Source organism: Paenibacillus sp. Y951 (assembly GCF_056786395.1).
In genome coordinates, this window is sequence record NZ_JBXCIY010000001.1 from 1 (window position 1) to 115,343 (window position 115,343).

Annotated in this window: 104 protein-coding genes, 6 tRNA genes, 1 rRNA gene and 1 pseudogene (1 of these 112 running past the window's edge); 79 read left to right on the plus strand and 33 right to left on the minus strand. The window is 39.3% G+C overall.

Annotated features, from left to right (window positions below; genetic code table 11):
* From AC1TPB_RS00005 to pdaA, 8 genes are all read left to right on the plus strand, one after another.
* Positions 1-105, plus strand: a 23S ribosomal RNA gene (locus AC1TPB_RS00005); the annotation flags it as partial.
* A 243-nt stretch (positions 106-348) separates the two neighbouring features.
* Positions 349-424: transfer RNA gene (locus AC1TPB_RS00010), tRNA-Asn, on the plus strand.
* A gap of 4 nt (positions 425-428) precedes the next feature.
* Positions 429-519: transfer RNA gene (locus tag AC1TPB_RS00015), tRNA-Ser, on the plus strand.
* A 121-nt stretch (positions 520-640) separates the two neighbouring features.
* Positions 641-715, plus strand: a tRNA-Glu gene (locus tag AC1TPB_RS00020).
* Between the two features lie 3 nt (positions 716-718).
* A tRNA-Thr gene (locus AC1TPB_RS00025) sits at positions 719-794 on the plus strand.
* Positions 795-801: 7 nt separating this feature from the next.
* Positions 802-876 (plus strand) — tRNA-Gly (locus AC1TPB_RS00030).
* Positions 877-882: 6 nt separating this feature from the next.
* Positions 883-959: transfer RNA gene (locus AC1TPB_RS00035), tRNA-Pro, on the plus strand.
* A 288-nt stretch (positions 960-1,247) separates the two neighbouring features.
* Positions 1,248-2,051, plus strand: coding sequence for a delta-lactam-biosynthetic de-N-acetylase (gene pdaA, locus AC1TPB_RS00040; RefSeq protein WP_482075063.1), 804 nt, complete (start codon positions 1,248-1,250; stop codon positions 2,049-2,051).
* Between the two features lie 151 nt (positions 2,052-2,202).
* On the opposite strand, the gene yhbH is transcribed toward pdaA, so the two are convergent.
* Both yhbH and AC1TPB_RS00050 read right to left on the minus strand, forming a co-directional pair.
* On the minus strand, positions 2,203-3,354 hold the full coding sequence (gene yhbH, locus AC1TPB_RS00045; RefSeq protein ID WP_482063123.1) for a sporulation protein YhbH: 1,152 nt from the start codon (positions 3,352-3,354) through the stop codon (positions 2,203-2,205).
* A 327-nt stretch (positions 3,355-3,681) separates the two neighbouring features.
* On the minus strand, positions 3,682-7,149 hold the full coding sequence (locus AC1TPB_RS00050; RefSeq protein ID WP_482074629.1) for a glycoside hydrolase family 2 TIM barrel-domain containing protein: 3,468 nt from the start codon (positions 7,147-7,149) through the stop codon (positions 3,682-3,684).
* Between the two features lie 312 nt (positions 7,150-7,461).
* Here AC1TPB_RS00050 and AC1TPB_RS00055 point away from each other — a divergent pair, with 312 nt between their 5' ends.
* Both AC1TPB_RS00055 and AC1TPB_RS00060 read left to right on the plus strand, forming a co-directional pair.
* Positions 7,462-8,619, plus strand: coding sequence for an exonuclease SbcCD subunit D (locus AC1TPB_RS00055; protein WP_482074630.1), 1,158 nt, complete (start codon positions 7,462-7,464; stop codon positions 8,617-8,619).
* 3 nt (positions 8,620-8,622) lie between these two features.
* Positions 8,623-11,763 carry an SbcC/MukB-like Walker B domain-containing protein gene (locus AC1TPB_RS00060; protein WP_482074631.1) on the plus strand — a complete coding sequence of 1,047 codons (3,141 nt, stop codon included), beginning with the start codon at positions 8,623-8,625 and terminating at the stop codon, positions 11,761-11,763.
* A gap of 59 nt (positions 11,764-11,822) precedes the next feature.
* On the opposite strand, the gene AC1TPB_RS00065 is transcribed toward AC1TPB_RS00060, so the two are convergent.
* Positions 11,823-12,527: a tetraspanin family protein gene (locus AC1TPB_RS00065; protein ID WP_482074632.1), complete on the minus strand. Its 705-nt coding sequence runs from the start codon at positions 12,525-12,527 to the stop codon at positions 11,823-11,825.
* A 129-nt stretch (positions 12,528-12,656) separates the two neighbouring features.
* On the opposite strand from AC1TPB_RS00065, the gene AC1TPB_RS00070 reads away from it, so the two are divergent.
* The gene (locus tag AC1TPB_RS00070) at positions 12,657-13,037 is read left to right on the plus strand and encodes a DUF423 domain-containing protein (protein WP_482063128.1); all 381 of its coding nucleotides are present in this window, start codon (positions 12,657-12,659) and stop codon (positions 13,035-13,037) included.
* A gap of 98 nt (positions 13,038-13,135) precedes the next feature.
* Positions 13,136-15,001: a putative bifunctional diguanylate cyclase/phosphodiesterase gene (locus tag AC1TPB_RS00075; RefSeq protein WP_482074633.1), complete on the plus strand. Its 1,866-nt coding sequence runs from the start codon at positions 13,136-13,138 to the stop codon at positions 14,999-15,001.
* 39 nt (positions 15,002-15,040) lie between these two features.
* Here AC1TPB_RS00075 and AC1TPB_RS00080 read toward each other — a convergent pair whose 3' ends face one another.
* Both AC1TPB_RS00080 and AC1TPB_RS00085 read right to left on the minus strand, forming a co-directional pair.
* Positions 15,041-15,184 carry a hypothetical protein gene (locus AC1TPB_RS00080; RefSeq protein ID WP_482074634.1) on the minus strand — a complete coding sequence of 48 codons (144 nt, stop codon included), beginning with the start codon at positions 15,182-15,184 and terminating at the stop codon, positions 15,041-15,043.
* An 89-nt stretch (positions 15,185-15,273) separates the two neighbouring features.
* A complete protein-coding gene (locus tag AC1TPB_RS00085) occupies positions 15,274-15,708 on the minus strand; it encodes a hypothetical protein (protein WP_482074635.1) in 435 nt (144 codons plus the stop codon).
* A 284-nt stretch (positions 15,709-15,992) separates the two neighbouring features.
* Between AC1TPB_RS00085 and AC1TPB_RS00090 the strand changes: the two genes are divergently transcribed.
* Complete coding sequence (locus AC1TPB_RS00090; protein WP_482063131.1) at positions 15,993-16,298, plus strand: YunC family protein; 306 nt, start codon at positions 15,993-15,995, stop codon at positions 16,296-16,298.
* A 263-nt stretch (positions 16,299-16,561) separates the two neighbouring features.
* Entirely contained in the window at positions 16,562-22,123 is a 5,562-nt protein-coding gene (locus AC1TPB_RS00095) for an S-layer homology domain-containing protein (RefSeq protein ID WP_482075064.1), read from the plus strand.
* 189 nt (positions 22,124-22,312) lie between these two features.
* On the opposite strand, the gene AC1TPB_RS00100 is transcribed toward AC1TPB_RS00095, so the two are convergent.
* The gene (locus tag AC1TPB_RS00100; protein WP_482074636.1) at positions 22,313-23,593 is read right to left on the minus strand and encodes a serpin family protein; all 1,281 of its coding nucleotides are present in this window, start codon (positions 23,591-23,593) and stop codon (positions 22,313-22,315) included.
* 242 nt (positions 23,594-23,835) lie between these two features.
* Between AC1TPB_RS00100 and AC1TPB_RS00105 the strand changes: the two are divergent.
* Together AC1TPB_RS00105 and AC1TPB_RS00110 are read left to right on the plus strand one after the other, a co-directional pair.
* A pseudogene (locus AC1TPB_RS00105) lies at positions 23,836-24,694 on the plus strand (IS1595 family transposase).
* 122 nt (positions 24,695-24,816) lie between these two features.
* Complete coding sequence (locus AC1TPB_RS00110; protein WP_482074637.1) at positions 24,817-25,176, plus strand: DUF3139 domain-containing protein; 360 nt, start codon at positions 24,817-24,819, stop codon at positions 25,174-25,176.
* A 214-nt stretch (positions 25,177-25,390) separates the two neighbouring features.
* On the opposite strand, the gene AC1TPB_RS00115 is transcribed toward AC1TPB_RS00110, so the two are convergent.
* Positions 25,391-25,588 (minus strand): hypothetical protein, encoded by a 198-nt coding sequence (locus tag AC1TPB_RS00115; protein ID WP_482074638.1) that lies wholly within the window; start codon positions 25,586-25,588, stop codon positions 25,391-25,393.
* Between the two features lie 4 nt (positions 25,589-25,592).
* Between AC1TPB_RS00115 and AC1TPB_RS00120 the strand changes: the two genes are divergently transcribed.
* The gene (locus tag AC1TPB_RS00120; RefSeq protein ID WP_482074639.1) at positions 25,593-25,742 is read left to right on the plus strand and encodes a hypothetical protein; all 150 of its coding nucleotides are present in this window, start codon (positions 25,593-25,595) and stop codon (positions 25,740-25,742) included.
* A gap of 378 nt (positions 25,743-26,120) precedes the next feature.
* Here the strand turns inward: AC1TPB_RS00120 and mtnA are convergent, their stop codons facing one another.
* Complete coding sequence (gene mtnA, locus AC1TPB_RS00125) at positions 26,121-27,176, minus strand: S-methyl-5-thioribose-1-phosphate isomerase (RefSeq protein ID WP_482074640.1); 1,056 nt, start codon at positions 27,174-27,176, stop codon at positions 26,121-26,123.
* A gap of 47 nt (positions 27,177-27,223) precedes the next feature.
* Between mtnA and AC1TPB_RS00130 the strand changes: the two genes are divergently transcribed.
* A complete protein-coding gene (locus tag AC1TPB_RS00130; protein ID WP_482074641.1) occupies positions 27,224-27,358 on the plus strand; it encodes a hypothetical protein in 135 nt (44 codons plus the stop codon).
* Between the two features lie 21 nt (positions 27,359-27,379).
* On the opposite strand, the gene mtnK is transcribed toward AC1TPB_RS00130, so the two are convergent.
* Positions 27,380-28,600, minus strand: coding sequence for an S-methyl-5-thioribose kinase (gene mtnK, locus AC1TPB_RS00135; RefSeq protein ID WP_482074642.1), 1,221 nt, complete (start codon positions 28,598-28,600; stop codon positions 27,380-27,382).
* A 155-nt stretch (positions 28,601-28,755) separates the two neighbouring features.
* Between mtnK and AC1TPB_RS00140 the strand changes: the two genes are divergently transcribed.
* From AC1TPB_RS00140 to AC1TPB_RS00175, 8 genes are all read left to right on the plus strand, one after another.
* Positions 28,756-29,337 carry a DUF1802 family protein gene (locus tag AC1TPB_RS00140; protein ID WP_482074643.1) on the plus strand — a complete coding sequence of 194 codons (582 nt, stop codon included), beginning with the start codon at positions 28,756-28,758 and terminating at the stop codon, positions 29,335-29,337.
* A gap of 197 nt (positions 29,338-29,534) precedes the next feature.
* Positions 29,535-30,314 carry a Fe-S cluster assembly ATPase SufC gene (sufC, locus tag AC1TPB_RS00145; RefSeq protein ID WP_482063136.1) on the plus strand — a complete coding sequence of 260 codons (780 nt, stop codon included), beginning with the start codon at positions 29,535-29,537 and terminating at the stop codon, positions 30,312-30,314.
* A gap of 26 nt (positions 30,315-30,340) precedes the next feature.
* Entirely contained in the window at positions 30,341-31,648 is a 1,308-nt protein-coding gene (gene sufD / locus AC1TPB_RS00150) for a Fe-S cluster assembly protein SufD (RefSeq protein ID WP_482063137.1), read from the plus strand.
* Positions 31,645-32,871, plus strand: coding sequence for a cysteine desulfurase (locus AC1TPB_RS00155; RefSeq protein WP_482074644.1), 1,227 nt, complete (start codon positions 31,645-31,647; stop codon positions 32,869-32,871). Before sufD ends, AC1TPB_RS00155 begins: the two co-directional genes overlap by 4 nt.
* Positions 32,858-33,280, plus strand: a complete 423-nt coding sequence (sufU, locus tag AC1TPB_RS00160) for a Fe-S cluster assembly sulfur transfer protein SufU (protein ID WP_482074645.1) — start codon at positions 32,858-32,860, stop codon at positions 33,278-33,280. The genes AC1TPB_RS00155 and sufU overlap by 14 nt, the downstream gene beginning before the upstream one ends.
* Before the next feature lie 15 nt (positions 33,281-33,295).
* On the plus strand, positions 33,296-34,693 hold the full coding sequence (sufB, locus tag AC1TPB_RS00165; protein WP_482074646.1) for a Fe-S cluster assembly protein SufB: 1,398 nt from the start codon (positions 33,296-33,298) through the stop codon (positions 34,691-34,693).
* A 341-nt stretch (positions 34,694-35,034) separates the two neighbouring features.
* A complete protein-coding gene (locus AC1TPB_RS00170; RefSeq protein ID WP_482074647.1) occupies positions 35,035-36,090 on the plus strand; it encodes a matrixin family metalloprotease in 1,056 nt (351 codons plus the stop codon).
* Between the two features lie 153 nt (positions 36,091-36,243).
* Complete coding sequence (locus AC1TPB_RS00175) at positions 36,244-36,450, plus strand: hypothetical protein (RefSeq protein WP_482074648.1); 207 nt, start codon at positions 36,244-36,246, stop codon at positions 36,448-36,450.
* A 146-nt stretch (positions 36,451-36,596) separates the two neighbouring features.
* On the opposite strand, the gene AC1TPB_RS00180 is transcribed toward AC1TPB_RS00175, so the two are convergent.
* The gene (locus AC1TPB_RS00180) at positions 36,597-36,935 is read right to left on the minus strand and encodes a L,D-transpeptidase (RefSeq protein WP_482074649.1); all 339 of its coding nucleotides are present in this window, start codon (positions 36,933-36,935) and stop codon (positions 36,597-36,599) included.
* A 233-nt stretch (positions 36,936-37,168) separates the two neighbouring features.
* Here AC1TPB_RS00180 and AC1TPB_RS00185 point away from each other — a divergent pair, with 233 nt between their 5' ends.
* From AC1TPB_RS00185 to AC1TPB_RS00200, 4 genes are all read left to right on the plus strand, one after another.
* Entirely contained in the window at positions 37,169-37,687 is a 519-nt protein-coding gene (locus AC1TPB_RS00185; RefSeq protein ID WP_482074650.1) for a hypothetical protein, read from the plus strand.
* A 72-nt stretch (positions 37,688-37,759) separates the two neighbouring features.
* The gene (locus AC1TPB_RS00190; RefSeq protein WP_482074651.1) at positions 37,760-37,951 is read left to right on the plus strand and encodes an RNA-binding protein; all 192 of its coding nucleotides are present in this window, start codon (positions 37,760-37,762) and stop codon (positions 37,949-37,951) included.
* A complete protein-coding gene (locus AC1TPB_RS00195; protein ID WP_482074652.1) occupies positions 37,952-38,236 on the plus strand; it encodes a LysR substrate-binding domain-containing protein in 285 nt (94 codons plus the stop codon).
* Positions 38,237-38,300: 64 nt separating this feature from the next.
* On the plus strand, positions 38,301-38,606 hold the full coding sequence (locus tag AC1TPB_RS00200) for an MTH1187 family thiamine-binding protein (RefSeq protein ID WP_482074653.1): 306 nt from the start codon (positions 38,301-38,303) through the stop codon (positions 38,604-38,606).
* A gap of 56 nt (positions 38,607-38,662) precedes the next feature.
* On the opposite strand, the gene AC1TPB_RS00205 is transcribed toward AC1TPB_RS00200, so the two are convergent.
* Positions 38,663-38,968, minus strand: a complete 306-nt coding sequence (locus tag AC1TPB_RS00205; protein ID WP_482074654.1) for a hypothetical protein — start codon at positions 38,966-38,968, stop codon at positions 38,663-38,665.
* 108 nt (positions 38,969-39,076) lie between these two features.
* Positions 39,077-40,417 (minus strand): serine hydrolase domain-containing protein, encoded by a 1,341-nt coding sequence (locus AC1TPB_RS00210; protein WP_482074655.1) that lies wholly within the window; start codon positions 40,415-40,417, stop codon positions 39,077-39,079.
* A gap of 210 nt (positions 40,418-40,627) precedes the next feature.
* Here AC1TPB_RS00210 and AC1TPB_RS00215 point away from each other — a divergent pair, with 210 nt between their 5' ends.
* Both AC1TPB_RS00215 and AC1TPB_RS00220 read left to right on the plus strand, forming a co-directional pair.
* On the plus strand, positions 40,628-41,338 hold the full coding sequence (locus tag AC1TPB_RS00215) for a polysaccharide deacetylase family protein (protein ID WP_482063150.1): 711 nt from the start codon (positions 40,628-40,630) through the stop codon (positions 41,336-41,338).
* Between the two features lie 228 nt (positions 41,339-41,566).
* Positions 41,567-42,517: an MBL fold metallo-hydrolase gene (locus AC1TPB_RS00220; RefSeq protein ID WP_482075065.1), complete on the plus strand. Its 951-nt coding sequence runs from the start codon at positions 41,567-41,569 to the stop codon at positions 42,515-42,517.
* 78 nt (positions 42,518-42,595) lie between these two features.
* Here AC1TPB_RS00220 and AC1TPB_RS00225 read toward each other — a convergent pair whose 3' ends face one another.
* Both AC1TPB_RS00225 and AC1TPB_RS00230 read right to left on the minus strand, forming a co-directional pair.
* The gene (locus AC1TPB_RS00225; RefSeq protein ID WP_482074656.1) at positions 42,596-43,363 is read right to left on the minus strand and encodes a class I SAM-dependent methyltransferase; all 768 of its coding nucleotides are present in this window, start codon (positions 43,361-43,363) and stop codon (positions 42,596-42,598) included.
* A 62-nt stretch (positions 43,364-43,425) separates the two neighbouring features.
* Complete coding sequence (locus tag AC1TPB_RS00230; RefSeq protein ID WP_482074657.1) at positions 43,426-44,247, minus strand: GNAT family N-acetyltransferase; 822 nt, start codon at positions 44,245-44,247, stop codon at positions 43,426-43,428.
* Positions 44,248-44,426: 179 nt separating this feature from the next.
* Here AC1TPB_RS00230 and AC1TPB_RS00235 point away from each other — a divergent pair, with 179 nt between their 5' ends.
* The gene (locus AC1TPB_RS00235) at positions 44,427-44,585 is read left to right on the plus strand and encodes a hypothetical protein (protein ID WP_482074658.1); all 159 of its coding nucleotides are present in this window, start codon (positions 44,427-44,429) and stop codon (positions 44,583-44,585) included.
* Positions 44,586-44,842: 257 nt separating this feature from the next.
* On the opposite strand, the gene AC1TPB_RS00240 is transcribed toward AC1TPB_RS00235, so the two are convergent.
* The 3 genes from AC1TPB_RS00240 to AC1TPB_RS00250 form a co-directional block, all read right to left on the minus strand.
* The gene (locus AC1TPB_RS00240; protein ID WP_482074659.1) at positions 44,843-46,234 is read right to left on the minus strand and encodes an amino acid permease; all 1,392 of its coding nucleotides are present in this window, start codon (positions 46,232-46,234) and stop codon (positions 44,843-44,845) included.
* Positions 46,235-46,430: 196 nt separating this feature from the next.
* Entirely contained in the window at positions 46,431-47,510 is a 1,080-nt protein-coding gene (locus tag AC1TPB_RS00245) for an HD-GYP domain-containing protein (RefSeq protein ID WP_482074660.1), read from the minus strand.
* A gap of 133 nt (positions 47,511-47,643) precedes the next feature.
* Positions 47,644-48,696 carry a ThiF family adenylyltransferase gene (locus tag AC1TPB_RS00250; RefSeq protein ID WP_482074661.1) on the minus strand — a complete coding sequence of 351 codons (1,053 nt, stop codon included), beginning with the start codon at positions 48,694-48,696 and terminating at the stop codon, positions 47,644-47,646.
* Positions 48,697-48,878: 182 nt separating this feature from the next.
* Here AC1TPB_RS00250 and AC1TPB_RS00255 point away from each other — a divergent pair, with 182 nt between their 5' ends.
* Positions 48,879-49,037, plus strand: coding sequence for a hypothetical protein (locus AC1TPB_RS00255; protein ID WP_482074662.1), 159 nt, complete (start codon positions 48,879-48,881; stop codon positions 49,035-49,037).
* Here the strand turns inward: AC1TPB_RS00255 and AC1TPB_RS00260 are convergent.
* Positions 49,007-49,765, minus strand: a complete 759-nt coding sequence (locus AC1TPB_RS00260; protein WP_482074663.1) for a molybdenum cofactor biosynthesis protein MoaE — start codon at positions 49,763-49,765, stop codon at positions 49,007-49,009. The genes AC1TPB_RS00255 and AC1TPB_RS00260 overlap by 31 nt on opposite strands.
* Before the next feature lie 102 nt (positions 49,766-49,867).
* Here AC1TPB_RS00260 and moaA point away from each other — a divergent pair, with 102 nt between their 5' ends.
* From moaA to AC1TPB_RS00325, 13 genes are all read left to right on the plus strand, one after another.
* The gene (moaA, locus tag AC1TPB_RS00265; RefSeq protein ID WP_482074664.1) at positions 49,868-50,869 is read left to right on the plus strand and encodes a GTP 3',8-cyclase MoaA; all 1,002 of its coding nucleotides are present in this window, start codon (positions 49,868-49,870) and stop codon (positions 50,867-50,869) included.
* A gap of 6 nt (positions 50,870-50,875) precedes the next feature.
* Positions 50,876-52,336, plus strand: coding sequence for a bifunctional metallophosphatase/5'-nucleotidase (locus tag AC1TPB_RS00270; protein ID WP_482074665.1), 1,461 nt, complete (start codon positions 50,876-50,878; stop codon positions 52,334-52,336).
* A 97-nt stretch (positions 52,337-52,433) separates the two neighbouring features.
* On the plus strand, positions 52,434-53,540 hold the full coding sequence (locus AC1TPB_RS00275) for an HD-GYP domain-containing protein (RefSeq protein WP_482074666.1): 1,107 nt from the start codon (positions 52,434-52,436) through the stop codon (positions 53,538-53,540).
* Between the two features lie 43 nt (positions 53,541-53,583).
* On the plus strand, positions 53,584-54,699 hold the full coding sequence (yfkAB, locus tag AC1TPB_RS00280) for a radical SAM/CxCxxxxC motif protein YfkAB (protein ID WP_482074667.1): 1,116 nt from the start codon (positions 53,584-53,586) through the stop codon (positions 54,697-54,699).
* Positions 54,700-54,719: 20 nt separating this feature from the next.
* On the plus strand, positions 54,720-55,751 hold the full coding sequence (gene ytvI, locus AC1TPB_RS00285) for a sporulation integral membrane protein YtvI (RefSeq protein ID WP_482074668.1): 1,032 nt from the start codon (positions 54,720-54,722) through the stop codon (positions 55,749-55,751).
* Between the two features lie 148 nt (positions 55,752-55,899).
* Positions 55,900-59,205, plus strand: coding sequence for a phospholipid carrier-dependent glycosyltransferase (locus AC1TPB_RS00290; protein ID WP_482074669.1), 3,306 nt, complete (start codon positions 55,900-55,902; stop codon positions 59,203-59,205).
* Between the two features lie 33 nt (positions 59,206-59,238).
* Positions 59,239-60,234 (plus strand): glycosyltransferase family 2 protein, encoded by a 996-nt coding sequence (locus AC1TPB_RS00295; protein ID WP_482074670.1) that lies wholly within the window; start codon positions 59,239-59,241, stop codon positions 60,232-60,234.
* Positions 60,227-60,688: a GtrA family protein gene (locus AC1TPB_RS00300; protein WP_482074671.1), complete on the plus strand. Its 462-nt coding sequence runs from the start codon at positions 60,227-60,229 to the stop codon at positions 60,686-60,688. The genes AC1TPB_RS00295 and AC1TPB_RS00300 overlap by 8 nt, the downstream gene beginning before the upstream one ends.
* Before the next feature lie 184 nt (positions 60,689-60,872).
* Positions 60,873-61,097, plus strand: coding sequence for a helix-turn-helix domain-containing protein (locus AC1TPB_RS00305; RefSeq protein WP_258201984.1), 225 nt, complete (start codon positions 60,873-60,875; stop codon positions 61,095-61,097).
* 307 nt (positions 61,098-61,404) lie between these two features.
* On the plus strand, positions 61,405-63,153 hold the full coding sequence (locus AC1TPB_RS00310) for a sensor histidine kinase (protein WP_482074672.1): 1,749 nt from the start codon (positions 61,405-61,407) through the stop codon (positions 63,151-63,153).
* Between the two features lie 207 nt (positions 63,154-63,360).
* Entirely contained in the window at positions 63,361-64,944 is a 1,584-nt protein-coding gene (locus AC1TPB_RS00315; protein WP_482074673.1) for an SWIM zinc finger family protein, read from the plus strand.
* Positions 64,944-67,850 carry a DEAD/DEAH box helicase gene (locus AC1TPB_RS00320; RefSeq protein ID WP_482074674.1) on the plus strand — a complete coding sequence of 969 codons (2,907 nt, stop codon included), beginning with the start codon at positions 64,944-64,946 and terminating at the stop codon, positions 67,848-67,850. Before AC1TPB_RS00315 ends, AC1TPB_RS00320 begins: the two co-directional genes overlap by 1 nt.
* A 5-nt stretch (positions 67,851-67,855) precedes the next feature.
* On the plus strand, positions 67,856-68,080 hold the full coding sequence (locus tag AC1TPB_RS00325) for a hypothetical protein (protein WP_482074675.1): 225 nt from the start codon (positions 67,856-67,858) through the stop codon (positions 68,078-68,080).
* A gap of 17 nt (positions 68,081-68,097) precedes the next feature.
* Here AC1TPB_RS00325 and AC1TPB_RS00330 read toward each other — a convergent pair whose 3' ends face one another.
* Entirely contained in the window at positions 68,098-69,240 is a 1,143-nt protein-coding gene (locus tag AC1TPB_RS00330) for a YfbR-like 5'-deoxynucleotidase (RefSeq protein WP_482063170.1), read from the minus strand.
* A 202-nt stretch (positions 69,241-69,442) separates the two neighbouring features.
* On the opposite strand from AC1TPB_RS00330, the gene pnpS reads away from it, so the two are divergent.
* Positions 69,443-71,221: a two-component system histidine kinase PnpS gene (gene pnpS / locus AC1TPB_RS00335; protein WP_482074676.1), complete on the plus strand. Its 1,779-nt coding sequence runs from the start codon at positions 69,443-69,445 to the stop codon at positions 71,219-71,221.
* A gap of 48 nt (positions 71,222-71,269) precedes the next feature.
* Here the strand turns inward: pnpS and AC1TPB_RS00340 are convergent, their stop codons facing one another.
* Entirely contained in the window at positions 71,270-71,404 is a 135-nt protein-coding gene (locus tag AC1TPB_RS00340) for a hypothetical protein (protein WP_482074677.1), read from the minus strand.
* 140 nt (positions 71,405-71,544) lie between these two features.
* Here AC1TPB_RS00340 and AC1TPB_RS00345 point away from each other — a divergent pair, with 140 nt between their 5' ends.
* Both AC1TPB_RS00345 and AC1TPB_RS00350 read left to right on the plus strand, forming a co-directional pair.
* Positions 71,545-72,267 carry a response regulator transcription factor gene (locus AC1TPB_RS00345; protein WP_482074678.1) on the plus strand — a complete coding sequence of 241 codons (723 nt, stop codon included), beginning with the start codon at positions 71,545-71,547 and terminating at the stop codon, positions 72,265-72,267.
* A 246-nt stretch (positions 72,268-72,513) separates the two neighbouring features.
* A complete protein-coding gene (locus AC1TPB_RS00350; protein WP_482074679.1) occupies positions 72,514-73,017 on the plus strand; it encodes a hypothetical protein in 504 nt (167 codons plus the stop codon).
* Between the two features lie 86 nt (positions 73,018-73,103).
* On the opposite strand, the gene AC1TPB_RS00355 is transcribed toward AC1TPB_RS00350, so the two are convergent.
* A complete protein-coding gene (locus AC1TPB_RS00355; RefSeq protein ID WP_482074680.1) occupies positions 73,104-73,982 on the minus strand; it encodes a helix-turn-helix domain-containing protein in 879 nt (292 codons plus the stop codon).
* 369 nt (positions 73,983-74,351) lie between these two features.
* Between AC1TPB_RS00355 and AC1TPB_RS00360 the strand changes: the two genes are divergently transcribed.
* The 7 genes from AC1TPB_RS00360 (at position 74,352) to polA (ending at position 83,174) form a co-directional block, all read left to right on the plus strand.
* Positions 74,352-75,485 carry a methyl-accepting chemotaxis protein gene (locus AC1TPB_RS00360; RefSeq protein WP_482074681.1) on the plus strand — a complete coding sequence of 378 codons (1,134 nt, stop codon included), beginning with the start codon at positions 74,352-74,354 and terminating at the stop codon, positions 75,483-75,485.
* 150 nt (positions 75,486-75,635) lie between these two features.
* A complete protein-coding gene (locus tag AC1TPB_RS00365) occupies positions 75,636-76,661 on the plus strand; it encodes a PstS family phosphate ABC transporter substrate-binding protein (RefSeq protein WP_482074682.1) in 1,026 nt (341 codons plus the stop codon).
* Between the two features lie 212 nt (positions 76,662-76,873).
* Complete coding sequence (pstC, locus tag AC1TPB_RS00370; protein WP_482063640.1) at positions 76,874-77,737, plus strand: phosphate ABC transporter permease subunit PstC; 864 nt, start codon at positions 76,874-76,876, stop codon at positions 77,735-77,737.
* A 1-nt stretch (position 77,738) separates the two neighbouring features.
* On the plus strand, positions 77,739-78,614 hold the full coding sequence (pstA, locus tag AC1TPB_RS00375; RefSeq protein ID WP_482074683.1) for a phosphate ABC transporter permease PstA: 876 nt from the start codon (positions 77,739-77,741) through the stop codon (positions 78,612-78,614).
* 30 nt (positions 78,615-78,644) lie between these two features.
* Positions 78,645-79,400: a phosphate ABC transporter ATP-binding protein PstB gene (gene pstB / locus AC1TPB_RS00380; RefSeq protein ID WP_482063178.1), complete on the plus strand. Its 756-nt coding sequence runs from the start codon at positions 78,645-78,647 to the stop codon at positions 79,398-79,400.
* A 319-nt stretch (positions 79,401-79,719) separates the two neighbouring features.
* Positions 79,720-80,379: a phosphate signaling complex protein PhoU gene (gene phoU, locus AC1TPB_RS00385; protein WP_482074684.1), complete on the plus strand. Its 660-nt coding sequence runs from the start codon at positions 79,720-79,722 to the stop codon at positions 80,377-80,379.
* 116 nt (positions 80,380-80,495) lie between these two features.
* A complete protein-coding gene (gene polA, locus AC1TPB_RS00390) occupies positions 80,496-83,174 on the plus strand; it encodes a DNA polymerase I (protein ID WP_482074685.1) in 2,679 nt (892 codons plus the stop codon).
* Positions 83,175-83,406: 232 nt separating this feature from the next.
* Here polA and AC1TPB_RS00395 read toward each other — a convergent pair whose 3' ends face one another.
* Complete coding sequence (locus tag AC1TPB_RS00395) at positions 83,407-83,541, minus strand: hypothetical protein (RefSeq protein ID WP_482074686.1); 135 nt, start codon at positions 83,539-83,541, stop codon at positions 83,407-83,409.
* 169 nt (positions 83,542-83,710) lie between these two features.
* Here AC1TPB_RS00395 and mutM point away from each other — a divergent pair, with 169 nt between their 5' ends.
* The 5 genes from mutM (at position 83,711) to AC1TPB_RS00420 (ending at position 87,190) form a co-directional block, all read left to right on the plus strand.
* Entirely contained in the window at positions 83,711-84,541 is an 831-nt protein-coding gene (gene mutM / locus AC1TPB_RS00400) for a DNA-formamidopyrimidine glycosylase (RefSeq protein ID WP_482074687.1), read from the plus strand.
* A 144-nt stretch (positions 84,542-84,685) separates the two neighbouring features.
* Positions 84,686-84,868 (plus strand): hypothetical protein, encoded by a 183-nt coding sequence (locus AC1TPB_RS00405; protein ID WP_482074688.1) that lies wholly within the window; start codon positions 84,686-84,688, stop codon positions 84,866-84,868.
* Between the two features lie 91 nt (positions 84,869-84,959).
* Positions 84,960-85,682, plus strand: a complete 723-nt coding sequence (locus AC1TPB_RS00410) for an MntP/YtaF family protein (protein WP_482074689.1) — start codon at positions 84,960-84,962, stop codon at positions 85,680-85,682.
* 345 nt (positions 85,683-86,027) lie between these two features.
* Entirely contained in the window at positions 86,028-86,624 is a 597-nt protein-coding gene (coaE, locus tag AC1TPB_RS00415) for a dephospho-CoA kinase (RefSeq protein ID WP_482074690.1), read from the plus strand.
* A complete protein-coding gene (locus tag AC1TPB_RS00420) occupies positions 86,621-87,190 on the plus strand; it encodes a lytic transglycosylase domain-containing protein (RefSeq protein WP_482074691.1) in 570 nt (189 codons plus the stop codon). Before coaE ends, AC1TPB_RS00420 begins: the two co-directional genes overlap by 4 nt.
* 166 nt (positions 87,191-87,356) lie before the next feature.
* Here the strand turns inward: AC1TPB_RS00420 and AC1TPB_RS00425 are convergent, their stop codons facing one another.
* Positions 87,357-87,572 carry an alpha/beta-type small acid-soluble spore protein gene (locus tag AC1TPB_RS00425; protein WP_482063185.1) on the minus strand — a complete coding sequence of 72 codons (216 nt, stop codon included), beginning with the start codon at positions 87,570-87,572 and terminating at the stop codon, positions 87,357-87,359.
* A 95-nt stretch (positions 87,573-87,667) separates the two neighbouring features.
* Between AC1TPB_RS00425 and nrdR the strand changes: the two genes are divergently transcribed.
* Entirely contained in the window at positions 87,668-88,147 is a 480-nt protein-coding gene (gene nrdR / locus AC1TPB_RS00430; RefSeq protein WP_482063186.1) for a transcriptional regulator NrdR, read from the plus strand.
* A 96-nt stretch (positions 88,148-88,243) separates the two neighbouring features.
* On the opposite strand, the gene infC is transcribed toward nrdR, so the two are convergent.
* Complete coding sequence (gene infC / locus AC1TPB_RS00435; RefSeq protein ID WP_482074692.1) at positions 88,244-88,720, minus strand: translation initiation factor IF-3; 477 nt, start codon at positions 88,718-88,720, stop codon at positions 88,244-88,246.
* Between the two features lie 21 nt (positions 88,721-88,741).
* On the minus strand, positions 88,742-89,464 hold the full coding sequence (locus tag AC1TPB_RS00440; protein WP_482074693.1) for a Crp/Fnr family transcriptional regulator: 723 nt from the start codon (positions 89,462-89,464) through the stop codon (positions 88,742-88,744).
* A 400-nt stretch (positions 89,465-89,864) separates the two neighbouring features.
* Here AC1TPB_RS00440 and AC1TPB_RS00445 point away from each other — a divergent pair, with 400 nt between their 5' ends.
* From AC1TPB_RS00445 to AC1TPB_RS00470, 6 genes are all read left to right on the plus strand, one after another.
* The gene (locus AC1TPB_RS00445) at positions 89,865-90,836 is read left to right on the plus strand and encodes a 2-hydroxyacid dehydrogenase (protein ID WP_482074694.1); all 972 of its coding nucleotides are present in this window, start codon (positions 89,865-89,867) and stop codon (positions 90,834-90,836) included.
* 158 nt (positions 90,837-90,994) lie between these two features.
* Positions 90,995-91,774 carry a glutamate racemase gene (gene murI, locus AC1TPB_RS00450; protein ID WP_482074695.1) on the plus strand — a complete coding sequence of 260 codons (780 nt, stop codon included), beginning with the start codon at positions 90,995-90,997 and terminating at the stop codon, positions 91,772-91,774.
* Between the two features lie 38 nt (positions 91,775-91,812).
* The gene (locus AC1TPB_RS00455; RefSeq protein ID WP_482074696.1) at positions 91,813-92,964 is read left to right on the plus strand and encodes a cation:proton antiporter; all 1,152 of its coding nucleotides are present in this window, start codon (positions 91,813-91,815) and stop codon (positions 92,962-92,964) included.
* A 251-nt stretch (positions 92,965-93,215) separates the two neighbouring features.
* Entirely contained in the window at positions 93,216-94,088 is an 873-nt protein-coding gene (locus AC1TPB_RS00460; RefSeq protein WP_482075066.1) for an ROK family protein, read from the plus strand.
* 102 nt (positions 94,089-94,190) lie between these two features.
* Positions 94,191-94,871 (plus strand): PspA/IM30 family protein, encoded by a 681-nt coding sequence (locus AC1TPB_RS00465; RefSeq protein ID WP_482074697.1) that lies wholly within the window; start codon positions 94,191-94,193, stop codon positions 94,869-94,871.
* Between the two features lie 79 nt (positions 94,872-94,950).
* Complete coding sequence (locus AC1TPB_RS00470) at positions 94,951-96,441, plus strand: hypothetical protein (protein ID WP_482074698.1); 1,491 nt, start codon at positions 94,951-94,953, stop codon at positions 96,439-96,441.
* Here the strand turns inward: AC1TPB_RS00470 and nagZ are convergent.
* Complete coding sequence (gene nagZ, locus AC1TPB_RS00475; RefSeq protein WP_482074699.1) at positions 96,435-97,694, minus strand: beta-N-acetylhexosaminidase; 1,260 nt, start codon at positions 97,692-97,694, stop codon at positions 96,435-96,437. The genes AC1TPB_RS00470 and nagZ overlap by 7 nt on opposite strands.
* Positions 97,695-97,826: 132 nt before the next feature.
* Here nagZ and AC1TPB_RS00480 point away from each other — a divergent pair, with 132 nt between their 5' ends.
* Entirely contained in the window at positions 97,827-98,828 is a 1,002-nt protein-coding gene (locus AC1TPB_RS00480; protein WP_482075067.1) for a Gfo/Idh/MocA family protein, read from the plus strand.
* Positions 98,829-99,004: 176 nt separating this feature from the next.
* Here the strand turns inward: AC1TPB_RS00480 and AC1TPB_RS00485 are convergent, their stop codons facing one another.
* The 3 genes from AC1TPB_RS00485 to AC1TPB_RS00495 form a co-directional block, all read right to left on the minus strand.
* The gene (locus AC1TPB_RS00485) at positions 99,005-99,940 is read right to left on the minus strand and encodes a ribose-phosphate diphosphokinase (RefSeq protein ID WP_482074700.1); all 936 of its coding nucleotides are present in this window, start codon (positions 99,938-99,940) and stop codon (positions 99,005-99,007) included.
* A 149-nt stretch (positions 99,941-100,089) separates the two neighbouring features.
* The gene (gene fabV, locus AC1TPB_RS00490; protein ID WP_482074701.1) at positions 100,090-101,280 is read right to left on the minus strand and encodes an enoyl-ACP reductase FabV; all 1,191 of its coding nucleotides are present in this window, start codon (positions 101,278-101,280) and stop codon (positions 100,090-100,092) included.
* Between the two features lie 161 nt (positions 101,281-101,441).
* Positions 101,442-101,651, minus strand: a complete 210-nt coding sequence (locus AC1TPB_RS00495) for an alpha/beta-type small acid-soluble spore protein (protein WP_482074702.1) — start codon at positions 101,649-101,651, stop codon at positions 101,442-101,444.
* Between the two features lie 413 nt (positions 101,652-102,064).
* Between AC1TPB_RS00495 and AC1TPB_RS00500 the strand changes: the two genes are divergently transcribed.
* Entirely contained in the window at positions 102,065-102,271 is a 207-nt protein-coding gene (locus AC1TPB_RS00500) for a hypothetical protein (RefSeq protein ID WP_482074703.1), read from the plus strand.
* Here AC1TPB_RS00500 and AC1TPB_RS00505 read toward each other — a convergent pair.
* Entirely contained in the window at positions 102,242-103,216 is a 975-nt protein-coding gene (locus AC1TPB_RS00505) for an aldo/keto reductase (protein ID WP_482074704.1), read from the minus strand. The genes AC1TPB_RS00500 and AC1TPB_RS00505 overlap by 30 nt on opposite strands.
* 179 nt (positions 103,217-103,395) lie before the next feature.
* Here AC1TPB_RS00505 and AC1TPB_RS00510 point away from each other — a divergent pair, with 179 nt between their 5' ends.
* The 7 genes from AC1TPB_RS00510 (at position 103,396) to AC1TPB_RS00540 (ending at position 110,406) form a co-directional block, all read left to right on the plus strand.
* Positions 103,396-104,886 (plus strand): alpha-N-arabinofuranosidase, encoded by a 1,491-nt coding sequence (locus AC1TPB_RS00510; RefSeq protein WP_482074705.1) that lies wholly within the window; start codon positions 103,396-103,398, stop codon positions 104,884-104,886.
* 14 nt (positions 104,887-104,900) lie between these two features.
* Positions 104,901-105,188, plus strand: coding sequence for a hypothetical protein (locus AC1TPB_RS00515; RefSeq protein WP_482074706.1), 288 nt, complete (start codon positions 104,901-104,903; stop codon positions 105,186-105,188).
* A gap of 499 nt (positions 105,189-105,687) precedes the next feature.
* Positions 105,688-106,461 carry an ABC transporter ATP-binding protein gene (locus AC1TPB_RS00520; protein ID WP_482074707.1) on the plus strand — a complete coding sequence of 258 codons (774 nt, stop codon included), beginning with the start codon at positions 105,688-105,690 and terminating at the stop codon, positions 106,459-106,461.
* Positions 106,462-106,512: 51 nt separating this feature from the next.
* On the plus strand, positions 106,513-107,358 hold the full coding sequence (locus AC1TPB_RS00525) for an ABC transporter permease (RefSeq protein ID WP_482074708.1): 846 nt from the start codon (positions 106,513-106,515) through the stop codon (positions 107,356-107,358).
* Between the two features lie 70 nt (positions 107,359-107,428).
* Positions 107,429-108,523 carry an ABC transporter substrate-binding protein gene (locus AC1TPB_RS00530; RefSeq protein WP_482074709.1) on the plus strand — a complete coding sequence of 365 codons (1,095 nt, stop codon included), beginning with the start codon at positions 107,429-107,431 and terminating at the stop codon, positions 108,521-108,523.
* 88 nt (positions 108,524-108,611) lie between these two features.
* Positions 108,612-109,679, plus strand: a complete 1,068-nt coding sequence (locus AC1TPB_RS00535; protein ID WP_482074710.1) for an LLM class flavin-dependent oxidoreductase — start codon at positions 108,612-108,614, stop codon at positions 109,677-109,679.
* A gap of 388 nt (positions 109,680-110,067) precedes the next feature.
* Positions 110,068-110,406: a hypothetical protein gene (locus tag AC1TPB_RS00540; protein WP_482074711.1), complete on the plus strand. Its 339-nt coding sequence runs from the start codon at positions 110,068-110,070 to the stop codon at positions 110,404-110,406.
* A 155-nt stretch (positions 110,407-110,561) separates the two neighbouring features.
* Here AC1TPB_RS00540 and AC1TPB_RS00545 read toward each other — a convergent pair whose 3' ends face one another.
* From AC1TPB_RS00545 to AC1TPB_RS00555, 3 genes are all read right to left on the minus strand, one after another.
* On the minus strand, positions 110,562-112,673 hold the full coding sequence (locus tag AC1TPB_RS00545; RefSeq protein WP_482074712.1) for a hypothetical protein: 2,112 nt from the start codon (positions 112,671-112,673) through the stop codon (positions 110,562-110,564).
* Between the two features lie 220 nt (positions 112,674-112,893).
* Positions 112,894-113,718: an aldo/keto reductase gene (locus AC1TPB_RS00550; protein WP_482074713.1), complete on the minus strand. Its 825-nt coding sequence runs from the start codon at positions 113,716-113,718 to the stop codon at positions 112,894-112,896.
* Between the two features lie 108 nt (positions 113,719-113,826).
* The gene (locus AC1TPB_RS00555; RefSeq protein WP_482075068.1) at positions 113,827-114,993 is read right to left on the minus strand and encodes an iron-containing alcohol dehydrogenase; all 1,167 of its coding nucleotides are present in this window, start codon (positions 114,991-114,993) and stop codon (positions 113,827-113,829) included.
* A gap of 238 nt (positions 114,994-115,231) precedes the next feature.
* Between AC1TPB_RS00555 and AC1TPB_RS00560 the strand changes: the two genes are divergently transcribed.
* Positions 115,232-115,343 carry the 5' end (the start) of an ArsR/SmtB family transcription factor gene (locus AC1TPB_RS00560; protein WP_482074714.1) on the plus strand. Its footprint extends 818 nt past the window's final position, so only the first 112 of its 930 coding nucleotides appear in the window; its start codon is at positions 115,232-115,234; the stop codon falls past the right edge of the window.

A 115,343-nucleotide genomic window follows, 5' to 3' on the forward strand; every position in this document is an offset into this window, starting at 1 on the left:
CCCAATTAGTAAGACCCCTTGAAGACGACGAGGTTGATAGGTTCGGGGTGTAAGTGTAGCAATACATGTAGCTGACGAATACTAATCGGTCGAGGGCTTATCCTACAATTTTTCTAGACGGAGCGCAAGCGAAGATAGAAAAATACATCGGAAGCATAGAAGTTCAGAGCATCTGCTCAAGAGTCTATAATTCCACAATGATTCACTTTGGTGTTTTACCTTTCACATCCAGTTTTGAGGGCGCAAGCCCGATAGATTGCGGCTAAGATCTCATCGACAGTAATTTAGATAAGAATCAGCCAATATCAATAAATGTTCTATATACATAAGTATACGAACGATTAATGTTCCCTGATAGCTCAGTTGGTAGAGCACTCGACTGTTAATCGAGTTGTCACAGGTTCGAGTCCTGTTCGGGGAGCCATTGTGGGGAAGTACCCAAGTGGTTCAAGGGGACCCTCTGCTAAGGGGTTAGGCTGCGCAAGTGGTGCGTGGGTTCGAATCCCACCTTCTCCGCCATTTTTACTCTGGCAAACATCGAAAATATTACAAAGATATTAAAGTAAATGAAATATCATAATAATATAATTCATGTTTTGAAAGAATAGCGGTAAAATGCTAGATTTATATTAGATAGTAAGGCCCGTTGGTCAAGTGGTTAAGACACCTCCCTTTCACGGAGGTAACAGGGGTTCGAGTCCCCTACGGGTCACCATTAGCCGTTGTAGCTCAACTGGTAGAGCAACTGACTTGTAATCAGTAGGTTGGGGGTTCAAGTCCTCTCGACGGCACCATTTTTTTGCGGAAGTGGCTCAGCGGTAGAGCATCGCCTTGCCAAGGCGAGGGTCGCGGGTTCGATTCCCGTCTTCCGCTCCATATTTACGGGATGTAGCTCAGCTTGGTAGAGCACCTGGTTTGGGTCCAGGGGGTCGCATGTTCGAATCGTGTCATCCCGACCAGTTTATTACAGTCAACTCTTTAGCATTTTGCTAGAGAGTTTTTTTGTGTTTTTTAATTACTTATCAAGATCTGATTTTTGAGGTAATAACGTCTCTCCTGTCCGCTAACATCCAAATAGTAGCTAATTTATCTAGTTAGCGCATCGTATGTCCGTTCGTTTTTCGTTAAGCTCTGCTTTTGCTTTGAATGATAATGATTGTATGAAAATTACCCAAAATGGGTAACTTAACTCAATATAGCGAGTAGATATAAAAAATCTATAGGAGGAATTGTTCGTGAAATCTAGTATGAGGATAATAGTTATGCTATTGGTACTCTTATTGAGTGCAACAGCACAGTTTTCGTCTGAAAAGGTGTCTGCGGCTGAACAAGATAAAACGCATCATTTTGGATTTAAGAAAAGTGTTGATGAGAAGCTACCTTCGATTCAAGAGGAAGGCTTTGCTCATATTATTGAGAAGAATAACGCTTTATTTCTTGGTAATACATCGAAAAAGGCGCTATACCTTACCTTTGATAATGGATACGAGAATGGTTTTACTACACCGATACTTGATATCTTGAAGGAAAAACAAGTACCAGCGGCGTTTTTTGTTACGGGTCATTATATTCAAGATCAACCTGATCTTATTAGGCGAATGGCTAAGGAAGGACATATTATTGGCAACCATTCATGGAGTCATCCTGATATGACGACGATGAGCAACGATCAGATTAGACAAGAGCTGGCAAAAGTCAAAGACGGTGTAGCTCAGTTAACAGGTCAATCCATGATGAATTACTTACGGCCACCAAGGGGCATATTTAACGATCGAGTTCTAGCAATTAGCCATGAGGAAGGATATATAAGTGCCTTTTGGTCACTTGCCTATAAGGATTGGGAAGTGAATAAGCAAAGAGGTGCTGATTATGCTTATCAACAGGTGATGAAGCAGATTCATCCTGGTAGTATTATGCTTATTCATTCCGTATCAAGTGATAATGCAGGAGCGCTAACACGTATTATTGATGATGCAAGAGCAAAGGGATATACATTTGAAAGCTTAGATCAGCTAATGGCTGAAAGATTGTTAGAAAATTTATTTCCCTAGAAGTTTAAGTTCAAAGAGCAGGTTTTTGAACTACCTCAAGAAGTAATGGATAGATTAGCATGAAAAACTTATAGGTAGATACAAGGAGCCCCTCTAGTCCACGTTAATGGAATAGAGGGGCTTTAATGTCTGGAATAAAAAAGTTTGCTCCTTATGTCGTTGGCTGCTTGGCAAAGAAATGGGTGAGTGCCTTATACACTTCGCCTTTATCCTTAATGACGGAAAACTTGAACTTTTTATTCGAAATATGTTTATACGCACTCATTAGCGTACTATTCCGATTGTACTGATTAATCTCACCGTAGCCAAACATATTACTTACTTCCATGAGCTTCTCAATTAACCGTACACAGCGTTCATTATCTGAGGTAAGATTATCACCGTCTGAGAAGTGGAAAGGATAGATATTCCATTGTGCAGGCGCATAACGTTGCTCAATAATATCAAGCACACGTTGATAGGCTGAGGAGCAGATCGTACCGCCACTTTCACCACGAGTGAAAAATTCCTCTTCGGTTACTTCCTTCGCTTCCGTATGATGAGCGATATAGACAATCTCTACATGCTCATACTTACGTCTTAGAAAACGACTCATCCAGAAGAAATAGGAACGTGAACAGAATTTCTCGAAAGCGCCCATACTGCCGGACACATCAAGAATTGCAAAAATAACGGCATTGGATTGGGGCTTTACAATTTCTGTCCATGTCTTATAGCGTAGATCATCTGGTGAAATACCGCCAATACCTGCTTTACCCTCATTAGCATTGCGACGTAAATTTTCGAGCAGTGTACGTTTCTTATCGATATTGGACATAATCCCTTTCTTGCGTATATCATGGAACACAATTTCGGTTGTTTGCATCTGATCCTTCTGCTTCTGTTCCAAATTAGGGAGCTCCATCTCATCGAACAGCATATCCTCTAGCTCATCAATACTGATCTCAGTATCAAATACATCTTCGCCGGGTTGATCTCCAGCGTCCTGTCCTTTACCTGGTTTTTTGCTAAGCTGTGGATCTACACCGAGTACATCACCAACCTGAGAGTCTCCATCACCTTGCCCAACATGTTGCTTCTTGTTGTAATTATAGATGAAATGGGCTTCATCTAGGCTCTTAATAGGCACTTTAACGGTGCGGCGACCATCAGATAAGATGATGCTTTCATCAGATACTAGATCTGGTAAATTATTTTTAATCGCTTCTCTAACACGCTGCTGATGTCTTGCTTGATCATTATAGCCTTTACGATGTAAGGACCAATCCTCACGAGATACGATAAATAGGGGCTGCTGTTGCATCGTTGTACACCTCATTTCTGTATCCACATTACTATGTATACATTGTATGCAAAGCTTAAGCATGTATGATGAAATGTTCATGTTGGAATTTACAGCGGAGAGGACAATAGCAATTAGTACAACTTACTAATCCTGAGCTTGCTGAGCGATCGGTAGAAGTAGTTTCTATACTTAATGTTTTCTATATGGCATATGGTATCTTTCTAATTATTGTATTAGTGAAGAGAAGAAGGCTGAGTAATAATAGTGGAGTTAATTAAGAAAGGGCAGTTCCTCGTCATTGTGCTAATGACATGGAACTGCCCCGTTTCTTGTCTGCAATAAATACTATGAGAACTTGAACCAGCTTAAGTTAAACTGACTACCTGGCAAGAAGACGAAGGTTACCGTTTGTTGGCCTTTAATTGCTTCAAGCTCATACTCATTTACCATATAGTCATCTGAATAACTGAACTCTACTAGCTGCTTACTATCGCCATTGTCACCGCTGAACAAAATAGTAATTGTATTTTTATCAATTGGTGAATGTCCACAGATCGTTAGCTTTGATGTACCCGCTTCGCCAAAGTCCATATCCTCGAAAATAATCGACACATTGTTACCAATATTTTCAATAGACTGCTCTGTAATTGTGAAGGAGTCACCGTAAAGATGATTATGATCTAGCGCACGTAGCTGTTCGAATGCTTTATTAATTTTCGTGAACTGCAATCCTTTCAAATGGATTTTGCCGTTCAACACGATAGCAAATGAAGTGACGCCTGTAAGTCGTTTGCCCAGCTGATACGTTTCTGGCTGATAGACGTTCCAAATCGTTTCCTTATGATAAGGCACAGTTGCGAGCAATATTGATTGCGGTTCATGTGGATGGCCTTCCCATAGATCCATCGTGAATGGTTCACCATCCAACGAGAACACAGGCAATGTCACTTCATTAGTGCCATAGCTACCAAAATCAATTTTATCGAAGAAAATAATACTTTCGCCTTCACGAGCTGTAGCTACTCCACGCTCATTACCATTCGTTAGATTAGAGCTTTGTTCATTGTGATAGCCTGCAGAAACGAAATCATATGGGTTAATAAAAGCTTGACCTAATCCGGAGATACTGAACTCCATAAGCGAATAATGTTTAATCGAATCCGAACCATTCGTCGTTCCACAGCGAATATAAAGTTCACCATCACCTAGAGCGGTAATAACAGCTTGATGACCATTCGTTTCAAGTGTTGCCATATTAGCATCTACACCGGCTACGTTCGTAATTCTCCATTGAACGTCTTGATGAGTAGCGTTGCTCGGATGGATTTTCACTTGAACTGGAACGGATTGCTTCTCTGCATTAAGCTGATTACTTTGTGGACAAATAATCTCGATTTTTCGAACAGGAATATCATCTGAAGCAACGTCTACTACAGTATGATCGGCCTGCTGCTGAGGAGCATAGGAATAAAGTGAAGATTGTTCCTCAGTATCGCTTGTCTGCTTTGGTGCGACAGCTAACAATGTCAACTCATTGCTCGGCAAGCCATTAGCTTCAGCACGAACTTTAATCTCACCCGGCTCTAGTGTACTAGCAATAATAGCAAGTAGCTTACCACTGAACATAAGACGATTCGTACCTTTGTAGCTATCATAATCTGTGCTATCGCCGTTATCTAAGCCAACAAGTCTTCCAGCACCTTCAACGGTAATATGAACGCGATTATTTGCATTCGCAACAGGCTGACCATGCTCATCGGTCGCGGAAATTTCGACAAAGATGAGATCTGAGCCATCCGCTTGTAAAGTTTCCTTATCAGCAGTTTGTACAAGTGCTGCTGCATCTCCGAATGAAGCTTGACTATCAGTCGCAATAATGTTGCCTTGTTCATCGTAAGCAATAGCTTTCAAAATACCTTTCGTATAAGGAATTTGCCATTCACCTAATAGCTGTACACCATGCAGATGATCGATATCGTATACGCCTTGCGATACATCATTGAAAAACAGCTCGATTTTCGGTGCATTAGAGCAAACACGGACATCGATTAATTGACCTTCTGAGAAATCCCAATACGGGAATATATGAACCATCGGACTTACTTTATAGTTGGTCCATTCCGCTTGGTAAATGTAATATGAATCCTTTTTGAAGCCAGCAGTATCTAGCTGTCCAAAGTAAGAGTTTTTCGTATGGTAAGGAGTAGGCTCACCGATATAGTCAAAGCCTGTCCATATAAATTGCCCTAAAGAGAACGTTGCATCACGATCTGCTGTAATACAATTTTCCGTGTTTTTGGCTCCCCAGCTAGTCGAGCTATTGCCAAGCGCTGAGCATTGCTCATCATCATCAGCTAAGACAGATTGTGCTAGCGGGAAATGATAGATACCTCTACTTTGTACGGTCGAAGCGGTTTCGCTTCCATAGATGATCCAATCAGGATGTTCTTCATGGTGACGGTCGTAATATTTCTCTGCATAGTTATAGCCAGCAAATGTAACGATATCCGCACATTTCTGAGCATTTTCCCAAGGCATATAGTTCGATCCAATCGTTACGACAGCATTTTTCCGGGGATCATGAAGCAGTACCTCATCTAATAGCTCCTGAGTAAGCTCCTGACCGCGTACATTAGCATGTGTATCGTAGATCTCATTACCAATACTCCACATTAGCATGCTTGGACGATTACGATCTCGACGAACCCAGCTAGCGATGTCCTTTTGCCACCACTCTTGATAGAATCTCGCATAATCATAAGGGTTTTTCGGTCGCTCCCACATATCGAATGCTTCAGATACGATAAGAACACCCATTTCATCCGCTAATTCCATTAGCTCGACAGCAGGCATATTATGAGCGGTACGAATGGCGTTAACGCCCATTTCCTGCAATAGCGTAATTTGGCGACGCAGTGCAGTTTTATTGACCGCAGCACCTAGACTGCCAAGATCATGATGCTGACATACGCCATATAATTTCACATGACGATCATTAAGGAAGAAACCTTTATCACGATCAAATTCCATTTTGCGGAATCCGAAGTTTTGCGTTTCTATGTCTGTGCTAGCCTCATTAACAAGTAGCTCGGTTTGAAGTCGATACAGATTAGGGGAGATCACATCCCATAGCTTTGGCTCGCTTACAGACATGTTGCCATTAACGGTTATCGTCTGGCTAGCTTCAGCAGCAATAACAATTTCTTGCTCAGCAATGATCGCATTGGCAGCATCAATAATTTGATGACGAACTTTATATGTAGCTGTAGTATCAAGTTGCTCAGAGAACGTAAACTCGGCATCAATAGCGACTGTCCAGTCAGTTCCACTTTGCTCAGTAGTAATATAGATTCCTTCGGATACGATATGGTTTTTCGGATACGATTTCAGCCATACATTACGATAAATACCTGCGCCTGAATACCAGCGAGAGTTGGGTGATTGATGAATAACTTGAACATAGATTTCATTGTCGCCAACGATTAAGTAATGTGTAATATCAAGCTCAAAGCTAGAATAGCCGTTTTTCCATGTGCCAACCTCTCGTCCATTGACAAATAAAGTGGAGTCCATGTAGACGCCTTCAAAGTAAAGTGATGTTATCGAATGTGAGTCAAGCTCTGTTAAGTGTAGCGTTTTGCGATACCAGCCTTCACCATTTTCATATAAATTATTCGAATCATAGATTAGCCAATCATGAGGAATAGTTACCGGCATCCAAGCGAATCCACCAGCAACGACTGTTTCTAAATTAGTATGTAGTGGTTGTTTCGTAAAATACCAATCATTGTTAAATTTTCTTTGTAAACTCATATGTGTCTAGCTCCTTTAACAAAAAAAGTGATTTAGTACATGAATACATGTTCAAAAGTTCTAAAACTAATAAGTAGGCATCTGGAACGCGTATGACATAAATTAGTCCACAATGAAATCATAGCATGTAAATAGTTATTTCTCTATGGTTAGAACTTTCTTTATACTCTAAAAAGTTAACATAAAGTGTTCTAAATATCGACACGAAATTGAGCATAGAACATCACGATCTACTAGTATGACATAAGCACATGATGGTACACTAGAGCTAGGAAAAATTATTAGAATAAAATGTATGAAAGGATGACGGCATTGAAAATATTTCATACAGCAGACTGGCATCTCGGCAAAATAGTACAAGGTGTTTATATGACGGAGGATCAAGCGTATGTGCTTGATCAATTTGTTAAGGAAGTGGAAGAACAGCGGCCTGACGTCGTTATTATTGCAGGTGACCTATACGATCGAGCAGTTCCTCCAACAGAGGCAGTAGATTTACTGAATGATATATTGGAACAGCTAGTACTCAAATTGAAAATTCCTGTACTTGCGATCGCAGGTAATCATGATAGTCCTGACCGTATTGATTTTGCTGTAAAATTAATGGAGCGTAACGGATTGTATATGAGTGGACAGCTACGCTACCCAATAGAGCCAATTATTATGCATGATGAATACGGGCAAGTACATTTCTATCTTATTCCGTATGCTGATCCTGCCATTATTCGTTATCTAATCGGTGATGAATCCATTCGTTCGCATAATGATGCGATGGCAGCAATCGTAAGTCATATTAAAAGCAATTGGGACCCAACTGCAAGACATATACTTATTGGACATGCCTTTGTTACGCCTTATGGTGAACAAGAGCATAATACAAGCGACTCGGAGCGCCCTTTAGCAATTGGTGGTGCGGAATATGTAAACGCACAGCTATTACAGGATTTTGATTATGTCGCGCTTGGTCATTTGCATCAAGCACATCATGTTGGTACCCCGCATATTCGATATGCTGGATCGCCGTTGAAATATTCGATCTCTGAGGAGAATCACTATAAAGGTTATATCGTCGTTAATCTAGCTGGTCAAGAGGTTACGACTGAGAAAATTTTACTTGAACCAAGACGAAATATGCGCCGTGTTGTTGGAGCTATTGCTGATATTGAACGGCATTCGATTAATGAAGATTACGTCTATGTGACATTAACGGATGAAAATCCCGTACTGTTTCCGATGGAAAAAATTCGAGCTGTGTATCCGAATGCGATGCATGTCGATCGTATTGCCTCCCAGCGCCGTAATTCCGAGGACAATCAAGAACGGACGACTAGCGTTATGAAACAAGAGCTGAAGCCTTTGGAGCTATTTGCAGCCTTCTACGAAGAGGTGAGAGGTACAGAGTTAGCTGCCGAGAAGCGGGAACGATTTGCCCAGGCGTATGAACAGATGATGCAGGGGAGTGAGCAATAACGAATGAGACCATTAGAATTAATATTAACGGCATTCGGACCTTACCGTGAACGTGAGGTTATTGATTTTCTAGAATTGCAGGATCATCGCCTCTTCGTAATATCCGGCAATACTGGAGCGGGGAAAACAACGATATTCGATGCGATCTGCTTTGCGCTGTATGGCACTGCAAGTGGCGAGGATCGTGCGGAGATACGGATGCTGCGTAGTCAATTTGCCGATGAGGCAGTTCATACATCAGTAGAGCTACGCTTTATGGTTAAGGATAAGCAATATCGCGTATTACGGCAAATGAAGCATCGCAAAGGTAACAATAAAGGCGAGACCGGGGAAAAGATTGAGCTATATGAAGTAACGGCTCAAGGAGAAGTACCAGCTGTCGACCGTTTCATTATACGTGATGTCGATATGAAGCTTGCTAACATAATGGGATTAACGAAGGATCAATTTAGTCAAATTGTAATGTTGCCACAAGGAGAATTTCGTAAGTTATTAACATCTAGTACGGATAACAAGGAAGATATATTGCGGAAAATATTCCGTACGGAAAGATTCGATCAGCTTGAACAAATTGTTGGTAATCAATATAAGGCGATGCAGGAGCAATTTAGGCAGCAGCAAGGATCACAGATCAATACGATCTTGCATATTGCTGAGCAGCTGCCATTACGCGAAGAATCCATGCTAGCAGCTACGTTCGCTCAGGAGCAACGTAATGTGTTTCAAGTGCTAGAAGGATTGCTAGAAGAGCAAGTCTATTACGAGGCTGAGCAGCAACGTCTGGAAGCGCAGAAAATTATCCAAGCTGAGCATCTTTCTGGAGCAAGACGCGAGCTGCAAGAAGCTGAACAAACAAACAGCAAGCTACATGAACATATGCAGAAGCAGCAGGAGCAGCTTAGTTTGCTTGAGCAGCAGACGCATTATGAGGCGGTTCAAATAAAAATTCGACGTGGCGAGCAAGCATTATTTGTATCGGCATATGAAGCGCGCTATGAGCGAGCTTGCAAGCAGCTTCAAGAGCGTCAATTACAATGTGTGCAGCAAAAGAAGCAGCTCGTCGAGGTAGAGCAGCGGGCAGCAAGTGTGCAACTGCGTTATGCAAAGCAGGAACAAAAACAACAGGTAAGAAAACAAGTAGAATTAGAGCTACATGAATTGCAGCAGCTATTACCGATTGTACAGCAATATGGTCAATCTCAGCAGCAACTAGTCGAGGCGCAGCAGGAAGAAGAGCGGAGCAGCCAAGTACTTCAAGAGCTAGATGTATTTGTTCTTCAAGGGAAAGAGCAACGGCTTCAATTACAGAAATTATTGCAAAATGTTGATGATTATGGGCAGCACTCACTTCAGTTGCAGTCTGCGATGAGTGAAGTTGAGCAACAAGGCAAAATAGTAAGTAAAATGCTGGAATATACTAACGAATTACAGCAGCTGGAAGGAAAAAAAATAGCGATTCGTGAATATGCACAACTAGCTTTACAGGAGCTACAGCAGCAGGAGCAATTATGGATTGAAGGTCAAGCTAGCGAGCTTGCTCGTCATCTTCACGATGGTCTTCCTTGCCCAGTATGTGGTAGTGGGGATCATCCGCATAAAGCGAAACCATTAGTGGAGATGCCAACTCGAGCTCAAATCGACGTATATAAAGCGAATCATTTGAAGCGTGAGCAAGAGCTATTATTATGGCAGGCTCAGCGCTCTGCAAAGTATGAGCTATTAGAGCAGCAACTAACTGGTTTGGAATCTTCCTTGCAGCAGGAGCTGAAGGCATTTCTGAAGGGTGATGCGCCGGTTGAATTACAACTGCAACAAAGATTAGAGAATGAGCAGCAGCAACTGCGTGTAAGCTGGAAGCAACTCAAAGAGCAACATGATCAATTACGAAGTAAGCTAGAACTTGCAGAGCAGCAGAAGCAGCAATTGCAGCTATTGGAACAGGAGCTTGAGCGCAAGGAGCAACAGAGAGTTCAATATCAAGATAAACTTCAGCAAGCTGCTGTACATAAGGCGACGCTAAGTACAAAGCTTGAGCAGTTAGAATTGCGTGTGCCGGTAGATCTGCGAAACGTTAGTAGCTTACAGATGCAATTAGTAGAAAAGCAGCAATTACTCGCAACACTTGAGAATGAGTGGAAGCTGGTAGTAGAGGAAAAGGCTGAAGTAGAACGGCTAATGGCAGCAGCTACCGCTCAAGTGGAGCATACTATGCAAAGCTTAGCCGGCGACGAGCAAGAGCTAACTATTAGTGATGCGGAATTCAAGCAGCAATTAGTGGAAGCGGGCTTCGCTAGCCAGGATCAATATAGTGCTGCAAAGCTATCGAGAGATGAGCTAGAACAAATGACGTCATCCTATACGGCATATCGTGATCAGCTTACTAGACTCGCTACGCAATTAGAGTGGCTAGAGCAAACGATTGCAGGCAAGCAAATTGTCGACTGTATTCCATTACAAGCGAAGCTAGAACAGCTACAGCAGCAATTTGAAGTACTCATTACAATGGATAGTCAAACTGTCCACTATTTACATGAAATTAAGCAATATATCATTAAGCTGCAAAGTAATAATGGACAATTACAGGAGCTTGAACAGTCGTTGGCGATTACTGCTGATCTATATACGACAATGAAAGGCGATAACCCGCTGAAGCTATCTTTCGAACGATATATTCTTATTGATTATTTAGAACAAATTATCGAGATGGCGAATATCCGACTAGCTGCGCTATCCAATGGGCAGTTCGAACTTAGGCGTAGTGATCGACTAGAAACACACGGCAAGCAAAGTGGGCTTGGGCTTGATGTGTACGATGCCTATACGGGTCAAAATCGTGATGTCAAAACATTATCTGGTGGAGAGAAGTTCAATGCTGCATTATGTCTTGCTTTAGGAATGACCGATGTTATTCAATCTCATCAAGGTGGAGTTTCGATTGAAATGATGTTTATCGATGAAGGATTCGGTTCATTAGATGAGGAGTCTTTGCAGAAAGCGATTACTACCTTAATTGATTTACAGCGAGCAGGTCGAATGATTGGAGTCATTTCACATGTTCAGGAATTGAAGGATGCATTACCTGCATGTTTAGAAGTATCGAAAAATCGCGACGGACATTCTCAGACTAGATTTATAGTGAAATAAAGAAAGACTCATCAATCTCTCACAAGGAGAGTAGATGAGTCTAACGATACCATTGCTACTTATAAACCTGATACCACGATTGAAAAGACGAAAAATATAAATCCACCGACTACTAATAGACCATTGAAAATTGTACCTAAAATACCGAAAATTTTACGGCGGTTTTTCATGAATAAACTAATAACTCCAAAGATTAGTCCAATGAAGCCGAAGAATCCTGAACTGAACATTAGCAATACACCAACAATGATCCCGACAAAGGATGGAGGGAAACCATCACTATTCAAAATTAGTTTTTCGATATAGGTTGGATCACTCATTAGTTCAAGATCTGTTATGCTTAATGATGATATACCAGAGAACATAACGATAAGCCCGATAACGATTACGAGTATTGAAACTAATGCGAAGATAAAGCTCGTAATACCAAGACCAGAATGCTTCAAAGGTTGAATGGGACCAGATGGTGGCGCTCCATTCGGATACTGCGAATGATTATACTGCCCAGAAGCATTATTTCCAGCGGCTGGATCATATGTTTGTGAATACTGTGGTTGATCACCAGTTGGATACGCTGTAGGAGCGGCATTTTGTGCCCCTGCATGTTGAAGCTCTTGTGAAAGGTTCGGATTGAACGTTCCAAATGCTTTGAACGACTTCCCTTGTGGCGGTGTTACTTGCTCCGAATTTTTCTCAGCTGATTGAGAGGGTTGATTGTCGTTACTCGGAGTGGGATTAGATTTTGATTGGTTATTGTCTTCCATAACAAACTCCTTAAACTTTTTTGTTTTCTTTTGTTAACGAAACTTCTCGTAAATAAAAAGTAGCATCGAAAGCATAAGCTTTAAACTAGTTTTTACTATTATACAATAAAAATGAACAGGATGATGATAATGTTTAGAAAGTACTTTTTAATTGGGGCAATATTTGCAGCAATTGCAATAGCATTGGGGGCATTTGGCGCACATGGATTAAAGGAGATTGTGTCTGAAAGGATGCTGCAAAATTTTGAGACAGGTGTTCGTTATCAGATGTATGGTGCTTTAGGGCTAATGCTTATTGCACTCGCATCTACAGTAGTAAAAGATTATAAGAAGCTTGCTACCGGAGCAATGTTAATTGTCATTGGGATCATTATTTTCAGTGGTAGTTTGTACATAATGGCTTTAACGGGAGTGACGATACTTGGAGCAATTACACCAATTGGCGGTGTGTCACTTATAGCTGGATGGAGTTTTGTCATATGGGGAATTGTAGTAAATAAGGTAGACTAACATTTTTTTCTAGGTTATTTGACATATTTCGATTATAATGGTGTATGTAGTGTGCTCATTAATATAAATCCACAGCGAGATGAATTGAGGGATTACAGTTGTTGAAGCGAAAACAGTTTAATTGGTTGGAGCCTTCGCTAGTTTCAGGCTATCTCATTGTTCTTTCCTTTGCTTGGATAGTCATCGCGATGTTTGGTGTAAATACGCTGAAATATCAAGTTATACTTGGCACAGTCGGAGCAGTTCTAATTACGACTGCGATTGTACTGCTGCTTCGCTCTAGAAGAATAACATCAACTAGAAACTTTCATGAATCAATTGTAAGTACACTGTTTCAATCTAATGCCGTTGCCTTAACATTAATTAATCATGACGGAAATATTATTGAATTGAACGATACTTCCGCACATATGCTTGGTTATGAACGAATTGAAGAATTAATCGGGAAACCAATTATGAATGTTATTGAGCAATCCAGTCAAGAATCCGTAATGGAAGCATTAGAAAAGGTTAAAGAGGGCCAAATAGAAAAACTTAATATTCATGTTTTGCACCGATCGTCATTCCCTTTAGAGATTCAAATTAGCTGTGAGCCTGTTATCCAGCATCACAAAGTCATTGGGTCCTTAATTGTAAGTCATGATCTAAGTGATCATAAGCGAAACTTAGAACGTATTCGCTATATGGCTTATTACGATGATATGACTGGTTTACCAAATCGTACATTGTTTCAAATTAAATTAGATGAATGGCTAATGCGAGCAAAAGAAGATCAGCAGATGCTAAGTGTGTGTTACATAGATCTTGATAATTTTAAACTTGTAAATGCTTCATTCGGCAGAGAGTATGCTGATCTCATGCTGCTACAAATGGCGGATCGATTGAATCGATTATTATCTCCTAATGATGTTGTAGCAAGATTAGAAGGTGATGCTTTTGCATTGCTTCTGAATGAAATTGATAGTATCGATCAATTATTAGTAAGATCACAGCATATTCTAGATGTTATTAGTGAACCGTATGATTTGAAAGGTGTACCTGTACATATGGGAGCTAGTATGGGAATTGCCTTGAATCTTGATCCTAGCGATGATGGGTTTTCAATTTTCAAAAAAGCGGATATGGCATTGGTCAAGGTTAAGGAATCTTCGGGAGGTCATATTCTTATTTACTCCGAAGAGTGGAATAATTCCTCATATGAACGATTAAAATTACAGCATGAAATTCATCGTGCCTTACAGCGCAATGAGTTCGAGCTATATTATCAGCCTCAATATGATGTTATTCACGGTCGTATTGTCGGAGGGGAAGCTTTGATTCGTTGGAATCATCCGACTAAAGGATTACTATCCCCGATCCACTTTATACCACTAGCGGAAGAAAGTGGATTAATAGTTCCGATTGGTGAATGGGTTATTAGAGAAGCTTGTCGTCAAAATAAAGAATGGCTGGACGCTGGATTGCCAATCGTACCAGTTGCTGTGAATTTATCTATTAGACAATTTGTGCGAAACGAGATGGATTTACAGATTAAGCAAATTCTCGAGGAGACGCAATTACCATCCCAGTATTTGGACATTGAAATTACGGAATCAATGAGCATTGATATGAATGAGATGAACCGTAAATTAATTGCGATAAGCGAACTAGGTGTTGGCATTAGTGTTGATGATTTTGGTACGGGCTATAGCTCATTCCATTATTTGAAGTCATTCCCAATTACTCGTTTGAAAATTGATCGTTCGTTTGTTACTGACATTTTGAATGAACAAAGTCATGCGGAAATTGTATCGGCAATAATTGCAATGGCACATAAATTGAATTTACAAGTTATCGCAGAAGGTGTAGAAACGACTGAACAGCTAGATTTTCTTCGCACATTACAATGTGATGAGATGCAAGGCTATTTGAAAAGCCCGCCTGTACCGGGACAGTACTTCAAAGAATTACTAGTTGCAGTATAGAGGTAGTTCAAAAAACAGACTTTGATAACGATGATCATGCTATAGAAGCTTAGTCGACATCGAATATGAAGTGAACTTGGAAAGTACGGTTCGCGTGTACCAAACACGTACACTTGCGCTTCCGCCTTTCTCAAGTAGCACTCCATCTTCTCGGTTCTGAAAGCCTGCTTTTTGAACTTTCATTGGAAAAGGAAATAAAAACAGCCTATCTAGTAGCGAATACCGCTGCAAGATAGGCTGTTTCTATAAGTGAATGTTTTGAACTACCTCTACTAGACCTCTATGAAGTCTTCAATTTCATTCAACCGGAAAGTATATACTTGTTTTTCATCGACATGGTAAATGGTAATGATTTGATCGGTTTCATCGATATTGATGACTCGGCAAGGGATATTTAGCTTTACACCTAGTCCGCGATTCACGATAAGTCGTACTAGTTTATTGTGCTCTTTGCACTGTCTAAATGCTTCGAGTCCTAATTCGTATTCATTAGATTCGACAGAGACAGCAATTGGCTTCGTTGTTTTTGCTTTTGCCTTTCGCTCTGCTATAACGTCACCTAGCTCAATGCCAGAAGTGATTTTATAATCTAAAAAATTAGCTTTGTTCAATTGTTCGATCAATTGTTGTAACGCGATTGCATGATGCTCATTCTCAATTAAAATTTCAACATTATATAGAAATGAACTTTGTTTTTTTATTGTCATATTAACTCCCTCCGCGTCACGTGATTGTTCTACTATATCATGATTTAACGTATTTCTGTAGACCTACTCAAATGGTATTAATAAGAGAATTTATTGAGTGAAAAGTCCTTGTTTTCAAAGTTATTCCGTTAATAAATGAACCTCTAGTAATAGTTTATGCAGTATTACGGGAAATAATATATGTTTACTAGGCATATGCTATATAGGTTGTTCACTTACAAGCAAATGATGCATATAGTAACATACATTAACAATTCCAATGAACTACGAGAGGTGCATTCGAGATGATTAAGATGATACCGTTTCAATTGCGTAGTGGTGCTACAGTTATTGGTACGGAAGTAAAGTTACCAAAAACGACGTTATTATCCATTTCTACAGATAATGGCTATATTATGTGTGGAGCACTTGATGTGAGTTTACTGAATAATAAGCTTAAAGATCGAGCAATTATTGCAGGACGTGCTGTAGGCGTGCGAACCTTGGAAGAACTTATGGATGCCCCCTTAGAATCGATAACGGATGCAGCTGGAGCACTAGGAATAACAGTCGGCATGAAAGGGAAAGATGCGCTAGAAAAGATGTTATAGTAGCAAATAAAATAGCACGATATGATTATAAAATATAGTCATGTCGTGCTATGAGGTTAATGGGGTAATATCTAATCATATGATCAAAATTGGTAATTATAAAAACATATATTAACCAATTGCTTCCTTGTAATAATATTGCTTTCAACAATTATTTCAGTAATATATATAATTTATTAATATAGTGAGAACAATCTCTTGATTATTGTTGATTATACTTAGCTAGAATCATACATAATTAGGAGTTGAAAATATTGAAAAAGATGTACAAGTTTATTTCTAGTTTGATGGTGATCGCAATTGCGATATCAATGTTACAACCCGCTATTAACGTAAATGCGGCAATGCCAGTCGCTCCTAGTTGGAGCTATGGTGAAGTTGTTGATATGAGACAAAGTGATCTCGGATTTGGAGCTACATATACTTGGATGGATATGGATGTTGAGGATTCAGTACAGAAAGTACATACAGTAGAGTTTGATCCAACGAATTCTAATCTTGAATTAGTTAGTGCTACAAAGAATGGTCATGTGTCAGGTATGAAGCGACTTTCAGAAATGGCTGATTATGTTGATGCTGAAGGTAGCCGCGTTATTGCAGGTATTAATGGTGACTTCTATGAAATCTCAGGTAAGGCAACGGGAGTGCCCTCAGGTATTTTTATGGCAGATGGTGAAATATTGATCAGTCCTCAAAGCAGCTATGCATTTGGTATGACTGCTGCTGGAGAATCAGTATATGGCACAGTTTCATTAAATAGATCAATTACGATAGATGGGACAGATGCAGAATTAACTAGTTTGAATCGCTATCGTGATACGAATCAACTAGTAATGTTTACTAACAGATATGGCGCTTCAACGGGTGCGTCTACCCAAGGTGTTGAAGTTGTTCTTGATATTGTTTCGGGTGAAGTAGCGAGTGGCTCAGATCTGGTTATGACAGTATCTGAAGTGAAAATAGGTCAAGGTAATACGAAATTATCTGATGATCAAGTTGTATTATCGGCGTCTGGCGATAAAACTTCAATTATTGAAGCTTTGCAAGTAGGACAAGAGGTAACAGCAAATTTTGAATTATCAAGCAATTTTGCGGATGTAACGACTGCAATTGGAGGCAATGGACCACTTGTAGATAATGGAATTTCACAAAATGTAGGTCCTGAAGGAGTTCATCCGCGTACTGCAATTGGTACGAAAGAAGATGGAACGATCGTGTTTTTCGAGGTGGATGGTCGTCAGCCTGGATTTAGTGAAGGTCTTGAAATGATGCAGGTTGCTAATTTGATGATTGAGATGGGTGTTGTTCAAGCGATGAATTTGGACGGCGGTGGTTCGTCAACAATTATTGCGAAGCTTCCCGGTCAACAACAAGCGACTATGATTAACTCAGGCTCGGATGGATATGAGCGTAGTATTGGTAATGGTCTCTTACTAGTCAATACTGCTCCTGAATTAGAAACTGCGTCTTCAATTGCAGTTACACCTAGCGTGGAACGTGTTCTTGTAGGCTCGACTATTACATTTGCAGGAGCGGGACTTGATGCGAACTATCATTCAGCTAGTCTTGCTACAGGACTAGAATGGTCAGTAGATGAAGCTTTCGGAACGATTAATAATGCTGGTCAATTTACTGCGAGTAAGCAAGCAGGGGAAGCAACGATTCATGTAGCAGCTGCTGATATTACTGGCGAAGCGACAGTCGAAGTTATAGATACATTAACAGCATTACATTTCCCAGATGACGAGAAAACATATTCTTCAGGTGAAATGGTTCAACTAACTGTTAAAGCAACACGCGATGGTCAAGTGGTGGCCGCGAGTAATGATGATCTAATATGGAGCGTTACAGGAAATATAGGTACAGTAGATGACAATGGCATATACACTGCAACATCTGACACAGGTCAAGCTGGATCAATCCAAGTTAGCTTCGGAGATGTAACAGATTCATTCGTAGTTAATGTCGGAATTCCACCTGTCATTTTAGAAGGTTTTGAGAATGGCATTGGTAATTATGTAGCTGCAGCAGATCGTGCAAATTCATATGCAATTGATTTGATTACGGACCAAGATTTCGTGCGAAATGGAGATGCAGCAGTAAAGTTATCTTATGATTTTACAGGCAGAGAGTCTACTTCAGGTGCTTATCTACAATCAAAAAATGTCGATACTAGAATTGCAATACCTGGCTATCCTGAAAAAATTGGGATGTGGGTCTATGGTGATGGTAAAGGTCATTGGCTACGAGCTCAGCTGCGCGATGGTAACAATGCGGGCATTGCCATCGACTTTACGAATGGAACAAAGGGTGTTGACTGGATTGGTTGGAAGTATGTTGAAGCGGCGGTTCCAGCAGGACGTGCGTTACCGTTGTCAATTGAGAAACTCGTTCGATATATGGAGACAAGTTCTGCGAAGAAAGATGCCGGTGCTATTTATATCGATGATATTACCGTTACGTATGGCCCAGTTGAAGGTATTGATTATGACGAGCCAGAAATTGTATCGTTCTCTCCAGCAGAAGCTGCAATGGTTAATACAGCTGCGCCAGCCATTAAAATTACAGCACAGGATGCAGGCTATGATGCAGCAACTCATCCAGGAACTACATTGATAGATCCTGAAAAGACTCGTCTATATGTGGATGGCGTTCTAGTAACACATGGCTTCTATCCACCTAAAGGTGAAATTAGTTATGTACCAACAGAACCATTAAGCGAAGGTAATCATACGGTGAAAGTTGCTGTTCGTGACTTGGCAGGTAACCAAACGATCAAGGAATGGAGTTTCAAAGTTAATCTAGGCTCTCCGTACTACGAATATACGACAGAAGATATTGTATATACAGGTCAAACATATTCATTTGATATCAATGCAAAGGTAGCAGATGAACTAGTAGCTGGTCAGTTGGAGTTTAGCTATATGCCAAACGCAATGGACAATATTAAATTTCTTCCAAATAGTAAACTAGCAAATAGTATGGTAGATTTCACTGTTGATGAGACAAATGGACTACTGACATTGACATTAAGCGATCTGGCAGCTGCAAAGCTTTCGGCTACAGATGCAATCGGTAGTATATCTTATCGCATCAATTCAGATTATTTGGGTCCTTATACGTTAGCAGAATTACGTGCTAATCCGAAAAAATCAATTCAGCTAAAAGTTGTTAATGGGATCGTTGAAACGGCAACGAAATCGGATATTAATTATAAAGGTGACACATTTAATCTGGACTTGCAAAGTAAATATGAGCTAACTTGGGATCATCATGCAACTTCAAAAGGCGAGCCTGCGGTATTTACAATTGTAGATAAAGTAAGTCGAGAGCCGATAGAGGGCGTACAGATGCTGTTCAATGGCACACTTGTTGCTGCCACTTCAGATGTTAATGGTCAACTTTTATCTAATGAAGTAACTACGGCGTCAGGTACGTACAATATACAAGCGATGAAGGATGATAACTATAGTCCAATGATGTCATTCGTCGTTGCACCATCTGCAGGAACAGTTGCTCCAATGCATATCAATGTGACATTCGGTAATGAAGCGACAACTGATCGCAATATATCTTGGAAAACAAGTGCAGATGCGAAAACTACTGTAGTAGAGCTTGTGGAACAATTAGAGTTTACAGACTTTACAGCAGATAATGTATTAAAAGTAGAAGGTACGAATTATTTATATACAACTGCTAATGATGGCACAGTACGAATTCACCAAGTAGAATTAACTGGACTAAAACCAGGTACTGAATATGTATATCGTGTAGGCGATGGAGCTGATAATGTAAGTAGCTCTGGTCAATTCAAAACAACTGGAGTGGAGCAGGATTCAGCTAAGTTTTTATTCTTTGGTGATTCACAAGCTGCTAATGCCGCTGGGTTCGATCTTTGGGGTGCAGTAGTAGATAAAGCAGTAACGGGTACTCCGCTAGCAGATGTAGATATGATCGTTCATGCTGGTGATATGGTCGATAGCGGCTACGAGCTTGAGCAATGGGACTGGTGGTTCAATGCTGTAAAAAGCGAGCTAATGAACACTACTTTAGTTCCAATTATCGGTAACCACGAAGTGTATGGAGATAATGGGGCTGGCGATTATTTGGCGCAATTCAATAATCCGGACAGCGGGCTTGCATTAACAAATGGTACTTCATTCTCTTATGATATTGCCGATACTCACTTTGTAGTGTTGAATACAGAGATGGGAACGGAAGGGATTATTGAACAAGCAGCATGGTTAGATAAAGATTTGGCGAAAAGTGATGCAACATCGACAATTGTCTTCTTCCATCAAGGACCTTATGGAAGTACGTATCAGAACAAGAATGTACAAAAATATTGGGTTCCGATTTTTGATCAATACGGTGTAGATCTTGTTATGAATGGGCACGATCATATTTATCTTCGTACTTACAATATGAATGGTGGCGAGATCGTAGATAACAACAAAGAAGGAACTATGTATGTGATTGGCGGTTCTTCTGGGCCTAAGTTCTATGGCTTGACTCCTTATTATTGGCAAGATGTTGTATATGAAGAGAATACACAAATTTATACAGAAGTATTGTCTGATGCTGAAGGTATTCATGTCGTTGTGAAAAACGTTGCAGGAGAAGTATTGGATGAGTTCATGTTATCCAGTGATAAAAAACCAGCACCTAAGCCTGATCCAAAACCTACTCCGAATCCAGGTACAGGTACTGACACAGGCACAGGCACGATTGAAGTTCCGGAAGCTGGTGAAGAAGGTATATTAACAATTACAGCTGAGCAATTAACTTCAAGTGATAATGAGCAGATTATTATTACTACGAAGGATAAAGTAACAGCGATAGTATTACCAGCGAGTGCAGCGGCGCTACTTAATGGCAAAAGCCTTCAAGTGAACACTGCTCTTTGGACAATGGGCATTCCAAGTGACGTATATTCAACCTGGAGCCAATCAACTTCTACTATTCAAGTACAAGTTGTAAATGAGACTGAACATGGGGAGCAACTTGCAGCTGTAGCTGGCAATAAAGCGAATGCACAAGTCACGGCAATAAGTAATGTATTTGAAGTTAAAGCAATGGATGCCGCAAACAAACTAGTGAGCGATCAATCTAATATGGTAACTATTGCTATTCCGCTAGCTAAAGAGCAGCAAACTGCAACTGTAGCGCTGTATGAGGTCCAAGCGGATGGCACATTAATTTACGTATCAAGTACAATAGTAGATAATAAACTGCAAGCAAAAGTACAAGCGAATACTAAATATATTATCGTTAACTTTGATAAACAGTTTGATGATGTAGCGACTGATTATTGGGCAAATGAATATATTAAAGAATTAGTGGCAAAAGGAATTATTCAAGGGATTTCGTTAGACAAATTTGCACCTCAGCAAGAAGTAACTCGTGCAGAATTTACAACAATGCTTGCACGTATGCTTGGTCTTGAAGCTAGTGGCGCAACTACCTTCGATGATATAGTGGACAATAGCTGGTATGCAGCTGCAATCTCAGCAGCAGTTGAAGCGGGCATTGTAAATGGAAAATCAAGCTCAACGTTTGCACCTAATGATAATATTGAGCGTCAAGAAATGGCAGTTATGATTGCTAGAGCTTATCAATATGCTCAAGGTCAATTATTAACGGGTGTAGAAGCTCCATTCGCGGATATGGATAAAGCCGCAGGGTGGGCAGTCGCATCGATTAATGCAGTGTATGGCACAGGATTCATTGATGGTAAATCTGCCACTCAATTTGATCCAAAAGGGTTAGGAACACGTGCTGAAGCTGCGAAGCTGATGCAGAAGCTATTACAAGCAATGAAATAATTCATTCATATGAAGAACGCGATGATCGCTTTAAGGCATCCGACTCGCTACTCTCTTACAAAAACAGACGAATAAAAAAAGTTGGACGGAAAACATCGCGTTTTTCCGTCCAACTTTCATTTTATGGGCTAATTGGATAGCCCCTTTGTTTTTACAATATTTCAGTCACGCTCAGTTCTCTACTAATCATTACTGTTTCGGTATCTCAATCGCACCCATGAACAGGATCGTATCACTTGGCTCATTCATGATTGTAAAGAAGAAGGGACGGTTGACGGTCATGTTGAAAAAGTTGTCGGGCTTCGTTGTCGCTGATGTTGTTGCTGCTTCTACGCTTGTCACTGCAGCAGCTTCTGTACCGATTTCATTCACTTCAATAAACGATTTATGTTTGACTGAATCAATATAAACTTCGAACGGACCTGTAATCATATTTTTAAAATCTGCTTTTGATGATTCAAATGCAGCGGTCATGCCGAGTGATTTCAAGGCATCATTTAACGTTGCTTCATATTCTAACTTGAAGCGAGGCATTTGGAATGATCCTTTCGTCATTTTGAATTGAGCCATCCAGCTATTCCAATTATCCATTGTAAGCATACTGTGAAACTTAGTTAAGTCACTGTCTTCAACAGGTAAAAAGATAAGCATACTCAAATGTTCCTCTTTCCCATAAGGAAGGCGAATCGCCTGAAATAGTTCGTTTTCTAAATAATCATAACTCCCTGATTGTGACATCAATGGATGCTGTATCGTCGTCCCATCGCTTAGATAAAATTCTTGATCTGAAGTTAATTTTTCGTTGAAGGGCTGAGTCCAATCTCCTTTAAAATAAATCGCATTTATTAGAAAAAGTATCGTATCCTCACTTATTGGTCCCTCGATGATTTCTTTTATTTTCCCCTTCGTATTTTGATCAACCCATTTATTAATCGTTTTGGCTGCATTAGAATTGCTAAAATCTAAAACGTTTGCCTCGGTATTATAAAATTTTTTATTTCTTTGCATAAAATCCTCTTTGAATTCGAAACCTTCCCGAGACCACAGAGAATTTGCAATTGAAAGCTCTACATTTGGATCAGAGGCATTAATGATTTTTTCTAAAGTAGCATAACCCTTATTTACTTCCTCCACTGTCATGCCATCAAGTTGAAGAATGTTAGCCATATTTTCCTTAGTCTCGCCATCTGCTCCATTGTAGGTCATCGCTAAAGCTAGACTAATACTAAGCGGCGAAATGAACATATTTTCTTCACTCGCATGATTTCCAAGTGATTGGTATATATTCAATGCAAATTGTTGATTAGCGGTAATGAGCTGTTGATCTAGCATTTCTAAAAGCTCACTAAGCTCATAGCTTGAATGTTCAATATGGTCATCCTGTTCTTTATCTGGTCTATATTCTGGGTTACCACAGGCTGACATGAGCACAAATACGACCAAACATCCCATCACTATTAATTTTCTCATGAAAAACATCCCCTTTTACTTCTGATACCATGACATTATCTTATAAGAAATCAATGAATGTGGAACGCAGGCTGATCAACAACAATTGTCCCATCATATCTACAGACGATAAAATAAAACTTTAGTTGCACATTCTTGCATTTCTTATTCTTTGGCTATGTTAAACCTAAATGTTGATATTTGATAAATACGACTAACGTTCTATAATAGGGGTAATATCATTAATTGGAGGTGGTGTGCCCTTGGATTTAAAGGAACTGAAGAAGCTTGCTGAAACGTTGGACGATAACAGTAAGCGGGAGCTTATCTACTTCTTGCAGTCCCGAACCAAGGGCATGTCGGCTCAAGTTAGAGCAATTGATGATATCCAAAAGCAGAAGCACAAAGATGGGCTTGTTTGTCCACATTGCACAGCCCATGCTGTTGTGCGGTTTGGAAAATATACTGTTCAAACGCGTGCTGGAGTGGTCAAACGGCAGTGTTACCGTTGTAAATCCTGTTTACAGACGTTTAACGACCTCACAACCCCCCCCTCTTCAGCGCACACGCAGACCTCATCTGTGGGTTCGTTTCATTGAATTCATGATTGAGGGTTATTCGCTGAGAAAATGTGCTGAGTAGCTGCTTGGTGAAGTTACACATGTCACCTTGTTTTATTGGCGGCATAAAATACTCGCCGCTCTGAAGCAAATTCCAACTGAAGCGTTCCAGGCATCGTGGAAATGGACGAAACCTATTTCCTGTTCTCTGAAAAAGGCAAGCGTAGCATCGTTGAACGCAAGCCAAGAAAACGCGGTGGCAAATCCAAATTAAGTGGCATAAGCAACGACCAAGTATGTGTACTCGTAGCTCGTGACCGTCAGAAAATGACCTACTCTGGCGTTCTTGGGTGTGGGCGTATTAAGAAGATGAAGCTGGATGGACCGCTTCAATGGTGTTGCAACCAAATATTTGCAACATTATTTGGCTTGGTTTCGTTACTTAGACAGCAAGGAATATGAGAATACCGCATCGAATAAGAAAGATATGTTGGTGAAATCGTGCCTGTTTACTGTGACCGACACGAACGCCAAACTTCGGATTTCTGCTTATTCTTGTTAAACTCCCATGGAAGAATGCATTAACTTCTATCATCTGTGGTGCGGTACTTTCGCTGCATGTTTGGCTAACGGGTAAGTGCGTTCATGCCCTTACTGAAAAAATGTTTAGGGGAGAAGATATGCATGATATTTAAGAGAAATGTTGCTTTGCTAATTATTATCTTGACAATGAGTATTCTTTCAACTGCTTGCAATATATTTTCAGGACCACCAGAATCTGAAGAATCGGTTAAACAGAAAGTGGTCGCTCATCTTGTTTCAAAAGGTTACAAAGAAAATGAGTTTAATATCGAAGTTAAATATAATAAATCAGGAGAAGGCAAGTTCGGAGGTCCTTACGCCATTAATGTAGTTTTTAACGATGAGCCGAACGTAATTTATGGTTATAAATATAACTATAAATCAGAAAACAAAGATATAACTCAAAATGGCGTTGCTCCTATGGAAGGTAAGGATGATAAGAATTTTAAACATGCTGAGTAATTCCTTATTACGTCATCGACCTAACGAAGCACGATAACTTATTAAACCGCCCTTTATAGGGCGTTTATTTTTTGACTAATAATCAACATTGAGATTTAACATAGCCTATTCTTTAAGTTGGCCACTCCTCATTATTAGCCTCACTTCCTTCGCGAAAACCTTGTAAAATAAGACTTATATTATGTTGAATGAGCTGAGCGATGGCTGCATCTCTTTAGCATGTATGACCGTGCTTTGCGGTGATGTAGTTACGACCGTTGACTCCATCCTTGCATACATTCTGCTCAGCGGCATAACTATTCACCAGCTCTATTTCATCCATGCCTTCGACAGTAGTTAACATTGCTGAAAGTGAATAGCGAAGCTGATCTAGAAAATGATGCGGCTGTTGAAAGTCGCTATGTCCATCCAAGTAGATGCAATGTATTGGATTGACCAGTCGGGAGAAGGTGCGAGATTTCGTGCTTGATATTAATAAAGGGGGGATTGAGCTGCATAGCTGGGATAGTTTCTTCCCTGAAGATGAAAATGCACCATGGCTTGATATGGAAGCCGAAAGGCGATAAGAGCGTTCCATTGCACGTCAGTCTTCGCGATCCTGAGCAATATAAAGAGCGGATCACGATTACATTTGACAACCCATTCGGTGATCATTATTTGGCTAAGCTAGAAGTTAAGTTTCCTGAATAGTTCAAAATGCGTAGCTCTATTATAGTTAGGCAAAGCAGCTTAATATAAAGTCTATTAATGACCCTGGGGATATTCCTCAAGGTCATTTTTGATTGTATCATGTAGCGATGCTTGCTATTTGTAGTAGAAAAATACAAGAATAAGTAATGTAATACAGACGCACAAAAAAAGTTGGACGGAAAACATCGCGTTTTTCCGTCCAACTTTCATTTTAAGGGCTTATTGGATAGCCCATCTTCTATTGAAAGCTAATATTAGTTACTGAATAGTTTACGAAGATTTTCTTCGTAAGGTGCAGTTATAATACCTTTTTCAGTAATAATGCCCGTTACATACTCATTAGGAGTAATATCGAATGCAGGATTGAATACTTTTACGCCTTTAGGCGCAGTACGCTTACCGAAGCCTTCTGTAACTTCTTCAGCCGGACGCTCTTCAATCGGAATTTCGCTACCTGTAGGTGTATTTAAGTCAATTGTAGAAAGCGGGCAAGCGACATAGAAAGGAATGCCATGTGCCTTAGCTAGAACTGCAACACTGTACGTACCAATTTTGTTAGCTACGTCTCCGTTAGCGGCTACGCGGTCAGTACCTACGATTACAGCATCAACCCAGCCTTTAGACATCACCATACCAGCCATATTATCGCAAATAAGTGTTACATCAATACCAGCTTCATGCAATTCAAAAGCTGTTAAGCGAGCGCCTTGCAGTACTGGACGAGTTTCATCAGCGAATACGCGAAGGTTCATACCACGCTCTTTGGCAAGGTAGAAAGGAGCTAGTGCTGTACCATATTTTGCAGTAGCAAGTCCACCAGCATTACAGTGTGTTAGTACACCCATATCTTCTTTGAATAGAGATAGTGCATATTCACCAATTTGACGATTCGTTTCTTCATCTTGCGTTTGAATCGCAATCGCTTCTGTTTCAAGTGCAACTTTGCAATCTGCAAGCGAGAAACCTTGTGCGATATATTGATCGGCTGCTGCTGTCATACGGTCTAATGCCCAGAATAAATTAACCGCTGTTGGGCGTGAAGTTGCCAAATATTTTGCTGATTCGTGTACAGCTGTAATCCACTGCTCGGAAGTATCGGCATGTTGACTTGCAATAACAACGCCATATGCTGCAGCAATACCGATCGCCGGAGCACCACGAACTTGCATAGATTGAATGGACTCCCAAACACTCTCTTGTGTTGTTAATAATAAATAAACAATTTCTTCAGGAAGTAGACGTTGATCAAGTAGATCAATCGCTCCATCTTTCCAAATTACAGATTGTAGTCCAACATAATTTTCAGTCATTATTATAATTCCTCTCTACTCATGTTCTATACCTCTAGTTGCCTTTAGTGCAAGTTCAAAAAGTGGGCTTTCAGAATCAAGAAGATGGAGCGTTACTTGAGAAAGGCGGAAGCGCAAGTGTACATGATTACGTACACGCGAACCGTACTTTCCAAGTTCGCTTCATATTCGATGCCGACTAAGCTACCTGTATGACTTCGTTATCAAAGTCCGCTTTTTGAACAACCTTTATTAACAATTTGAATGAGCTCATCAATTGATTGAATATGACGATTACGCAAAATCAATTCTGTACCAATCGCTAAAGCTTTACGTTGTGCAATGTTACGCGTAGCATCATCTGGAATACGATCAATGTCAGCGACATGAGCAAGTCCAACAATGCGACGTACCATTTTCGCACCGGTGAAGCCTACAGTATCTTGAAGTAAACGTTGCATATAGTATGCCTTATATCCATTAGCTTCATTAGCGATACGGTCAACACCACGCTCACTCCAAAGTGTTAAAAATTTATCTTGGAATTGATTCCAAATGGAATCAATCGTATCAAGTAAATTGTTGCGGAAAGCTTCACGTTTGTTCTCTTCAGCAATCCAATGTTCTTGACCAACATAATTTAATATTAAGTTAGCGAACAGTGCGCCGATATCAAAGCCCATTGGACCATAATATGCGAATTCAGGGTCGATAACTTTAGTAGAATCTTGCTTAATGAAGATACTACCTGTATGAAGATCACCGTGCAGTAATGCTTCTGCCTTCGTAAGAAACTTCTCTCTTAGAATAGCAACTTCAAGATGAAGCTGATCATTGCTGCGTAATGCTGCTGCCGCGTCTTCAATAGCATCCTCGTAGTTATTATTAGAAGATACTGTGTACGGATCATCAAAGATTAAATCTTCCGTAATTTTGCATAGATCAGGATTAATAAAGTTTTTCACTTGAAGCTTTTTGTCTTGCTGATTCATACCAAGATCTGATGTAAGGAAAAGAGTATTAGCCATAAATGTTGAAATATGATCTGCGAACAATGGATATTGATTACCGTCAATTAATCCTTGACGCATAATAACATGATCACTCAAATCCTCCATAATGGTAAGCGATAGCTCTGCATCGTATTGATATACTTGAGGTACTAATCCAGGAGCAAGCTTCCCTTCAAGGATTAATTTTTCACTTTCGATACGGGCACGGTCAAGTGACAGCGGCCAAGATTCGCCAACGACTTTAGCATATGGAAGTGCTTGTTTCATAATTAAGCCCTTGCCACTTACGTCATCTGTAATATGAAAAACGAGGTTTAAGTTTCCATCGCCGATTTCTTTACAATTCAAAGTCCCATCCGCAGGGAAAAATTGTTCAATACCGCGAGCAATTTCAATGGCCTTTTGCTCTGTTAAAGGATGATATGATGACATACCGTCCACCTCCATAATCAATATCGTTCATACATCATAACTTATAGTATAATAGATATTGCTACTGCGTGGAATACGTAATTAATAATTCCTAGTGAATTTATATGATTTTTACTCGTTTTTTGCAACATGAGAAATCGAAGGGGGCAAAATTAATGATATCAACAGCCAATACATCTGTTGCTTTAAAGGAATGGGCGGTTACGGTAGGAGCCTTATTGCAAGGAGAGTTAATATTTGTAATGCGAAAAGGTGGAATTGTCGAAGAAACACGAGATTTCGAACTTATTTCTCCACAATTCTACTTAATGCCTGCATATGAGCATCAAAAGGAGCATCTGCTGAAGGAAGCCTTTCAAGGGAGAATAGCGGCTACGATGACTGAGTGGTCCCCTACACAATCACATATGAAGCTTGAGGGATATGCTAAAGTTGTTGAAGATATTGAAATAATGAGTGAAGAGCAGCTACAAGCACTTCGTGATTTACATATATGGACAGATGAATTTGCAACAGAACGTTTGAAATGGAAGAAGAAAAATCCGTTGCATCTACTAATTATGCGGGTATATCGTTTGGAAAATCCTGCAATGCCGCCAATGCGTACGCCATATATGGGCTGTAAATCATGGGTGAAAATTGAGGACGAGCTTAAGGCGAGTAGTCTAGAGCCAGTTCTGACGGACGAGCAGTTTGAACAAAGATATAATGAAATTAAAGAAGCACTTAAGATGTAGTTTAATACAGTCGCTTGTGCTCACGATGATTATACTAACAACCAAATGTTTAGAACTTTCATTATAAGAGGTATAAATAGGCATAAGGACGATGACTCATTGATTTATAACTAAAACTACATTATAATGATTATTGAGAATCAATGAGAATCAATAAACTTTTATATTACTAATAACCTTTGGAGGGATAGAATATTATGTCGACGCATTTTGTCATCGATGGTCTTAAAGCAGAGATCGAAGGAAAAGAAATTCTTAAAGGAATCAACCTTGAAATTAAAGGTGGAGAAATCCATGCAATTATGGGACCTAACGGTACTGGTAAATCAACGTTAGCTTCTGCATTGATGGGACATCCGAAATACGAAGTAACTGGTGGTACAGTTTCATTTGATGGTGAAGACGTACTTGAAATGGCAGTTGACGAGCGCGCTCGTGCTGGTATGTTTCTTGGAATGCAATATCCTTCAGAAATTTCTGGAGTAACAAATTCCGACTTCCTACGTAGTGCCATTAATGCTCGTCGTGAAGAAGGAAGCGAAATTTCACTTATTAAATTCATCCGTCAAATGGAAGCAAAAATGAAAGAACTTGAGATGAACCCTGAGTTCGCTCACCGTTACTTGAACGAAGGCTTCTCTGGTGGTGAGAAGAAACGTAACGAAATTCTTCAAATGATGCTACTTGATCCAAAATTAGTTATTCTTGATGAAATTGACTCCGGTCTTGATATTGATGCACTTCGTATCGTAGCAGCTGGCGTTAACGCTATGCGTTCTGAGGATCGTGCTTTCCTAATTATTACGCATTACCAACGTCTGCTTGACTATGTTACTCCTGACTATGTACACGTAATGATGCAAGGTCGCATTGTGAAATCTGGTGGACCTGAACTTGCACAACGTCTTGAAAAAGATGGATATGACTGGATTAAAGAAGAACTTGGCATTACTGATGAAACGGTTGGCCAGGCCTAATCGGACCGGACAAGGAGGCATTTGCAATGACTACACAATTAACTTCTCCAACCGATCGTCAATCTACGGAGAAACTAGCACATAGTAAGGGTGAACCGGGCTGGCTAGTGGAACTTCGTGGTCAAGGTGCTGAATTATCAGCAACGTTACCTTGGCCTAAGGTTGAAAAGGTGAAAATCGAGCGTTGGAATCTTACGGCGGTTGGACAATACGAAACAGCAACAGCAGTTAACGCTATTAGCGAGCTACCTGCATCTGTGCAAGAATTGATTGCTGAAGGAACAGAAAACTTACTTATTCAGAAAAATAGTGGCGTAGTATGGTCGCAACTATCTGCTGAATTAGCTAGTAAAGGTGTTATCTTCACTGATCTTGAAACAGCATGCAAAGAGCATGGTGAGCTAGTTCAACAATATTTATTCCAAGCGGTAAAGGTAGATGAGGATAAGCTAACAGCTTTGAATGCTGCTTTATGGAATGGCGGCGTATTCGTATATGTACCGAAAAACGTTGAAGTTGAACTTCCACTTCAAGCGGTTCTATACAATGATAATGCAGAAGCTACTTTTGCTCCACATATCGTCATCGTTGCGGATGAGAATAGCCGAGTAACTTACGTTGATTCGACGGTTTCTATTAAAGAATCTGTAACAGCTAACTTTACTCACCCAGCAATTGTTGAAGTATTTGTTAAAGCAGGTGCACTAGTTCGTTTTGGAACTGTACATGCTTTATCTGACAATGGCGTTGACTTATCGCTGCGTCGCGCAATAGTTGAGAATGATGGTCGTATTGAATGGATTATCGGTGATTTGAACGATGGCAATACCGTTTCTGACACGAAATCTGTGCTAGTTGGCAGAGGATCATCGTCAGATGCGAAAATTATTAGTGTCGGTCAGAATAAGCAACAACTAAGCTTAACTACGCAAGCTGTTCACTTTGGTAAAAACACAGATAGTAACATGATTACTCGTGCCGTTATGCGGGATTCTTCAACCGCAATTATTAACGGGATTACGAAAATCGAGCATGGCGCAAAAAAAGCTAACGGTGTGCAAACTGAGAGAGTTCTGATGCTTAGTCCGAAAGCTCGTGGTGATGCCAATCCAATTCTATTAATTGATGAGGATGATGTAACGGCAGGTCATGCGGCAAGTGCTGGTCAGGTTAACCCTGAGCAAGTCTACTACCTAATGTCCCGTGGTATCACTAAGGAAGACGCTGAGCGTTTGATTATACATGGTTTCTTAGCTCCAGTCGTGTCAGAAGTTCCAGTTGAAGCCGTTCGTGATCAATTGCAACGTCTGCTTGAAAGGAAGCTTCAAGGATGAATATAAATGCGATTCGGGAACAATTTCCGATATTGCATCAAGAGATAAACGGGCATCCACTCGTTTATCTAGACAGCGCGGCATCTTCTCAGAAGCCGCGTTCGGTCATTGATGCGGTGAGTAAATATTATGAGCTTGATCATGCGAATGTACATCGTGGTGTACACTCTTTAGGATCTCGTGCAACTGATGCTTATGAAGGTGCTCGTGAGAAGGTTGCAAAGTTTATTAATGCGCCTTCGCCAGAGCAGATCGTATTTACAAGAGGTACGACAACTGCTCTTAATCTCGTTGCCTCTAGCTATGCTCGTTCTGTATGTCGTGAAGGTGATGAGATTGTCATTACTCAGATGGAGCATCATAGCAATCTAATTCCTTGGCAGCAGGTGGCCAAAGCTACTGGAGCAACATTGAAATATATTCCACTTCAAGCTGACGGAACCATTTCTATTGTTGATGCCGAGGCTACAATTACGAGTAACACGAAAATTGTTTCTGTTACTCATCTATCTAATGTGCTTGGCTGTGTTAATCCTGTTAAAGAGCTTGCAGCAATTGCCCATCGTAATGGTGCAATTATGGTTGTCGACGGAGCACAAAGTACGCCGCATATGCGTGTAGACGTACAAGCGCTTGATGTTGACTTCTATGCATTCTCTGGTCACAAGATGTGTGGTCCAACTGGAATTGGTGCATTGTATGGCCGCCGCAGCTTGCTTGAGAATATGGAGCCAATTGAATTTGGCGGTGAAATGATTGATTTCGTAGAGTTGTATGACTCTACTTGGAAGGAAATCCCTTATCGCTTTGAAGGGGGTACACCTATAATTGCTGGTGCTGTCGGCTTAGGTGCTGCAATTGACTTCTTAGAGGAAATCGGAATGGAAGCCATTGATGAGCATGCAAAGCAATTGACCAAATATGCTTATGATGTATTGTCTAATGTAGATGGTCTTACGATATATGGTCCAAAGCAGGATCGTGTAGGCTTAGTAACCTTTAATCTAGATGAAGTGCATCCACATGATGTAGCGACCGTGTTAGATACGAAGGGTATTGCTGTACGTGCAGGACATCATTGCTGTCAGCCGCTGATGCGCTGGCTTAATGTTTCTGCTACGGCAAGAGCAAGCTTCTATGTATACAATACAACAGATGATGTTGATCAATTAGTCGAAGCATTAATTCAGACAAAGGAGTTCTTCGGCTATGGAATTGAATGATTTGTATCGTCGTGTCATTATGGATCACTATAAGAACCCTCGTAATCGTGGAGAAATGCAAGACGAGTCAGTAGCGATTCAGCTTAATAATCCTACTTGCGGCGATCGTATTTCCTTGCAATTACAGCTTGAAAATGGCGTTGTAACCAATGCACGTTATACTGGTGAAGGCTGTTCAATAAGTATGAGTTCAGCATCAATGATGACAGAAGCTGTTAAAGGCTTAACATATGAGGAAGCACTTGCGCTTGCTGAACGTTTCTCTTCATTAATGAAGGGCGGCGACGAGGAGTTCGAGGAGCTTGAAGATATCGAAGCTTTATCTGGTGTGAATAAATTCCCTGCTCGTATTAAATGCGCTACGTTAGCATGGAATGCACTTCGTAAAGGGATCGAATCTCAAAAATAAGGAGCGTGACGGAACATGGCTAAGTCAATGCCAGAAATGGAAGATTATAAATATGGTTTCCGCGATGAGCATAAATCTATCTTTCAATCAGGTAAAGGTCTAACTGAAGAAATCGTACGTACCATTTCTTCCATGAAAGACGAACCAGAATGGATGCTTGAATTCCGCTTGAAATCTTTGGAAACATTTTTCAAAATGCCAATGCCTACATGGGGTGGCGATATGAGCGATCTTGATTTCAATGACATTCAATACTATGTTAAAGCTTCTGAAACGCAAGGTAAAACATGGGAAGAAGTTCCACAAGAAATTAAAGAAACGTTCGATAAGCTAGGCATTCCAGAAGCTGAACAAAAGTTTCTAGCTGGTGTATCTGCTCAGTATGAATCTGAGGTTGTATATCACAGCCTGCAAGAGGATTTGGAGAAGCAGGGCGTTATCTTCACAGATACGGATACTGCACTTCGTGAATATCCAGAATTAATGAGAGAATATTTCGGTACAATTATTCCTCCTGAAGATAATAAATTCGCTGCGTTGAACAGTGCAGTATGGTCTGGTGGTAGCTTCATCTATATACCAAAAGGTGTACAATGTGATATTCCACTACAAGCTTACTTCCGTATTAACTCTGAGAATATGGGACAATTCGAACGTACGCTAATTATTGCTGATGAAGGCTCATCTGTTCACTATGTTGAAGGATGTACAGCTCCAGTATATGGTACGAACTCTCTACACTCTGCTGTAGTAGAAATCATCTGCTTGAAGGATTCTCGTGTACGTTATACTACGATTCAGAACTGGTCTTCAAACATCTACAACCTAGTTACGAAACGTGCTGTAGCGGATGAGAATGCTTCTATGGAATGGGTCGATGGTAATATCGGTTCTAAATTGACGATGAAATATCCTGCAGTTATTCTTCGTGGTCGTGGCGCTAGAGGTACTGTTCTTTCTATCGCTGTTGCAGGTAAAGGTCAGCTTCAAGATGCTGGTGCGAAAATGACTCATTTAGCACCTGATACAAGTTCTACGATTATTTCCAAATCGATCTCGAAGCACGGTGGTAAAGTATCTTATCGTGGTCTTGTTCACTTTGGACGCAATTCTGACGGTTCGAAATCTGCTATTGAGTGTGATACATTGATCATGGATAATCAGTCCACATCGGATACGATTCCTTACAATGAAATCTTGAATAATAACATCATTCTTGAGCATGAAGCAACAGTTTCGAAAGTTTCCGATGAGCAATTGTTCTATCTCATGAGTCGTGGTCTAAGTGAAGAAGAAGCGACACAAATGATCATAATGGGCTTTATCGAGCCATTTACGAGAGAACTTCCAATGGAATATGCGGTTGAGATGAATAGACTTATAAAATTCGAAATGGAGGGGTCAATTGGTTAATAGCCAAAGATCCTTGCTGTATCAAGGTTTGTAGGTTGATCATATAGTGGTGGGAATCGGTTATGCCGATTTCGTGCCAACTTATATTTTATAGTAGTGTAGGAGGCGAACTTTAGAGTTCGTCTCCTTTTTTGTTTTAAAGAAAAAAGAAATCGAAAATGACGCTCGAAGGATAGCGATCAGTAGCGATTGCGTTAAGAGCAACGAAATAGACTACAATGGCAGCACGAAAGAACTAACATTAAATTTAATAATAAAAATTATGGAATTGTAGGAGGTTTTAGGATATTTGTAGGGAATTATATTTTGTGCAACGAAATAATTATTTAAAGGGTGAGAGAATGAATAGTTTGAAAAGTAAAAGAAAAAAGATTGTAGCAAGCTCGGTTTCCATGCTACTTGCACTTACGTTATTTGTTAACAGTACCCCCGTATCAGCAACGGTAACTACTTATGGGAAGTGGGCAAGTAGAACACAGACTATGTATGTTGTTAATACTACTTCACTAACTCATTGGAGCAATGGTGCAGCAAAGTGGAAGAATAGTACGAATTATAATGTGAGCACGACGTCAGGGTTGGGTTCAACTTACTACACATTAGATGTAAACAAATCTGATGTTGATTGGGATGGGCTTTGCACATTTACTGTAACGAGCGGGATTATTACAAAAGCAATTTTAAATCTTAATAATCATTACACGTCCCAAAGCCAGTATACAAATAGTATTATTGCAGGAGTGACTGGTCATGAAGTGGGTCATTCATTAGGGTTAAATCATACATCGGTTGTTGAAACATCATCGATTATGCATCCCTATACATTTAACGACAATGGTACTCTTGCAAGGGCATTATCTCCATCTACATCTGATAAAACAGTTGTTAATAATTTATATCCGTTGGCAAAACTTGCTGCCAATAGAGTTGATTTCGAGTCGTTTTCAGATGATCAAACTATTCAACTGGAGCCTTCGTGGGCGGTTTATTATGAAGATGAAGAGGCACTAACAAAAGCAGCTGATCTCGTTATTAGAGGGACTGTACAAGAAATAATCGGTAATCATGCATTTAAGGGCAACTATAGTGATTACAACACGAGAGTTAATATTCAATTGTCTGATGTAGTTAAAGGTGCTGAACTTGCTGGAGAGACGATTACAATCTCTCAAATGGGGGGGACAGATGGTAAGGTTGATGTGCTGTCTGATCATTCTACTCATCTAAAGGAGAAACAAGAGGTTGTATTATTTTTGCGCCAATCAAGTGATGGCACATATCGACCGATCAATGAAGATGATGGTATTTTTGTACTGAGAAATGGCCAATTTAACAATATAGCTACTGATCAAGAGCTCAATGAACAGAAGATAGAATCTGCGTTGAGTTATTCGTAGCGAATACTGGATATAACGAAATTTAACTAAATAATATTTTGCAATTAAGAAATGATCCTTTTGGGAATTCAAGAGAATCATTTCTTTTTATTTTTCACTTGAAACGGAACATATGTTCGTATATAATTAAATCAAAAACAACGGGGTGTTTTTATGCAGAAGTATATTGGTGAAAGTGTTCAGCTCATTTATGTAGATAGCAAAAAAAACGTTTCTACTCGCAATATTAAAGTTTTAATGTCAGGAGATAAGCGTTTTATGGCCTACTGCTACAAAACTCAGGCGGTAAGGATTTTCAATAAATCAGGTATTGTAGATGTGTATTTCAAAAAAGGTAAGAAGCTGTTAGTAAATGTTTGAAAGCTAATAAGTCTGTCAAACGAACACATAGAAAAGCACGCTCACAATTTTGAGCGTGCTCTTTGGCTAGTTTACAATGCTAACAAAATAGATTACTAACTAAAGCTTTAATCAAATACCATCTTAACCGTAAACTGGTTACGTTATTACTTTCGGATCGTCACACTCGTTCCAATAGACACAAGCTGTGCTAATTGAAGAACATCTGAATTGTACATTCTAATACAACCATGAGAAACCTCGTGCCCAATAGATGACGGGTTGTTCGTTCCGTGGATACCATAATGAGGTCTAGATAAGCCCATCCAGAACGCACCAAATGGTCCTCCTGGATTGGGGGCTTTATTAATAATAGTGTAGTTTCCTTGTGGAGTTTGAGTTAACATTCTCCCCACTCCAACAGGAAATCCTCTAACTACGATATTTTGATCTAATAAGTAGAGCATTCGATCAGACAAATCAACAATAATACGATAATTTGGCATAGTTATTCGCCTCCATAAAGCTTTCGTCTGACATCTTATCATCTCGAGATGATAAGATGCAGCGGAAGCCTAATTTTTATAGTCATTTAAAATATTTGGTTTCAATTAACGTTGCAATAAGATCTCGAATGAATATAGCATATTGAATGACTTGTTATAATATGAAATATTGCATAAGATAAGACTATACGCGAATAAAACGTTGATTATGAGTCAAAAGGCAGGGAAGTAGAATGAGCTACAGATATAGAGATTCGGACAGCGATAAGCATTCGAATAATAGAGATGGCAACAAGATGAATGCATCTACTACTCCTAATAGTAACAAACAGTCAGCTAATCCTTTGAATCATTATAGGCAGAATGGGATGGAGCTAGCATTACTGCAACGGATTCATGCTCAAACTATTATTGTTGGGTTTCTTCTATATAAAGGTGAGATTAAAGGGATTAGATTTTTCGAGCCAACCAAGGGTAAATTTATTGATGTTGCTCCATGGCATTTGAACTCATTTGCTATGAGTAAGCTAAAGCTAATGGGTGTTAGAAATATCGAATTGCTACGTCATGAAGCGGGAGAAACACAAGGAACAGTACTTATTGAGTATTTGACGAAGCATGAAATTGCAGGGTATTATCGAGCTAATCGGATGGTACCTAATGATTTGGCAGAGGCATTAAGTACGATTGTAAATTATATGGATGATGTTGCCTATCAGCAATTAATTGCTACTATGGGGGCTGAAGCATAACAAAAAGGTGTTGCTCTAAGGTAGATCTATTAATCTACTTATAGGACAACACCTACTTGTTTATGGAAAAATATGGATAAGTACGCTTATACTAACAATAACGTTAATCCATATAAACAAATCGATGCAATAACGAGCAAGAGTAAAGGTTTGGCCGCAGTTCTCTTTATGCTGCGTAAATCTATTGATAAGCCTAATGCTGTCGCTGCGCAACAAATTGATATCGGAATTGTAGAAGGGCATGTTCAGCATCCACAATTATAATTGCAGAAGATCGCCCAAGACGAGATGGTTGTTGTAGCTCATCGTCCGGATGTCAATATTACTCATGCAACATGGATTGCAAGAGAACGTGGCTCAGGAACTAGAGAGGCGATGGAATCGTTTCTCACCAAGTTTCAAGTGAAACCCCAATTAATGTATGAGCATGGCAGTACTCAATTAATTAAAGGGACTGTGATGGCAGGGATAGGGGGATCATACTTATCCAAGTGGACGGTACAGCGAGAGCTTGAAGAAGGATTATTGTTCACGATCAATGAAGCATAATAGCTGTAGCTATTATGAAGGAGCATTTCAGGAAGTACCTAAAAAGTTTGGGGAGGAATATAGATTGGCTATTGCAGAAGTAACAATTATTCCAATCGGAACAGGAAGTACGAGCTTGAGTTCATATGTTGTAGACTTACAACATGTTCTAGAGCAACAGCAGAACATTCAATACACGTTAACTTCGATGAGTACGATTATTGAAGGCTCGCTGGATGACATATTTACTGCAATAAGGGCCATTCATGAAGCGCCATTTCAAATGGATGCACAACGCGTTTCTACTTCAATCAAAATAGATGATCGTCGTGACAAAGAAAGCTCATCAGCTCAAAAGTTACGTTCCGTTCGAGAAAAGCTTTCACAATAACGAATCAAAACGAGGCAGCCTTTTGACATAGGGCTGCCTCGTTCTGATATACATATCTAATTCTCTTGCTTAGACTCTTTGTCTAGATGCTGCTTCAATGAAGCTTTCTTTGCAGTTAACTGCTTGGATAGATCAGCTTGCGAACGTTTTGCAGTTTTGATCTCCTCGTTGAGCTTATTGATTCGCGCCATTTTATTATTGAGATCACTATGCGTTTTGCTTAATTTCATATCTCTTTGTAATTGATTGATTTTGGATTCAGCTTTTTCTTGTTTCGTTTTGTCGTTAATGGTTTTAGTTTCTATGTCAGCAATTTCACGTTGTAGACGAGTAACAATTGCTTTAGTGAACATAATGGACATTCATACACCTCATAATCATTTAGTATAGCTAAGTCATTATATTACTATAAATAGCGTAATTAAGCGAGAAAATGACTTGAGGACGTTCTTAGCGTAATAGTTTTAGTATTATTGAAGGGTCTGCTTATTTTGTAGTTCAACTAAGAAATTATGTATAGGTGCAGAATCGGGGAATAACTGTGCAGAGAACGTTAATACAGTGATGGCATCTTCTGAATACCCGTTATTGACCAAATTTCCTGCTATAAAGGTTAGCTCGTTCTCCCAAAAATAATAACGGTCTATTGCTTGATTATTGATCCGATTATATTCATCTATCGTTGCTTCTACGCTGCTTGCTATGGAAAATTTTGATAAGTGATGAGCAAGAGAAAGTTTGACATATTGTACATCTGTACCAAGTAACAGATCAATAATAGAGAAGCTAATACTAGGCATCCAGACATAATCTGAGTTTGCCATAACAGAAAGAGCGATTCCTTTATCCGGCATAATTAGTAGTATACTATGGAAGCCTGTATCCATACCGGTATGTGACATTAGACGAAATCCCTTATATGTTCCAAGAAACCAACCAAGACCCATCCCTGAACTATCTTCTCCATTACCGGTCAATGCATATTGATGCCACATTTTATCATAGCAATGTGCTGGCAATATAGTCTGACCATTTTCACTATTCCCTTTGTTGATGTGCATTGCTGCATAGCGTGACATATCTTCAGCGCTAGCGTATAGTGTGGAACTAGGTCCATGTGCGCGATTGTAAGGGAAAATATCACTTACTACACCACCATAACCATCTTTCGCTGCAAGTATATGAGGTGTAGCCAAAAGGTCATTAACTTCTTGCTTCAAAAAAGAGCTTGATTGCATACCAACTGGTTCAAGGATATATGTTTTCATATACTGTTCGAAACTCATACCAGATAATTTTGCAATAATATCGCCGAGAATTTCATATCCAATATTACTGTAAGCGAATCTCGCTCCAGGTTCATCTATCAATACTAGATTGCTAATACTTCTAATATATCGCTCTAAGCTTTGTTCGTCATATTCTGGTCTATCCCAGCCATAGTCTTCTTCATCTGGCATGCCAGATGTATGATTCATTAGCTGTCTAATTGTAATATGGAGATACCTCTCATCTGCCATCGTAAAGTAAGGAAGATATAATGTAATAGGAGATTCTAACTCCAGCATTCCTCGATCAACAAGCTGCATGATAGCTGTTGCTACTAACGTTTTCGATAGTGAAGCTTGGTGAAATAGAGTGTTAGCATCATTGGGTTCCCCGGTTGCTAAGTTTTTTGTACCAAAACCTTTGGCGTAGAGGGATTTTCCATCTTTAACTACACCTATAGATAACCCAATAAGTGCTTCATGTTGGACAAATTCATTAACAATATGCTCTAATCGATCGACTATAAATTGAGAATCGCTCATGGTGACCTCCTTATTTGTTCTACTTATTCTATTATATCAATTTTTTGGAAATTAGTTGCGATTCTAAGTAATTCGTTTTAGTTTTCAAACTTGAAATTATGGGGGAGTTCGATATGAAAATAGTTATTTTCCTTAAACATTATCAATAGTATACTAAGCCTATAAACAGTTAAATTAAGAAAAAATATGTAAAATGATAAAGGAGACTACATGATGAGTAAAGCTTACTTAACGATTGATGATGGTCCAACGACTCTGACGCGAGCAATGATCGACTACCTCCAGTCAAAAAATATTATGCCGGTACTGTTTTTCTATGGGCATCAATTAGAAAAGCATTTTGATGAAGGACTTTATGCCCTGCAGCAAGGTGCAATTATCGGTAATCACAGTTATAGTCATCCTAATTTTAATAATATTTCATACGAGGAATGCATTGAAGAAATTGAAAAGCAGGATGCGTTACTTGAACGTTTATATCAAGCAGCTGGTATGCAGCGGACGTATAAATTATTTCGCTTCCCTTATGGAGCTAAAGGTGGAAAAAATAAAGCATTGATTCAGCAATACTTACGTGAGCAAGGCTATAATAGAGTAGATGATAGTGAAATTGATATTGAATGGTATAAGAGTAATGAGCTTAATATTGATATAGATTCATATTGGACATTCGACTTTACGGAATATCAATTGAATCAGTCATCTGATTTTACTTATGATAGTATTTTGCAACGAATACATGACCCCAACCCCGAGATGGGAGCACCTTTATTGGAGAAGAATTCGAACCATATTATTCTAATCCATGATCATGAGAGTACAGACAAAATATTACCTGACTATTATAAAATTCTTATCGATTATGTTATAGAAGCGGGCGTTGAATTTATCGGTCCGAGAATTACGCCACAGAAAAAGTAAGTGATGACGAAACAGTAAGTGACTGCGGATAGATATACAGTAGGAAGCTTGGAGGTAATTTGATTGATAATCGGTATCGTTATTATACTAGTCGTTATGATATGCATCTATTTGTTGCTGAATTATTATGCTCCTCTTGGAGCTGGTCAGTCGAGTACGCGTAGACGTGAGTTTAGCCAGTCTAACAATTATGAGGGAAAAAACTTTATTAATGCTATTCCGACTACAATGGGAGTAGCGTCATCCAGTAAAGAAAGAATGAGCTTAATGGCTGATTTCATTAAAGGGAATCCAAATTCAAAACCAAGGAAGCCAATTGAGATTATCCCGTTGAGTGAGAATCATTTTGATGCGGGAGATGAGCCTAGACTAACATGGTTTGGTCATTCTGCTTCATTGCTGCAATTGGATGGGAAAACTATTCTACTTGATCCGATGTTCGGTAGAGCCCCATCTCCTGTTTCCTTCATAGGTGGAAAGCGATACAGTAAAAAGCTTCCTTTTGAAATTGAGCAACTACCGACAATAGACGCAGTAATTATTTCTCATGATCACTATGATCATCTCGATCACGGCTCGATAGTTAAGTTGAAGAGTAAAGTGAAAAGATTTATCGTTCCGCTTGGTGTAGCATCCCATTTGGTCAAATGGGGTATTGAACCTGAGATTATTACGGAGCATGATTGGTGGGATGAGTTATCCTATGAGGGAATACAGCTAGTCTGTACGCCAGCCAGACATTTCTCGGGTAGAAGCTTGACGGACCGCAATGCAACATTATGGTGTTCATGGGTCATTAACGGACAATCGGCTAACATCTTTTTCAGTGGAGACAGTGGTTATGGGCCTCATTTCAAGGAGATAGGTGAAAAGTATGGTCCATTTGATCTGACATTAATGGAATGTGGTCAGTACAATAAGCATTGGGCGTCCATTCACATGATGCCTGAAGAGACGGTGCAAGCCCATATGGATGTGCGAGGTGATGTCATGATTCCGATCCACTGGGGAGCATTTACATTATCCCTTCATGACTGGACAGATCCAGTTGAGCGCGCAGTAAAAGCGGCGAAGGAGAGTAAAGTGAAGATAGCGACTCCCCGTATTGGAGAAGCTGTTCAAATTGATGCAGCATCATATCCAGTAGGGGAATGGTGGAGCAAACAAGGCAGCGATTAGTTCGCTGCCTTGTTTTTGCTATCGGATTAGATAGTGCTGCTAAAGTTCCCGTATTAGTTATTTATCCATGGGTGTTACTTATTTTCGTGTGGCCTCATATATATAATTCTGCTTACTATGAGTTGGTGCTTTGCCATACTCGAAATCAGCTGAAACGACGACATCTGAAAAACCGATGCTCTCTAATATGAGTTTGAATTCTTCGACCCCATACCAGCGTAGTGCAAGGCGCTGTAACTCAGTCTGAATAAGCTCACCGCTGCGCCATTTTTCATATTTAAGGTATGAAACTTTATATTGACTAAAGAAATCTGCTTCAACAAGGTTGTTTTCCAATGTAATAATATCTCCATTGGGTAGATAGTGCGTTGATGTGCTACCAACCTGACCATAATCAAAATTGGTGTCAGGTAGAAATAGATCAAGAATAAGACGTCCACCGGGCTGAAGATGATGATAAAGGCGTGTCAAAGCGTTAATGGAATCTTCTCGATTTTCAATCAATAGAAATGAACCAGCAGGAATAATAATGACTTCGTAACAATGAGGTAAAGAAAGTTCTTGGAGATTTGCTTCATACAAATGAACAGCTAACTCACGTTCTTCACAACTTTGGCGGCAAGAAGTTAGCATTTCAGCAGAATAGTCAACGCCATCTACAATAAGTCCTGCTTCTAGAAGAGGAATGATTACACGACCAGATCCAACCATTGCTTCAAGGATTCGTCCTTTGCAATGTTCCAGTCTGGCAAGATAATATTCCAAATCTCCATCTAACGATTGACCGACTTGTTTAGTAAGGTCATATACCTCCGTACATAACTTTCCATAATAACTGAACGACATTTTTTTACCTCCACGAGTTTGATATGGAAACGAACAAAGAGTGTTATCCCTTCAGTGTTTTATTAGTAAGTTATAGTGGGTCCCCATACAGCCCTTGTCCAAGCTATATTCATCCCAACACGCTCCATATTATGTTGACTTGTACTACCGAAGCTTGCTTGGGCGACAACAAGCTCACAGTTAGCTAGATGTGCCTCATATAAGCGCCTGTGCAGTAATGCAGTTTGTAAACCATTATTTCTAAATTCAGGTGCCGTGGCAGCAAGCGTGCAGGAAGCAATATTGTTACTAATATGCATAACCGCTACAGCCGCAGGTATATCATTCAAAGAGGCCAGGAATATTTTCCATCCTGTTCTATGCAGTAAACCAATATTATTGTTAATGAAGTGATGCTTGTGCTCTAATGACATACCTGAACCGACACAGTGAATTTCCGCATATCGTTCAAAATCTTCTTTACTGTTAACTTCACGAATTTTTATAGTTTGAGAATGAGGGGGTTCTTCTCTCTGAGGAAGCCCATAAAGTACAGAGTGAAAACCTTCTTGATATAAACCATGCTCTGATAGATGTTTCATCATAGTAGTATTAGAACCTGTAGGATTTATATCTAACTGAAAGGATCGTTCTCTATCTCTATAGAACGTAATGATCTTTTCTAATTGATCGATATCTTCAATAGAAAATCCTTTTACAGAGTTAAATAGCCCCCAGGGCATAGTTCTTATGTAAAAAGCTGTCGTACTTCCAAAATGCTTTATTTCGACTCCTTCTGGATTACCATCTCTTTCACCAATTGAACTGATTCTCGAGGTGAAATAGTCGATCTCGCATTGCTCTATTCTTTTTGCCAATTGCCCATCAATAACAGGTAGCTTCAATCTCATCACTTCCTATTCATTTATTTGAGGAATGATCAACCATAGGCCCATAGTATTAAATGAATTGCTTAGTGAGGTAAACGTATCACGATTAATGAAAAATTGTAAAATTGTGGACGAAATATTGCTAATGTAAGTATGTTTGATATGTAAGGATATTCCGAAAGGATTGCGATGTGATGACCTCAATTGCAAATTTAACGGATGATGAATTAAGTGAAGTGATTGCATTGATTCGTATAGCAAAATTAATTCCATTTGAGATACCTAATGCTTATGGAACCGGTGGATTTGGCATACTTGATCGAGGTACGGAAACAAGCGATGACCTGGCTTAATCCATACTTGATGGGTTCTGTACATTGACTTTGATTCTGACAAAATTTCACCCCCTCCCAGTCGATAATGCGAATGTATGTTCTCCATTTATTATACCGCTTAGGAAATAGGAAAGGAAGAACATCTTGGGGGATTATTCAAGAAATCGCCGATTCACCTCGCCACTTATAGAAGTGGAAGTCCTCTCGGCGAAAACGGATAGAATGAAAAACGGTGTCACATTGTATGGTTAGTAAGACAATGTGACACCGTTTCGCTATTTCTTATTCATTACACTATGTTTTCTGCCGTACAGAATATAGATGATGAATCCGATTAAGAACCAGATTCCACAAGCAATCCATGTATGAACAGATAACTGGAAAATCAAGAAGACACTTAATAATAATGAGCATATCGGTATTAAAGGAAATAGTGGTACTTTGAACCCACCGGTAGGAATGCTTTTATCGCGACGTAAGTAAATAACACCGATCGAGACGATAATAAAAGCTACTAAAGTTCCTGTGCTTACTAATTCTGCAAGTTCAGATAATGGAATGAAGCCAGCACACAATGCAATTAGTATTGCAAAAACCCAAGTATTTTTGACGGGTGTATTATATTTTTTGTTAAGCTCATACATACTTTTTGGTAGTAATCCATCTCGACCTAATGCATAGAGCACCCTTGTACCGCCGTACAACATAACGAGGATGACGGTCATCATGCCGACAACAGCACCAAGTGAAATAATACCAGCTACCCAATCTTGATTGACGAGCTGCAGCGCAAAACTAACTGGATTAGTTACATTTAGATTTGTGTAAGGAACAAGTCCAGTTAAAACGAGTGAAACTGTTACGTATAGTAGTGAGCAAATTAGTAATGAACCAATAATACCGATCGGCATATTGCGACGCGGATTGATGACTTCCTCAGCTGCAGAGGAGACAGCATCAAAGCCAAGATAAGCAAAGATGACGAGAGACGTACCACTTAATACACCACTGACACCGAATGGCATAAAAGGTTGCCAATTGGCAGGCTCGACATAGAAAATACCGACGCCAATAAATAGAAGAATTACCCCTACTTTTACAAATACCATAATAGTATTAATTTTTGTTGACTCTCTAATGCCAATTGTTAATAATGCTGCAATAGCTAATACGATAACGACCGCTGGCACATTGATATATGTTCCGTTTGCAGGATCAAAAGGTCCAGATATCGCTTGTGGAATGGCGAGATTAAATCCTGCCAGCAATGAATTAAGATAAGCTGACCAGCCAGTGGCGACTGAAGCGACAGCGAGTCCGTATTCTAGCAATAGCGCCCATCCAACTAGCCAAGCAATGACTTCGCCAAATACAACGTAGCCGTACGTATATGCACTACCTGCGACAGGTATTGCTGATGCAAACTCCGAATAACACATACCCGCTAATGCACAAACAATAGCAGCCAAAATAAATGAATATACAATTGCTGGTCCAGCATGACTTGCAGCTACTGTACCAGGGAGGATGAAAATACCTGTTCCAATAATAGCACCAACACCGAGCATAATTAGATCGAATGGACCTAATGTTTTCTTAAAGTGATTGCTGTTATTATTGTTAAGTAATTCCCCAATAGGTTTTTTCCTGAACCATATACTTTTCATAATTAACTCCAATCTTTTTAAACATATGTAGAAATTTTATACTGTAATTCGTAAAATATCAAATTTTATCATAAACATTCGAAATAATATGGTGGTGTAAGCAATATATTGAAATTTATAAACAAAAAAAGATGTCTCCTTTGTTCTAGAGAGACATCCCTAAGCTAATATTTATTATGAATTTGAATTTCCTCTACTAGAAGTAGACATGCGTAATTTCAAGCTTACGCTCCAGTGTTAGATCGATAAATTGTTGATCTACTTGAATAAGTGGACTGAAAAATTCTGTTGGGTGAGTCATAACAATCGAGCCTGTACGATCATCATTCAATTTAATTCGTTTACCTATAAAGTTTGGAATCATATGTTTAATAAAAGTTTGTGTAATAACAGGATCTAACTCTGAAAAACTTAGGCGATATAATTCTTTCAATACAAATAGAAGATCACGTTCTTCCTGATAGGCCCGTGAGGAAATCATAGCACTATAAATATCAGTTACAGCAATAATTCGCCCAATTTGTGATATTTCTTGACCAATCACGCCATGTGGATAGCCGGAGCCATTTATTCGTTCATGATGCTGCAGTGCACCTAGTGCTATTTCTTTATTAGCGTGTGAGTTCATAATAATATCATAGCCGTATACGGTGTGAAGTTTAATTTCTTCAAATTCCTCGGTTGTTAATTTCTCAGGCTTGTTCAAAATAGCCTCATCTATTTTGCATTTTCCGATATCATGCAAGAATCCTGCATTTCCTGCGATTGTCGCTTCTTCTTCAGATAATCCCAGCCAATTAGCCAAGTAATAAGATAGCATGCCTACTTGCACGGAGTGTTGGTATGTATAGTTGTCTTGATTATTAAGTAGTAGCAATAAAGATACGACATCGCGTTCTAGGTGTAAATTTTGCAGTAGTGGATTTAAGGCAGCAGCAGCGGCTTCCGTATCAATTATATTTTCTGTTCTAGCAATATGAAATAGATCCTGAATATTTTGAACGACAGCATCATAGATAGGTTTCACTTGAGGGACCCATTTAGGTGACACAGTGGTTTCGAGCGTTCGTTCTAACAGATCAAAGTCTTCAAGACTATTAGAAATAATATTACTTCTTTCCAGAACATCTATATAATCGATTTGGTGCTGTAAAAGTTTACTGATTTCTGCAGAATAAAGGACAGCATTTCTTGATAATATATGAAGCCCGTAGCCGTTGAATACATCGTCTCGTAATACATCGCCATCTACAACATCTGTTACATGAATTCTCATAGTCCACCTCGTTAAAGTATGTATTAATCTACTATATATGCTGATGATGATGCATTATGTAATTATAAGTATCATATTATCAAAAATTGTAAAGTCTTTCAATGTAACAACTTCCAATTTTTTGTGTCAACAATTATATTTGAATAAGTTGCGCAATGATTGCTTCTGCTCGTGCAATATGATCAGTTCCTTGCACAATTGCACGGCCATCAGGAAAGAATACGATCGTATGTTGATCGTCGTAAAATAATTTGAGCAGGTATGGATTCCGTATTAATTTGTAATGTAGAGTATAATACTGCTCTAGCTGCTCTAATGAATAATTCATTGCGGCAGGGAGTATTACTTGAACGGAATGTCTACCGCATAATGAGGAACTATATATTGCAGACTCTTCCTGCAGCAAATTTTCAAAGTGATGATGAGCGCAAACTGGGCAATCGGTTCTCTTAGCATGTGCGATATTAAGCTTTAATTGATCATTATTCCAACAGTCTAGCTGGAGTAGCGATTGATGAAGGGCGTCTACATTACGACTACAATATTTGATAGCTTCAGTTACTTGGATAGACGCGATCATATGGACGATTGGACTTAGAACGCCAGCAGTATCGCAAGTTTCTACAGTTCCTAATGTCGGTTTGTCTGGAAATAAGCATCGATAACAAGGTGTCTTATTAGGTCTAAATGTAGCCGTTGAGCCGCTTGTACCTACGACTGCTCCGTAGATCCATGGAATTTCATGCGCTATACTATATTCATTTATGAGATAACGTACAGAAAAGTTATCGCTGCCATCAATGATAATATCTATATTAGCGAGATATTGCTCCACATTAATAGCTGAAAGATCAGCGATAATAGGTTCAATTTCGATCATTGAATTGATCGCTTGCAAATGATGAGCAGCAGCAGTAGCCTTTGGTAAAAACTGTATTGCGTCTTGTTCAGTATACATGATTTGTCGCTGTAAATTACTATATTCTACAAAATCACGATCAATTAATCGTAAATAGCCGAATCCAGCTCTTGCGAGCTGTTCGGCTATGACTGATCCTAGCGCACCAAGACCAACAATTGCACATCTTGCTTGTTGCAATGCTGTTTGTCCTGCTATGCCAATATGAGAAACTTTGAGTTGTTTCGAGTAGCGTGATTCATTATGTAATACAGTTTGGTCGTTCACTTTTGATTGCTCCTACTATGGATTTAATGGGTGCGCTTCCTGCATAACTATATATTCTCCATCGACTACGCTATTTCAGCATACTCATCGTGCTCACCAGCGATGAAACAAAATCCAGCAACGTGTACGATACAAGTACACAAGCGGTCAAATGTCCAAAACTTCCAATAAGGGTTCAAAAGGTGGGCTTTCAGAACCGAGAAGATGGAGCGCTACTTGAGAAAGGCGGAAGCGCAAGTGTACGTGTTTGGTACACGCGAACCGTACTTTCCAAGTTCGCTTCATATTCGATGTCGAATATGCTACATAGCTACACATCGTTATCAAAGTCCACTTTTTGAACTTCCCCTGTAGGGAGCCATGGCCCCTGCTGATGCCCTACCCACTCAGAACCATCCTCCCAAATCTCTTTCTTCCATATGGGTACAATTTGCTTTAGTCTTTCGATTGCGTAGCGACTTGCTGCATAACAATCATCACGATGCGCAGTTGCGACTGCAATGACGACACTGATCTCAGCCAATCCAACAGAACCGATGCGATGAGTAATTGCACAGTCAGCCCCATTCCAACGTGCTGCAATTTCATGCCCAATTTGTTGCATCGTTGCTATTGCCATTGGTTCATAAGCTTCATAATCTAAACTTATTGTTTTCATGTCACCAGTAAATTCTCGTGTTGTTCCTACAAATAAAAGAGTTGCACCATAAGCAGGGGTGATGATTTTGCTCATCACTGCTTCTGTACTAATCGGTTCATGCGTAATTTCGAATTTCGAAATAGTCGCGGTGTGCTGCTCAAAATTTTCACTTTGCTCTCCACCGGAAACTGGAGGAAGTAGTGCTAATTCTTGATCGACTTCAATGATTTGTTCATCGATACAATATTGCATATTCGCAGCAATGTAACAGTTTGAAAGCGAAGTTGCTTGCTGCGGAAAAGCTTCGCAAAGCGCTTGTTTCAATTGTAATGTTGTATAGGCAGGTTGCTCAAGTGAAACCTCAAGAAAAGTGCTGCCAAATCGTTCAGTTAACCCCGCGAAAAGTTTGAAATTCCAATTATATGTCATATTATTACCTACTTTATTTCATAAATGTACAACCTCTATTAGAATACCATAATTGATTGAAAAATGTTATGCTATTAAGCAGTAGAGAGGGGAAGTGACAGCATGCAATTACTAGAGGACAGATACGGAAGATTACACGATTATTTGCGGATTTCTGTGACAGATCGCTGTAATTTACGTTGCTTGTACTGTATGCCTGAGGAAGGTGTTCAGTTTGCAACTTCTGAATCTTTACTTTCTTATGATCATATCGTTGAAATTGTAAAAGTAGGAGCATCACTGGGTATCAAAAAATTAAGAATAACTGGTGGCGAACCGTTAATTCGTCCAGATTTGCATGAATTGATAAGCGAGCTTTCTGCAATCCCTCAGATAGAGGATATTGCTTTAACGACAAATGGTATATTTCTTGAATCACAGGCAGAGAAGTTACATAAGGCCGGTTTAAATCGAGTAAATATAAGTTTAGATACGCTTGATCCCACTCGTTTTAAGTTCATTGCTAGAAATGGTGATTTGAAAAAAGTATTAGCAGGTATTGAAGCGGCGGCAAAAGTAGGTTTTTTTCCTATTAAATTGAATTGTGTACTTCTCAAAGGAATAAATGAGGATGAAATTGCTCAATTTCTTAGATTAGCTTATCAACAGCCTTTACATGTGCGATTTATTGAATATATGCCGATTGGGCATGCTGATGAGGGCTGGAAACAACATTATTTACCGCTGTCTACTGTGCTAGATATTGCTCATAAAGAAGGCTATAACATAAGCGAAAAGCAAGAGATGAAAGGTAATGGTCCGTCTGAAAACTGGGAATTTTCTGGTGGGGTAGGATCATTTGGTCTTATCCACCCGATTAGCGATCATTTTTGTGCAAATTGTAACCGACTGCGCCTCACTTCAGATGGACATATGAAGCCATGCTTATATTGGATGGATGAACTAGATATGAAGCCAGCTCTAGGAGACCTAGAAGCGATGCGCAATATTTATTATAAAGCGATGCAGATTAAGCCGCAAAATCATGAGATGGCGGAAAAACTGTTAGATATGGATCAGTCTCATGTTCCAACAGTGCGACGAATGTCCCAAATTGGTGGGTAATGCTGAATGAAGTGTGAGGTGACAGCGATGGAGCAAAACATACAAATAAAGCAGGTCACGATCTATCATAGTAACGATATTCATAGCAGACTTGAAAATAGCGCTAAAGTTGCAACAATTATTAATAATGGACGTAAACAATATGGCGAGGAAAACGTAATCGCAGTAGACATTGGCGATCATATGGATCGAGCAAGAACGGAAACAGAAGGTACCGATGGTTATATCCATCGTGAGCTACTGAATGAAACGCGTTATGATGTCATCACACTTGGAAACAATGAAGGTCTAACCTTTACTTCTGAACAGCTGAATGCCATTTATAGTGGCAATAATAGTTTTCAGGTGGTGTGTAGTAATTTTCATAGCTATAAGCATACAGATCCAAACTGGTTGTTACCTCACTATATTATGGAAAGAAACGGCATTAGAATTGGGTTTGTAGCAGCAACAGCTAATTATAATGAGTTTTATGAACATATGGGTTGGCGAACAGAAGAACCTTTGCAGGCTATTCAGGCTCAAGTTACGAATATTCGAAAGAATGTTGATATCATTGTATTATTATCACATTTGGGTATTAAAATAGATGAGATAATTGCCGAAAAATGTAATGATATCGATGTTATTTTGGGAGCACATACACATCATTTGTTAGACCCTCCTATTCGAATTAACAATACACTTGTATGTGCAGCAGGGAAATTCGGTACCCATGTCGGTAAGGTTACTATTCAATGCGATCCAATAACTAGGGAAATAACGGTTAACGGTGAATGTATTAATACTGCGTCATATGAGGAACAGGCTAGTATTACAACGATTATTTCACAATATGGTATGAAGGCTAAAGTCGCATTGCAGAGAACGATCTCGCTATTAGTAGAGCCACTACCTACTTCAATTGAACGGGAAAGCCCACTAAGTAATATGTTAGCCAGCGGTTTACGTAAATGGTGCGATGCTGAGATCGGTCTAGTCAATTCCGGACAGTTGCTGGATGGATTAGCTAGCGGTAAAGTAACCGCGGGCGAGATCCATCGTATATGTCCTTCCCCAATTAATCCATGCAAAATGACGTTGCAAGGCAAAGATATTAAAGAAGCGCTGGAGCAATCAGTACTTGAAGAATATATACAGTTACCGATTCGAGGATTTGGTTTTCGTGGAGAACGACTGGGTAATTTGGCAGTAGATGGCTTGGCGATTGTCGTTGATCGTAGCAATCCACCAATGGAGAAAATTATTTCAATCATTGTAAATGGTGCAGCACTAGAGCTAGAGCGGTATTATGAAGTTGGTACCATTGATATGTTTACATTTAATATAGGCTATAAAAGTCTTGCAAAATATAAAGATGTTACGTACTATTTACCAGAGTTCATTCGACATATCCTTGAGGTTGAATTACAAAACTCTGATAATATCATCCAAAGTCAATATTATCGATGGGACTACTCGGAGTAATTACTCGAAAGTACACTACCTCGATAAAAAAAGTTGTAGCTATTATGCGAATAAGGCTAAAATATAGTATAGTTTTATTATAGAAGGGATCGGAAGTATGCGTCTTCTCACAATTAAGCAATGTAAGCCAGGTATGCGTCTAGCAAAAAAAATATTTTCTGAGGACGGTATCGTACTCCTTGGCGAAGAGATGGAACTGACTGAAAGTTTAATATCTCGATTAGAGGCGTGTCAAGTACAATATGTATATATACAGGATCATCGTACCGGAGACATTGATCATGCGCCTTTAATAAGTGAAGATACATTCCGCATCGCAGTAAAAGAAATTCGTAAAAACTTTTCTGCCATGATGACTCCAGCATCAGCACATAAACCGATTAAACGCCCATTTATAGCTAAGCCGCTTAAAGAAATGATGGGTCTAATTATTGATGATTTATCTACGAATAAGGATGCTATGATTATGTTAATGAACATGGGCATCGTTGATCATTATTTATATCAGCACTCTTTAAATGTATGTGTATACACATCGGTGTTAGGAATGAGTCATGGTTATTCTCGTGATGAGGTAATTAATTTGGGCTTAGGTGCACTTCTACACGACATCGGAAAAACGCAAATTGCAATTGATATATTGAAGAAACCTGACTCGTTGAAGAAGGCAGAGTATGAAGAGATGAAGCTTCATACGACTAAAGGGTTTGAATTGTTGAAGGAAGAGCCGAACTTCTCACTGTCGATTGCTCATTGTGCATTTCAGCATCATGAACGTATGGATGGAAGTGGCTATCCGCGAGGCTTAGTAAATAATGAAATTATGGAGCATGCAAAATGGATTGGTATTGTTGATTCTTACGATGCGATGACAACAAGTCGTGTCTATAGTAGTCCGATGTTACCACATGATGCAATGGAACGTTTATATGCTGGTTCAGGAACATTATATGAACAGTGGATGCTTGCCCATTTCCGAGATAAAGTAGTTATTTATCCTATAGGAATTTCTGTGAAATTAAGCACTGGTGAAACTGGTATAGTTTCAAATTATAATTCTAGTTATCCTCATCGACCTATTGTTCGTGTGTTAACGAATGAAGCGGGAGAGGATTTGAATGCGCCATATGAAATCGATATGTCCACTAGCTTGAGTACGATGATTACAGCTGTCAATGAAGGCGAGATTACGATTAAACGATAATAAATGAATAGAAAAGTAAAAAGGTTAAGGTGCGATATCAATTATGAATCAATTATTAATACCAATGTCTCCGACAAACGATCCGTGGGAGGCTATACATTCGTTACAAAAACACGGTAGACATCGACTAACTAGTGTCGAGATGACTGTCACTAATTTATGCAATATGCGCTGTGAGCATTGCGCAGTTGGCGATACATTAGTGATGAAAGAACCTACGAAAATCCCATTAGAGCTTATGCTGAAACGCCTTGATGAAGTGAAGGAACTTCAGACGATTAGCATTACAGGTGGAGAGCCGACATTTAATCAGAAAACGGTTGATGAATATATTGTTCCGCTTCTTCAGTATGCGAGAAGTAGAGGTATCCGTTCGCAAATTAATTCCAATGTGACACTTCCATTTCAACGTTACGAAAAAATAGCTCAATACCTTGATGTAATGCATATTTCGTTCAATTACACGGAAGCAAAAGATTTTCATGAGGTTGGTTTTGCAAAAGCTGGTCATTCCGTGCCGCTAGCGGCAGCAACGAAGCTATACAACCAAATGATTGATAATGCGAAGCGTCTAAGTGATGCTGGAGTACTTGTCTCCGCTGAATCGATGATTAATTATCGAACGCATAAGAAAATTGATCGAATTCACGAGTTAATTATTGAGATGGGTTGTCAGCGTCATGAGGTACATCCGATGTATCCAAGCTCATTCGCCAAAGATTTGCCTGCTATTACGAAAGACGAGATGCGTGCAGCTATTGAGTTGTTGCTTCACAAAAGAGACCAATCGATTTGGATGCTTTTTGGAACTTTACCATTTTATCATTGCAGTAATATTGCTGAGGAACGCCAATTACTAACTCGGCTTACTCGTGAGCGCAATGTATCCGTTCGTAATGATCCAGATGGGCGTAATCGGCTGAATGTGAACCTATTCACGGGGGAAGTATTTGTAACAGACTTTTCTGATATTCCATCCTTCGGAAGTATTTACAGGGATCCTCTTGATCATATCTTTGATGAATGGCTAGAGCACCCTTTAGCTAAAAGTGTGAATTGTCACTGTCCTGTTGTTTCTTGTAGCGGTCCGAATTTACTAGTGAAAGATATGTATTACAAAGATGATAATTTCCTACTACGTAAAGCGATTGTTGATTAAATTGGTGAGGAAGTGATACTTTGTCAGTTCGTGCGATGCTATCCATTGCGGTTGCTCTCGGCTTGCTTTATTTATCGTTTACTGTAGGTGCGCCATTTCTGCTTGCGCTTATTGTTGCGATCTTTTTAGAGCCACTTAATAAGCTATTTGTTACTAAGCTGCGGTTGCCAAGATTAGTTGCGGCAATTATTTCATGCACATTATTTACTGTTGGATTAATTGGGCTAATGTTTCTAATAGGGCTTAAAGTATTAAATGAGGTAATTGGCTTTGTTGAGAAGCTTCCTCGTTATTTCTCGAATTTAAGTGGGATGACTAACGATTTATTGGCTCAACTAAGAAAAACCTATGAAAATTTACCACCAGAAGTCGTTGAATCACTTGAAAAATATACGACTTCGATTATTGAATGGCTTACAAAAACAGCGATGAGTTTATCTGGGAAATTAGGTTCAGCGCTTTCTGCACTGCCAAGTATGTTTATATTTTTCATCGTATTCATCGTTGCTGTATATATGTTAAGCTTCAGTCTTAATACATTGAAGCAATCTGTTATTTCGTTTTTCCATGAGGAGTCTCGTGATAAGGTAACAACTGTATTAGATAGCTTGAAAATATCGATTTTCGGATTTTTACGCTCTCAAATTATATTAAGCGCGATGACGTATATTCTATCGTTAGGAGGCTTATTGATTCTCGATATTAAATATCCGCTTGCGATAGCGCTGCTTATTATTATCGTTGATATTATGCCGATTCTTGGGACAGGATCTGTACTTGTACCTTGGGCAATATATAATTTGTTTATGGGAGATATTTTCACTGGAATTGGATTAGTATTGCTATTCGTAGTTATTACGGTGTTCAGACGTACTGTAGAACCGAAAATTCTTGGCGATGCTGTAGGGATCGGAGCATTATCTGTATTGATCAGCTTATATGTAGGGCTGGAACTTGTCGGTGTCATTGGAGTGTTCCTCGGACCGCTTGTTGTCATTATTTACTCTGCGTGCAAAAAGGCAGGAATTATTCCATCATCGATTAAATTGTAGCGCTATAGATGAATGGTGTTATATAACAGTTAATAGTAGGCGTATGAATGCTCTTTGAAAAAAGTTCATTCATACGCCTATTGTTTTTGTGAGATGACAAAAACATGTTATAGTGTATGTAGCAAAATGAGATAAAAGGAGTAATAAGATGTTCGAAATGCGAATGAAGGTTACAAGCCACTCACTTGTGCGGTCGCTATTGTTTGTTTTAATTATAGGGCTAGCTTTATTTGCTGCAGCACCTGTATATGCAGCGGAAGGAGAAGTCGATCCGAGAATATCAATAATGAATCCACTGATCGCTATTGTGCTATTTTGTATGATGAGTGCGGCAGTCCATCACATCTGGTTTCGTGACAGTAAGCTGGTAGAGAAAACGTTGGTCATGCGAAAAACGACAATAATTTGGACTAGTATTCTAATAGGATTAGTACTTCGGTTATGGCTTGCAGCAACAAATGGTGGCTATGTTAATGATCTTGCCTTATTTCACTATTGGGGAAATTACGCATATTCGGCTGGCATGCTTCAGTTCTATCACGGAGATTTCTTCGTCGATTACCCTCCTGGTTATATCTACATACTGTATGTTGTTGCATGGATTGGCGATCAATTGAATATCGTCTACGGTAGTGCAGCATTTCTTATATTGTATAAATTACCTGCTATTATCGCTGATATAATAGCCTCATTATTAATTTTTAGATTAGCTAATAAAAAGCTATCGATGCCGATATCATTGGGACTTATGCTTATATATTGGTTTAACCCTGTTGTTCTGATGGATGGTGCGGTATGGGGGCAAGTAGATTCGATATTTGCACTAATAATTATTATAAGCATTGCTTTCTTTATCGACAAAAAAATTGCTTTAGCTTCAGTTACATTTGCCATTGCTGCGCTTATTAAGCCACAGGCATTTATCTTTATGCCGATCGTTTTATTTGCTTTATGGTATGGACGAAGCTGGAAAAATGTAGCGATTAGTGCTGCTTATGGTTTTGGGACATTTTTATTGTTAGCTCTGCCTTTATTTATAAAGGGAGATGGGCTGATGCAATTAATCGAGCTATATAAAGGAACGCTATCTTCTTATGCCTACGGAAGTCTAAATGCCTTTAATCTCTATTCGCTGTTTGGTTATAATTGGGTAGCACTGGAAGAGAAGTTTATAGGTTTGCCACTGAAAGTGTGGGGTAATATAGGTATAGCTATTGCAGTACTATATGCTGGATGGATTGGACTGCGCAGTAAAGTGAAGTTTGAACAGCTTTACTTTATCGCAGCATCATTAATGGGCATTGTATTCATTCTCGTTACGAAAATGCATGAACGCTATATGTTTTCTATTATTATTTTACTTATTATGGCATTCATTCAGCGTCAGGATCGTCGATTACTTCATCTGATCTATGGGTTTACGATGACCAACACATTGAATCTTTATGATGTATTAGCATTCAGTGGGGAAACTACCTTTGTTCCAAATGATGGGGTAGCTATTCTCTGTGCTGTAGCTAATATTATATTAGTCATTTACATGCTTTATATTGGAAATGATCTATATATTCGGGGGCGAACATTGAAGATGAATGATCGTGATGCTCAAATGAGACTACAACATGCTGCAGAAATCGTGAATTTAGATATATTAGATAAACAAGATATACAGCCACCGCGTCGCTGGTACGATATCGGCATGAAGCGTAAAGACTGGATCATAGTCGCTATAGTAACGATCATCTATGGTATTGTTGCATTTATTAATCTTGGGGATATGAAGTCGCCCAAAACAGTATGGGAGCCAACGTTAGTTGCTGAGTCCATCATATTCGATCTAGGAGCTTCACAGCCGATCGAGCGAATTACAAGCTTTGGTGGAGTAGGTAGTGGGGAATATAGCTATTCATTTGCTAATGAGTTTGGTGAATGGTCTAATGAAGTTGTCGTTACACATGATCATGTAGCGGTATTTGCTTGGCATGAAGAAGATATTATGCAGGATGTGCGATATGTGAAGCTAACAGCCTCGCAACTAGGCTTCCGCTTACATGAGTTAGGTATATATGTTCAAGGCTCGGAGGAACCAGCCCCAGTAACTATTATCGAAAATTCGAATGAAACTTCATTCGCGACTCATTTAATCGATGAGCAACAGCTTGCACAATATCACCATACGTTTAAGCATGGTAGTTATTTCGATGAAGTGTATCATGCTCGTACTGCATACGAGAATATCGAAGGCATTAAAGCCTATGAAAGTACGCACCCGCCACTTGGGAAAATTCTTATTGCACTGGGCATTCAGCTATTTGGCTTTGGACCATTCGGATGGAGATTTATGGGGACATTGTTTGGTGTGCTAATGTTGCCGGTCATGTACTTTATGGCGAAGGCGATTTTACGTAAAACAGTATATGCTGCTGGAGCGATGATTTTGCTTGCTGTAGATTTTATGCATTTTACACAAACTCGAATCGCAACGATTGATGTATATGCCGTATTCTTTATTATGTTAATGTTCTTCTTTATGAATCAGTATGCCTCACTCAATTTTTATCGAGAACGGCTCCGTTATACATGGATACCACTAGGTCTTGCTGGGTTATGCTTTGGATTAGGTGTAGCATCCAAGTGGATTGTACTATATGGTGGTGCTGGTCTAGCTATAATGCTTGCTATCGTCTTATGGCGCAAATATCAGCAATACCGAGCAGCGAAGCTATTAATTGTTGAAGGGGAAAAGCTGAATGTTGAATATATCGATCAGCTTAAAATGATTCGACAGAAATTTGTGCCATACACACTATATACATTAGCGATTTGTCTCGTATTCTATATTGGAGTGCCAGCGCTTATCTATGCATTGTCCAATATTCCGATACTAACAGCACTACCATCAGGCTATACATGGCAAGCGTTAGTGGATTATCAGGTGAATATGTTCAATTATCATAGCAATTTAGTGTCTTCCCATCCATTCTCCTCTACGTGGTGGGAGTGGCCATTTATGAAGCGTCCAGTCTGGTATTATGTAGATAGTGAAGCTGCGACAGGATTACGTTCTACCATTGTAGCTTTAGGTAATCCACTTATTTGGTGGAGTGGTATATTTGCGATGCTTGCTACGATCTTTATTAGTATTCGCAAAAAAGAGTATATGGCCATGATGTTATTTATCGCATATGGTTCACAATATATTCCGTGGATGCTAGTGCCGCGGGAAACTTTCCTTTATCATTATTTTGCGATGGTACCATTTATTATCGTAAGTATTATGTATATTGCGAAATATATTGAGGAGAAAGATAGATGGGGGAAAATAGGCAGAAATGTATTTATCGCGATAGCGATCATCCTATTCATTCTGTTCTATCCTGCATTATCAGGTGCATTTGTTTCAGAGCAATTTGTTAATGAGTATTTGAGATGGTTCCCTTCTTGGTTATTCTAATTATTAAGTAACGATATGGATTGGAGATTAAGCATGTCTACTCGATCAGTTATGTACAGTGTCATTGTACCGATGTACAACGAAGAAGAAGTTATTACTACGACATTTGAACGACTTACGGAAGTAATGAAGCAAACGAAAGAAAGTTATGAACTAATCTTCGTTAATGATGGGAGTAAAGACGCTTCTGCTGCGATCATATCTGAACTAGCAACTATACATGACGAAGTTATACTGATCGATTTCTCGCGCAATTTTGGGCATCAAATTGCGATTACTGCTGGGATGGATTATGCGAATGGTCAGGCGATTATTATTATCGATGCTGACCTTCAAGATCCTCCTGAAGTGATGCTAATGATGATCGAGAAGTGGAAGCAAGGCTATGAGGTTGTCTATGGCAAGCGGATTAAGCGTAAAGGTGAAACTTGGTTCAAAAAAACGACGGCGAAGTTATTTTATCGCTTATTAAGAACGATGACTAATGTAGAAGTGCCAACGGATACAGGAGATTTCCGCTTAATCGATCGGAAGGTTTGTGATGTGCTAAAAGGCTTGAAGGAGAAAAATCGATTTGTACGCGGCTTAATTAGTTGGGTGGGATTCAAGCAGACAAGCGTTGAATTTATTCGAGAAGAGCGCTTTGCTGGTGTTACCAAATATCCATTGAAACGAATGATTAGCTTTGCATTGGATGCGATTACGTCGTTCTCGTACAAGCCTTTACGTATTGCTACTTATGTCGGATTCGCAATATCGTTTTTCAGTTTTATTTATTTGCTTGTTGTTGTTTACCAACGTATATTTACCGATTCAACAGAAGCGGGCTGGGCGAGTATTATCGTGCTTAATTTACTATTCAATGGGATTATTCTTATTTTGCTAGGTGTCATCGGAGAATATATCGGACGTATATATGATGAGTCCAAAAATCGTCCATTGTATATCGTGCGAGAAGTGGTATCCCAAGAGAATACAACTCTAACGACTGTAAATCATTATATGGAAAAACGTGAGCAAGATGAATGATCAAGAACAAGCAATAGTAAGAGCGCCGGATATGTCTGCTAAGTCAAATCGTCGAAAATCAGTGAAGCAGTTCATTTTATTCGCAATCGTTGGCATTAGCAACACAGTCGTAGATTTTATTATGTTTTGGCTACTTATTCAGTTATCGGTTCATTACCTTATTGCTAATATTGTCGCTTATAGTATTGGGATGCTGAATAGCTATATTTGGAATAATGCCATTACATTTCGAAGCAACGATCTTCATCGTGACATCATTGCCGTTAAGCGAATGATTAGGTTTATCATTTGGAATGGATGTATGCTGTTGGTGTCGAGTATGCTTATCTATACTATTATCGAGCTTGCACAATGGCATGCCCTTGTAAGCAAATTAGCGGTTACGGTAGTTGTTCTTATGATTCAATTTATCGGTAGTAAGAAATGGGTATTCAGGGATCGCCGCGAAAACTAATTGGAGAGCGCTCCGAGAACCAATCGATGTTCCAATCGGAGTCCGCTATAAGAACCAATCGCTGTTCCGAACGCCTATTTTTCTAACATAGGTCACCAACCTTTAGGTACTTACATATGATATGTTGACTGTATCCCTTGACCTTGGTATTACACAAAACCCTGGCAAGGAGGGGTGAAACACATTGAAGCAAAACGACCACAAAAGCAAATTTTTACTAACGAATCGCGAGCGAGAAGTATTCGAATTACTTGTTCAAGATAAAACAACTAGAGATATCGCTCAGCAGCTTTTCATTAGTGAAAAAACCGTGAGGAATCACATCTCCAATGTCATGCAGAAATTGAACGTAAAAGGTCGTTCGCAAGCAGTTGTTGAGTTAATTAAGATGGGAGAACTTCAGATATAGTCATGAAGCAATCACATACTCTATATGGCTCAAATGATATGCAATGTGAAGGAGCAGATGGAAAGGCAGTATGAGGTTATTATGAAAATAATAACAACTTACTGTCTATTTTTTGTAGAGTTAGAGTGAAATTCCTTCTGAAATATTTTCCGCTGGAAACAGTCAATTCTCCTATAACTTTTAATGTGAAAATAATGTTTTTAATGAATTTTTTTGTAAAAACACCTGTTGACATATTTCTGTGTTAAAATAAGATGGCATTTGGAATGTTATTCTAGTTTTATATATGGAATTTAGGAGAGTAGTTATGCAACGAAACGTTTGGTATATGGCAATTAGCACGATAGTGTTACTCGTTATTATTAATAATTGTGTATATTTTTTTATAACTAGAAACATGCTCGTGGATCAGCTAGATAAGGAATTGCAAGTTCTAGGTAAGCAGATTGAAAGTTCAGTTGAACAGACACGAATGGGATCGCAAATGTTCGAGGATCAGATTGGAAGAGAGTTAAGAAGTGCATCGATTGCTGCGAAATATGCTTTGAATAGTGATGTTGAACAAGTATCCAACGGACGGCTTACGGAGCTGGCGAAGGAACTGGATATTGAGCATATTACTTTACTTCAAAAGCAAGATAATAAAGATATAGTATTATATCGCTCCTCTGATCCAACGCAATTGATGAAGAGTACGCGTGAATGGGAGCCATGGTTTAGGATTTTTCAAGAGCTATATGAGATGAAGGGGATTAGTCATGAGTGGGTAGGAATGACACTACCATCCTTCTGGTCAGGTCCTTATGAGGTTGCTTCCACAGACTATGAAAAAATATACAAATGGGGATATTTCTATGATGGTACGACGAACTATATGATTGATCCTTATGTTGATTATGAAGCACTTGCAAAATATAATCAGGAAACAGGATTAGATCGTTTGTTTGAAAATTTAAAAGCAGCCAATAATTCCATCTTAGAAATAAATATTGTTAACCCTGACACATTCCCCAATGATAGTGTAACAGTAAATAAAGATGGTTCTATTCGCGAGCATGTTGTACAGCGACCGGTGCTGTATGGAAGCTATCAATATGAATCCAGTTATGATGAACAAGATGTGAAAAAAGCATATTTAGACTCGGAAAATGTAAGTCGAGAAGAAAAATTAGGTAATAGTCATACCTATAAGATGTTCATCCCTGTTCAAGCAACTAATGATAAAATAGCAATTGTGGATGAAGACGGTGATCAAATGAGGGGATATGTGCTTGTTATCATCTCAGATTACAGTCTTATTCAAGATCAACTTCGTGCAAGCATTGTCCGTGTAGCATTAATAACAATTATAGTTACTGCTATTATGCTTCCTATTGTTATGACAGTGATGAGATATTTCCGCAGATTACGTGACCAGGCTGTACAGGTTGCTCAAGATACATATATAGAAGAAATTAATGCTTTATTCCAATCGATACGATCTCAACGGCATGATTTCATTAATCAAGTTCAGACGATTCATTCATTAACAAAAATGAAAATGTATGATGAGCTAGAAAAATTTACAGAGGCTATTGCCGGGGAAATACATTATGTTAATGATTTTATTAATATAGGTAATCCAACGGTTGCTGCCCTCGTCAGATCGAAAATATCACAGGCAGAAGGATACAAAATCGATTTTGTACGTGATGTGAAAGGTGTCAATTTGCATGCTATGGCAGGGAAAACGTTAGATATTAATCGAATTCTAGGGAATCTGATCGATAATGCATTTGATGAAGTACTTAAGCATCATGAACAGTATCGTAAAGTAATTTTGTATGGTCGTGAGCAGGATGGTATGTTATATTTGAAAGTGACAAATTATTGCGCTGACGCCAATGAGACCCTCAAAAGTCCGCTATTCGCAACGGGGTTTACCTCCAAAGGTGGCGAGCATCAAGGTCTTGGATTATCTATTGTATCTAATCTGATTAAGCAATATAAGGGTGAGTTAGAAGTTTTCGCAATTGATGAACATTATATTGAATTTTTGGTTAAAATCCCTGTTTAGTATGTACTTATTTTATAGCTATACATGAGCTGAACGATGCTAATGTATAGCTTTTTATTTTGTGTATATGGATAAAATAGTTTGATTGGACGCTCGATTTATAAGTGGAATAGAAAAGAATAAGGAAATGATTATAGTTTGAACGGTTTTTTTGATATAATAGATAGAATGGACAGATTGAAGTAGAAAGCAGGTGAAGTAAGAAATATGCAAATGTATAATCGATTGCTTACAGCATTTGAACAACTTAGTAGTGAAGGGACATATTCCAATGTATTGAAGCGGGGCTGGAAGCTTTATCAGGACCAATTCGTACAAAAAGTCAATGTATATGGATCTACTATGATTAATGGCATTGTGAAAGACACAGAACTTCACGCTGTAGTTATCGATTCTGATCATATTCGTTATAGTAGCTGTACATGTCAACAGACTGTGTATTGTGAGCATATGGCGGCATTACTATTTCAATATTATAAAACGTTGGAAAACGGAAAAGTTCTTGCGGAGCAGGCGTATTTCCAATTATTAGGTCTAGTACGTGCATCTTCGATCCCATCTGTTACAACTAACTCTCCATTGGAGCAGAATAATGAGGGACAGATTAGCTCACAGATCGACCCGGAAGAAGTTATTCAAAAAATGATGCAACTATTTGGTGATGATTGGAAGAAGTGTAAACATTCTTTTCATCCCCTTTCAAATACTTTAACATCGATCAAAGGTATGGCTAAATCAAGTCAGCCTAATATTCAACGATTACATTGGTGCGCTTCCATATTATTCGTGCTATCACTAGGCGAAAGAGCGTTGCAAGCGGTAGATAGCTTCAGTCGATATTATCATGAAATGACATTCAAACGACTGGCAGAACCATGGAGTAATCAATTGTATGAGCTACTTGGCCTAGTCCAAGGTGATGCATTACAGCCTTATGAACGACAATGGATTAAGTCAATGATGAGCTTTACATTTGAAAAGGCAACGACGTTGGAAAAACCGATGTTTGAATGGGATTACGCGTACTACAGACTAATTAGTTTTCTTGCTTCAGACGATGAACAAAATGATGAACTTTTTCAAAAACTTGAAAATCTTGCTCGAGTAGAAACACATGAATTTGTTACTTCATTTTTATATGGTTCTATTGCGGTACTTAATCTCGGTAAAAAGAATGATGAACGTGCAATTGAATATTTGGAAAAATGTCAATTTGACCGTGTGCAACGGATTATGTATCCGATTGTCGAAGCTAGAATGAGTAATGGTCAGTGGGAGCAAGTCGAGTTATGGATGGATTTTTTGAATGATCATTTTGTGCAAACGCAGCAAGTTCGTTCGATAGGTCCGTTTTTACAATTATGTCGTAAAGGCAGTCAACTGCAATCAAGTAACTCGAAATGGATGAAATATATGCTGGAATTTCTTCCGCATTCATATGCTGCGCTTTCTGAGCATTATATAAATGAGCAGCGTTATAAGGATTGGGCAGATTTACAAATCTATATGGGGCGCAAACCAGAGGATTTTAAGGCCAATGAATTACAAGTTATTGAAAAGCATGCGCCGTCAGCATTATTACCGATGTATCATCAAGCGATAGAAATATCCATTCATAGTCGTAATCGACAGGGCTATAGAACAGCTGCTAAGCATATTAAGAAGCTCCATAGCTTATACGAGCAGCTTGAGAAGCCTCATGTATGGAAAAGCTACTTCGATCTGATGCAAAGTCGTTATAATCGATTACGAGCATTTCAGGAAGAGCTTCTGAAAGGAAAGTTATTGTAATGAAAATGAGTTTCGGCATACAGCCTTTGGCTTTAGATGGAATATGGGGTAAGCGAGAAGAGAACTATGAGATTGTTTTACGTGTCGATGGCTGGAAAGAAACAACCTTCGGTCAATTACGCAGCTATATATTTGGTTGGCATACCCCTTCATGGTATGGTACAGAGATTGAAGAAAGTAAATTAAATGGCAGGAGCATTCTAATATTAACGCCGAAGCAGGCATTAGAGTTTTTGGCAGCACCTGCACCATTGTCGTTACTTAAAATACAATATTCAGAACGTCTATTGTTACTGCAGCAATTAGCACAGTTTTATTTGAAATGTTTAGAAAATGGACAATTTGAGCCGGAACCTGCAAATTGGAATGCTAACGCAACAGCATGGAGACCGATCCAAAATGCGGACTCGATTGAGCAATGGGATACTTGGTGGGAACAAGCGGGGCAATATGGTTTTGATGGAATCGGGCATTGGTTCAGTCATATCGTGAATGATATTATCGAGAATGAACCGACGGTTAGTCGTAGCTGGAATGCACTTTTGGATAATACCGGCTATTCATTACTTATGAATAAAGTTGTAGATGAAGAAGAATGGTTAACGACAATTGGTTTCAAGGAAGATATTTTACCTTATAAACTTGCGATTGCGCTTCATGAGCCGACAGATCGTTCAAAAACATGGTTTTTGCGTACATCGATTTACAATGTGAAAGATGAGCAATGGTATCAATTGAATTTTGATGATGCGATCGGGCAATGGTGCATGATTAATGGTGATGGCATTGTTTTTCCAATTGATGAGCCATGGCATGACACAATACATGAGAAGCTACAGCGGGAACGTTTACGTTATCAAGGAGTAATCGAAAATACACTATTAAGTGATGAATATGATGTGTTGCAGCATCCGTTAACAGAGGATGAGGCATGGAATTTTCTAGAGTATGAAAGTGTCACGTTATTATCTTCAGGCTGCAAAGTTATATTGCCTGCTTGGTGGGAAAGTGTGAAAAGCCGTAAGCTGAAGGTAAAGGGGAAAGTAAAGTCCTCGCTAGGGTCAGCTGCTGAACCGATGTTCGGATTAGAGCAAATTGTGCAGTTTGATTGGAAATTTGCAATTGGCGACAAAGAAATAAGTGAAGATGAATTTTTGAGTATTGCGGCTAGCAATCGTAAATTAGTTCAGCTCGGAGATCAATGGGTATATTTGAGTGCAGAAGATGTAGCTCAAGTTAAAAAATGGTTGAAAAACGTTCATCGCAAAAAAGGTCTTACATTTAGCGATGTTCTGCAAATGCACTTACGAGGTGAACATGCCGATTGGATCGATGAAGAGCTTGATTATGATTTGGACACCGAGATAGAATTGAATGATCATTTGACAAAATGGTTAGTGCAATTACAAAATATTCAAGATATTCCATTAATCGAATGCCCTTCAACGTTTCTCGGAGAATTACGTCCCTATCAGCAGCAAGGTGCATCATGGCTTATTTTCTTGCGTCAATTCGGACTAGGAGCAGTGCTGGCCGATGATATGGGTCTCGGAAAAACGATTCAATATATGGCATACTTATCCTATGTAAAAACTCATCAATTGCGTAAAGGTGAAGCGCCGTCACTACTCATATGTCCAACTTCGGTAATCGGAAACTGGGAAAGAGAGTTAAAACGCTTTGTACCAAGTTTAAAGGTTGTGCTTCATTATGGTACAAAACGACCTCGAGATACTCAATTTGAACAATCGATCAAAGATGCTGATCTTGTGATTACATCTTATGCCTTGGCACAAATTGATGCAGAGGATCTTCAATCGTATGTGTGGGATTCACTTTGCTTAGATGAGGCGCAAAATATTAAAAATGCCTATACGAAACAAGCGGGAGCTATTCGTAAGCTTCAAGCGCTACAACGTATTGCGTTAACTGGTACACCGATGGAGAATAGATTAACTGAACTATGGTCAATCTATGATTTTATTAATCCTGGTTACTTGGGTAGCTTATTTCAATTCCGTAAATCGATGATCGCCCCAATTGAGCGTGAGAAGGATGAGAAACGTATTGCAGGCTTGCAACGCTGGGTGAAGCCATTTATGCTTCGTCGGGTGAAGAAGGACCCTACAATCTCGCTATCGCTGCCAGAAAAACAAGAAGCGAAAAGTTTTATGCCACTTACGACAGAGCAAGTATCGCTTTATGAAGGTATTGTGAGTGAATTGCTTGAAAAGCTGCAAACAGAAACACCGATGCAGCGTCGAGGCTTAATTCTAGGATCATTAACGAAGCTAAAACAGCTTTGTGATCATCCTGCGTTATTACTACATCAAGAGACGAAGAAACAGTGGGAAATTACACGTTCAAGTAAGCTTGAACGACTAGTCGAGCTTGTTGATGAAATTGCGGAGCTCGGTGAACGCTGTCTTATTTTCACGCAATATATTGAAATGGGCTCACAAATTCAACGTATTTTGGAGCAGCGCTATGAGATCAAAGTTCCTTATTTGCATGGTGGAGTACCTAAGCAAAAGCGCGATGAAATGATTGAAGCATTTCAGGATGAAGCGATTCCTCATGTAGCTTTCGTATTATCCTTAAAGGCTGGTGGTACTGGCTTGAACCTAACTGCCGCTAATCATGTTATTCATTTCGATCGTTGGTGGAATCCTGCCGTGGAAAATCAAGCGACAGATCGTGCATTCCGGATTGGACAGACAAGACAGGTTCAAGTACACAAATTTATAACCATAGGTACATTAGAAGAGAAAATAGATGAGATGATTGATGGAAAACAACAATTGAATGATCAAATCGTACGTCAATCAGATCAATGGATAACAGAGTTGAATACAGATGATTTGAAGGAATTGTTTACGCTGCGAGACTCTTGGCTTAAGGAGTGATCAGAATGAATAACAATAATGTGGGGATATCTGAAATAATGCCTCATAAAGAACAACAAATTTCTAGCGATGAGCTGTTAACGGTATCAGAATCAACAGAAACGAAGGAACAGCAAAAAGAGGAGAGTGTAGCGGAAGCTACATCTCCTTCAACTGCAAATTCTAACTGGAAAGCACTGTATCGCGATATAGCTGCTTATGCGAATAACTTAAGAAAGTCGAATGAGTAATCGTCTGCCTACTCATATTAGCGCATAAAATGATCGTACGTAATATCATGTAATATATAGGCAAGAAAGAAAATAACGGATGGATTTTCATAATGATGCTGAATATGCGTTAATTGTTGCTCGTACTTGCTGACATAATGGGGATTATTACGCATTTCAAGATTGCTTTTAATAAGTGCGTCAAGTTTATCAGCGATATCTACTAGCATCCCCTCATAGCTGTCGTCTTTGGCATGTACGAGAAAGTCCATCATATCTTCTTGCATGAACGCTGGTAAATTACTAACCATATCTCGGGCAACTTGCTGTTCATAATTGATAAAAGCTTGCTTTATTTCGATTGATGATCGTTTGATCGGTGAGGCAACATCTCCGCTAACTCCTTCAACAACATCATGCATAATAGATTTCCCGAGTATCGCATACATATTGATTTGTTCTTGATTGTATTTTTCCTTTTCGAGATGAGCGTTGAATAAACATAAGGCGGCGACTCGGAAAGAATGTGTAGCATCATTGTCTGGGATAAGATTAAAGCTTCCTCCCCAACGATCAATAAGATCTAGATTAAGAATATAATCGAGAAATTGAGCAATACCTTGATCTTGCTCTAACGCTAGTAGTAACCATCGAATCGATTCGAATTCGCTATTCATTAATGAATTCCGTAATTGTTCAAATTTTTCGGTGAAATAGCTTTGATGCTGTAAGTTGCTTTCGCGCTTGCAGAACAGCATTGCGTCGAAAGAATCGATCGCTTTCACGAGCTTACCTGTATAACTATCATCTTCGGCGTGCACGATATACTCAGTGAAACTCGGCTGAAGTGACTTAGACAGATAGGCAACGAGTTCTTTATTTACTTCATATTCTAATTTTTGTATATGAGGTGAAAGCGTCTGTTCTTTTTTGGTGACATATTTAATTGAGCCTGTTACCGTTTCGTTCAGATCATGCAGCAATGCTTTGCCAATTAATTCTGAGGGCAAAATTGGCTTATGATATAAGCGGCATTCTATAATACTAATTAATACAGCAATTGCTCCACAGCGAAAGCTATGACTAGCAGCATTATCTTTGTATCTTGGAGAAAACTCTTGCCAGCGAGAGACATACTGCATCTGAAAAATCGCCTTGACATAATGACTATTATTCATCATTTCACCCCATCAGCTTGACTATCGAAAGCTTGCTTTTTGAACTTGCATTGTATGTTATTATAACCTTTATTACCAGAAACAACTACATATTGGAAAGCAAGTAACCACAATTCCGTTTACAAAAAATTAATAATTGTATATATAGCCAAAGTAACTAGACAAAGGTACGATGGTAGTACTATTTACTCAAGGAGAGGGAACTATGTTAAGTTTTCGCGCAAGACTAACTATTATTATCATTTCAATGGTCGCACTATCCGTAGTTGCTTCTGGATTATTAATGCTGAAAACATTTAAAGAAAATCACATTCAAGTATTAGAAGAAACATTAGAACGAGAGATGCGACTTATTGCCGCACAGATGGATTGGGTAGCGGGTAATGATGACGACGTAATAGACTATTACACCGATCAAGCTGTGATGCTTCAAGAACTTATGGATTCACGCGTTACATTTATTACAGCAGAAGGTACAGTACTAGGAGATTCAAGTTTTCGCGCGTCTGAAATGGACAATCATCGAAATCGTGAAGAAATTATCGGGGCATTGGAAACGGGCATAGGCAAAAGTATACGTCCAAGTGAAACCCTTAACAAAAACATGCTTTATGTAGCGATCCCGGTAACAAGTAACACGAATGATAATACGTATGTTATTCGACTTGCGATGAGTCTTGATGAAGTTGAGCAGTCGATTAGTAGCTTAACGATGGTCCTTATTGTTGGTCTAATTATTTTATTCGTTATTGCGGCGTTAACAAGTTATCGAATAGCGCTTAGCTTAACAAAGCCATTAGAGAAAATTACACAAGTTGCGAAGCGTATTAAAAATATGGATTATCGTGCACGTGTGGAAGGAAATAAGCAGGATGAAATCGGCGAACTAGGTAATGCGATTAATGCGATGGCGGATAGTCTGCAAATTCAGATGGCTAGAATTCGTCAAAATGAGAATCATCTTCAAAGTGTCCTCTCTAATATGATCAATGGTGTAGTTATGATGGATGCCAATGGTTCCATACTTATTATGAATGAACGAGCTGAAAATATTCTCGGTGTCTCCGCTCGTAAATTAATTGGCAAACCGTATAGTGACATTAAGCAGCAATATGAGCTTTCACAATTAATTGTGGAAGGATTTGATACGAAGGGATTTATTCATGAAGAAATTACGTTTTACTATCCAGAGGAACGATTGTTAGAGCTTAATCTTGTACCGATCTATCAAGGAAATAGTTCGGATTTCGGTGGTATATTACTCGTCCTGCAGGATGTATCGGCGATAAGACGTCTTGAACGTATGCGCAGCGAATTTGTTGCTAATGTATCGCATGAATTGAAAACACCAATCGCAGCAGTGAAGGGATTTGCTGAAACATTGCTTGGTGGAGTTGTGAAAGATGAAGAAACGACACGATCTTTCTTACAAATTATTTATGATGAGAGTGAACGATTGAATCGACTAATCGGTGATATTTTAGAACTATCTAAAATTGAGTCAAGACGTGCGCCATTAATGCTAACGCCAGTTGATATTAATGAATTTATGCTAAATACGATTGCTATTCTTGAAGTAAGTGCAATGCGTAAAAACATCCATATTGACATGACTTCACCAGAAGAATTTTATATGGAAGCAGACGAAGATCGCCTTCGCCAGATTTTGGTTAATTTATTAAGCAATGCTATTAATTACTCGCCTGAAGGTGGTACGATTACGATCGACATATCCGAAACGGAAGCAGAAAATATTCTGATATCAATTTCTGATACGGGAATTGGTATTCCTGAGAAAGACCTTCCACGTATTTTCGAACGATTCTATCGAGTAGATAAAGCTCGCTCGCGTATTTCCGGTGGTACAGGTCTTGGATTATCAATCGTGAAGCATCTCGTTGAATTGCATAAAGGAACGATATCGGTAAGCAGTACTGTTGGGGTGGGTACTAAATTCACAATTGAACTTCCAACTATCCAGTAGGGGAAGTTCAAAAAGCGGACTTTGATAACGATGGTTATGCTTTGAAGGTTACTCGACGTCGAATATGAGGCGAACTTGGAAAGTACGGTTCGCGTGTACGTAATCATGTACACTTGCGCTTCCGCCTTTCTCAAGTAGCGCCTCATCTTCTTGGTTCTGAAAGCCCACTTTTTGAACCCTCATTGGAATAGGAAGTTCAAAACATGGACTTTTTGAACTTCCTTAATAATTATATTTACCTAAAATTTAAATTAATGTTACACTATGAACATATGAAATAATACATGCAACTTATTGTATGTGCAGCTTTTGGAGGTTGGAATATGTCTAACAAGATATTAGTTATCGAGGATGAACCTACATTATCAAGATTGTTATCTTATAATTTAATACAAGAAGGCTATGATACGACCGTGATTGATCACGGTGGCGATGGTTTGCAAGCGGCTTTACAAGGTAATTTCGATTTGATTATTCTCGATATTATGCTTCCAGGAATGAACGGCTTTGAAATTTTGAATCGACTTCATCAGAATAATGTTCGCACACCAGTTGTTATTCTGACAGCTCGTAATGCTGAAGAGGAAGTTGTACAAGGGTTGAAGCATGGGGCAGACGATTATATTACGAAGCCATTTGGCGTTGCGGAACTGCTTGCTCGTGTATCCGCTGTGTTACGGAGAACGCAAAATGAGGACCCGAAACCTCTTCTATCTAACGAAAAAGTGATACAAGCAGGGGAATTGGCCATCTATCCAGAAAAGTATGAGGTCAACGTACAAGGGCAACCTATTTCACTTAGACCGAAAGAATTTGAAGTGTTATTATATCTCGTTCAACGTCCAGGTATGGTAATCAGCCGTGATGATCTTATGAATGTCGTATGGGGATTTGATTACATTGGCGGACAGCGTACAGTCGATGTACATGTAAGTTCATTGCGGAAAAAGCTGGAGCTTGAACAGCAATCAGTAAGAATTGAATCGATTCGGGGTGTAGGTTATAAGCTCGTGATGCCGAAGAAACTTGTGAGTCCTTTGAGATAGGACTCACAAGTTTCTTTTTTTGATCGGTCGTGATCACGATGCATCGCTAAGTAGATAATTGGACGGCGAATATGCCATTCATCGCTTGCTCTAGTGCTAAAGTATTTAAAGACTACTAAGTTAATGGAATAGTTGTTGTAATCAAGACCTCGAATTGAGGTCTTTTTTTATGGACTTCTGCATATACATCGAAGTTATGAGTGCAACATTATTGTATTAAGATCGTCTATTCATTGAGGTGATCTTTTGAAAAAATGGATATTTAGTGTAGTAGTTATCGGGGTAGTCGTTATAATTTTAGCTGTTACTATTTACAATAGGCAGAAAGCACCGACTTATACTCTGGTTGATGTAGTCCAGTCTTATGAAGAAGAGTGGGGTATCCAACTTCCAATACCTAATACTAGAGAACTATTGCATAGTTCAGGGGCAGGCGCATTTGGTGATGGTGAATGGTTCGAAGTATATACATACCTAAACGCTGAAGAACAAATACATGAGAGTGGTTTGGTTGAAGTTATAGAGGTAAATATGGATGTAGCTAATCATAATATAGAGAAATTTATATCAGCAACGATTTCAATGAATCTGGATCGTGATGATGTTAAGGCTGTATTTGAGAATAATCCAGTGAAGGCACAAATAGGTGATTATTTCTATTATAAAGAAAAGAATAATGGCTACGATTATTTTATTGCGGTATATAAATATGATGAGCAGAGATTATATACTTTCGAATGGCATCAATAATAACTAGCGGGCTATATTGAGAGTTTTTCGGGAAATGAAAATGAAAAGGGTTGGCTACAATTCGTAGAGCCAACTCTTTTTCGTGTTTATTCATTTTGATGATCGGGTTTCCATTGCAGCATCTTTTTCTGATATTGTTTTGGTGAGCAATCATTATGTTTCTTGAACATTTTATAGAAATGAGCCATATTAGGCATCCCTACTTTTTCGCCTACCTCTGTAATGCTTATATCCCTCGTCAGCAACAATCTTTCAGCTCGCTTAATTTTCCTGTAATTCACATACTCCGTAAATGAAAAACCTATTGATTTTTTGAAGTATTTTACGAAGTAGTAGTAGCTCATATTGGCAATTCTGCACACTTCTTCAACTTGAATACGATCAGTAAGATGTTCCTCGACATAATCGAGCACCGGTTTCAATCTTACTTTATCGAACGAATCTTGCTCGGCAAGTACTTTTTTATGATCATTACGTAACAAGATTAACAAGATTTGCTTAATGAGAATGCTAACTGCTATTTCATATCCTCGTTGGCGTTTAGAAGCTTCGCTAGATATTTGCCTAATGCAGTTTGCTGTATCTTGTTTCACCGCTTCGTTTTCTTGAAAGATATAATTCGCTTGACTTAGCGGTACATGTGTTTCTGAGAAATAACGCATATATGAAATTGATCCTTGATCGAAGAAATGTTCAAGATCAAATTGAACGACGATATAATCAAGATCTTCTGAACAGAAATCACGATGTAGTTCAGATGTACCAATAATGCAAACATCTCCTGCTTTTAAGATCATGCTTTCAGATTCCATATACATATCTAATTGACCGTTTAATATTAACAGTAGCTCAAGCTGTTTATGATGATGCCAATCGGTCCGAGTAAGATGCTCACGATGTGACTGAAATACTCTGATGCTTAAAAGAGGGTTATCATATGATACACGCTCATTAATTGGCTCCATTATAACCACTCCTTAAACTTTTCATTATCATCTCGACTATACTTCTTGCAAATGAAAAGTACGTCGAAAGTAAAACTAACTTTTCATTATCATCTCGACTATACTTCTTGCAAATGAAAAGTACGTCGAAAGCAAAACTAACTTTTCATTATCATCTTGACTATACTTCTCGCATATGAAAAGTACGTCGAAAGCAAAACATAACTATCCTCATTATATAACTCATTAACGACATAGCAATACATAAGTAACGGATATAACGGTGAAAGCGGTGAAATTTTAATAATAAGTTTACAAATATTTGCATGTACGCTAACGCTTCCCCTCTATAATTGTTTTATATGGATTGGAATAGAAGGAGATGAAGTGGTGCAGGCTATATCTGAAAAAGTAGTAACTAATGTAGTTAGGGAGCAGTCATTGTTTCAGCACGAGGATCAATTATTGTTAAGTGTTATATCTAAAACAACTTGTATATCGGCCGATACGAATTGCGAGCAGACGTTAGCTATATTTCGTAATCATCCAGATCACGAATGTGTTGTTATTGTTGATGGATTGAATCGACCGCAGAGCTTAATGATGCGCAATGAATTATTTCGTAGATTAAGTCAACGCTTTAGTGCCGATTTGTTCAGCGATAAGCCAATTGAAAAACTAGCAGATCATGAACCTTTAATAGTAGATAGAAGAAAATCTCCCAGTCACATTATCGAAATGGCATTGAGTCGTAAAGGAGATCGGCTATATGACTGTGTCATTGTAACAGATGGTCAACTCGTTGTTGGGGTACTAACGATGTCAAGCCTACTCCAGTTGTCTAATCATTTACAACAAAAGTTAAAGGAAGAACAACAGTACTTGATCTATTCCTCTCAAGAAAGAATTAAACGGATTGTCAATGAGGTTGTTAATGTAGAGAATACGGCAAAAAGCAGTGGAGAGAAATCTGATGAAATGGTGAACTTCACATTGGAAGGTAAGACAATGCTACAAAAATTAACGAGTACGTTAGAAATTATTAGCTCCAACGTTAGGCAGCAGCAATTACAAATTGCCGAGTTACAAGGCAGTGTTAATGATATTAAAAAAATTACTTCGATCGTTCATGAGTTGTCAGAGCAAAGTAATTTATTAGCGATTAATGCTACGATTGAAGCTGCAAGAGCAGGTGAGCACGGTAGAGCATTCTCCGTTGTTGCGCAAGAAGTAATGAATTTGGCAGGACAAACGAAGAAATCTACATCACGCATATCTCACTCTATTGAAAAAATTGTTGATGTTGTTAGAACTACTGCGGAGATTACAGAGGAAGGATTACAGATCGGTTTACAAAGTGACAAGCTTATTGCAGATACCGAATCTATTTTTTTATCTTTATTCAAAATGGTAGCTGAGAACAAAAACAATTTGCAGCTTATCGAGGAACAAGCGCTACAAGCTAATGATCAAGCGAATCAAACGGTAAATGAGCTGAAAAAGCTTAATGAGATGAATATGTAAACATTGCTATGATGTTTGTGAAAATATTTTACATAGTGTTTACATTATAAAAATACGAGATTAACAATCTATTAGTAATATTAAACCTGTAAGCAATAATACATGAAGAACTTAAACAAAGAGGGAAACTAAAACTGAGGAGTGGTTATTTTGATCAAGAACAACACAATTAAGGGAATTATTACTTTTACAATGGCAGCAATGCTAGTATTCACTGCAGCATGTGGCAATACAAATGAAGGTACAGCTAATAAAGCACCAAACAATGCTGTAACAAACAATACTCCAGCGGCTACACCACCAACTGAACCAGTTGCTGATTCCGAAGTAAAGCTTAGCGGTGAAATTAAAATTGACGGTTCTTCTACTGTATTCCCAATTACAGAAGCAGTAGCTGAAGAGTTCAATGGTGTTCATGGTGACGTTCGTGTGCCAGTAGGAGTATCAGGTACTGGTGGCGGTATGGAACAATTCATCGCTGGAGAAATTGCGATTGTTAATGCATCTCGTCCGATGAAAGATAGTGAAGCAGAAGCTGCTAAAGCTGCTGGTATCGAACATACACAAGTAACTGTAGCTTACGATGGTCTTTCTGTAGTAATTAGTAAAGACAATGATTTCATTGATCATTTAACAGTTGAAGAGTTGACTAAAATCTTCTCAGTAGAAGGTAATGCTACAAACTGGTCTGACGTTCGTGCTGAATGGCCAGCAAAGCCAATCGTAATCTATAGCCCAGGTGCTGATTCTGGTACTTATGATTACTTCGCTGAAGTTGCTCTTAAAGACGCTACAATGAAAACGGATGGTGTTACTTTCTCAGAAGATGATAACACGCTTGTAACAGGTGTTGCTGGTACGCCTAACGGTATTGGATACTTCGGATTTGCTTATTATGAAGCTAACAAAGATGCATTAAAAGTTGTTCCAATTGATGGTGGTAATGGTCCAATCACTCCATCTTTCGATACGATCAAAGATAGTTCATATTCTCCACTTTCTCGTGAACTTCATATTTATGTGAACAATGCTGAAATGGCTCGTCCTGAAGTTGCTGAGTTCATGAAATTCTATGTACAAAATGCTGGTGAATTATCTGCTGAAGTTGGTTATGTAGGTCTTCCAGATGAAGTGTATACAGAGCAACTTGCAAATGTTGAAGCACTTATCAAGTAAGTCGATACATTGAGAATTGCAAACGAGGTAGTTTGGAACATGTAGTAAAAGAGAAAAATGTGGTGTCTTACGGCATCACTTTTTTTTCAAGCATATGTTAAAGAATTGTAAATAATAAGGGAGGCAAAGTAATGCCGAACAAGTCACAGTCAACATTGAACGCAGCTTCTACTGAGTATAGCAATCCATTTAAAAATAGTCGTGTAAGTATAATGAATAAAGTGATGCCTGTACTACTATTTTTATGTGCGATTGTATCCGTTCTAACGACGATAGGCATTGTGATCACACTATTATCTGAAACGATTAACTTCTTCAAAGAGGTGCCTATTCAAAGCTTCCTGTTTGGAACAAAGTGGTCAGCTCTCATCGAACCCAAAAGCTTCGGTATTTTACCGTTACTAACTGGTACATTAATGATTACAACTATCGCGATTGTTGTAGCATTACCAATCGGGTTAGCTAGTGCAATCTATTTGTCTGAATACGCTCCGGATAAAGTAAGAAGAATAATAAAACCAATCCTTGAAGTATTAGCAGGTGTTCCGACCATTGTTTATGGTTATTTTGCGATTAGTATTATTACGCCTTTTATACAGTTTATTTTCCCAGGAGCGGGTGTATATAACGCTTTAAGTGCTGGTATTGCTGTAGGGATTATGATTATTCCGATGATTTGCTCATTAAGCGAAGATGCAATGAGTGCAGTGCCACGACCATTACGAGATGGTGCTTACGCACTTGGAGCAACAAGATTTGAAGTTGCATTGAAAATTGTTGTACCTGCAGCCTTTTCTGGAATTGTTTCTTCAGCTGTTCTTGCCTTTTCAAGAGCATTAGGAGAAACGATGATCGTTTCATTGGCAGCAGGCTCGACGCCGACATTAACATTTAACCCATTGGATAGTATTCAAACAATGACTGCATATATTGTACAAGTAAGCTTAGGTGATGTAGCGCGTGGAAGTGTTGAATATGGCTCAATCTTTGCGGTAGGTATGACATTGTTCATCTTTACTTTCTTATTGAATATTCTTGCACAGTACATTTCAAGACGCTTTAGAGAGGAGTATTAAGATGAATATTTTTCAAGATGCGAACCGCAAACAAATTGCTAATCGTCGCCTTAAAGATCATTTGCTGCATACATTGTTTCTACTTGCCACATCAGTTGGGATTATTGCACTAACTGTATTAATTGTAGATATTATTATTGATGGTTGGGCACAATTATCTCCTGATTTGTTCACCAACTACCCATCTCGAAAAGCAGAAAATGCAGGGATGAAGTCAGGCTTAATGGGATCACTTTACATTTTATTGATATTAATACCACTATCATTCGTAATGGGCGTAGGCGCTGCTATTTATCTTGAGGAGTATGCGGCGAAAAACAAGTTTACACGGTTAGTCCAATTGAATATTAGTACACTAGCTGGTGTTCCATCTATCGTATACGGTATTTTAGGTCTTGCCTTGTTTGTTCGGATGTTAGGACTAGAGAAAAGCTTAATATCTGGTGCGTTAACGATGACATTACTAGTACTTCCTGTTATTATCGTTGCTTCCCAAGAGGCGATTCGTGCAGTACCACGTTCGAGAAGAGATGCTTCCTTTGCTTTAGGAGCTACGAAGTGGCAAACGGTATCACGTTCTGTGTTACCATCATCCATTCCAGGAATATTAACAGGTGTTATTCTAGCTGTTTCTCGTGCAATCGGTGAAACGGCACCACTAATAATTGTTGGAGCGTCAACCTATGTGGCGTTTTTACCACAAAGTCTTACTGATGCATTTACAGCTATGCCAATTCAAATTTACAACTGGATTTCTAGACCACAAGCGGAATTCAAAGATTTGGGAGCAAGCGCAATTATTATTTTACTAGTAATATTGATCTTGTTAAATATATCAGCCGTTATTATTCGTAACAGATATCAGAAGAAATTTTAGTTGATTACGAGCAGAAATGAGGAATGAGTTATGACTACATTAATTGAAGCAAAAAACTTAGATCTATTTTACACAGATTTCCATGCATTGAAGAAGGTCAATTTAACGATTCCTGAAAAAGCAATTACTGCTTTTATTGGTCCATCAGGCTGTGGGAAATCAACATTACTTCGCACACTTAATCGGATGAACGATATGATCATAGGTACTAGAATTGAAGGTCGACTAACCATTAGTGGTACGGATATTTATTCTAATGAGGTTGACGTAGAAACACTTCGCAAAAAAGTAGGTATGGTGTTCCAACAGCCCAATCCATTCCCAAAATCAATTTATGATAATATCGCCTATGGTCCACGTCTGCACGGTACGACCAACAAGAAAGAATTAGATGAAATTGTAGAAACAAGCTTGAAATCAGCTGCGCTTTGGGATGAAGTGAAGGATCACTTGAAACGTTCAGCGCTGTCAATCTCAGGTGGACAACAGCAGCGTTTATGTATTGCCCGCGCATTGGCTGTTAACCCTGACATCTTATTAATGGATGAAGCTACTTCTGCTCTTGATCCCATTTCTACTTTGAAAATTGAAGAGCTTGTGCAAGATCTTCGCGATAAATATACGATCGTAATGGTTACGCATAATATGCATCAAGCAGCTCGTGTATCTAATCAAACGGTGTTTTTCTTAAATGGTGAGGTTGTTGAGTTCGACGAAACGGAAAAGCTGTTTTCTAATCCGGGGGATAAGCGCACCGAGGATTACATCTCAGGCCGCTTCGGCTAGGACCACTTGTGATCACGATGGTTATGCTGACGTAGTGTATTCGACGGCGAATATGCCTCCCCATCGAAAGCCAAGCATAAGCTTTCGATGTATGTTTCTTGCAGAAACATTGTAGGTGCTCACGTACACATAACGTACGCTGTGCTACTCGTTTTCGCTGTGGGTCATCTTCTTGGTGCTGACAAGCGATCCCTATGCTTCGAAGCAAGAGCAGCGCTGGGCTCCTATTGAACCTTCCTCCCGGAATGTTCAAAGATTCGCGTTGCTTGTGTTTGTGGATGGTTTTATTATCGATATATATATTGGGGAGGAATTTACTATGATTATGCGTAAAGAGTTTGATCTTGGGCTTGAGCAATTGGATCAGTGGCTTATTGAGATGGGTGAGTTTGTTGAAAAGGCGATTGATAAAGCTGTTACGGCGTTGAAGGATAATAATATGGAGCGAGCTAAAGAGGTCGCTGCTGATGATATACTTCTCAATGATATGGAAGAAAACATTATGGAACTGGGGCTGAAGCTTATTGCTACGCAGCAGCCTGTTGCTAAGGACCTCCGGAGAATTATTGCGGCTTTCCGGATTGCTAGTGATTTGGAACGGATGGGCGACCTTGCTAAGGATGTTGCGAAGGCTGTTATTAAGATTGATGGTCGACCGTTAATTAAACCGATTATTGATCTACCGCGTATGGGTGAGATTATTCGCAATATGACTTATGAGGCGATACAAGCGTTTATTCATGAAAATGTTGATCTTGCTTATAAGATGGCCAAAGATGATGATCAAGTAGACGCTCTTTATAGTCAGATGATGCGTGAATTGCTACTGCTTATGATGGAAAATCCGCGTAATATTGCGCAGGCTCAGTTGTTAAGCTTTGTTGGACGATATATGGAACGGTTTGGAGATCATGCGACAAATATTGGTGAAAGCGTCGTCTATCTTGTAACTGGCAAAAGACCTGATCTAAACGGTTAAAAATATTGCACAAATTAGGACTTTCCTTTAATCGTAATGATTAGGGAAGGTCCTTTTTGTGGTATCATAGTAACAAGTGTACGTAATTGTTAATAGAATGAGGTGCAGCTACAAATATGAGTAAATGGATGTTAATTGATGGAAATAGTATTACATATCGTGCGTTTTTCGCGATGCCACCTCTGACGAATTCTGCGGGCATGCATACTAATGCGATATATGGATTTACAACTATGCTTTTGAAGCTACTTGAAGAGCATAAACCAAGTCATATATTAGTGGCATTTGACGCGGGTAAAGTTAATTTCAGACATGAACAATTTGAGGATTATAAAGGTGGACGCCAAAAAACTCCGCCTGAATTATCGCAACAATTTCCTATATTAAAGCAATTGATTACAGCATTCGGTATTCAGCAATATGAATTGTCGGGTTATGAGGCCGATGATATTATTGGTACGTTAACGAAATTAGCGGATCAGCAAGGTGTAGAGGCTATGGTTGTTTCTGGAGATAAAGATATGCTTCAGCTTGCTTCAGACCATGTTACGATTGCACTTACTCGAAAAGGGGTTAGTGAGATTGAATACTATTCTCCTGAAACCATTTCCGAGAAATATGGACTAGCTCCATTACAAATTATTGATCTTAAAGGTCTAATGGGTGATACTTCGGATAATATTCCAGGTGTACCTGGTGTCGGAGAAAAAACGGCACTTAAACTATTACATCAATACCCTAGTGTAGAAGAAGTATTAGCTAATCTTGATGCACAAAAAGGAAAACTGAAAGAAAATCTAACGAATAATCAAGATGCGGCTATTATTAGTAAGAAGCTGGCGACAATTTACCGCGAGGTTCCACTTGAATACGGCGAAGAACAGATGCAGTTTAACGGCTACGATCATAGTCAACTTGCGGAGCAATTGCAGAAGCTAGAATTCAAATCATTGATTGAGCGATTACAATTATCAGTTGAAAGTGGCTCGTCAGCAGAAGAGGCAAGATCTGCGATTGAAGCGCTACGTATTCATGTTATCGCTGGTGAGCAGGATGCTAATATAGTAACTGATCTTATGCAAGCAATTGCTCAAAACAACGAGCATGGCTTATATGTCGAAGCGATTGGGGATAATCCACATCAGGCTGCATTTGAAGGGATGTCCATTGCCTTCCAGGATGATGTATATGTTATTGCGAAGGATCAATTGACTACTTCGCTACTAGAACCATTCTGCGTGTGGCTAGCCGATGAGGACAAGGCTAAGTACGGCTACGATCTTCATAAATCCGAATTGGTGCTAAGCTGGCTTGGTGTTAAACTGGGTGGTGCGAAATTTGATGTACAGCTGGCAGCTTACTTATTAGATCCTACCGACGGTAATCAACTGCTATTTACGATAGCTGAGCGACACAATGTGTTCGGACTGGCTGCGGATGATGAAGTTTATGGTAAAGGTGCTAAGCTAAAGCTACCCGAAGCTGAGCAGTTGTTCCAGCATCTAGCACTAAAAGCGCGAACGGTCGAAAAGCTAGTTCCATTATTGAATGAAGAATTAGAGCAGACGTCTATGCTTTCACTTTACTACGATCTTGAAGGTCCATTATCGCGAATTCTTGCAAAAATGGAGCTGCAAGGCATTAAAGTAGAAAGTAGTGAACTAGAAAATCAAGGCGTTGAGATTGAGGCTGCCCTTAAATTAATTACTGCGAGCATTTATGAATTGGCGGGTATGGAATTCAAAATTAGTTCTCCGAAACAGCTAGGTGAAGTATTGTTTGAGAAGCTAGGTCTCCCTGCGAAGAAAAAAACAAAAACAGGATATTCCACTGATGCGGAAGTATTAGAAGAACTAGCACCTTATCATCCGATCATCACTCATATATTGAATTTCAGACAGCTTGCTAAGCTACAATCGACCTATGTTGAAGGGCTGTTGAAAGAGGTTAACGTGGCAACTGGGAAGATTCATACGTACTATCGTCAGACGATCGCTGCAACGGGTAGACTGAGCAGTCAATTTCCTAATCTGCAAAATATCCCGATTCGACTTGAAGAAGGTAGAAAAATTCGTAAAGCATTTGTCCCTTCGGAAGCGGGGTGGACGATATTAGCAGCCGATTATTCGCAAATTGAGCTACGTGTATTAGCGCATATTTCAGGCGATGAGAATTTGAAAGAAGCGTTTATTAACAATATGGATATTCATACGAAGACGGCGATGGATGTATTCGGCGTTACTGCTGAAGAAGTAGATAGCAATATGCGTCGTTCCGCAAAAGCGGTTAATTTCGGGATTGTATATGGCATTAGTGATTTTGGACTTTCGCAAAACTTAGGAATTACGAGAAAAGAAGCGTCTCAATTTATTGAACAATATTTCAATGTTTTTAGTGGTGTTCGCAAATATATGGACGATATTGTAGCGGAAGCGAAAAGCAATGGTTACATTTTAACATTACTTGATCGTCGTCGTTACGTACCTGATATTCATTCTTCAAACTTTAATTTGCGTTCGTTTGCTGAGCGAATCGCCATGAACACACCAATACAAGGAACTGCAGCTGACATCATTAAGTTAGCGATGGTACGTATGGAGCAAACATTGAAAGAGCGTCAATTAGAAAGTCGTATGCTACTGCAAGTGCATGATGAACTAGTATTTGAAGTTCCTCCGCATGAGCTTGAGTTAATGAAACAATTAGTACCAGAAGTAATGTCTGAAGCTATTCAATTAGATGTGCCACTTCGTGCTGACGTGAGCTTCGGCAACAGCTGGTATGAAGCCAAGTAAGTAGATGTAGCTCTAAACGTTCGAATGTGATCACGAAGCCAAGCTATGTAGTATATTCAGCATCGAATATGAAGCGAACTTGGAAAGTACGGTTCGCATGTACCAATAACGTACATTTGCGCTTCCGCCTTTCTCAAGTAACGCTTCATCTTCTCGGTGCTGACAATCGAAAGTTTAGAGCTTTCATTGGAAGAGGAAGTTCAAAAAGCGGACTTTGATAACGATGATTAGGCTAACGTAGCTTAGTCGCATCGAATATGAAGTGAACTTGGAAAGTATAGCGTAAGCTTCCGATGGATGTTTCTTGCAGAAACATTGTAGGATCGTATGTACCAATAACGTACATTTGCGCTTCCGCCTTTCTCAAGTAGCACTCCATCTTCTCGGCTTTCGAAAGCCCGCTTTTTGAACCTTTATTTTAAGCTTCGGGCGAAAGAGTGATCGCTGGTGTACTCGTACCGTACACTTCGCGGGGTATTGCTTTGTAGCCTGTTTTTGGACTTTCATTGATTATCAATAATATTGAGGTGAACGTTATGCCAGAATTACCGGAAGTAGAAACAGTTATCCGTACATTAACGGAGCTTGTGCAAGGTAAGCAAATTGAGCAGGTAAAGGTTTTGCTTCCGCGCATTATTCAACGCCCAGCAGAAATAGAGCAATTTTGTGATGCACTTGTTGGCCAGACGATTCTGTCTGTTGAGCGAAGAGGGAAATTCATTCGAATTGTATGTGATGAGCTTGTACTTGTTTCGCATCTCAGAATGGAAGGTCGTTATGGTCTATTTCTCGCAGATGAAGCACTAGAGAAACACACACATGTTTTATTTACATTTACAGATGGTACTGAGCTTCGTTATAAAGATGTTCGCCAATTTGGTACGATGCATCTGTTCAAAGCAGGAGAAGACATGACGAATTTGCCATTAAGTAAATTAGGAATTGAACCTCTTGATAATCAATTTACAGCGAAAGTATTGCAATCGAAATTACAACATCGAACTTCGAAAATTAAGCCACTACTATTAAATCAAGAATTAATTGTAGGACTAGGTAATATATATGTGGATGAGGCGTTGTTCACTGCAGCGATTCATCCGGAACGTACCCCTGATACATTGTCAGTTCAAGAATGGAAAAAACTTCATCGTGCCATCGTAGATACATTAGCAAGAGCGGTAGAAGCGGGAGGCTCTTCCATCAAATCCTATGTCAATGGACAAGGTGAGATGGGCATGTTCCAGCATGAATTGCTTGTTTATGGCCGAAAAGGTGAGCATTGTCCCAAATGCGCTAGGCCAATTCATAAATATGTCGTCGGTGGTAGAGGCACTCATATTTGTACCCATTGTCAGAAGTTGAAATGATAATGATACATGCTCAAAATATATAAATGGAATTTTCGATGCCGACTAAACAACAGCGCATTACTATCTGATCCCAAGCATTGTAACAATACCCAGCAACGTGTACGGTATGAGTACACGAGCGGCAAATGCTCGAAACTTTAAATGAAAGTTCAAAAAGCAGGCGTTCAGAACCAAGAAGATGGAGTGCTACTTGAGAAAGGCGGAAGCGCAAATGTACTTTTGGGTACATGCGAACCGTACTTTCCAAGTTCACTTCATATTCGATGTCGAATACGCTACAAAGCCAATCATCGTTATCAACGTCTGCTTTTTGAACTACCTTAAAGGCACGCAATGTGTGCTCCCCGCATATGATACGTTACGCAAGTAGGCATCCGTCTACTTCGTTAGTATAGATGTGGGAAGGGGAACTATCATGTTGTTCGTTCATTTCGCCTCAATGGCTATACTAGCTATAGCTGTTAGCTTGGATAGCTTTGGCGTTGGAATTACGTACGGATTACGTAAAATAACAATTCCATTTTTATCGATTATTATTATTTCTTGTTTTTCTGGAGCAGTAATTGGTGTGTCTATGCAAGCAGGTACATGGCTAACTGCATATTTGTCACCTCGTCTAGCCAATGATGTTGGGGCAACTATTCTAGTCCTTATCGGCTTATGGGCGCTGTATCAATATTTTCAAAGTCTAAAGGATCAACGTTCAGAACAAGCACATAACGAAGATAAGCATAATGAGCTAGAAAGTGATCGATCAGAACATAATGTAATGAATGTTGTTTCATTGCAAACAACTGCGACCGTTTTTCGCGTAGAATTAAAGCGTCTTGGTCTTGTGATTCAAATATTACGTACTCCACAAACGGCGGATTTTGATTCATCAGGGACAATTTCATCCTCCGAAGCAATTATGCTTGGCATTGCGTTATCATTGGATGCATTAGGTGCCGGAATTGGGGCAGCTTTACTAGGTCTTCATCCCGTTGTAACACCGATCATTATTGCAATATGTAGTGCTTTATTTCTTATTGTTGGAACGAAAATAGGTACAAAGCTTGCACATATCCCAATCGTGAAATACTTCAGTGGCTTACCCGGCTTGCTATTAATAATATTAGGTATAAGTAAATTCTTTTAAATGGATATAACAAAAAGTGGCGTAAGCTTCCGAAGTACTTTTCGTTTACGAGGAAGTTTATCTAGCGGTTAACAAAAAGTTGTATATGCTTTCGAAGTACTTTTTGTTTGCAGAGGAGCTTTATCTAGCGGCTAACGAAAAGTTGTATATGCTTTCGAAGTACTTTTTGTTTGCAGAGGAGCATTACATGAAGTTAACAAAAAGTGGCGTAAGCTTCCGAAGTACTTTTCGTTTACGAGGAAGTTTATCTAGCGGTTAACAAAAAGTTGTATATGCTTCCGAAGTACTTTTCGTTTACGAGGAAGTTTATCTAGCGGTTAACAAAAAGTTGGAGGAGTGAGTGCATTGTTAATTGGTTTGACAGGCGGTATTGCAAGCGGGAAAAGTACAGTGAGTCGACTGCTTGTTAAGCATGGTGCCTTGCTTGTTGATGCAGATCAGGTTGCTCGTGATATTGTGGAGCCAGGGCAACCTGCCCTTAAGGAGATCTCCTCCTTTTTTGGACAAGCAGTATTACATGAGGACGGTAGTCTGAATAGAGCGGCGTTAGGGGCAATCGTTTTTTCAGATAAGGACAAGCTCGCGAAGCTAGAATCTATTACTCATCCAGCTATTCGCACGCGAATGTTGTCAATGATCAAGCATTACCAAGAAGAACAACCAAATGCAATTATAGTTGCAGATATTCCACTATTATATGAAACGAAACAGATTCATTTGTATGAAGCAATTGTTGTCGTATACGTACCTCGGGAGCTGCAAATTGAGCGTTTAGTTGCCAGAAATAATGTTACGCTAGATGTTGCGATTTCGAGAGTCGATATTCAGATGGATATTGAACAAAAAAGAGCGCAAGCTGATTATGTTATTGATAACTCTGGTTCATTGGAGCAGACAGAAAAGCAAGTTGTTGAACTTATTCAAAGGTTGGTAACTGTATGAAAAGAAAAAAATTTAGACGTCGTCTATTACTGTTAGTCGTAATTTGCTTTATTATTTTTTTGTTCGGAAAGTCAGATTGGATAATGCAAAAATTATATCCAGTAAAGTATAGTGATCTAATTGTAGAAAACTCAGAAAAGTATAAGGTTGACCCGCATCTCATCGCGGCTGTTATAAGAGTTGAATCAAATTTCCAAACAGGCCGAGAATCGTCAAAAGGCGCTGTGGGGTTAATGCAGTTAATGCCAACAACATCTAATTGGATCGTTGAACGTGCGAATCTTGAGCATATTTCTGCAGATAAATTATTACATGATCCGACAATGAATATTGAACTAGGAACATGGTACTTGAATCATTTACTGAATCAATTTGATGAAGAGAAGATTGTTGCTATTGCTGCATATAATGCAGGACCTGGTAATGTCTCGAAATGGATTGAACAAGGTACATGGTCAGGAGAATATGCAACCTCGGATGATATTCCATTTGGTGAGACAAGACGTTATGTGCAAAAAGTTGTTTATTATTATAATAAGTATAAGGAATTGTATCCGCAATTATAGTGGTCGGTATTTTATAATATGTGCTATACTATTATAGATCAAAAATAAATAAACATATAATATACATTTCGCACATGATAATTTCAGATGAGTAATAGCCTTGAAGCCGTTCTTCCGAAAGAGGAGAACAGCCCCAAAGCTTGAGTCCATTATACAAGGTATAATATTAACTTTGACCTGCTAAAGATTGTTCAGCGATCTGAACTAGACGACGAGTGATCGAACCACCAATAGATCCGGCTTCTCTCGTTGCCATGCTACCGTAGTAACCATCTTGCGGAATAGCGATACCTAACTCTTGTGCAACTTCAAATTTCATACGATCTAGAGCTGCCATTGCTTGAGGGACAAGTAATGTGTTGCTGCTGCGACTTTGTGCCATGTTATATTCACCTCCTCGCTGTTGGTAAATGTATTATGTGCGATAATTAATGTTTTATTACAAATTATTATTGGTAAAAGAAGGGAGGCTTCTATATGAAATGTCCATACTGTGATTACTCTGGTACTAAGGTGTTAGATTCTCGTCCAGCTAATGAAAATAAGTCAATCCGTCGTAGGCGTGAATGTGAACAATGTAGCAGGCGCTTCACAACTTTTGAAATGATTGAGGAAACGCCTTTGATTGTCATTAAGAAGGATGGCAGTCGCGAGGAATTTAGTCGTGACAAAATATTACGTGGTTTAATTCGTGCTTGTGAGAAGAGACCAGTACCGGCAGAGCGATTGGAAGTTATCGTTTCTGAGGTTGAGAAAGAACTAAGAACAACTGCACTGGCTGAAGTCGAAAGCAGTGATATCGGTTCGATCGTTATGACACAATTGTATCCTGTAGATGAGGTTGCCTATGTACGCTTTGCATCTGTCTATCGTCAATTTAAGGATATCGAAATGTTCATGAAGGAATTGAACGGTATTTTGTCTAATCCAAGTATTAGATCAGAAACGACGAAATAACGAATGAATACAAAAGGGTGTAAGCCAAGACGAAACCTATGAATAGGTCTAATCTGGCTTACACCCTTTATTAATTTTGAACATGCACTATTAGTTTTATTTCGGTAGAACAGTTACGGCAGCTTGTTTGCCACTTACGTGGATACCCGACTGTTTTGTACCATCAGATTTTAAAGTATCGAGCATTCGTTCAAGTAAAGCTTTGGCAGCAATTCCTTCTTTTCCTTGAATCTTCACAACTAATGCTACGGGATGACCTGAATGCAGGAAAGATATACATTGACGAATTTTTGTATCATAATCATGCTCCTCTATATGAGGAGTTAAACGGATTTCTTTAGCTTTTTTGGGAGTAGAAGCCGATTTTTCCGTGTTTTTCGTTTGCTTTGCCATTCCTTTAGCCATTAATAGGCATGGTGGAGGGCTTGAAAGTATATTTGTACACACTAGATCAGTTTTATGTTGTTTGGCTATTTCTAATGCTGCTTTCGTAGTCATCGTACCTAGAGATTCTCCGTTAAGCCCCGTAAGCTCCACCTCAGAAGCTTTTATCTTTTCATTCATTATCATCATTAATTTGAAACTCCTTTATTACTAAGAGATAGGTTGAGAAGGATAATACCAGCCTTCTATTTTTTGCTCCAAATGTTTCAATTGAAGTATGATTAGCTTCTTATTCTCGAAAATAATTAATTGTTGATCTTGCAAATCTATTAACACCTTTGAGACCGTTTCTCTTGCTGCTCCAACCGTATCGGCAAGTTGTTGATGCGTAATTTTAACAGTAAGTTTATAGGTATCGTCAGCATTTGGTCTGCCGAATTCTTTGCAAAGGTCGATTAAACGACGTATGATGCGATGCTGCACATTGAGAAAGGTCAAATCATGAATTTGTTGATTTGCTTTACGAAGACGTTCCATCGTGTAGTTTAATAGTAAAAATGAAACGTTACGTTCCTTTTCGACAAGCTGCTGAAAATCTGCTCGATGCAGTGCATAGGCTTTGACTGTCGTCATCGCTTCAGCTGTAGCAGAACGTAATAGACCCGGTTGCATAAGTGCCATTTCACCAAAATATTCACCTTTATCTAAGTAAGCTAACGTAATTCGTTTCGCCTTATTAGAAGTATAAATAGAAACCATACCTATACGAATAAAGAAGATCTGATTGCCTTCATCGCCTTCATGAAAAATAACATTACCTTTCGAGAAACTTACTTCTTTCATATATGGAGTCAGCTGATCTAATAACTGTTGATCAATATCTTGAAAGAATGGTATGGATTCGCGTAATTTAATTGTATCTATCTTTTTCAAAAACAAGCATCCTTTCATCTACTAATCAATAATTTTGTAATGTGAGTTACAGAATCAAAGGTTTGGATTTGTTATTCTATATTTGGGAGAAGGGAATAAATAAGTTAGGAGGAGCAAAAATATAGACTACTTTAATGATAGCTGTAATACTTGCTATTATCAATCCATTAACGTGAAAAATATGGTACTTATGTAGAAGAGTTCTTTTTGCTGTTGGGAGGCTGCAAAAAGAACTCTTTTCGTTGTATTCATTTTCAAGTTGCAGTACGATATGAGTAACGCTATTTTGTATGTATGAAATGCTGCAATAGTAAAGCTAGCTTATTTTATCGCAAATAGGACGCATCCACTAATAAGTGGATTATCGTATAGGTAACTACAATGGAAAGAGGGTAAAATAATGAAGCCATTAGTATTTGTAGACCGGAGATTACCACTTGAAGTGCTGCAATATATTGAGGAGCATTGTACCGTCAAAACATGGGGCAAGGATGAGGAACGTAATCCCGAGCAACTAAGTCATTATTTACAAGATGTTGTTGGGTTTTTCAATAGCAGTTCTGTACCAATCGATAGTAAGCTATTAGATTGTGCACCAAATCTAAAAGTAGTAAGTACGATGAGTGTTGGCTACAATCATTTTGATCTGGATGCGATGAAGCGACGCAATATTATCGGGACACATACACCATATGTTCTCGACGATACAGTTGCTGATCTAGTGATTGGCTTAATGCTTTCAACAGCACGCAGAATCGCAGAATTAGATACATATATTAAAGCAGGGAATTGGAAGGGAAATGAAGGAAAAAAGCTTTTTGGGGTCGATGTTCATCATCAAAAGTTAGGTATTATTGGAATGGGACGTATCGGAGAAGTTATTGCTAAGCGAGCAGCGCTCGGCTTTGATATGGACGTTATGTATTATAATCGCTCTCGGAAGCCTGAGGTGGAAGCACAATATGGCGTGACCTATGTTTCGATGCAACATCTATTAGAGCAATCTGATTTTGTCGTCCTTATGTTGCCATTAACTGCTGAAAGTCGTAACATAATTGGTCAGGAACAATTTGCAAGCATGAAAAACGATGCTATCTTTATTAATACTTCCCGTGGAGGAACGGTCGTTGAGCAGCATTTGATCGAGGCGCTGCAGCAAGGAATCATTGGAGGTGCTGGCTTAGATGTATTTGAGCAGGAACCATTGCCAAGTGATCATCCGTTTTTGACATTATCCAATGTTGTTCTAACTCCACATATCGGTTCTGCAACAGAGGCAACACGCTATAATATGGCAAAGATTGCTGCGCAAAACTTAGTTCATGCGTTACAGGGTAACGATAAAGCATATGTTGTTAAGGAACTATTATAAAGGTCGTTCAAAAAACGGATTTTGATAACGATGACTATACTAATGTAGTATAATTTATAATATTTTGTAGACGACGTTATTGTTCTATCGTGTGAACAGTATTATGATAATAAAGTGAATAATTCATATATGATTTTGAGTGCAAGGGAACGATTATAATGACAATAGGTATTTTTGATTCAGGAATGGGCGGATTAACTGTATTATCTGAGGCAATTCGACGCATACCAATGGAAGATTATTATTTTGTAGCAGATACTTTGCATGTACCTTACGGGACTAAAACCAAAGAAGAAGTGCATAGTTATATTCTTGATACCGTTCATGATATGATGAAGCATGATATAGACGCACTTGTTATTGCTTGTAATACCGCTACAAGTATCGCTGTAGAGGATCTACGCGAACAATATCCTAATTTACCTATTATCGGTATGGAGCCAGCAGTAAAGCCAGCAGTAGAGATGAATCGCTCGACGGGAAGAAGAGTGTTAGTATTTGCTACTCCGCTTACACTGTCTTTACCGAAATATTATGCGCTTGTCTCGCGTGTAGACGATTCCGGTATTGTTGACTCTTTGCCGATGGAGATGCTTGTTCCTTTTTGCGAAAGTATGAAGTATGATACGGATGAAGTGAAACAGTATTTTGTAGATCAATTAGCTCCATTTGATCTAGAAGATTATGGAATCATCGTGTTAGGCTGCACTCATTATCCTTACTTTAAGCCAATACTACGAGAAATATTACCAACACATATTGATATTGTCGATGGGAGTACAGGAACTGTACGTCGCCTTGCTGCACTGTTACATCGATATGGTATGGCTAGAGGTAAAGGTAGCGGACAAGTCGTATTCGATAACACGAGTGGAGACTCATTATACAATGAACGGATGAAGGAAGCTCTGAGCTATTTGCAACGAAATCAGCTTTGATAAGTATTACAACAGGTGTTGCATAAGGGAGGATTCCAATGGAATTTATTTTTACAATCGTTATTATTTTACTTGCAACGAAAATTGCAGGTCATATTTCAGTTAAGCTTGGTCAGCCCGCTGTATTAGGGAAGTTGATTATCGGTATTGTACTCGGACCTGCAGTGCTTGGCTGGGTGCAAAGTGACGAGCTGGTTACTACGTTTGCTAATATCGGCGTTTTATTACTTATGTTCATTGCAGGACTTGAAACAGATATTGAGCAGATGAAACAGACATGGAAATCGGCATTAGCTGTCGCGATCGGTGGTATTATTCTGCCATTTATCGGAGGGTACAGTGTCGGGATTTCCTTTGGATTTAGCAGCAATCATTCGTTATTTTTTGCAACGCTATTTTGCGCCACATCGGTAAGTATTTCTGTACAAGTGTTGAAGGAATTAGATCAACTGAATTCAAGAGAAGGCGCTACAATTCTAGGAGCAGCTGTTATTGATGATGTACTCGTAGTTATTTTATTAGCGTTTATGATGAGCTTTACTGGTGCTGATGAAGGTAGTTCAATCGGCATGCTCGTACTCAATAAAGTAATATTCTTCGTTATTATCATAATAGCAAGTATATTTATTGTACCATTAGTAATGAAATGGCTTGGAAAATTAAAGGTAACAGAGCCCGTTGTTTCGGTAGCTATTGTACTTTGCTTTGGCTTTGCTTACTTTGCAGAATATATGCATATGGCTGGAATTATTGGCGCGTTTGCTGCAGGTATTGCTGTCGGACAAACTCCATTTAGAAAAACGGTTGAGCATAAAATTGAGCCGATCGCGTACACACTATTCGTTCCAGTATTTTTTGTGAGCATTGGACTTGATGTATCATTCAAAGGAATTAGTCATCAAATTGGATTTTTAATCGTAATAACAATGATGGCTATTGTGACTAAGCTTATTGGTTGTTGGGTAGGAGCTAGACTAACTGGATTCAAGTCTAAGCCAGCACTTATTATTGGAGCAGGTATGGTGTCACGAGGGGAGGTTGCTTTAATAATTGCAGCAACCGGACTGTCAGCCGAGTTATTAGATCCTGAATATTTCACTTCGATCGTTATTATGGTTATTATAACGACTGTAGTGACGCCACCTTTATTGAAGCTTTTGTTTACTCAGCGTGAGAAGCAAACGGCTTAATAACGAATGAAATAATATGACAACAATATGGACTCGGTAATGAACGAAAACGTTCTTTATCGAGTTTTTATTATGGCGAAGAAGGATAGAAGATAGTATACAAAATCCATTAACTATTCTATCATTAATTGTAGAGAGAATAGTTAATGGATTTTTTGCTTACAGTAGCATGAATGATGCTTCCGAAGCAACTTTTCGTTGTACGAGAAGTGGTTTTGAAAGTTAACGAAAAGTTTTAGGAGGTTTTTTTGTTGAGAATTGGAGCGATTGAAGCTGGTGGAACTAAAATTATTTGTGGTATCGGCAATGATCATGGGCATATTGAACGTAAAATAAGCTTTCCAACGGAAACGCCAACTGTAGCAATGAAGAAAATAAATGATTTTTTTGCAAATGAACAGTTGGATGCGTTAGGTGTAGGTACATTCGGTCCGATTGACGTGAACAAATCTAGTGATACATATGGTTATATTACAACCACTCCTAAGCCTGGGTGGGGTAATTTTAATATAATAGGTGAATTACGAAAAACGATCGATGTGCCAATTGGCTTTGATACAGATGTCAATGGAGCTGCACTTGCAGAGGCAACGTGGGGAAGTGCTAAAGGGCTGAATAGCTGTGTCTACTACACAATAGGAACGGGAGTAGGTGTAGGTGTATATACTGAAGGACGGCTTATACATGGTCTGCTGCATCCCGAAGCGGGACATATTCCTGTGAAGCGTCATCCGGATGATCGTTATGAAGGCTTCTGTCCGTACCATAAAGATTGTCTGGAGGGTGTTGCAGCAGGTCCGGCGATTGAACGTCGCTATGGTGTGAAGGCTACAGAGTTACCTGCTGACCATGAAGCTTGGAAGCTAGAAGCCTATTATATTGCTCAAGCACTTACATCTACCATACTCTTACTATCACCAGAGAAAATTATTTTGGGTGGTGGTGTGATGCATCAAGAGCAACTTTTTCCACTTATTCGTGAGCAATTACAACAAAACTTGAATGGATATGTTCAGCATCCGATGATATTAGAAAACATCGATCAATATGTGATTGCTCCAGGATTAGGCGATGATGCAGGCTTATGTGGAGCTATCGCGATTGGATTATTGGCATTGACATAATGTTATTGGACATATGAAATGATGAAATATTAGACAACATGAAACTGCGGAGCGATTATTGCGTATTACTACTATAATATGAATTCGAGGGAGGCAGTATAAATGAGTATATTTGATAGATTATTCCGTATTGGAAAAGCCAATGTTAATGCAGCCATTGATAAAATTGAAGACCCTGTTAAAATTATTGATCAGGTGCTTCGTGAGCTTGATGAAGATGTCGAGAAGGTAACAGCTGCAGTAACATCTCAGATGGCAGTTGAAAAGAGATTCGAACGTGAGCTTGCAGAAGCAGAAGAGGTTGTTGCTCGTCGCGATGCACAAGCACGTCAAGCATTGGCAGCTAACAATGAAGATTTGGCTCGCGAAGCTTTGCTAGACAAAAAGAAGCAAGTTGAGAAGCGTGATAAACTGCAAGAAAATAATGATCGCGCCAAAGCGACAGCTGATAAATTACGTGCGCAATTAACGGAATTGAAATCTCGTGTAACTGAGATGAAAGATCAACGTAGTACATTGATCGCGCAAGCAGAAGCTGCCAAAACGCAACAAAAAATTAATAAAACGATGTCTGGTGTTGGTACTAATGACGTTGGTGCTACGTTCAATCGTATGGAAGAAAAAATCAAAAGAATGCATGATGAAGCAGATGCAGCATATGAACTTGCTAATGAAGACAAATCTTTAGATGATAAATTTGCTGAAGCGTTAAAAGATTCTCGTACTACAGCTGTAGATGATGAGTTAGCTGCGCTTAAAGCTGAGCTTGATGCAAATAAATAAGTCATTTATACAATAATATAGTTATACGTTGAAAAAGCCAGGTTACTTAACCGGGCTTTTTCTTTTCGGAGGAATGAACATGAAAAATTGGACTAACATGCATTTCGGTAGGTTGCAGTGGCGTAAACGTAAAAATTATAGCGAAGACGTTGAAAAACTGACTGATGAATTGGAAACAGTGCTTGGTAAAGTACATGAACTAGAAGATGGCTTGACGACTGCCCTCAAATTTAGCCAAGGTAGATCGAGAGCAATTATAGAGTCATCTGAGAATGAACTATATACATTATTGCAACGTGCAACGACGTATCCAGAGCAATTACGCAGCTTAAAGCCTCTGCCGCGATGGATTAGCTCGAAGCATGTTGTACATTTGAAAGAGTTAATGTATCAAGTGAAGCAACAGCTGCAAATGGCGATTAGACTTGAAGATGTATTTCAAGCGTATAACAATGAAATCGCAATGGCAACGAAATCACTCCAGCATCTTCAATCGATGTTCGAACAAGCGAAGATAAGCTTTGCAGTGATGAATAAAAGTAATGAAATAACATTAATTAAGTTAATCGAGAAAGAAGCTAAGCTACAACAAATTGTTGAGAATGCTACTGCATTACTTGCCTTCAATCCTGTAGAAGCAAAGCTGCAACTTGATCAATATGGTTCTCAAATTACAACATGGTGTATCGAAGTTAATGAGTACTCGGCGCTAGTCAATGAAAGTTTCAAGCTACCAGAAAAAATTAATGAATCAAAGCGACAATTAGATGAACTGGTGCAACAAGAGCGATTAAAGCTTGAGGAAATTTCACCATACAGCAATTATGAATCAATGAACGGGCAATTATTATCGATTAAGAAAGCTTTGAATATTGGTGATATGAACGTTGCGCGTGAAGGGATACAGCGAATTAATCATTGGCTGGCCAATTCGATAGCTGAAGTGAAGCAGTCGATAGATGCGAGAGATCGTAATCAACAATTGTTGAAACAGTATATGCTAGTTATGATGCAATTTGAACAAGGTCAACATGCTGAGATTACAAAACAAATCAATGCTTTGCGATTACAATTCCATGAAGTTCACTGGAGAAATGCTGCTGATACATTTACGGAATTACAACGTAATGTAGGCATGCTGAAAGAGCAAGTCGGAAAAGCGGAACAGTACAATACATTTGAAGTTCAGCGATATTTGGCAGCAGATAAAATATTAGAACAAGCAAATTCATTATTACAAAAGATTCAAGATAGTAGTGCGCAATTACTTCATATTCATGAGCGCTCAGAGCAGCGGGTGCAGGAATATTTGATCGGATGTGGTCAATTGAAAGCGTCGATCGTTCAAATTCGTTCTACTGCACAAACGCAAGGGGTATACAGTTATAGTGGAATTGTTGAGACGGAAAATGTAGCTAGTAGTAGTGTTCAAACGCTAGAATATGCAGTTTCATTAACACCCCGTAATCTATATCATGCGACGGAGCAGCTTAGAGATGCCCAGCAAAAAGTTGATGAGTTTGGTAATCTTGTCAAGCAAGCTATAAATACGTCTCGACAACATTATTGAGAGGTCAAAGCTTGCTCTAGCTTAACAGTTAATACTCTGCGGACATGTTCGTCTAATAACTGCATTGAAATATTACCGTTATTGACAGCGGTTGTAATGGCAGTTAGGACCTCCTGCTGTGATTTGACATCATGACCTACGATCAGCATGTCAACACCTGCTTGCAAGGCGATGACAGCTGCATAACCTATATTATATTGCTTTGTAATGCCGGCCATCACCATATCATCGGATATAGCAAGACCGTTAAAACCCATTTCTTCACGTAATTTATGAGTAATGATTTCCTTCGATAATGATGCAGGATATTCGGCATCTAGTTGCGGAAGATAGAGATGACCAATCATAATGGCGTCAATCTGCTGTTCAATAGCAGCATAGAAAGGGATTAACTCAAGCTCCTCCAGTTCTTCCCATGATTTGTTAATGGTAGGTAGCGTTTTATGTGAATCTTCACTCGTATCGCCATGACCGGGGAAATGCTTTCCTACTGTCACAACATATGGCTCTAATCCTTGCAGCATAGCTATCGCTTGCTGGGATACTTCCTGCGGTATTGTACCGAAGGCGCGTTCTCCTATAACTGGATTTTTCGAGTTGCTATTTACATCTAATACCGGAGCAAAGTCAACATCGAAACCGTACTGAGCTAATTTTTTACCCATTGTAGTAGCAGAATCAAAAGTTAATGTTGGATCATGCAGCTGGGCTAAAGTTGCAGCAGCAGGGAATTTTTCGGGTAATCGATTAACTTGACCACCCTCTTGGTCGACCGTAACCCACAATGGTATGTCTGGATGCTCATTTTGTTGCTTTAATTGCAAGATAAAGTCGGTGAGTTGTTGTTCATCGTTAATATTTCTTTTGAAAAGAATGATGGAGCCAATATATTGTTCTTGAATAAGTTTCTGGTGTGCGGTTGTTAACTGCTTATCTTCAATGCCGATAATTAATAATTGTCCGATTTTTTGAGCGAGGGTAAGATTTTGCAGCAGTTGCTCTACTTCTTCGGTAGTCCGGGCGCTTGGAATAATCGTATCGGGAGTAACCGTAGGGAGTGGTTGTTCGCTTGGAGTAGCTACTACCGTTGGTTGACTATCGTTACCCGAAGGTGTATTAGTACTTAATTCAAGTTCATTCGGTTGTAATGAGATAGTTTCCTTAGCATTTAGAACGGTAAATATAAAGTAGAAAGATGCAATAATGATTAGTAGTAACACTATTGTAATAAATGTAATTTTTTTTTGTTTCAAGGCAATGCACCTCGCTATTTATTTGATATAATACAATAGAAATGTAATATGGACAAAACGAACAGCTGTCTTTCATTTTACTCTTGTTAAGAGGGATACACAATATTAGTAGAGATAAGGAGCAATGTCATGATTATACAGAAGTTAAAGTGGGGAATTCTTGGTTGCGCCTCCATTGCGAAGCGGTCTGTAATTCCAGGAATTCGATTGTCTGAGCATAATGAAGTTAAGGCTATTGCAAGTCGTTCATTGGAAACTGCACAGGCTACAGCTGCAGAACTACAAATTCCTGTTGCTTATGGTAGTTATGAAGAAATGCTTGATGATTCTGATCTAGATGTCATATATATTCCACTACCGAACCATCTACATAAAGAATGGAGTATTAGGGCTGCAAGAGCTGGTAAGCACGTACTATGTGAGAAGCCAATAGCACTGAATAGTGTTGAAGCTGCAGAAATGGCACAAGTTGCTCGAGAAGAGAATGTTATTATGGCAGAAGCTTTCATGTATCGCTATCATCCACGCTATAAGCTAATTAAGGAGATGATTGCTGCTGGTGAAATTGGAGAAATTCGTCATATACGCGGCGGCTTTACTTTCAATATGGGCGAAAATACAGATAATGTTCGCTATGTAAAGGAATGGGGCGGCGGCTCGCTGTATGATGTTGGCTGCTATCCGATTAGTGCAGCGCGTTATATTCTCGAGCGTGAGCCTGTGGCTGCTACTGTGCAGGCGATGTTTTCCGAAAAGCATGGTGGTGTCGATATGATGGCATCAGGACTGTTAGAGTTTAGCAATGATGTAGCGCTTGCGTTCGATTGTGGAATGTGGGCAGCACCAAGAAGTCCTCTTGAAATCATCGGAACAGATGGTATTATCGAGCTCCCTAATGCATTCTTATCACATACGGAAGAAGGTTCATATTTCTATGTTCGTAAAGGCGATGACGTGAAGGAGATTAAGACACCATATTATAATAGCTATGCACTGCAAGCAGATGCAATGGCTAGAACGATCCGTGGAGAAGAGGTACAGCAATTTCCTTTAGAAGATGCTGTAGCGAATATGAAAGTACTTGAAGCATGTCTTCAAGCAGCTGAGACTGGAACTAGAATTGTTATTAACTAATCAAATGAACCGATTATTTGCTGTTTATCTTAAATCTTGCATAATCTTTAATCATACATTGTTATCTAGAAACTATAAAAACGAGCCGTATAAGATCAAGTTGTGATCTTATACGGCTCGTTTCGTCTAGTAGTGCATTACTTCGTTATCAAGGTCTGCTTTATGAACTACATCTATTAAGATTTGAAGAGTGTAGCTAACGAACCACCCTCAGAAATAATCTTAATTGCTGAAGAAATCAGTGGAGCGATAGACAATGTAATAAATTTGTCAGGAATATTGTCGTCTAACAAAATAGTATCCGTAATGATGATCTCTTCAATATTAGGATGATCTAGTTTTTGGATCGCATTTTCAGAGAATAATCCATGCGTAGCACAAATATAGGCATCGTTAGCACCTTTCTTTTTCAATGCTTCAACGACGTTTACAATCGTACTACCAGTATCGATTAAGTCCTCAATAATGATTGGAGTCATACCTTCAACTTCACCGATAATATGAGTAATCTCGGATTTATTGTGGGCAGGACGGTTTTTGATCATAATGGCAAACGGACAATCGATAAGACCAGCTAGTTTTTCTGCAACTGTAGCGCGTCCAGCATCTGGAGATACAACTACTGGGTTCACGATTTTTTTCTCGCGAATGTATTTAATAATAATATCCAGTGCTGTAAGGTGATCGACAGTGATATCGAAGAAACCTTGAATCGGGTCAGCATGCAGATCAACAGTGATGATACGATTTGCACCAACGGTAGTAATAATATCAGCAACCATTTTCGCAGAAATAGGCTCACGCGGACGACTCTTACGTTCTTGACGAGCATATCCGTAGTAAGGCATAACGATATTGATTGAATTTGCAGAAGCACGCTTTGCAGCATCGATCATAACTAGTAGTTCAACAAGATATTCATTGACCGGATGAGACATTGCTTGTACAAGAAATACATCATGGTTACGAAGCGATTCTTCATAAGACACATGAATTTCTCCACTTTGCAGACGCGAGATTGTTGCTTGTCCAAGTGGGGCTTGTAATTGATCACAAATCGCTTGCGCGAGTGGACGGTTAGATGAACCGGAAAAAATTTTAATTTGAGCCATAATATCCTCCAAAATATGTGTGCCACGTAGCAGTTATAATTAGCAACCTTATCATATCAAATTAATGAGATATTCACAAATGAAAACCGCTATTCGTTGACAAAGAAAATAGTCATGAAGAAATAACTCTTCATGACTATAATGCTATACTACTTTAAGTTAACAATATCAACAACTGGATCTGTATCAGACTCGTAGTCAATGCCGTCTACTCCGAAACCGAATAGTCCGAAGAATTCATCGCGGTAACCTTTAAGATCAGTTAGGTCATATACGTTTTCAGTTGTTAATGCTTCCCAGATTTTCGCAACTTCAGCTTGAAGCTCTGGTTCCATCTCAAGATCGTCGATACGAATTTGACCGTCTTCATCAACTGGTATTACACCGTCAATGTAAAGTCGTTCATTGAACAGACGATAGATTTGCTCGATACAACCTTCATGTGTACCTTGCTCTTTCATTAATTTGTAAAGAGCAGATATGTACAATGGAACAACGGGAATCGCTGAGCTTGATTGTGTTACAAGTGCTTTATTTACAGAAATAAATGCACGACCACCAGTTGATTTCAATTGATCATTCAAGTTATGAGCTGTTTCTAGAAGATGATTCTTCGCAGCTCCAATTGTACCTTCACGATAAACCGCATGTGTAATAGAAGGACCGATATAATTATAAGCAACAGTTGTTGCATCAGCTGTAAGTACATCAGCAGCTTGCAATGCGTCGATCCACATTTGCCAATCCTCGCCACCCATTACAGCAATCGTTTGACGTAATTCATCTTCAGTTGCAGGTTCGATAGCTACTTCCGTAACTTCGCCTGTATGGAAGTTAACTGTTTTGTTTGTATATACTCCACCTAGTGGCTTAATGACAGAGGAGAAGACTTCTCCTGTATCTGGATGCACGCGACGTGGTGATGCTACGCTGTAGATAACAAGATCAACTTTACCCAGTTCAGTCTTAATTAAGTCAATTGTTTGTGCTTTAATCTCGTTAGAGAAAGCATCACCAACAATACTATAAGATTTTAATCCTGCTTCGGCAGCAGCAGTTTCGAAGGCAGCAGAATTGTACCAGCCTGCGGAAGCAGTACGAGCACCTTCAGCAGCTTTATCAAAATATACACCTATTGTATTTGCATTTGCGCCAAATGCTGAAACGATGCGAGAAGCTAGACCGTAGCCTGTAGAAGCTCCAACTACTAGCACATTTTTCGGACCATTAAGCTGTGTTTGTTGTTTTACATAATTAATTTGTTCTTGAACTTGTCCAGCACAACCTTGTGGATGAGCTGTCGTACAAATAAATCCTCTTGATTTGGGTTGAATAATCATATTATAGATATTCCTTTCTATCATATATTCTCTATGAATATCTTGCTTACATTAATCTATTTTAACGATAAATATGAATAAATGGAAGTGTAAAGTAAATAGGCTCCCTCTTTAGCTTATGAAACAAGCACCTGAGGCAGCCCAGACGGTGAATATCTGCATTAAAAATGTTTTGATTGTTGTTGCTGTTGACCTAGAGCCACTAGTCGTTTTGTTATGTAACCGCCAATTGATCCCATGTCTCGTGTTGACATATTGCCGTAGTAACCGTCTTGAGGGAGCATAATGCCCAGCTCTTGTGCAATTTCAAATTTCATCTGATCAATCGCATGCCTTGCCTCAGGGACAATAAGTCTATTGCTTGAACTCATACTTATCAACTCCTTTCAGAGCTAGTATGAGATTCAACGAGAAACATTATGCATCATTTTCCTTTTTATTTGGAAAACATTCGCAACTGTACGGTACACGCGATGCAACGAAACCCAGCAACGTGTACGGCACGAGTACACAAGCGATCAAAAGCCCGAAACTTTCAATGAAGGTTCAAAAGGCGGGCTTTCAGATGCGACGTCGAATACGCTACGTGAGCATAAGGAATGTAACGAAGCTAGCAATGCGGTACGAGTACACAAGCGGTCAAATGCTCGAAACTTAAAATGAAGGTTCAAAAAGCGGGCTTTCAGATGCGACGTCGAATACGCTACGTGAGCATAAGGAATGTAACGAAGCTAGCAATGTGTACGGTACGAGTACACAAGCGGTCAAATGCTCGAAACTTAAAATGGAGGTTCAAAAAGCGGGCTTTCAGAACCGAGAAGATGGAGCGCTACTTGAGAAAGGCGGAAGCGCAAGTGTACGTTATTGGTACACGCGAACCGTACTTTCCAAGTTCGCTTCATCTTCGATGTCGATTAAGCCACGTCAGCATACTCATCGTTATCAAAGTTCGCTTTTTGAACTACCGCGAGCCGTTGGCCGTTGTGTATAACTCCCACCACTCATCCCGCGTCATCAACGATGCTTGTCGTTCAGCGTCTTGGCAAGCTAATACGCGCTGCGCATTCGTCGTCCCAAGGATCGGTTGAATCATTGCGGGATGCTTCATAAGCCATCCAAGCAAAATAGCTTCTTTTGTCGTTTCCTTCTCGTTAGCAAGTTTGCTAATAAGCTGTGTCGTTAGTAGTTCGGCTTCTGTTACTTGCTCTCTTATAGCACCTGTATATCTTCCTTGGGCTAATGGACCCCAAGCTTGAATTTGTATATTTTCAAGCTGCATGTATTCCATTAATCCTTGTTCAAAATTAGTACTTGAACCTTCTCTACGATTAACAAGCAATCCTTGATCGATAAAATCATGTTGTTCAAGACTAAGATGAAGTTGATTAACAATAAGGTCATCAGCGAGTGCTTGCTTAATATAGCGCATTTGACCTGTATGCATATTGGAAACTCCGAAATACTTCACCTTTCCGGAAGCTTTCAATATATGTAATGCTTCAGCAATTTCTTCTGGTTCAAGTAATGGATCAGGACGATGGAGTAGCAGAATATCAATATAATCAGTGGACAAGCGATCTAATATTCCATCAACTGAACTTAATAGATGATCCTTGGAAAAATTATACCGACCTGGCAATAAGCCATCGGCAAGTTGTATGCCACATTTCGATTGAATAATAAGTGAATCTCGCAAGGAAGGCTTATCATTCAAAATTTCGCCGAAAATACGCTCTGCTTTTCCTCGTGTATATATATCTGCATGATCAAAGAAGTTAATTCCGATAGAAAGTGCTGCATCCAATACGGCTTCAAATTGCTTTACATGGTCTAATGTGTATGGTTCAGAAGCGTCCCAAGACCCTCCAAAACCCATAGAACCAATTGCAAGACGACTTGAAGTAATTCCTCGCTGGATTAATGGCATTTGTTTCATAATGAATTTCCCCTCTCTTCTAAATCTAGTAAATAATGTTCCTTTTTAATTATAACAAAAACATAAAGAAGTAGTTGTCAAAATGGAAAAATAATATTATTATAGATGTAGGATTAATATAATAAACAGTGGATTAATACATATATTAATCCTATTATCATTGAAAGGGTGATCGTTTCATGACAACTAATCACTTAATTATTAATGGAGACCAAACGATATCTCATATCGACCGTCAAATTTATGGTCATTTTTCTGAGCATTTAGGAAGATGTATTTATGAAGGAATATGGGTTGGAGAGGATTCTCCGATCGAGAATACAAAGGGTATTCGTAATGATGTAGTGAAAGCGCTTAAAGAAATTAAAATTCCTGGATTGCGTTGGCCGGGTGGTTGTTTCGCAGATGAGTATCACTGGAAAGATGGTATCGGCCCAAATGAAAATCGTAAGCGCATGATTAACACGCATTGGGGCGGTGTGGTAGAAAACAACCACTTTGGTACACATGAGTTTATGCTGTTATGTGAAATGCTAGAGTGTGAACCTATTATTTGCGGTAATGTTGGTAGTGGTACGGTTCAAGAAATGTCTGAATGGGTAGAATATATGACTTTCGAAGGTGTTTCACCTATGGCAGAACTACGTGCTGAAAATGGTAGAGAAAACCCTTGGAAGCTGAAATATTTCGGTGTTGGCAATGAGAACTGGGGCTGCGGTGGTAATATGCGCCCAGAGTATTACGCTGATCTATACCGCCGTTTTCAAACTTATGTACGTAATTACGGCGATAATAAAGTATTCAAAATTGCATGTGGGCCAAACGTTGATGATTACCGTTGGACGGAAGTATTAATGCGTGAAGCGCATCAATATATGGATGGACTATCTCTACACTATTACACACTTCCAAGTGAATCTTGGGCAGAAAAAGGTTCCGCGACTGCTTTTCCTGAGAACGAATGGATTAAAACATTGAAGAAAGCGCAACGTATCGATGAGCTAATTACACGTCATTCGGCAATTATGGATCAATATGACCCGAATAAACGTGTATCACTTATCGTTGATGAGTGGGGAACTTGGTATGATGTTGAGCCAGGTACTAATCCAGGCTTCTTATATCAACAAAATACGATTCGTGATGCACTAGTTGCAGCATTGTCATTCAATATTTTCCACGATCATAGTGATCGTGTTCGTATGGCTAATATCGCTCAAATGATTAACGTGCTGCAAGCTGTAATTCTTACCGAAGGTGAGAAAATATTGTTAACACCAACATATCATGTATTCAATATGTATAAAGTTCACCAAGATGCACAATTGCTGCAATTCAATCTAGAGTCCGAAACATTTGAAGAACATGGTCTGAGCATGAAAGCTGTCTCAGCTACAGCTTCTCGTGATGCTGCAGGGAAAATTAACATTAGCTTAGCTCATGTTAATCCAGCACAAGCTACGACAGTGACGATTGATCTAAGAGGCTTAGCGCAAGAGACACTGAATATTACTGCAACGGAGTTAACAGCTGATGTTATGGATGCACACAATACATTCGACGCTCCAGATCAAGTAGCGCCAACAGCATACACGAATTATACAGTTAACGGTACGGAATTGACACTGACGCTCTCTCCTATGTCAGTAACAGCATTAACAATCGAGTAAGCTAGGTGATGTCTATGAATGCACAACAGCATACTGAAAATCGTTGTCGTGGCTGTGGACCGCAATATGAGGTCACAGAGCAGCAAATCGATCGGATCTTACTAGCTCCAATGTTTCAAGATGACGCGATTGTCGTTTCTGAGCAAGAGTATGAGCAGCGATTGAGTTTGTGTGATGGATGTGAAAAGCTTATGAATAAGCAAACCTGTCTATTATGTGGTTGCTTTGTAAGGGTGTCTGCCAAATATCGCAGCAAGAGCTGTCCTAATCTAAGTGATCGCAAATGGTCAGCAGTAGTATAGTTGTTTATTAATCAAAGAAGATGATGCTTCCGGTATTAGTTAGTTGTTAACGTATGCTTAATGAACTGTCTTCAAACATAAAAGACTGATACTCTTCCATATGAAGGGAATCAGTCTTTTTGTGGTGTCCCTTTATATCGAAATAATGATATAGGTGATAATTCCAACCACAATGATACTAATAATACATAGGAGCAGGATAAGGAGAACAACAGCTTTACTCATTATATTTCTATTCATTACAGCCTCCTCGCTTTGAGCGGATATATATTTATACGAGTACTTGGCAACTATTGTTGCAATACTATAGTTCAGCACTTAATTCGTGCTGCCATACGTCTATCAATCCCTATCAATTTTATCGGTATTATGGCATAATGATGAAAACTTACTACTAGGCACTTTCTTTTTGTTAGTAATACATGATAAGATAGTGACTGTTCAATCTTTTCAATATAAATGAGTTTGTTGATTATATTATGAAGTGTGGTGATCGCAATTGTCTTATATACAATTAAAGCAAGTTAGTAAAACATTCAAGCAAAGAGAACGGTCTACACAAGCGCTACAGCAGATAGATTTGCAGATTGAGCAACGTAAATTCGTTAGTTTAATTGGTCCAAGCGGTTGTGGGAAATCGACGCTTTTGCGGATTATTGGTGGACTTGTGAAAGGTGATGAAGGCGAGGTTACTATTGGTGGATTATCGCCAAAGGAAGCTCAAAAACAAAAGCAATTTGGTTTTGTACCACAATCACCAGCGCTATTCCCGTGGCGCACAGTACTTGAAAATATGAACTTACCTTTTGAAGTTAACAAGAAGGCAGTTCAAGTAGCTACTAAGCGTGAAGACCCGATGGAGCTACTACGTTCGGTAGGACTTGGTGAATTTGCTCATTCGTATGCGAAAGAATTATCAGGTGGTATGCAGCAACGGGTTGGTATCGCTAGAGCATTTGGATCGGGAGCGCCTATTCTTTTAATGGATGAGCCATTCTCTGCTCTTGATGAAATTACACGAGAGAAAATAAGCTATCAGCTGCTACATATATGGGAAGCTTATCTCAAAACGGTTGTTTTTGTTACGCATAATATTAGGGAAGCAGTATTGCTATCTGATAAAGTTGTTGTTATGAGTGCACGTCCAGGAAAAATAACAAAAATTATTAATATTGACCTACCAAGACCTAGATCCGCTGATGTTGAAGAAAGTATACAGTTTCAGCAATATGTAAGTGAAATTAGAGGGTATTTACGTGCTGAATGGCAATGATGCGGCTTTACATGAACAATTAGGGCGGTTAAGAGGAAGGAAACATCTATTGTGAGTAATGTTAACGAGCAGGAAAAAGCAGCTTTGGATGTAAAGGTTCGCAGAAGGCGATTTGCAAAACGATTCAAAAAAAAATATGTCAATTCTGCCTATTGGCCGCCATTAGCTGCGTTTGTAGGCTTATTTATAATATGGGAATTATGTACTATGATCTTTAATATTAGTCCGATTACTCTGCCACCGCCGACCGCGGTTATTCAAGAGTTCATAAGTTCGTTCAGTTTCTATATTACACATGCATGGATTACATTGCAGGAAGCCGTATTAGGATTTTTGCTTGGAATGAGCGTAGCAATTGTGATGGGGGTATTAATGGCACATTCATCTGTGCTAGAGCGTACATTTCTACCGATTGCGGTACTTGCTAATGTGACGCCGATTATGGCTGTTGCTCCGCTCTTTATATTATGGTTTGGTTTTGGTATGTTACCAAAAGTATTAGTGGCTTCTATTATTACTTTTTTCCCGATGCTAGTGAATTCTATTATGGGGCTTCGTTCCATCGACGAAAATCATTATCAATATATGCGTTCATTGCATGCTAGTAAATTAGAAATATTAATAAAGCTACGATTCCCGAATAGCTTGCCTTATTTGTTCAGTGCAGCCAAAACTTGCGTAAGTCTAAGTGTGATGGGTGCTGTCGTTGGTGAGTGGAGCGGTGCAACAGGAGGACTAGGCAATGTTATTATGATGGCAGGCAATTATATGCAGACGAATCGTATGTTTGCTGCTATTTTTATGCTAGCGATTATGGGAATTACCCTTACAAATATTGTTAGATATATTGAGCGAAAAGTGCTATATTGGCATCTGTCATCTGATAATTGGAATTAAGTGAACTGTAACAAGAAGTTAAAGTGAAGTTGAAGTTTATACTTTCGATAAAAAGTTGAAGGAGTAAATAATGATGATGAAGCAATCTATAACGATACTAGCACTTTCATTGCTGCTTTTTATGGCAGGCTGTAGTGAGGGCTCTAATGGTTCTGATCGCATGGAGCAGGACGATAATACTGCTGCGAATGTAGAACTTAGCTTAGCAGAACGTAAAGCGTTGAATGAAGCTGTTGGTGAGATTACGTATATAACAGGATTTTATTACGCGGCATCTCCACCAGATATTCAAGTCGTGATGGCTTATGAATTAGGTTATTTTGCAGAGTTAGGGTTAAATGTGAAGATTATTCCTTGGCTTGATGCCGAAGGTATCAAGTTTCTAGCAGCCAATAAAGCACAAATTGCAAGCGCTGGAACACCTAGCCAAGTGATACAAGCTGTTGCTAATGGAGCGGAAATTAGCGGTATTGCAACGTTTGGAGCGGAAGGTACGAGTGCTTTGCTTGTTATGAATGATTCTGACATTTATAAGCCTGCTGATCTGAAAGGGAAAATGATTGGTTATCATGGTGCATTACCGGCTAATTTAATCGCGATGCTACAATATAATGGGATGGACGTTGCAGATGTGAAGGGTGTTTCAGTTGGTTATGATCCGACTATTCTAGCTACTGGACAGATCGATGCACTAACAGTATACAAATCGAATGAGCCTTATCAAATGGAATTGTTAGGTCATGACGTACGCGTTATTGACCCGGGTGAATTTGGTGCAGAAACCTCATTTGGTGTACTAGCTGTTAATGATAAGTTCGCGGCTGCTAACCCGTCAACGGTAGAAGACTTTTTACGAGCAGTAGCTAAGGCGCATGAATATGCTATTAGCAATATAGATGAATCCATTGCAGTGCTAGCAGCACGCTCCGAATCGGTCTATGATATTGAAGCGGAAACCAATCGCTGGCATGTTGAAAGTGAATTGTTAGAAAAAGCGAAAGATGCTAATCATGGTGTGGCGTGGCAAACAGATGAACAATGGAATCGCGAAATTCAAATGTTGTTTGATGCTAAAGTTATTGGGAAGCAACTAACGGTCAATGAAGTTATGAACAACTCATTTATCGATGCGATCTATACAGGTACCGAGCTTATATGGCCATAATAATGATTAATGGGTTAAGCTTCCGTAGTACTTTTCATTAGCGAGAAGTATAGAGGATAGTATATGAAAAGCTGAGGAGTGAGTGAATATGACAGAAGCGAGCTATCGACATATTGACTTTGGTGTGTTTCTTCCAATAACGAATGGCGGTTGGATTATTTCTGAGACGACGCCAACGCTGAACGGCTGCTACGATATTAATCGCAAAGCCGCAAAAATCGCGGATGAGCTGGGCCTTGATTTTATTATGTCTATGGCCAAATGGAAAGGTTACGGAGGCTCGACGAATCACTGGGGTACTTCGTTAGAGTCGATGACGATGATGGCGGGTCTTGCTGAAGCGACATCGAGAGTGAAAATATATGCAACGGTGCATACATTGTTGTTCAATCCTACGGTTGCGGCGAAAATGTTTGCGACGCTCGATCAGATTAGTAATGGCCGAGTTGGGATGAATGTCGTATCGGGATCGTATGCTAATGAATTCCGGCAGATGGGCATGTGGCCGGAGGAGCTTGGACATAGTGAGCGCTATGATCTGGCGAAGGAATGGATGCATGTTGTGAAGCGACTGTGGAGTGAAGATGTCGTAACGCATCAAGGTCAATATTTTACAATGGACAACTGCGAGTCACTGCCGAAGCCTGTGCAGCAGCCTCGCCCTGAAATTATTTGTGCAGGTCAATCCGAGAAGGGACTTAGCTTCACGATTGATGAAGGGGATGCGAGCTTTATTGGTGGACGTGATCTGGATGAATTAGCAACGGTTAGTAAGCGTGCGAAGCAAATGGCTGCTGATCGGAACAAAACAATCAAAACGTATGCGATGTTCACTATTGTCCCTGGCGATACAGATGAAGCAGCTGAGCAACGAATGAAGCTGTACCAAGAAGGTGCTGATACAGGAGCGATCAAAGGAATGCTTCGCAGCTACGGACTTGATCCTGATGGTCGCGAAAATTCGATGGTTGCTCGTGCCAAAAGTGCATTTATGACCGAAACGATTCACGGAAGTGTTGATTCAATTACGAAGCGTATTCAAGAAATATTAGATATTACTGGGATCGATGGGATGATGCTAACCTTCCCAGATTATGTAGAGGATCTAACGATATTCGGCGAGCAGATCTTACCGCGATTACGCTCCGAGAACTGATCGGGGAGCGCTTCAAGAACCAATCACTGTTCTGATCGCCGTTGTCCTCGGATTTATTGTAATATGAATAGTGGTATAAATCCGAGGACAAAAACGAGCGCTATCGCTTCTCCACTAGTGATTAGTTCTATCCGCTAGGCGTGTGGAGAGAGATAGGTTCTCTTCGCTATGGCATGTAGGAAATGATCAGGTGCTCTTCGCTATGCCAAGTGGGAAATGTTTAGTTCTTTCCTCTAGGATATGGGACGCTATAAGTAATATGTTATAAAGCGAGTAGTATAAAAGAAGGCAGGAACAAGCACCTGATTGGGCGCTTATTCCTGCCTTCTTATTGTTAACGGATCACTTTGAGATATGAGCGGACATAAGATGCGCTAATGATAGGATAATGGCTTTACAGCGATATGAATGCTCGATTATCCCGACAGTAGCATCAATTTTGGCGTTACAGCGACATGATTGCTCGATTATCCCGACAGTAGCATCAATTTTGGCGTTACAGCGATATGAATGCTCGATTATCCCGACAGTAGCATCAATTTTGGCGTTACAGCGATATGAATGCTCGATTATCCCGACAGTAGCATCAATTTTGGCGTTACAGCGACGTGATCGCTCGATTAGCCCACACTGGTATACTCCTTTTTTACATCCACTTACTTATCTTTCACTTACCCATTTTACCCAACGCTCACTGATCAGTGAGCGAGCATATCCACACCAGTAGCGGAGAGGACAGTCGTTATGGAAAAGCGGAGCGTTCGGCCTTGTAGCGCGATTTATTCCCCTTAGTTAATTCGGATAAATCGTGCTACAAAAGTCGATAGGAGTAATGACTGTCATCGCAGCGGACATCGGAGCATAAAACACGCATTTCACTGATCAGTTAGCCACCCGATTCGAGTTACGAATAAGCTCTTGATTTTCCCACAGTAGCATCCGCAGATTTGATTTAGAACCTTGAATAACGAAATGAGGGACTTGATTCATTTTTGCAATTTCAATGCCTTCCCAAGTTGCGCGATGCGATGTCGATGTCAAAATCATAAATAATGCTTGTGAACGACCTAGATCAGAGGCAATACGCTCCGGACGTTCACCACCATCGTGAATGAGCTCGGCACCAGTTGCTTTTACGACCGTTTCAAACCATTTACGTTGGCCACCAATAATGGTAATTGTACAATCAGCAAGGAAAGGCTCCAGTTTATGACGCGATGGTGAAGCGGTCGCTTCTTTTGGCTTATCTGATTTTTTGCGGGCAGGGTGAACATCTGTCATATCACCATGCAATCGATATAGACGAGTTAATCTTGCAATATGTCCATCCTCAGCTACGTTAAATGTACATGGATCGCCATGTCCAGGCTTTTGAATTTCTACATCTTTGAAATGAATTGGGAAGCGATTGTCTTCACCGTTGAGATCGATACAATACCATTTCATATCTTCATCCTGATGTACGAACCCGTCATATTGATTAATTGGCGAGAAGTTATCATCACCCTGGAAAAGCAGCTCAATGGTATAGTGATTGTGTCTACCAGGATGAGCGGTCGGCGTGCATAGTACTTCTGCCTCATGCTGTAACTCTAGTTGCTGAACAAGTGATTCTGTAATATTGAAAATATCATTATTTTCAAGCGAAATATACCCTCCATGATCGCGGCGATAGAATGTACCATAAAGCATCGCACCTTGTTTTTCTGGTAACTCGATAGGTAACGTAGGGATGTCCTGCTGCGTTGTTGCTACGATAGGAGTTTGTGGCTGTTGAATAGCTGTGGGCTCTTTCGCTGGTGCTATAGTTTGGGAAAATTGCTGATGATCAAGCTGGAATTTTTCGATGTTTTCAATAAGTTCTAGTGCAGCTCTTATTTTCTGGCGATAAAGTGCTCTCAGTTCAAGTTGAGGTGTCAATGATTGCTCTAAATCACGAATAAGAGTTTCATTGTATTGATCTAATTCTCGATGAAGACTAATGGTCGTTGTTGTTAATTGCTGATCCAAATTTAATGTGATCTTAGACGTTGCCGTTACTTGTTCCTGTCTTTGTTGTGCTAATTGCTGCCAATTGGTAGCTTGTTTTTTAGTTTCATCTAATTCTTTTTGTAAATTCTCTTGTAGTTGCGTAGACTTCTTCAACTCGTCGCAATATTGCTTCGTCTGTAATAATAATTGACTGCGTTCAATAAGCCATCGATCTTCTTCTTCTTTTCGTTTCTGGGCAATGTTGTGCTGGGATCGTTCCATCTGTTCTACTTTTACTTCATACATAGTTAGCTGCTCCTTTAGCTGCTCGGCTTGCAAGGTTAGCTTGTCCTGTTCTTGCTGTAATTGGCGATTTAATTTATCTTTTTGCACCCCAGAAAGCTCTAATTGTTGTCTCGTTGTAATTTCTTTACTGATTTTATCTTCTAGTACAGCTATCTTTTTTTCGAATTTATTTTGATCCTGCACAAGCGTTGGTACCGTGTTCGCTGTAGCCGCTACTTCTTGTGTGACACTTTCGTGAATATAATGCGGATGTAATTTATCTAATATCAGTAAACATAGCTCTTCATTAATTTCTCGATCTTGGTGGTAATAAATAGTCCAATATACGCTCCAATAGCCATATGTAGCTACATGCTCTATTAAGTTTTCGTCAAGCTGTTCTAATGATGGTGTATCTATAATAATGAGACTCGTAATATAGATCAAAAGTTGTTGCTTTGCCGTTATATCTGTGGAAGCTTTTTTAAGTACGATACTGAGTTTTTTAATAAATAAGAGGTCTGGCCATTTTCGTAAATCTTTTTTTGTGAATGGTAATTGTAAGGCAATTGCTAGCATTAATTTATCGTAATCACTTAATGTTCTAACAAACTGCATAAAATTGTGATGCGGAAACGCTCGATGGGTTTGTTTTTCGATAATCGTACGAAATACTTTAGTATGTTCATTACTTAAAACACTATCATGACTTCCTCCTGCAATTGACTTCAGCTTCAATCGAGTTCACCCTTTCATCATAACCTTTTTATTAGCATTATCTTCAAAGAAGTTCGACATTTGCTATCTTTATTCCTTTAGGTCAATAGACTTAAAAAAGTTTGGACGAATGTAAAATCGTATTAGAAATTGTCGAGACAAGTCAAATTCGCCTAAGAGTTATCATAATAATATAAAGGTAGAGAAAAGCAGCACAGATAATCTGCACTGCTTTCGGTAATTAAAAATTGAAATTGTCAGGATCTGGGCCAAAGCGTTTGTTCTCATTAAGCGCAGAAATTTGTGCTATTTCGTCACTTGTAAGCTCAAAATCAAACACATTAGCATTTTCAACGAGACGCGCTGGTGTTATTGTCTTCGGAATAGTGATTACACCGTTTTGAATATCCCAACGCAATACAATTTGTGCTGCTGATTTATTATACTTTGCAGCGATATTCTGCAGCAATGGAATATCGAGATTACCTTGCATTAACGGACTCCAAGCTGTTAATTTTATATTATGCGAAGCGCAATATTGACGAAGCGGCTCTTGTGTAAGAAGAGGGTGGAATTCTACTTGATTAACCATCGGTGTAATCTCACTCATCGCAGCAATATCATCAAGATGATGAGTCTGGAAGTTACTTACTCCGATCGCACGTGCATAGCCTTTCGCATAAATTTCTTCTACCGCTTTCCATGTCTCTGTATATTTACCTTTCACAGGCCAATGGATAAGAAGTAGATCGACGATATCCATATTGAGTTTACTACGACTGTCATCGAAAGCTGCTAACGCTTCTTGATAACCTTGATCGCCATTCCGAATTTTTGTAGTAACGAAGATTTGCTCACGATTAACACCGCTAGCAGCAATGCCGCGACCGACGCCAGCTTCATTTGCATATCCTGCAGCTGTATCAATAGCATGATAGCCAGCTTCAATGGCTTGGCGGACTGTGATTTCAGCAACCTCATCGGTAACCTTCCAAACGCCGAGACCTAGAATAGGCATTTGTACACCATTTTGTAATACGACGTTGTTACTATTAGTAGTAGTCATTAATATGATTCCTCCTAAAATTTTAATTAGTTTTCTATATCTATTGCCGCCTAATACGCTACGTCAGCATAATCATCGTGATCACAAGCAACTGTATTGAGCTTCATCTTACAAGCAATTTTTCAATATGGCATGTACGTCTTCTTGATCCAACTGCTTGAATGATCCAATAGGACCATAACGGACAGCTTCAATAGCCATTCTCTCTAATTGACTGCCATCGATATCGAACTGCGAAAGCGTAGCTTCTCCGCCAATTTTAGTGAAAAAGTCACGGGTCGCTTGAATACCTGCTAATGCAAGCTCATCTTCACTTTTCCCTTCACTACTAATACCCCATACACGAGTAGCGTATTGAGCAAAGCGATCAGGACGTTCTTTGTATACGTATTCCATCCAATTCGGGAAGACGATCGATAAGCCAGCACCATGGGGAATATCATAGATGGCACTGATTTCATGCTCAATACCATGAGATGCCCAGTCATTACGCATACCAAGTGAGATTTGTCCGCCATTAAGTGCCATCGTGCTGCTCCACATAAGATTCGATCTTGCAGCTAAGTCATTTGGATTAGCGATAGCTACTTCAACATTTTCAATAACGGTTTGTAGTATAGCTTCACAGAAACGTTCTTGAAGTGGCGTATCCGGTGTTAGACTGAAATACTGTTCGAACACATGCGACATAATATCGATAGAGCCATATACGGTCTGATGTCGTGGAACGGTAAATGTTAGCGTTGGGTCCAGAATAGAGAAACGAGGGTATACATGCGGGCTACCGGAGCCGCGTTTCAATTTACTTTCCCAATGGCTAATAACCATCGAACCATTCATCTCTGTACCTGTGGCAGCTAGTGTAAGGATAGTGCCAAGTGGAATTGCTGATTCGATACGTGCTTTATTGGTGAAGAAATCCCATACATCGCCCTCATAGTGTACTCCTGCTGCAATCGCTTTGGAAGCATCGATAACACTGCCACCGCCAACAGCGAGAATGAAATCGACATTATGTTCACGACAAAGTGATATCCCTTCGTAAACACTTGTAAGTCTTGGGTTAGGATCAATGCCAGCTAATTCAACATATTGCACACCGGAAGCTGTTAATTGTTCAATAACTTGATCATATAGCCCGGATTGTTTAATGCTATTGCCACCGTACACAAGTAAAACTTTTGTACCATATGTAGCTGTTACAGTACCAACTTGCTGCGTAGTGCCTTCACCGAAAATAATACGTGTAGGGTTATGGAATGAGAATGGTAGAATAGTAATGCCTCCTAAAATTTTTTATTAACTTCTCGTAGTGCTTCATGCAAATAAAAAGTAGCTTCGTAAGCATAAAATATTATAGTTGCCTAAAAAGGTAATCTAATGGTGATAGTATTGCTTGATTTCATTGTATTTCACATGAATATTGCTGTCAACTTTTCAGTTTTTGTTGAAAGGTTAACTTTTAAGTTATATAATCGAGCGAATAGTTAATAAAAGTTTAAGGGGATTTAAGATGGAAGTAGCAGTTACGACAGACAATAGCTATATATTAGAATGCTTTGCTTCGCCTACTCGAATTAAAATGATTGAATTGTTGAAGCAAACACCGATGAATATTAAGCAGT

Excerpts from the sequence above, each read along its gene's own strand:
- AC1TPB_RS00240 (WP_482074659.1), bottom strand. The coding sequence starts at position 46,234 with ATGAAAAGTATATGGTTCAGGAAAAAACCTATTGGGGAATTACTTAAC.
- AC1TPB_RS00470 (WP_482074698.1), top strand. The coding sequence starts at position 94,951 with ATGAAAAATTGGACTAACATGCATTTCGGTAGGTTGCAGTGGCGTAAA.
- murI (WP_482074695.1), top strand. The coding sequence starts at position 90,995 with ATGACAATAGGTATTTTTGATTCAGGAATGGGCGGATTAACTGTATTA.
- fabV (WP_482074701.1), bottom strand. The coding sequence starts at position 101,280 with ATGATTATTCAACCCAAATCAAGAGGATTTATTTGTACGACAGCTCAT.
- AC1TPB_RS00405 (WP_482074688.1), top strand. The coding sequence starts at position 84,686 with ATGAAAGTTCAAAAAGCAGGCGTTCAGAACCAAGAAGATGGAGTGCTA.
- AC1TPB_RS00455 (WP_482074696.1), top strand. The coding sequence starts at position 91,813 with ATGGAATTTATTTTTACAATCGTTATTATTTTACTTGCAACGAAAATT.
- AC1TPB_RS00320 (WP_482074674.1), top strand. The coding sequence starts at position 64,944 with ATGAAAATGAGTTTCGGCATACAGCCTTTGGCTTTAGATGGAATATGG.
- AC1TPB_RS00300 (WP_482074671.1), top strand. The coding sequence starts at position 60,227 with ATGAATGATCAAGAACAAGCAATAGTAAGAGCGCCGGATATGTCTGCT.
- AC1TPB_RS00270 (WP_482074665.1), top strand. The coding sequence starts at position 50,876 with ATGAAGTGTGAGGTGACAGCGATGGAGCAAAACATACAAATAAAGCAG.
- AC1TPB_RS00420 (WP_482074691.1), top strand. The coding sequence starts at position 86,621 with ATGAAAAGAAAAAAATTTAGACGTCGTCTATTACTGTTAGTCGTAATT.
- AC1TPB_RS00535 (WP_482074710.1), top strand. The coding sequence starts at position 108,612 with ATGACAGAAGCGAGCTATCGACATATTGACTTTGGTGTGTTTCTTCCA.
- AC1TPB_RS00275 (WP_482074666.1), top strand. The coding sequence starts at position 52,434 with ATGCGTCTTCTCACAATTAAGCAATGTAAGCCAGGTATGCGTCTAGCA.
- AC1TPB_RS00325 (WP_482074675.1), top strand. The coding sequence starts at position 67,856 with ATGAATAACAATAATGTGGGGATATCTGAAATAATGCCTCATAAAGAA.
- mtnK (WP_482074642.1), bottom strand. The coding sequence starts at position 28,600 with ATGTCATCATATCATCCTTTAACAGAGCAAAAGGCCATTGAAATTGCT.
- AC1TPB_RS00465 (WP_482074697.1), top strand. The coding sequence starts at position 94,191 with ATGAGTATATTTGATAGATTATTCCGTATTGGAAAAGCCAATGTTAAT.
- yhbH (WP_482063123.1), bottom strand. The coding sequence starts at position 3,354 with ATGCAACAGCAGCCCCTATTTATCGTATCTCGTGAGGATTGGTCCTTA.
- pstC (WP_482063640.1), top strand. The coding sequence starts at position 76,874 with ATGAATAAAGTGATGCCTGTACTACTATTTTTATGTGCGATTGTATCC.
- AC1TPB_RS00330 (WP_482063170.1), bottom strand. The coding sequence starts at position 69,240 with ATGATGAATAATAGTCATTATGTCAAGGCGATTTTTCAGATGCAGTAT.
- sufD (WP_482063137.1), top strand. The coding sequence starts at position 30,341 with ATGACTACACAATTAACTTCTCCAACCGATCGTCAATCTACGGAGAAA.
- pnpS (WP_482074676.1), top strand. The coding sequence starts at position 69,443 with ATGTTAAGTTTTCGCGCAAGACTAACTATTATTATCATTTCAATGGTC.
- AC1TPB_RS00225 (WP_482074656.1), bottom strand. The coding sequence starts at position 43,363 with ATGTCGTTCAGTTATTATGGAAAGTTATGTACGGAGGTATATGACCTT.
- yfkAB (WP_482074667.1), top strand. The coding sequence starts at position 53,584 with ATGAATCAATTATTAATACCAATGTCTCCGACAAACGATCCGTGGGAG.
- AC1TPB_RS00495 (WP_482074702.1), bottom strand. The coding sequence starts at position 101,651 with ATGAGTTCAAGCAATAGACTTATTGTCCCTGAGGCAAGGCATGCGATT.
- sufB (WP_482074646.1), top strand. The coding sequence starts at position 33,296 with ATGGCTAAGTCAATGCCAGAAATGGAAGATTATAAATATGGTTTCCGC.
- AC1TPB_RS00290 (WP_482074669.1), top strand. The coding sequence starts at position 55,900 with ATGTTCGAAATGCGAATGAAGGTTACAAGCCACTCACTTGTGCGGTCG.
- AC1TPB_RS00510 (WP_482074705.1), top strand. The coding sequence starts at position 103,396 with ATGACAACTAATCACTTAATTATTAATGGAGACCAAACGATATCTCAT.
- AC1TPB_RS00175 (WP_482074648.1), top strand. The coding sequence starts at position 36,244 with ATGCAGAAGTATATTGGTGAAAGTGTTCAGCTCATTTATGTAGATAGC.
- AC1TPB_RS00085 (WP_482074635.1), bottom strand. The coding sequence starts at position 15,708 with ATGACAATAAAAAAACAAAGTTCATTTCTATATAATGTTGAAATTTTA.
- AC1TPB_RS00235 (WP_482074658.1), top strand. The coding sequence starts at position 44,427 with ATGACCTCAATTGCAAATTTAACGGATGATGAATTAAGTGAAGTGATT.
- AC1TPB_RS00410 (WP_482074689.1), top strand. The coding sequence starts at position 84,960 with ATGTTGTTCGTTCATTTCGCCTCAATGGCTATACTAGCTATAGCTGTT.
- sufU (WP_482074645.1), top strand. The coding sequence starts at position 32,858 with ATGGAATTGAATGATTTGTATCGTCGTGTCATTATGGATCACTATAAG.
- AC1TPB_RS00110 (WP_482074637.1), top strand. The coding sequence starts at position 24,817 with ATGATATTTAAGAGAAATGTTGCTTTGCTAATTATTATCTTGACAATG.
- AC1TPB_RS00155 (WP_482074644.1), top strand. The coding sequence starts at position 31,645 with ATGAATATAAATGCGATTCGGGAACAATTTCCGATATTGCATCAAGAG.
- AC1TPB_RS00070 (WP_482063128.1), top strand. The coding sequence starts at position 12,657 with ATGTTTAGAAAGTACTTTTTAATTGGGGCAATATTTGCAGCAATTGCA.
- mutM (WP_482074687.1), top strand. The coding sequence starts at position 83,711 with ATGCCAGAATTACCGGAAGTAGAAACAGTTATCCGTACATTAACGGAG.
- AC1TPB_RS00220 (WP_482075065.1), top strand. The coding sequence starts at position 41,567 with ATGGGAGTAGCGTCATCCAGTAAAGAAAGAATGAGCTTAATGGCTGAT.
- AC1TPB_RS00170 (WP_482074647.1), top strand. The coding sequence starts at position 35,035 with ATGAATAGTTTGAAAAGTAAAAGAAAAAAGATTGTAGCAAGCTCGGTT.
- AC1TPB_RS00095 (WP_482075064.1), top strand. The coding sequence starts at position 16,562 with ATGTACAAGTTTATTTCTAGTTTGATGGTGATCGCAATTGCGATATCA.
- AC1TPB_RS00090 (WP_482063131.1), top strand. The coding sequence starts at position 15,993 with ATGATTAAGATGATACCGTTTCAATTGCGTAGTGGTGCTACAGTTATT.
- AC1TPB_RS00205 (WP_482074654.1), bottom strand. The coding sequence starts at position 38,968 with ATGTCCATTATGTTCACTAAAGCAATTGTTACTCGTCTACAACGTGAA.
- moaA (WP_482074664.1), top strand. The coding sequence starts at position 49,868 with ATGCAATTACTAGAGGACAGATACGGAAGATTACACGATTATTTGCGG.
- AC1TPB_RS00080 (WP_482074634.1), bottom strand. The coding sequence starts at position 15,184 with ATGAAAGTTCAAAAAGCAGGCTTTCAGAACCGAGAAGATGGAGTGCTA.
- AC1TPB_RS00180 (WP_482074649.1), bottom strand. The coding sequence starts at position 36,935 with ATGCCAAATTATCGTATTATTGTTGATTTGTCTGATCGAATGCTCTAC.
- mtnA (WP_482074640.1), bottom strand. The coding sequence starts at position 27,176 with ATGACTGAAAATTATGTTGGACTACAATCTGTAATTTGGAAAGATGGA.
- AC1TPB_RS00050 (WP_482074629.1), bottom strand. The coding sequence starts at position 7,149 with ATGAGTTTACAAAGAAAATTTAACAATGATTGGTATTTTACGAAACAA.
- AC1TPB_RS00530 (WP_482074709.1), top strand. The coding sequence starts at position 107,429 with ATGATGATGAAGCAATCTATAACGATACTAGCACTTTCATTGCTGCTT.
- AC1TPB_RS00315 (WP_482074673.1), top strand. The coding sequence starts at position 63,361 with ATGCAAATGTATAATCGATTGCTTACAGCATTTGAACAACTTAGTAGT.
- AC1TPB_RS00065 (WP_482074632.1), bottom strand. The coding sequence starts at position 12,527 with ATGGAAGACAATAACCAATCAAAATCTAATCCCACTCCGAGTAACGAC.
- AC1TPB_RS00245 (WP_482074660.1), bottom strand. The coding sequence starts at position 47,510 with ATGAGAATTCATGTAACAGATGTTGTAGATGGCGATGTATTACGAGAC.
- AC1TPB_RS00120 (WP_482074639.1), top strand. The coding sequence starts at position 25,593 with ATGCAATGTATTGGATTGACCAGTCGGGAGAAGGTGCGAGATTTCGTG.
- AC1TPB_RS00425 (WP_482063185.1), bottom strand. The coding sequence starts at position 87,572 with ATGGCACAAAGTCGCAGCAGCAACACATTACTTGTCCCTCAAGCAATG.
- AC1TPB_RS00540 (WP_482074711.1), top strand. The coding sequence starts at position 110,068 with ATGGCTTTACAGCGATATGAATGCTCGATTATCCCGACAGTAGCATCA.
- AC1TPB_RS00060 (WP_482074631.1), top strand. The coding sequence starts at position 8,623 with ATGAGACCATTAGAATTAATATTAACGGCATTCGGACCTTACCGTGAA.
- AC1TPB_RS00500 (WP_482074703.1), top strand. The coding sequence starts at position 102,065 with ATGGAGGTTCAAAAAGCGGGCTTTCAGAACCGAGAAGATGGAGCGCTA.
- AC1TPB_RS00295 (WP_482074670.1), top strand. The coding sequence starts at position 59,239 with ATGTCTACTCGATCAGTTATGTACAGTGTCATTGTACCGATGTACAAC.
- nrdR (WP_482063186.1), top strand. The coding sequence starts at position 87,668 with ATGAAATGTCCATACTGTGATTACTCTGGTACTAAGGTGTTAGATTCT.
- AC1TPB_RS00345 (WP_482074678.1), top strand. The coding sequence starts at position 71,545 with ATGTCTAACAAGATATTAGTTATCGAGGATGAACCTACATTATCAAGA.
- AC1TPB_RS00445 (WP_482074694.1), top strand. The coding sequence starts at position 89,865 with ATGAAGCCATTAGTATTTGTAGACCGGAGATTACCACTTGAAGTGCTG.
- pdaA (WP_482075063.1), top strand. The coding sequence starts at position 1,248 with ATGAGGATAATAGTTATGCTATTGGTACTCTTATTGAGTGCAACAGCA.
- AC1TPB_RS00100 (WP_482074636.1), bottom strand. The coding sequence starts at position 23,593 with ATGAGAAAATTAATAGTGATGGGATGTTTGGTCGTATTTGTGCTCATG.
- phoU (WP_482074684.1), top strand. The coding sequence starts at position 79,720 with ATGATTATGCGTAAAGAGTTTGATCTTGGGCTTGAGCAATTGGATCAG.
- AC1TPB_RS00190 (WP_482074651.1), top strand. The coding sequence starts at position 37,760 with ATGGATAAGTACGCTTATACTAACAATAACGTTAATCCATATAAACAA.
- AC1TPB_RS00340 (WP_482074677.1), bottom strand. The coding sequence starts at position 71,404 with ATGAGGGTTCAAAAAGTGGGCTTTCAGAACCAAGAAGATGAGGCGCTA.
- AC1TPB_RS00215 (WP_482063150.1), top strand. The coding sequence starts at position 40,628 with ATGATGAGTAAAGCTTACTTAACGATTGATGATGGTCCAACGACTCTG.
- AC1TPB_RS00355 (WP_482074680.1), bottom strand. The coding sequence starts at position 73,982 with ATGGAGCCAATTAATGAGCGTGTATCATATGATAACCCTCTTTTAAGC.
- AC1TPB_RS00550 (WP_482074713.1), bottom strand. The coding sequence starts at position 113,718 with ATGACTACTACTAATAGTAACAACGTCGTATTACAAAATGGTGTACAA.
- AC1TPB_RS00310 (WP_482074672.1), top strand. The coding sequence starts at position 61,405 with ATGCAACGAAACGTTTGGTATATGGCAATTAGCACGATAGTGTTACTC.
- AC1TPB_RS00210 (WP_482074655.1), bottom strand. The coding sequence starts at position 40,417 with ATGAGCGATTCTCAATTTATAGTCGATCGATTAGAGCATATTGTTAAT.
- pstA (WP_482074683.1), top strand. The coding sequence starts at position 77,739 with ATGAATATTTTTCAAGATGCGAACCGCAAACAAATTGCTAATCGTCGC.
- AC1TPB_RS00140 (WP_482074643.1), top strand. The coding sequence starts at position 28,756 with ATGATATCAACAGCCAATACATCTGTTGCTTTAAAGGAATGGGCGGTT.
- pstB (WP_482063178.1), top strand. The coding sequence starts at position 78,645 with ATGACTACATTAATTGAAGCAAAAAACTTAGATCTATTTTACACAGAT.
- AC1TPB_RS00485 (WP_482074700.1), bottom strand. The coding sequence starts at position 99,940 with ATGGCTCAAATTAAAATTTTTTCCGGTTCATCTAACCGTCCACTCGCG.
- polA (WP_482074685.1), top strand. The coding sequence starts at position 80,496 with ATGAGTAAATGGATGTTAATTGATGGAAATAGTATTACATATCGTGCG.
- sufC (WP_482063136.1), top strand. The coding sequence starts at position 29,535 with ATGTCGACGCATTTTGTCATCGATGGTCTTAAAGCAGAGATCGAAGGA.
- AC1TPB_RS00185 (WP_482074650.1), top strand. The coding sequence starts at position 37,169 with ATGAGCTACAGATATAGAGATTCGGACAGCGATAAGCATTCGAATAAT.
- AC1TPB_RS00260 (WP_482074663.1), bottom strand. The coding sequence starts at position 49,765 with ATGACATATAATTGGAATTTCAAACTTTTCGCGGGGTTAACTGAACGA.
- AC1TPB_RS00515 (WP_482074706.1), top strand. The coding sequence starts at position 104,901 with ATGAATGCACAACAGCATACTGAAAATCGTTGTCGTGGCTGTGGACCG.
- infC (WP_482074692.1), bottom strand. The coding sequence starts at position 88,720 with ATGATGATAATGAATGAAAAGATAAAAGCTTCTGAGGTGGAGCTTACG.
- AC1TPB_RS00505 (WP_482074704.1), bottom strand. The coding sequence starts at position 103,216 with ATGAAACAAATGCCATTAATCCAGCGAGGAATTACTTCAAGTCGTCTT.